Source organism: Brevibacillus sp. HB1.1, from assembly GCF_013332445.1.
Taxonomy (GTDB): domain Bacteria; phylum Bacillota; class Bacilli; order Brevibacillales; family Brevibacillaceae; genus Brevibacillus; species Brevibacillus porteri.
The window spans coordinates 1-115343 of sequence record NZ_JABMIV010000001.1 but is presented as its reverse complement, the minus strand read 5'-3'; the positions used below and the strand labels follow the sequence as shown (position 1 = coordinate 115343).

General features: G+C 45.6%; 116 protein-coding genes, 1 tRNA gene, 4 pseudogenes and 3 riboswitches (1 of these 124 running past the window's edge). Of the genes and pseudogenes, 92 read left to right on the top strand and 29 right to left on the bottom strand.

Annotated elements, in window-relative coordinates; translation table 11 throughout:
- The 5 genes from sbnA to HPY27_RS00570 all read left to right on the top strand — a co-directional run.
- On the top strand, nucleotides 1–680 hold the 3' portion of the coding sequence (gene sbnA / locus HPY27_RS00590) for a 2,3-diaminopropionate biosynthesis protein SbnA (RefSeq protein ID WP_173623569.1). It extends 289 nt beyond the left edge of the window; only the last 680 of its 969 coding nucleotides appear in the window; its start codon lies beyond the left edge, outside the window; it ends in the stop codon at nucleotides 678–680.
- 46 nt (nucleotides 681–726) lie between these two features.
- Nucleotides 727–1695 carry a 2,3-diaminopropionate biosynthesis protein SbnB gene (gene sbnB, locus HPY27_RS00585; protein ID WP_017249061.1) on the top strand — a complete coding sequence of 323 codons (969 nt, stop codon included), beginning with the start codon at nucleotides 727–729 and terminating at the stop codon, nucleotides 1693–1695.
- A 24-nt stretch (nucleotides 1696–1719) separates the two neighbouring features.
- Nucleotides 1720–2481 carry a ParB N-terminal domain-containing protein gene (locus HPY27_RS00580; RefSeq protein ID WP_244521691.1) on the top strand — a complete coding sequence of 254 codons (762 nt, stop codon included), beginning with the start codon at nucleotides 1720–1722 and terminating at the stop codon, nucleotides 2479–2481.
- A gap of 154 nt (nucleotides 2482–2635) precedes the next feature.
- On the top strand, nucleotides 2636–5695 hold the full coding sequence (gene edeA / locus HPY27_RS00575; protein ID WP_174224456.1) for a cyclic peptide edeine export ABC transporter EdeA: 3060 nt from the start codon (nucleotides 2636–2638) through the stop codon (nucleotides 5693–5695).
- 151 nt (nucleotides 5696–5846) lie between these two features.
- Nucleotides 5847–5920: transfer RNA gene (locus HPY27_RS00570), tRNA-Gly, on the top strand.
- Nucleotides 5921–6027: 107 nt separating this feature from the next.
- Here the strand turns inward: HPY27_RS00570 and HPY27_RS00565 are convergent.
- Nucleotides 6028–6786, bottom strand: a complete 759-nt coding sequence (locus HPY27_RS00565; protein WP_017249058.1) for an alpha/beta fold hydrolase — start codon at nucleotides 6784–6786, stop codon at nucleotides 6028–6030.
- A gap of 283 nt (nucleotides 6787–7069) precedes the next feature.
- Here HPY27_RS00565 and HPY27_RS00560 point away from each other — a divergent pair, with 283 nt between their 5' ends.
- Together HPY27_RS00560 and HPY27_RS00555 are read left to right on the top strand one after the other, a co-directional pair.
- Complete coding sequence (locus HPY27_RS00560; protein ID WP_017249057.1) at nucleotides 7070–7357, top strand: hypothetical protein; 288 nt, start codon at nucleotides 7070–7072, stop codon at nucleotides 7355–7357.
- Nucleotides 7358–7467: 110 nt separating this feature from the next.
- A complete protein-coding gene (locus HPY27_RS00555; protein ID WP_174224143.1) occupies nucleotides 7468–8385 on the top strand; it encodes an aldo/keto reductase in 918 nt (305 codons plus the stop codon).
- Between the two features lie 10 nt (nucleotides 8386–8395).
- Here HPY27_RS00555 and HPY27_RS00550 read toward each other — a convergent pair whose 3' ends face one another.
- The 4 genes from HPY27_RS00550 to HPY27_RS00535 all read right to left on the bottom strand — a co-directional run bounded on the left by HPY27_RS00550 (nucleotide 8396) and on the right by HPY27_RS00535 (nucleotide 11103).
- Complete coding sequence (locus tag HPY27_RS00550; RefSeq protein WP_174224142.1) at nucleotides 8396–9037, bottom strand: DUF3885 domain-containing protein; 642 nt, start codon at nucleotides 9035–9037, stop codon at nucleotides 8396–8398.
- A gap of 88 nt (nucleotides 9038–9125) precedes the next feature.
- Nucleotides 9126–9518 carry a YkvA family protein gene (locus HPY27_RS00545; RefSeq protein WP_174224141.1) on the bottom strand — a complete coding sequence of 131 codons (393 nt, stop codon included), beginning with the start codon at nucleotides 9516–9518 and terminating at the stop codon, nucleotides 9126–9128.
- Between the two features lie 113 nt (nucleotides 9519–9631).
- The gene (locus HPY27_RS00540) at nucleotides 9632–10615 is read right to left on the bottom strand and encodes a zinc-dependent alcohol dehydrogenase family protein (protein ID WP_174224140.1); all 984 of its coding nucleotides are present in this window, start codon (nucleotides 10613–10615) and stop codon (nucleotides 9632–9634) included.
- A 278-nt stretch (nucleotides 10616–10893) separates the two neighbouring features.
- A complete protein-coding gene (locus HPY27_RS00535; RefSeq protein ID WP_069844813.1) occupies nucleotides 10894–11103 on the bottom strand; it encodes a CDGSH iron-sulfur domain-containing protein in 210 nt (69 codons plus the stop codon).
- A 190-nt stretch (nucleotides 11104–11293) separates the two neighbouring features.
- Here HPY27_RS00535 and HPY27_RS00530 point away from each other — a divergent pair.
- Nucleotides 11294–11463: pseudogene (locus tag HPY27_RS00530) on the top strand (tryptophan RNA-binding attenuation protein).
- 89 nt (nucleotides 11464–11552) lie between these two features.
- Here the strand turns inward: HPY27_RS00530 and HPY27_RS00525 are convergent.
- Complete coding sequence (locus tag HPY27_RS00525; protein ID WP_017249052.1) at nucleotides 11553–11927, bottom strand: DoxX family protein; 375 nt, start codon at nucleotides 11925–11927, stop codon at nucleotides 11553–11555.
- A 130-nt stretch (nucleotides 11928–12057) separates the two neighbouring features.
- Here HPY27_RS00525 and HPY27_RS00520 point away from each other — a divergent pair, with 130 nt between their 5' ends.
- The 4 genes from HPY27_RS00520 to HPY27_RS30495 all read left to right on the top strand — a co-directional run bounded on the left by HPY27_RS00520 (nucleotide 12058) and on the right by HPY27_RS30495 (nucleotide 17148).
- On the top strand, nucleotides 12058–12213 hold the full coding sequence (locus HPY27_RS00520; RefSeq protein WP_017249051.1) for a hypothetical protein: 156 nt from the start codon (nucleotides 12058–12060) through the stop codon (nucleotides 12211–12213).
- 883 nt (nucleotides 12214–13096) lie between these two features.
- Complete coding sequence (locus HPY27_RS00515) at nucleotides 13097–14911, top strand: PucR family transcriptional regulator (RefSeq protein WP_174224139.1); 1815 nt, start codon at nucleotides 13097–13099, stop codon at nucleotides 14909–14911.
- A 103-nt stretch (nucleotides 14912–15014) separates the two neighbouring features.
- Complete coding sequence (locus HPY27_RS00510) at nucleotides 15015–16754, top strand: amidohydrolase (RefSeq protein WP_174224138.1); 1740 nt, start codon at nucleotides 15015–15017, stop codon at nucleotides 16752–16754.
- A 166-nt stretch (nucleotides 16755–16920) separates the two neighbouring features.
- Nucleotides 16921–17148 (top strand): helix-turn-helix domain-containing protein, encoded by a 228-nt coding sequence (locus HPY27_RS30495; protein ID WP_174224137.1) that lies wholly within the window; start codon nucleotides 16921–16923, stop codon nucleotides 17146–17148.
- Between the two features lie 472 nt (nucleotides 17149–17620).
- Here the strand turns inward: HPY27_RS30495 and HPY27_RS29995 are convergent, their stop codons facing one another.
- On the bottom strand, nucleotides 17621–17776 hold the full coding sequence (locus HPY27_RS29995) for a PEP-utilizing enzyme (RefSeq protein WP_238144747.1): 156 nt from the start codon (nucleotides 17774–17776) through the stop codon (nucleotides 17621–17623).
- On the opposite strand from HPY27_RS29995, the pseudogene HPY27_RS00500 reads away from it, so the two are divergent.
- The 3 genes and pseudogenes from HPY27_RS00500 to HPY27_RS00490 form a co-directional block, all read left to right on the top strand.
- A pseudogene (locus tag HPY27_RS00500) lies at nucleotides 17730–17993 on the top strand (putative PEP-binding protein); the annotation flags it as partial. The gene HPY27_RS29995 and the pseudogene HPY27_RS00500 sit on opposite strands and share 47 nt — an antisense overlap.
- Nucleotides 17994–18102: 109 nt before the next feature.
- Nucleotides 18103–19815: a methyl-accepting chemotaxis protein gene (locus HPY27_RS00495; RefSeq protein WP_174224135.1), complete on the top strand. Its 1713-nt coding sequence runs from the start codon at nucleotides 18103–18105 to the stop codon at nucleotides 19813–19815.
- Between the two features lie 66 nt (nucleotides 19816–19881).
- On the top strand, nucleotides 19882–20208 hold the full coding sequence (locus HPY27_RS00490) for a transposase (RefSeq protein ID WP_017249046.1): 327 nt from the start codon (nucleotides 19882–19884) through the stop codon (nucleotides 20206–20208).
- A 583-nt stretch (nucleotides 20209–20791) separates the two neighbouring features.
- Here HPY27_RS00490 and HPY27_RS00485 read toward each other — a convergent pair.
- Nucleotides 20792–21319, bottom strand: coding sequence for an isochorismatase family protein (locus tag HPY27_RS00485; protein WP_174224133.1), 528 nt, complete (start codon nucleotides 21317–21319; stop codon nucleotides 20792–20794).
- A 117-nt stretch (nucleotides 21320–21436) separates the two neighbouring features.
- On the opposite strand from HPY27_RS00485, the gene HPY27_RS00480 reads away from it, so the two are divergent.
- From HPY27_RS00480 to HPY27_RS00415, 14 genes are all read left to right on the top strand, one after another.
- On the top strand, nucleotides 21437–22081 hold the full coding sequence (locus HPY27_RS00480) for a hypothetical protein (RefSeq protein WP_174224131.1): 645 nt from the start codon (nucleotides 21437–21439) through the stop codon (nucleotides 22079–22081).
- Between the two features lie 104 nt (nucleotides 22082–22185).
- Nucleotides 22186–22545, top strand: a complete 360-nt coding sequence (locus HPY27_RS00475; protein ID WP_017249043.1) for a YmaF family protein — start codon at nucleotides 22186–22188, stop codon at nucleotides 22543–22545.
- A gap of 130 nt (nucleotides 22546–22675) precedes the next feature.
- Nucleotides 22676–23377 (top strand): YjjG family noncanonical pyrimidine nucleotidase, encoded by a 702-nt coding sequence (locus tag HPY27_RS00470; RefSeq protein ID WP_174224130.1) that lies wholly within the window; start codon nucleotides 22676–22678, stop codon nucleotides 23375–23377.
- Between the two features lie 73 nt (nucleotides 23378–23450).
- The gene (locus HPY27_RS00465; protein ID WP_174224129.1) at nucleotides 23451–25280 is read left to right on the top strand and encodes a UbiD family decarboxylase; all 1830 of its coding nucleotides are present in this window, start codon (nucleotides 23451–23453) and stop codon (nucleotides 25278–25280) included.
- 190 nt (nucleotides 25281–25470) lie between these two features.
- Nucleotides 25471–27441: a BglG family transcription antiterminator gene (locus HPY27_RS00460; RefSeq protein WP_174224128.1), complete on the top strand. Its 1971-nt coding sequence runs from the start codon at nucleotides 25471–25473 to the stop codon at nucleotides 27439–27441.
- On the top strand, nucleotides 27401–28546 hold the full coding sequence (locus HPY27_RS00455) for an amidohydrolase/deacetylase family metallohydrolase (protein ID WP_174224127.1): 1146 nt from the start codon (nucleotides 27401–27403) through the stop codon (nucleotides 28544–28546). Before HPY27_RS00460 ends, HPY27_RS00455 begins: the two co-directional genes overlap by 41 nt.
- Nucleotides 28537–28908 (top strand): hypothetical protein, encoded by a 372-nt coding sequence (locus tag HPY27_RS00450; protein ID WP_174224126.1) that lies wholly within the window; start codon nucleotides 28537–28539, stop codon nucleotides 28906–28908. The genes HPY27_RS00455 and HPY27_RS00450 overlap by 10 nt, the downstream gene beginning before the upstream one ends.
- A gap of 32 nt (nucleotides 28909–28940) precedes the next feature.
- Entirely contained in the window at nucleotides 28941–29303 is a 363-nt protein-coding gene (locus HPY27_RS00445) for an SFCGS family glycine-rich protein (protein WP_069844824.1), read from the top strand.
- 3 nt (nucleotides 29304–29306) lie between these two features.
- Nucleotides 29307–29645 carry a DUF4312 family protein gene (locus HPY27_RS00440; protein ID WP_007727313.1) on the top strand — a complete coding sequence of 113 codons (339 nt, stop codon included), beginning with the start codon at nucleotides 29307–29309 and terminating at the stop codon, nucleotides 29643–29645.
- A 21-nt stretch (nucleotides 29646–29666) separates the two neighbouring features.
- Nucleotides 29667–30455: a DUF4311 domain-containing protein gene (locus HPY27_RS00435; RefSeq protein ID WP_017249035.1), complete on the top strand. Its 789-nt coding sequence runs from the start codon at nucleotides 29667–29669 to the stop codon at nucleotides 30453–30455.
- A complete protein-coding gene (locus HPY27_RS00430) occupies nucleotides 30455–31105 on the top strand; it encodes a DUF4310 family protein (protein ID WP_017249034.1) in 651 nt (216 codons plus the stop codon). Before HPY27_RS00435 ends, HPY27_RS00430 begins: the two co-directional genes overlap by 1 nt.
- A gap of 40 nt (nucleotides 31106–31145) precedes the next feature.
- Nucleotides 31146–32261 (top strand): DgaE family pyridoxal phosphate-dependent ammonia lyase, encoded by a 1116-nt coding sequence (locus HPY27_RS00425; protein ID WP_017249033.1) that lies wholly within the window; start codon nucleotides 31146–31148, stop codon nucleotides 32259–32261.
- 5 nt (nucleotides 32262–32266) lie between these two features.
- Nucleotides 32267–32989, top strand: coding sequence for a KDGP aldolase (locus HPY27_RS00420; RefSeq protein WP_173623556.1), 723 nt, complete (start codon nucleotides 32267–32269; stop codon nucleotides 32987–32989).
- Between the two features lie 33 nt (nucleotides 32990–33022).
- On the top strand, nucleotides 33023–33280 hold the full coding sequence (locus HPY27_RS00415; protein ID WP_017249031.1) for an HPr family phosphocarrier protein: 258 nt from the start codon (nucleotides 33023–33025) through the stop codon (nucleotides 33278–33280).
- A gap of 65 nt (nucleotides 33281–33345) precedes the next feature.
- On the opposite strand, the gene HPY27_RS00410 is transcribed toward HPY27_RS00415, so the two are convergent.
- The 5 genes from HPY27_RS00410 to HPY27_RS00390 form a co-directional block, all read right to left on the bottom strand.
- Nucleotides 33346–34032 (bottom strand): DUF4386 domain-containing protein, encoded by a 687-nt coding sequence (locus HPY27_RS00410; RefSeq protein WP_174224125.1) that lies wholly within the window; start codon nucleotides 34030–34032, stop codon nucleotides 33346–33348.
- A gap of 118 nt (nucleotides 34033–34150) precedes the next feature.
- On the bottom strand, nucleotides 34151–34495 hold the full coding sequence (locus HPY27_RS00405; RefSeq protein WP_069844830.1) for a YkgJ family cysteine cluster protein: 345 nt from the start codon (nucleotides 34493–34495) through the stop codon (nucleotides 34151–34153).
- Between the two features lie 259 nt (nucleotides 34496–34754).
- Entirely contained in the window at nucleotides 34755–35303 is a 549-nt protein-coding gene (locus HPY27_RS00400; RefSeq protein WP_174224124.1) for a GNAT family N-acetyltransferase, read from the bottom strand.
- Between the two features lie 76 nt (nucleotides 35304–35379).
- Nucleotides 35380–35871, bottom strand: a complete 492-nt coding sequence (locus HPY27_RS00395) for a GNAT family N-acetyltransferase (protein WP_017249026.1) — start codon at nucleotides 35869–35871, stop codon at nucleotides 35380–35382.
- 173 nt (nucleotides 35872–36044) lie between these two features.
- A complete protein-coding gene (locus HPY27_RS00390) occupies nucleotides 36045–36719 on the bottom strand; it encodes an O-methyltransferase (protein ID WP_174224122.1) in 675 nt (224 codons plus the stop codon).
- A gap of 613 nt (nucleotides 36720–37332) precedes the next feature.
- Between HPY27_RS00390 and HPY27_RS00385 the strand changes: the two genes are divergently transcribed.
- Entirely contained in the window at nucleotides 37333–37779 is a 447-nt protein-coding gene (locus tag HPY27_RS00385; protein ID WP_017249023.1) for a YhcN/YlaJ family sporulation lipoprotein, read from the top strand.
- Between the two features lie 136 nt (nucleotides 37780–37915).
- Here the strand turns inward: HPY27_RS00385 and HPY27_RS00380 are convergent, their stop codons facing one another.
- Entirely contained in the window at nucleotides 37916–38152 is a 237-nt protein-coding gene (locus HPY27_RS00380) for a hypothetical protein (RefSeq protein ID WP_017249022.1), read from the bottom strand.
- A 178-nt stretch (nucleotides 38153–38330) separates the two neighbouring features.
- Here HPY27_RS00380 and HPY27_RS00375 point away from each other — a divergent pair, with 178 nt between their 5' ends.
- Both HPY27_RS00375 and HPY27_RS00370 read left to right on the top strand, forming a co-directional pair.
- Entirely contained in the window at nucleotides 38331–39305 is a 975-nt protein-coding gene (locus tag HPY27_RS00375) for a bile acid:sodium symporter family protein (protein WP_174224120.1), read from the top strand.
- Between the two features lie 230 nt (nucleotides 39306–39535).
- The gene (locus HPY27_RS00370) at nucleotides 39536–39787 is read left to right on the top strand and encodes a YolD-like family protein (protein WP_017249020.1); all 252 of its coding nucleotides are present in this window, start codon (nucleotides 39536–39538) and stop codon (nucleotides 39785–39787) included.
- 215 nt (nucleotides 39788–40002) lie between these two features.
- On the opposite strand, the gene HPY27_RS00365 is transcribed toward HPY27_RS00370, so the two are convergent.
- Nucleotides 40003–40236, bottom strand: a complete 234-nt coding sequence (locus HPY27_RS00365) for a hypothetical protein (RefSeq protein WP_017249019.1) — start codon at nucleotides 40234–40236, stop codon at nucleotides 40003–40005.
- A gap of 176 nt (nucleotides 40237–40412) precedes the next feature.
- On the opposite strand from HPY27_RS00365, the gene HPY27_RS00360 reads away from it, so the two are divergent.
- Together HPY27_RS00360 and HPY27_RS00355 are read left to right on the top strand one after the other, a co-directional pair.
- The gene (locus HPY27_RS00360) at nucleotides 40413–40973 is read left to right on the top strand and encodes a GNAT family N-acetyltransferase (protein WP_174224454.1); all 561 of its coding nucleotides are present in this window, start codon (nucleotides 40413–40415) and stop codon (nucleotides 40971–40973) included.
- Nucleotides 40970–42022: a P1 family peptidase gene (locus tag HPY27_RS00355; protein ID WP_174224118.1), complete on the top strand. Its 1053-nt coding sequence runs from the start codon at nucleotides 40970–40972 to the stop codon at nucleotides 42020–42022. Before HPY27_RS00360 ends, HPY27_RS00355 begins: the two co-directional genes overlap by 4 nt.
- A gap of 62 nt (nucleotides 42023–42084) precedes the next feature.
- Here HPY27_RS00355 and HPY27_RS00350 read toward each other — a convergent pair whose 3' ends face one another.
- Nucleotides 42085–42273 (bottom strand): hypothetical protein, encoded by a 189-nt coding sequence (locus HPY27_RS00350; protein WP_017249016.1) that lies wholly within the window; start codon nucleotides 42271–42273, stop codon nucleotides 42085–42087.
- A 72-nt stretch (nucleotides 42274–42345) separates the two neighbouring features.
- On the bottom strand, nucleotides 42346–43353 hold the full coding sequence (locus HPY27_RS00345; RefSeq protein WP_174224116.1) for a glycerophosphodiester phosphodiesterase family protein: 1008 nt from the start codon (nucleotides 43351–43353) through the stop codon (nucleotides 42346–42348).
- Between the two features lie 165 nt (nucleotides 43354–43518).
- Here HPY27_RS00345 and HPY27_RS00340 point away from each other — a divergent pair, with 165 nt between their 5' ends.
- Nucleotides 43519–43764: a hypothetical protein gene (locus HPY27_RS00340; protein ID WP_174224114.1), complete on the top strand. Its 246-nt coding sequence runs from the start codon at nucleotides 43519–43521 to the stop codon at nucleotides 43762–43764.
- 19 nt (nucleotides 43765–43783) lie between these two features.
- Nucleotides 43784–44134 carry a DUF952 domain-containing protein gene (locus tag HPY27_RS00335; protein WP_174224112.1) on the top strand — a complete coding sequence of 117 codons (351 nt, stop codon included), beginning with the start codon at nucleotides 43784–43786 and terminating at the stop codon, nucleotides 44132–44134.
- Nucleotides 44135–44137: 3 nt separating this feature from the next.
- Here the strand turns inward: HPY27_RS00335 and HPY27_RS00330 are convergent, their stop codons facing one another.
- Nucleotides 44138–44353: a hypothetical protein gene (locus tag HPY27_RS00330; RefSeq protein WP_017249012.1), complete on the bottom strand. Its 216-nt coding sequence runs from the start codon at nucleotides 44351–44353 to the stop codon at nucleotides 44138–44140.
- Between the two features lie 124 nt (nucleotides 44354–44477).
- Between HPY27_RS00330 and tlp the strand changes: the two genes are divergently transcribed.
- From tlp to HPY27_RS00310, 4 genes are all read left to right on the top strand, one after another.
- Nucleotides 44478–44696 (top strand): small acid-soluble spore protein Tlp, encoded by a 219-nt coding sequence (gene tlp, locus HPY27_RS00325; protein WP_017249011.1) that lies wholly within the window; start codon nucleotides 44478–44480, stop codon nucleotides 44694–44696.
- 139 nt (nucleotides 44697–44835) lie between these two features.
- Nucleotides 44836–45948: a tRNA 2-thiouridine(34) synthase MnmA gene (mnmA, locus tag HPY27_RS00320; RefSeq protein ID WP_017249010.1), complete on the top strand. Its 1113-nt coding sequence runs from the start codon at nucleotides 44836–44838 to the stop codon at nucleotides 45946–45948.
- A 21-nt stretch (nucleotides 45949–45969) separates the two neighbouring features.
- A complete protein-coding gene (locus HPY27_RS00315; RefSeq protein WP_017249009.1) occupies nucleotides 45970–46299 on the top strand; it encodes a hypothetical protein in 330 nt (109 codons plus the stop codon).
- Between the two features lie 39 nt (nucleotides 46300–46338).
- On the top strand, nucleotides 46339–46851 hold the full coding sequence (locus HPY27_RS00310; RefSeq protein WP_017249008.1) for an ACT domain-containing protein: 513 nt from the start codon (nucleotides 46339–46341) through the stop codon (nucleotides 46849–46851).
- 35 nt (nucleotides 46852–46886) lie between these two features.
- Here the strand turns inward: HPY27_RS00310 and HPY27_RS00305 are convergent, their stop codons facing one another.
- Nucleotides 46887–47708, bottom strand: coding sequence for an alpha/beta hydrolase (locus HPY27_RS00305; RefSeq protein ID WP_174224110.1), 822 nt, complete (start codon nucleotides 47706–47708; stop codon nucleotides 46887–46889).
- A 170-nt stretch (nucleotides 47709–47878) separates the two neighbouring features.
- Nucleotides 47879–48078, top strand: a riboswitch (cobalamin riboswitch).
- A 163-nt stretch (nucleotides 48079–48241) separates the two neighbouring features.
- On the opposite strand from HPY27_RS00305, the gene nrdI reads away from it, so the two are divergent.
- The 5 genes from nrdI (at nucleotide 48242) to HPY27_RS00280 (ending at nucleotide 54901) form a co-directional block, all read left to right on the top strand.
- Entirely contained in the window at nucleotides 48242–48601 is a 360-nt protein-coding gene (nrdI, locus tag HPY27_RS00300) for a class Ib ribonucleoside-diphosphate reductase assembly flavoprotein NrdI (protein ID WP_015891428.1), read from the top strand.
- Nucleotides 48588–50672, top strand: coding sequence for a class 1b ribonucleoside-diphosphate reductase subunit alpha (gene nrdE, locus HPY27_RS00295; RefSeq protein WP_017249006.1), 2085 nt, complete (start codon nucleotides 48588–48590; stop codon nucleotides 50670–50672). Before nrdI ends, nrdE begins: the two co-directional genes overlap by 14 nt.
- A 55-nt stretch (nucleotides 50673–50727) precedes the next feature.
- Nucleotides 50728–51678, top strand: coding sequence for a class 1b ribonucleoside-diphosphate reductase subunit beta (nrdF, locus tag HPY27_RS00290; RefSeq protein ID WP_017249005.1), 951 nt, complete (start codon nucleotides 50728–50730; stop codon nucleotides 51676–51678).
- 87 nt (nucleotides 51679–51765) lie between these two features.
- Nucleotides 51766–51964, top strand: a riboswitch (cobalamin riboswitch).
- 145 nt (nucleotides 51965–52109) lie between these two features.
- Nucleotides 52110–54392, top strand: a complete 2283-nt coding sequence (gene metE, locus HPY27_RS00285; RefSeq protein WP_173623547.1) for a 5-methyltetrahydropteroyltriglutamate--homocysteine S-methyltransferase — start codon at nucleotides 52110–52112, stop codon at nucleotides 54390–54392.
- 14 nt (nucleotides 54393–54406) lie between these two features.
- Nucleotides 54407–54901 (top strand): acyl-CoA thioesterase, encoded by a 495-nt coding sequence (locus HPY27_RS00280; RefSeq protein ID WP_017249004.1) that lies wholly within the window; start codon nucleotides 54407–54409, stop codon nucleotides 54899–54901.
- A 144-nt stretch (nucleotides 54902–55045) separates the two neighbouring features.
- Here HPY27_RS00280 and HPY27_RS00275 read toward each other — a convergent pair whose 3' ends face one another.
- A complete protein-coding gene (locus HPY27_RS00275; protein ID WP_174224108.1) occupies nucleotides 55046–55498 on the bottom strand; it encodes an SgcJ/EcaC family oxidoreductase in 453 nt (150 codons plus the stop codon).
- Between the two features lie 165 nt (nucleotides 55499–55663).
- On the opposite strand from HPY27_RS00275, the gene HPY27_RS00270 reads away from it, so the two are divergent.
- From HPY27_RS00270 to HPY27_RS00200, 15 genes and pseudogenes are all read left to right on the top strand, one after another.
- Entirely contained in the window at nucleotides 55664–56641 is a 978-nt protein-coding gene (locus tag HPY27_RS00270) for a hypothetical protein (RefSeq protein WP_174224106.1), read from the top strand.
- A 13-nt stretch (nucleotides 56642–56654) separates the two neighbouring features.
- Nucleotides 56655–57221 carry a 4Fe-4S single cluster domain-containing protein gene (locus HPY27_RS00265; RefSeq protein ID WP_158527469.1) on the top strand — a complete coding sequence of 189 codons (567 nt, stop codon included), beginning with the start codon at nucleotides 56655–56657 and terminating at the stop codon, nucleotides 57219–57221.
- Nucleotides 57222–57238: 17 nt separating this feature from the next.
- Entirely contained in the window at nucleotides 57239–58849 is a 1611-nt protein-coding gene (locus HPY27_RS00260; RefSeq protein ID WP_174224104.1) for an AAA family ATPase, read from the top strand.
- 12 nt (nucleotides 58850–58861) lie between these two features.
- A complete protein-coding gene (locus tag HPY27_RS30490) occupies nucleotides 58862–59485 on the top strand; it encodes a DUF2997 domain-containing protein (RefSeq protein WP_174224102.1) in 624 nt (207 codons plus the stop codon).
- A gap of 252 nt (nucleotides 59486–59737) precedes the next feature.
- Nucleotides 59738–59908, top strand: a pseudogene (locus tag HPY27_RS30485) (hypothetical protein); the annotation flags it as partial.
- A gap of 97 nt (nucleotides 59909–60005) precedes the next feature.
- Nucleotides 60006–60380 carry a hypothetical protein gene (locus HPY27_RS00245; protein WP_017248998.1) on the top strand — a complete coding sequence of 125 codons (375 nt, stop codon included), beginning with the start codon at nucleotides 60006–60008 and terminating at the stop codon, nucleotides 60378–60380.
- A 679-nt stretch (nucleotides 60381–61059) separates the two neighbouring features.
- The gene (locus tag HPY27_RS00240; RefSeq protein WP_174224100.1) at nucleotides 61060–62916 is read left to right on the top strand and encodes a J domain-containing protein; all 1857 of its coding nucleotides are present in this window, start codon (nucleotides 61060–61062) and stop codon (nucleotides 62914–62916) included.
- Between the two features lie 13 nt (nucleotides 62917–62929).
- A complete protein-coding gene (locus tag HPY27_RS00235) occupies nucleotides 62930–63595 on the top strand; it encodes a DUF1266 domain-containing protein (RefSeq protein ID WP_017248994.1) in 666 nt (221 codons plus the stop codon).
- Between the two features lie 266 nt (nucleotides 63596–63861).
- On the top strand, nucleotides 63862–65556 hold the full coding sequence (locus HPY27_RS00230; protein WP_174224098.1) for a YcdB/YcdC domain-containing protein: 1695 nt from the start codon (nucleotides 63862–63864) through the stop codon (nucleotides 65554–65556).
- A 553-nt stretch (nucleotides 65557–66109) separates the two neighbouring features.
- Nucleotides 66110–66997 (top strand): MurR/RpiR family transcriptional regulator, encoded by an 888-nt coding sequence (locus HPY27_RS00225; protein WP_026043120.1) that lies wholly within the window; start codon nucleotides 66110–66112, stop codon nucleotides 66995–66997.
- A 40-nt stretch (nucleotides 66998–67037) separates the two neighbouring features.
- Nucleotides 67038–68339 (top strand): CapA family protein, encoded by a 1302-nt coding sequence (locus tag HPY27_RS00220; RefSeq protein WP_174224096.1) that lies wholly within the window; start codon nucleotides 67038–67040, stop codon nucleotides 68337–68339.
- A gap of 46 nt (nucleotides 68340–68385) precedes the next feature.
- Nucleotides 68386–69645, top strand: coding sequence for an MFS transporter (locus HPY27_RS00215; RefSeq protein WP_174224095.1), 1260 nt, complete (start codon nucleotides 68386–68388; stop codon nucleotides 69643–69645).
- A gap of 63 nt (nucleotides 69646–69708) precedes the next feature.
- Nucleotides 69709–71217, top strand: coding sequence for a fatty acid--CoA ligase family protein (locus HPY27_RS00210; protein WP_174224452.1), 1509 nt, complete (start codon nucleotides 69709–69711; stop codon nucleotides 71215–71217).
- A 122-nt stretch (nucleotides 71218–71339) separates the two neighbouring features.
- Entirely contained in the window at nucleotides 71340–71816 is a 477-nt protein-coding gene (locus HPY27_RS00205; protein ID WP_371814296.1) for a GNAT family N-acetyltransferase, read from the top strand.
- A 179-nt stretch (nucleotides 71817–71995) separates the two neighbouring features.
- A complete protein-coding gene (locus HPY27_RS00200; protein WP_017248987.1) occupies nucleotides 71996–72559 on the top strand; it encodes an NAD(P)H-dependent oxidoreductase in 564 nt (187 codons plus the stop codon).
- Between the two features lie 67 nt (nucleotides 72560–72626).
- On the opposite strand, the gene HPY27_RS00195 is transcribed toward HPY27_RS00200, so the two are convergent.
- From HPY27_RS00195 to HPY27_RS00185, 3 genes are all read right to left on the bottom strand, one after another.
- On the bottom strand, nucleotides 72627–72992 hold the full coding sequence (locus HPY27_RS00195) for a winged helix-turn-helix transcriptional regulator (protein ID WP_017248986.1): 366 nt from the start codon (nucleotides 72990–72992) through the stop codon (nucleotides 72627–72629).
- Nucleotides 72993–73098: 106 nt separating this feature from the next.
- Complete coding sequence (locus HPY27_RS00190; protein WP_017248985.1) at nucleotides 73099–74610, bottom strand: MFS transporter; 1512 nt, start codon at nucleotides 74608–74610, stop codon at nucleotides 73099–73101.
- A 204-nt stretch (nucleotides 74611–74814) separates the two neighbouring features.
- Nucleotides 74815–75435 (bottom strand): class I SAM-dependent methyltransferase, encoded by a 621-nt coding sequence (locus tag HPY27_RS00185; RefSeq protein ID WP_174224091.1) that lies wholly within the window; start codon nucleotides 75433–75435, stop codon nucleotides 74815–74817.
- A 30-nt stretch (nucleotides 75436–75465) separates the two neighbouring features.
- Between HPY27_RS00185 and HPY27_RS29985 the strand changes: the two are divergent.
- Nucleotides 75466–75645 (top strand): annotated as a pseudogene (locus HPY27_RS29985) (serine hydrolase domain-containing protein); the annotation flags it as partial.
- Nucleotides 75646–75726: 81 nt separating this feature from the next.
- On the opposite strand, the gene HPY27_RS00180 reads toward HPY27_RS29985, so the two are convergent.
- Entirely contained in the window at nucleotides 75727–76464 is a 738-nt protein-coding gene (locus tag HPY27_RS00180) for a MerR family transcriptional regulator (RefSeq protein ID WP_017248982.1), read from the bottom strand.
- A 132-nt stretch (nucleotides 76465–76596) separates the two neighbouring features.
- Between HPY27_RS00180 and HPY27_RS00175 the strand changes: the two genes are divergently transcribed.
- Nucleotides 76597–77601, top strand: coding sequence for a phosphotransferase enzyme family protein (locus HPY27_RS00175; protein WP_174224089.1), 1005 nt, complete (start codon nucleotides 76597–76599; stop codon nucleotides 77599–77601).
- Nucleotides 77602–77656: 55 nt separating this feature from the next.
- On the opposite strand, the gene HPY27_RS00170 is transcribed toward HPY27_RS00175, so the two are convergent.
- Nucleotides 77657–78814: a GNAT family N-acetyltransferase gene (locus HPY27_RS00170; RefSeq protein ID WP_174224087.1), complete on the bottom strand. Its 1158-nt coding sequence runs from the start codon at nucleotides 78812–78814 to the stop codon at nucleotides 77657–77659.
- 36 nt (nucleotides 78815–78850) lie between these two features.
- Between HPY27_RS00170 and HPY27_RS00165 the strand changes: the two genes are divergently transcribed.
- A complete protein-coding gene (locus HPY27_RS00165) occupies nucleotides 78851–79051 on the top strand; it encodes a hypothetical protein (RefSeq protein WP_174224085.1) in 201 nt (66 codons plus the stop codon).
- Nucleotides 79052–79096: 45 nt separating this feature from the next.
- On the opposite strand, the gene HPY27_RS00160 is transcribed toward HPY27_RS00165, so the two are convergent.
- Entirely contained in the window at nucleotides 79097–81220 is a 2124-nt protein-coding gene (locus HPY27_RS00160; RefSeq protein ID WP_174224083.1) for a helix-turn-helix domain-containing protein, read from the bottom strand.
- Between the two features lie 102 nt (nucleotides 81221–81322).
- Between HPY27_RS00160 and HPY27_RS00155 the strand changes: the two genes are divergently transcribed.
- The 16 genes from HPY27_RS00155 to HPY27_RS00085 all read left to right on the top strand — a co-directional run bounded on the left by HPY27_RS00155 (nucleotide 81323) and on the right by HPY27_RS00085 (nucleotide 96707).
- Entirely contained in the window at nucleotides 81323–82795 is a 1473-nt protein-coding gene (locus HPY27_RS00155) for an aldehyde dehydrogenase family protein (RefSeq protein ID WP_017248978.1), read from the top strand.
- Between the two features lie 32 nt (nucleotides 82796–82827).
- The gene (locus HPY27_RS00150; protein WP_017248977.1) at nucleotides 82828–83718 is read left to right on the top strand and encodes an NAD(P)-dependent oxidoreductase; all 891 of its coding nucleotides are present in this window, start codon (nucleotides 82828–82830) and stop codon (nucleotides 83716–83718) included.
- Nucleotides 83719–84119: 401 nt separating this feature from the next.
- Entirely contained in the window at nucleotides 84120–84230 is a 111-nt protein-coding gene (locus tag HPY27_RS30480; protein WP_371736766.1) for a class III lanthipeptide, read from the top strand.
- Between the two features lie 141 nt (nucleotides 84231–84371).
- Nucleotides 84372–86990 carry a class III lanthionine synthetase LanKC gene (lanKC, locus tag HPY27_RS00145; RefSeq protein WP_174224082.1) on the top strand — a complete coding sequence of 873 codons (2619 nt, stop codon included), beginning with the start codon at nucleotides 84372–84374 and terminating at the stop codon, nucleotides 86988–86990.
- Between the two features lie 161 nt (nucleotides 86991–87151).
- The gene (locus HPY27_RS00140; RefSeq protein WP_017248974.1) at nucleotides 87152–87460 is read left to right on the top strand and encodes a thioredoxin family protein; all 309 of its coding nucleotides are present in this window, start codon (nucleotides 87152–87154) and stop codon (nucleotides 87458–87460) included.
- A gap of 64 nt (nucleotides 87461–87524) precedes the next feature.
- Nucleotides 87525–88808, top strand: coding sequence for a glycoside hydrolase family 18 protein (locus HPY27_RS00135; RefSeq protein ID WP_174224080.1), 1284 nt, complete (start codon nucleotides 87525–87527; stop codon nucleotides 88806–88808).
- A 96-nt stretch (nucleotides 88809–88904) separates the two neighbouring features.
- Nucleotides 88905–89132, top strand: a complete 228-nt coding sequence (locus HPY27_RS00130; RefSeq protein WP_026043118.1) for a hypothetical protein — start codon at nucleotides 88905–88907, stop codon at nucleotides 89130–89132.
- Between the two features lie 82 nt (nucleotides 89133–89214).
- Nucleotides 89215–90426 carry an alanyl-tRNA editing protein gene (locus tag HPY27_RS00125; RefSeq protein WP_174224078.1) on the top strand — a complete coding sequence of 404 codons (1212 nt, stop codon included), beginning with the start codon at nucleotides 89215–89217 and terminating at the stop codon, nucleotides 90424–90426.
- Nucleotides 90427–90459: 33 nt separating this feature from the next.
- Nucleotides 90460–90843: a kinase-associated lipoprotein KapB gene (gene kapB, locus HPY27_RS00120; RefSeq protein WP_017248970.1), complete on the top strand. Its 384-nt coding sequence runs from the start codon at nucleotides 90460–90462 to the stop codon at nucleotides 90841–90843.
- 41 nt (nucleotides 90844–90884) lie between these two features.
- Nucleotides 90885–90995: riboswitch (TPP riboswitch) on the top strand.
- Between the two features lie 200 nt (nucleotides 90996–91195).
- Nucleotides 91196–91399: a sulfur carrier protein ThiS gene (gene thiS / locus HPY27_RS00115; RefSeq protein WP_007729348.1), complete on the top strand. Its 204-nt coding sequence runs from the start codon at nucleotides 91196–91198 to the stop codon at nucleotides 91397–91399.
- 5 nt (nucleotides 91400–91404) lie between these two features.
- Entirely contained in the window at nucleotides 91405–92178 is a 774-nt protein-coding gene (locus HPY27_RS00110; protein WP_017248967.1) for a thiazole synthase, read from the top strand.
- Nucleotides 92171–93466 (top strand): acetylornithine deacetylase, encoded by a 1296-nt coding sequence (locus HPY27_RS00105; protein WP_174224077.1) that lies wholly within the window; start codon nucleotides 92171–92173, stop codon nucleotides 93464–93466. The genes HPY27_RS00110 and HPY27_RS00105 overlap by 8 nt, the downstream gene beginning before the upstream one ends.
- A 7-nt stretch (nucleotides 93467–93473) precedes the next feature.
- Complete coding sequence (tenA, locus tag HPY27_RS00100) at nucleotides 93474–94154, top strand: thiaminase II (RefSeq protein ID WP_017248965.1); 681 nt, start codon at nucleotides 93474–93476, stop codon at nucleotides 94152–94154.
- Entirely contained in the window at nucleotides 94139–94921 is a 783-nt protein-coding gene (locus HPY27_RS00095; protein WP_174224075.1) for an ABC transporter ATP-binding protein, read from the top strand. Before tenA ends, HPY27_RS00095 begins: the two co-directional genes overlap by 16 nt.
- Nucleotides 94921–95679: an ABC transporter permease gene (locus tag HPY27_RS00090; RefSeq protein ID WP_106833178.1), complete on the top strand. Its 759-nt coding sequence runs from the start codon at nucleotides 94921–94923 to the stop codon at nucleotides 95677–95679. The genes HPY27_RS00095 and HPY27_RS00090 overlap by 1 nt, the downstream gene beginning before the upstream one ends.
- Nucleotides 95676–96707 (top strand): ABC transporter substrate-binding protein, encoded by a 1032-nt coding sequence (locus tag HPY27_RS00085; protein WP_174224074.1) that lies wholly within the window; start codon nucleotides 95676–95678, stop codon nucleotides 96705–96707. Before HPY27_RS00090 ends, HPY27_RS00085 begins: the two co-directional genes overlap by 4 nt.
- Before the next feature lie 77 nt (nucleotides 96708–96784).
- Here the strand turns inward: HPY27_RS00085 and HPY27_RS00080 are convergent, their stop codons facing one another.
- Together HPY27_RS00080 and HPY27_RS00075 are read right to left on the bottom strand one after the other, a co-directional pair.
- The gene (locus HPY27_RS00080) at nucleotides 96785–98167 is read right to left on the bottom strand and encodes a sensor histidine kinase (RefSeq protein WP_174224073.1); all 1383 of its coding nucleotides are present in this window, start codon (nucleotides 98165–98167) and stop codon (nucleotides 96785–96787) included.
- A complete protein-coding gene (locus HPY27_RS00075) occupies nucleotides 98168–98881 on the bottom strand; it encodes a response regulator transcription factor (protein WP_017248960.1) in 714 nt (237 codons plus the stop codon).
- A 152-nt stretch (nucleotides 98882–99033) separates the two neighbouring features.
- Between HPY27_RS00075 and HPY27_RS00070 the strand changes: the two genes are divergently transcribed.
- Genes HPY27_RS00070 through HPY27_RS00060 form a run of 3 tightly spaced genes read left to right on the top strand, consistent with a single transcriptional unit; the run spans nucleotide 99034 to nucleotide 101438 of the window.
- Nucleotides 99034–99945 (top strand): ABC transporter ATP-binding protein, encoded by a 912-nt coding sequence (locus HPY27_RS00070; RefSeq protein WP_069844883.1) that lies wholly within the window; start codon nucleotides 99034–99036, stop codon nucleotides 99943–99945.
- Entirely contained in the window at nucleotides 99945–100694 is a 750-nt protein-coding gene (locus HPY27_RS00065) for an ABC transporter permease (protein WP_017248958.1), read from the top strand. Before HPY27_RS00070 ends, HPY27_RS00065 begins: the two co-directional genes overlap by 1 nt.
- Before the next feature lie 12 nt (nucleotides 100695–100706).
- Nucleotides 100707–101438 (top strand): ABC transporter permease, encoded by a 732-nt coding sequence (locus HPY27_RS00060; protein ID WP_174224072.1) that lies wholly within the window; start codon nucleotides 100707–100709, stop codon nucleotides 101436–101438.
- Between the two features lie 263 nt (nucleotides 101439–101701).
- Here HPY27_RS00060 and HPY27_RS00055 read toward each other — a convergent pair whose 3' ends face one another.
- Nucleotides 101702–102244: a hypothetical protein gene (locus HPY27_RS00055; protein ID WP_017248955.1), complete on the bottom strand. Its 543-nt coding sequence runs from the start codon at nucleotides 102242–102244 to the stop codon at nucleotides 101702–101704.
- 179 nt (nucleotides 102245–102423) lie between these two features.
- On the opposite strand from HPY27_RS00055, the gene dacB reads away from it, so the two are divergent.
- The 10 genes from dacB (at nucleotide 102424) to HPY27_RS00005 (ending at nucleotide 115326) form a co-directional block, all read left to right on the top strand.
- The gene (gene dacB, locus HPY27_RS00050; protein WP_174224071.1) at nucleotides 102424–105318 is read left to right on the top strand and encodes a D-alanyl-D-alanine carboxypeptidase/D-alanyl-D-alanine endopeptidase; all 2895 of its coding nucleotides are present in this window, start codon (nucleotides 102424–102426) and stop codon (nucleotides 105316–105318) included.
- Between the two features lie 166 nt (nucleotides 105319–105484).
- A complete protein-coding gene (locus HPY27_RS00045) occupies nucleotides 105485–106549 on the top strand; it encodes an Ldh family oxidoreductase (protein WP_174224070.1) in 1065 nt (354 codons plus the stop codon).
- 84 nt (nucleotides 106550–106633) lie between these two features.
- The gene (gene panD, locus HPY27_RS00040; protein WP_017248952.1) at nucleotides 106634–107041 is read left to right on the top strand and encodes an aspartate 1-decarboxylase; all 408 of its coding nucleotides are present in this window, start codon (nucleotides 106634–106636) and stop codon (nucleotides 107039–107041) included.
- Nucleotides 107042–107064: 23 nt separating this feature from the next.
- Entirely contained in the window at nucleotides 107065–107757 is a 693-nt protein-coding gene (locus HPY27_RS00035) for a YheC/YheD family protein (protein WP_174224069.1), read from the top strand.
- 188 nt (nucleotides 107758–107945) lie between these two features.
- Nucleotides 107946–109289: a branched-chain amino acid transport system II carrier protein gene (gene brnQ / locus HPY27_RS00030; protein WP_017248950.1), complete on the top strand. Its 1344-nt coding sequence runs from the start codon at nucleotides 107946–107948 to the stop codon at nucleotides 109287–109289.
- A 131-nt stretch (nucleotides 109290–109420) separates the two neighbouring features.
- The gene (locus HPY27_RS00025) at nucleotides 109421–110605 is read left to right on the top strand and encodes a DUF418 domain-containing protein (protein ID WP_174224068.1); all 1185 of its coding nucleotides are present in this window, start codon (nucleotides 109421–109423) and stop codon (nucleotides 110603–110605) included.
- A gap of 241 nt (nucleotides 110606–110846) precedes the next feature.
- Entirely contained in the window at nucleotides 110847–112259 is a 1413-nt protein-coding gene (locus tag HPY27_RS00020) for an FMN-binding glutamate synthase family protein (RefSeq protein WP_106833166.1), read from the top strand.
- A gap of 5 nt (nucleotides 112260–112264) precedes the next feature.
- Nucleotides 112265–113059, top strand: a complete 795-nt coding sequence (locus HPY27_RS00015) for a YqjF family protein (RefSeq protein WP_017248947.1) — start codon at nucleotides 112265–112267, stop codon at nucleotides 113057–113059.
- Between the two features lie 127 nt (nucleotides 113060–113186).
- Nucleotides 113187–114362, top strand: coding sequence for an acyltransferase (locus tag HPY27_RS00010; protein WP_026043117.1), 1176 nt, complete (start codon nucleotides 113187–113189; stop codon nucleotides 114360–114362).
- 61 nt (nucleotides 114363–114423) lie between these two features.
- On the top strand, nucleotides 114424–115326 hold the full coding sequence (locus tag HPY27_RS00005) for a DMT family transporter (RefSeq protein ID WP_174224067.1): 903 nt from the start codon (nucleotides 114424–114426) through the stop codon (nucleotides 115324–115326).
- Nucleotides 115327–115343 lie beyond the last annotated feature (17 nt).

The window sequence follows — 115343 nt, the reverse complement described above, 5'->3', positions numbered from 1 at the left end:
CCGTCTACGAGAACTTGCTCAGGGCATTTTCCCATGAGGTCGTAAAAGTAACGGACCGTGACGAGACAGGAGGATTTCTCCTAACGCGCATCCAAACGGTCAATCGCCTGCTGAATGAGACGAATAACTCGTTTTGGACCAATCAGTACGGAAATCCGGATAGCGCTCGAGCCCATTACTACGGACTGGGAGCCGAGATCGCAGACAGCTTTGAGACATTGGACTATGCTTTTATCGGCGTTAGCTCTGGGGGCACGATTACTGGAATTTCGCAGCGATTGAAGGAACGTTTTCCAGACATCAAAATCATTGCTGTCGATACAGAAGGATCCGTTATCTTTGGACAAGAGCCGCAAAAACGATACATCCCGGGAATTGGATCGAGCATGCGGCCTGACATACTTAAGGGCGCGATTATTGATGAGGTCGTCCATGTTTCGGAGGAGGACACAGTCAAGGCTTGCTATCAGCTGTACGCTGAGCATGGCATTTTTGCTGGAGGATCTTCTGGGACTTCCTACTGGGCGATTGAAAAGTATTTCAAAGATCAAAAGCACGTAGCCAAGCCAAATGTTGTCTTTTTATGCCCAGACGGCGGTATGCCCTATGTCAATACCGTATACAACCAGGAATGGGTTCAGTGGTTACACCAGCAAAAGCATTCTTTCGTTGGCAATTAAGCAGTGTCTAATCAAATCTACTACGATAAGCAGGGTGGGATGCACGGTGTTATATCTAAACACGAGTGATATCGAAAAGATCGGCAAGAATTGGAAGGAAACCATTGATGTAATTGAACATGCTGTGCATGCCTTACAAAAGGAAGATTATGCGCAGCCGATTAAACCTTATTTGCGATATCATGACATGTCAAACCGCATTATTGCCATGCCAGCATTTGTAGGCGGAGATACCTACATGGCGGGAATCAAGTGGATTGCCAGTTTCCCGAAAAACCTCCAAGAGGGTATCCAACGCGCGCATTCGATTACCATCCTGAACGAAGCCAGAACGGGTAAGCCTGTGGCAACGATTAATACGGCTCTGGTCAGCGGCATTCGAACTGCTTCTGTTTCCGGTCTTCTCCTCAAGCATTACGAACAAGTACGCCCCCTGCAAAATGTAACGGTCGGAATTATCGGATTTGGTCCGATTGGCAGACTTCATCTGCAAATGGTAACGGCCTTATTAGGAGAGAAGATCGCCAAGGTGGTTCTCTATGACATTGCGGGTATCCAACAGGAGTATATTCCGGCTGAGATCAAAGAGAAAACGGTTATCGCGCAAACGTGGGAAGAAGCATACTGCGAAGCAGATGTGTTCATTACGTGCACAGTATCACCGCATGGTTTTATTGACAAGCAACCAAAACGTCATTCCTTGTTGTTAAATGTGTCGTTACGCGACTTTACACCAAAAATTCTCGACTATACCCGCTCCATTATCGTAGACGACTGGATCGAAGTTTGCCGTGAGAACACGGACATCGAGATCATGCATCTAGAGAGAGGGTTGCAAAAAGAAGATACCAAATCCATCACAGATATCGTCTGCCTTGACCAGATGAAAGACTTTCCACAAGATGAGCCCATCATGTTTAATCCGATGGGGATGGCGATTTTTGATATCGCCATTGCTGGCTACTATTACAAACAAGCACTCTCGCAGGGGATCGGAACTCACTTGCAAGACTAACTGGAGGTTACCATTTTGTACGATGTGCTGGCAAATCTAAAACTGGTAGAGTCATCTCGAATTTGTTTGCACGAGTCACATGAATACAAGCGACTACACAAGACCAGACAGATCATTGAGGAGGAAGGGATTTTGCGCCATCCTCCGCTGGCGATTCTCATGCAAAACGGCCAGTATTTGATCATTGATGGTGCACATCGGACCTTTGCTCTTCAAGCGCTTGGGTGCAAACATATCCCCGTACAGGTAGTGGAGCATGAGGATTTTCACTTGGATATGTGGGATCATATTGTGCCAGTCGCTACATGGTTGCAATCAGTGGAGCAAGATTCTGTGTTTCGATGGGAAACAGAGCGTTTACGAGAAACGCCTGTGGCAGAAATGAAGATAGGGAACAAGAAACGCTTCTATCTGTATCCAAATGAGAATCGGCACGATGATGAGTGGCGAATGACGCTATGGCGTCAATTAGTGGACAGTTACAACTATAGCCACCAGGTGCATCGTCTGCCCACAGGGATGCTCGAATGGCCGGAAACAGGAGCCGCCTTGATACGGTTCCCGCCAATCAGTCTGGCAGAATTGGAGCGTATTGTATCGGAAGGGCATGTTTTGCCTGCGGGTGTTACCCGTTTTGAAATAGATGGGCGTCTATTAAACTTGTGTATCCCGATTAGCCTATTGAAACAGGAGCAAATCGAGCTAGAACAGTGGGAGCGATTGGTTAAAAAATGGAGAGAAACCTTGCGCCTCTACTCGAAACCCGTGTATATGTGCGATGCGTAATAGGAAACCGTGGCGAGTTTGATTCGCCACGGTTTCTATCCAATCCCAATTACATCACGTACTGGTTGCGGTCTTTCCCACAGACGCAGTGCCTAAAAAGGAGTGGATCATTCTGCAAAAGATCATAGATGAGTCGAGACGAAAACTAGGGTTCTTGCTGATGTGTCTGGTTCTCGTACTTTCCGGCAGTATGCCCGTGTACGCCGAAACGAGCGTTCGACAGGATACGGAAATCATAACGGCAATCGAACAGCTAGTCAATAAAACCATGGAGTCGGAAAAAATCCCGGGTGCAGCTGTTGTGGTCGTCAAAGAGGGGAAAACCATTTATAAGCAATCGTTTGGTTTCTCTGACACCCAGAAGCAAGAGCGGGTTACTGCTGACACATTGTTTGAAATCGGATCGAACTCCAAAGCCTTTACGTCGCTAGCTGTTCACCAGCTTGTCGAGCAAAAGCGACTTTCGCTGGACGATCCGGTTCAGAGCTATATCCCGTGGTTTCGCGTTACCTATAAAGGACAACAGCAACCGATCCTGATTAAGCATTTGCTGTATCATACCAGCGGGATTCCTTTTGAAAGCATTGGCTCCATCCCTATTTCTTCCAGTGAGAATGCAATCGAAGAAACCGTGCGAGCGATCAATGATACTGAACTGGTTCGCAAGCCGGGGACCGAGTATGAATACGCCACCATTAACTACGATATCCTGGGCTATGTGGTCGAGAAAGTTACCGGACAGTCCTATGAACAGTATGTGCAGCAACAAGTCATTGCTAAATTGGGGCTAACCCATACCTTTTTGAAGGCACAGGCACCCGTGGCAGAGATGGCAAGAGGGCACAAAATCGAACTATTTTCCCCACGCGTGTATGATGCACCGGAATATCGTGGAAATACGCCAGCCGGTTATGTCGTTTCCAATTTAAACGATATGGAACGATGGTTGCAGATTCAGTTGGGGTTGGAGGCATCTGCATTTCGTCCTGAGCTGGTGCGTGCTTCCCATCTTCCTGATCGTTCGGTAGCTCCTGCTGGAGATGGTTTTTCGTATGCATCAGGCTGGATGATTTATCAGGATGGTGGAGGGCAAATTTCGCATGGCGGCAATAACCCTGCATTTTCTTCGTACATGGTATTTCGTCCAGAGGAAAAGCTGGGCGCCGTCGTTTTGACCAATATCAACTCGTTGAACGCATCTGTTATCGCAGAGGGGGCCGTCAATCTCGTACTAGGCAAAGAAGCTCCCTTAATCGTGTCTGACACCAATCTTCAAGCGGATCGTATGGCAAGCATTTCTCTCGTGATCCTTGGTATCCTTTTGTTGGTACTTGGTGGGGCGATCGTGCAGATTTTCGTGCAAGTTTATCGAGGCGAACGAAAACTCACCGCGAATGCGGGGCGAATCTGTCTGGCATCCTTCGTTGCATTTGTTGTCATGGGAAGTGTTTTGACAGCCGCCTTATACTACTTGCCAGATGTTTTTTTTATGGGCTTACCATGGTCGTTCATCGAGGTTTGGCTTCCCATCACCATTTTTTACGCTATGTACGCATTGGTGGCAGGACTCGTTCTGTTTAATGTCTACATCACACTCACCCGCTTGTTCCCGAAATCGCAAGAAACATCCATGACCTCTATTGTCATACAGGGGCTGATCAGCGGATTTGGGAATGCGCTGATTATTTTTATGATCAATCTGGCGCTCACTTCTACAAACAAGTTTCATGCATCCATTTTCCTGTATTTTCTCCTGGGTATCTTGTTGTATATCGTCGGGGAGAAAATGATGCGTAGCCGATTGATTGTGATCACAAATGAAATCGTATACGAAAAAAGAATGGAACTGATCCGCAAAATTTTTCGGACCCCTTATCAAAAGTACGAGACACTTGATAACGGTGAAATATATGCGGGGTTAAATAATGATACGGAAACGATTAGTACGTTCGCCAATAGTGTCGTTGTGGCACTAACTAGTGCGGTTACACTCGTGTTTTGCTTCATTTATCTAGGCTCGCTGGATCTATACGGATTTTTGTTTTGTCTGGCTGTCATTTTTGTGGCTGTAGGCTTGTATACGCTGGCAGGTCGCTTTGCAAACAAAGTATGGGAGGAAACCAGAGACATCCAAAATGTGTTTTTCTCCTATATTACCGATATGATCGGGGGCTTCAAGGAGCTGTATCTAACGCAGGCCCAACGAAAAGAATTCGAAGAAGACATGGAAAGAAGCTGCTCTGACTATCGACATAAGAAATCAGCGGGCCAATTTAAATTTGTGAACGTGTATTTGATTGGGGAATTGCTATTCGTCGTGGTAATCGGTACGGTTGCCTTTTTATTCCCGGTTCTCTTCCCTTCCCTGCAAAAAGAAATGCTGATTAGTTATGTGTTTGTCTTCCTGTATATGACAGGGCCCGTTCACGGTATTTTGAATGCGGTACCGGAGCTGATTCGGATCAAGATCAGCTGGCAGAGATTGAATGCGCTGCTTGATTCGTTATCAGTGGAGACGAGAAGAGAAGAGGAAACCTTGGCTGAGCGGAACACGCAAGACTTTGAGACATTTTCAACTGAACAGGTGCGTTTCCGATACAAAAACAAAGAGGGCGAAGAGTTTTCCGTAGGGCCGCTGGACTTCTCCTGCCAAAAAGGGGAAATCGTCTTCATTGTTGGTGGGAACGGTAGCGGGAAGTCAACGTTTGCCAAGCTGATTACCGGATTGTATGAGCAAGATGAGGGCGAGTTTTTTATGAACGGCCAAAAAGTGAATGCTGATCAACGCTGCGAATTCTTCTCCGCGATTTTCAGTGATTTCTACCTGTTTGAGAAGATGTATGGAATCGATTACCAAGCAAAACAAGAAGAAGTGAGCAAACATTTAGAGGTGCTTCGCATCGCTGACAAAGTAGAAGTGGATGAAACGGGAACGTTTAGCACGACGAAGCTGTCTACGGGGCAGCGTAAGCGTCTTGCCTTAATGCTCAGTCTAGTCAGAGATCGGCCCATTTTCCTCTTTGACGAGTGGGCTGCTGACCAAGATCCAGAATATCGTCAATTCTTTTACGAATCCTTGCTGCCAGAAATGAAAAGACAGGGCAAATGTGTAATTGCGATCACACACGACGATCGCTACTTCCATCTTGCTGATCAGGTAGTGAAAATGGAGAGTGGGCGAATTATTTCGGAGCAAACACTTGCGCATGCCTGATGGCAAAGCATGCAGAGAAGACCGTACGGGGACGATACCCGGCGGTCTTTTCTTACATGAGTGGCACGGCTCCATTCGATTAGATGTACTAGACAAACAATTCAGACAGTTATATAATTGGAAGCAGTTGGAATGAATGCGATAACATCATGCGGGTGTAGTTCAATGGTAGAACTCCGGCTTCCCAAGCCTGCGGCGTGGGTTCGATTCCCATCACCCGCTCCATACGAAATGGTAGAAAAGCCTTTGCTTACAAAGGCTTTTCTTTTCTTGTTTGTTCAAATAAGTTTTAGACTGATCCGATCAAAGAAAACACTGATGAACGAATGACCTCAATTACTTTGAGCTTTACATAAAAGTAGCATGTCTTTAACGATATCGACTACAACATTTGGCTGATCAATATGAATTGCATGACCGGCATTTTCAACAATTATATGCTTACTACGGGTTGATAATTTAGTAAGCTCTTTATGTAATGCGATCCAAGCAGACATAGATTCAGGATTATGATGAGGTTGTAATGTACCTGATACGACAATGAGCGGCTTGTTACCAAGTGATTTAGATTTTCGAGCTTGATCAAAGCTTTCTTCAATTTCTTGAATAGAGCCTTCAAGAACAAACTGACTATAGTACTCTGCCTGAACTTCTTCCGAAAATAAAGGAACCATGATTCTATTTTGATCTTCATGAGAGGGATCTAATAAAATCACCCCGGCAACTTCTTCTGGATATGTACTTGCATATAGTCGAACATTCAATCCCCCAAAAGAGTGCCCGACCAAAACATAAGGGGGGGACACGTTTGCTTTCTGAAGCAAGCTTCTAAGATTCTCAATGATTTGCTGACTATGTCGAGGTCTCTCATCACTTTCACTTTCACCTATACCTGCTCTATCATAAATGAACATCCTTGTTTGGTTTGAAATTTCAGTACTAATGGAACTCCAGTAGTTTAATGTGCACCCATAACCAGAATCAAAAACCACCGTTGGAAAATCACTTATTTCACCATAATATTTAAAACATAGTTTAACTCCGCCTATGTCGAGTTTTTGACTCGTTTCATTTATTACCATGTCACTCATTTTATCTCCTCCAGATATTATTCATTAGGTGAATTTCCACAAACAATTTAATAATCCCTTTTTTTGTAAGTTTACTTGCATGAACAATGGAGATGCCTTGCCCATTAGTTGAATAATTTACCATCAGTCTAGTACTTTATTTTCTAGTCTAAAACTTTATTTTCATGGAACAAGCGAAACTTTTAAGTGGTTCATGAGTATTTTCATGTAGATAAACCCGAAGGAGGGTGTGCGATGAAGGAGATGAATTACGGTCATTAACTTCCCAAAAAGGAGGTTAGTGATGAGTAAAAGTTATAAGAAGTTCCCGGTTGTAAAGGACAAGACTGGACCAAGTAAAAAGTTTGCAAAACGGTTAGCAAGTAAGGCTGTAAGAAGATACAGCTCTGGCATTCATGCGGGACGCATGTATCGAAAAATTTTTTGCTCATGGATTATTAATGATTTCTGGTTTTACAAGTCATTTCGAGAGGCTATTCGAGATTGGGAGACAAGCGATGTCCCTAAGGTGAAGGCGAAGACGAGAAAACAAATCATCAACGAATGGGCGAAATATTACTACCGAAAATAGAAGAATCACAGGTGTACAGGGAAGTTACACCAAACAAGAGTCCTTCCAGGTAATTGGGGAAGGCTCTTTGCTCTATCGCACGACCCACTTATAAGAATCGGGGGTTTGACATGAGAACCATACCACTCGGCACGAGCAAGTTAGAAGTACCAGTCATCGCAATTGGGTGCATGAGGATAGGGTCACTAGACAAGCCGCAAGCGGAGCGCTTCGTACAAACGGCGCTTGAAGAAGGTGCGAATTTCTTCGACCATGCAGATATTTACGGAAAGGGCAGATGTGAGGAAGTATTTGCAGAAGCGATTCAGATGAGCCCTAGCGTTCGTGAGCGTATCCTTTTGCAATCGAAATGTGGCATTCGGCCCGGCATGTTCGACTTTTCCAAAGAATATATTTTGAATGCTGTGGATGGCATTCTACAACGTCTAAAAACGGAATATTTAGATGTATTGCTGTTGCATCGCCCAGACACTCTTGTCGAGCCGGAAGAAGTAGCGGAAGCGTTCGATCTTCTGGAAAGCACGGGTAAAGTACGCCACTTTGGCGTCTCCAATCAAAATCCGATGCAGATCCAGCTGTTAAACAAGTATGTGAAGCAACCAATCGTCGCTAACCAGTTGCAGCTCAGCATGATGAACGCAACGATGATTTCGCAAGGCTTCAACGTCAATATGGAGAACAACTCGGCTGTGAACCGCGATGGCAGTGTACTCGACTTTTGCAGGCTGCATGATATTACGATTCAGCCTTGGTCGCCGTTCCAGTATGGATTTTTCGAAGGATCTTTCCTTGGGAACGAGAAATTTCCTGAGTTGAACAAAAAAATCGATGAAATGGCAGCTAAATATGAAGTATCCAACACAACAATCGCCATCGCTTGGTTACTACGGCACCCGGCGAACATGCAACCTGTCATTGGCACGACGAATATCGACCGAATGAAAGAGTGCGTGAAAGCGACCCATATTCGTTTGACGCGAGAAGAGTGGTATGACATCTATCGCTCTGCCGGAAATGTGTTGCCGTAACTGATTCCATTTACAAAAATACCTGATCGATCTTGGCTCTGTCATAATCTAATATCCAATGAGGATAGCTGGCATATATCCCTCTGATTGTTTCAGGAGAAGTGGCTAATAAATCACAGCCTCGATCGTCATAGATGTGAAAGATGGTATGTTTGCTCGTATTGATAAAGTAGACGCGATGAAAAATACGTGGTTTTAATCCCATATCCTGACGGCAGATTGCTTTTATCATGGGAACATAGGCAAAGTCCGACGTCTTACACTTCATGAAGAACCGATGCGTTCGATAGACTTCATTCTCATCGTCTTCTGGAAAAACATAAGGAATGGTATTTTGCCTAAGCTTATACAAAAGTGATTTATTCTTCACATACTTGGAAAAGGCGTTCAATTTACGATTAAAAGCCCGACCGTCTCCAAAATCGTTTACATCCACTACGATATAGATGTCATCTTTAGGTGCATGTAAAGTCTTAAATAAAGTAATTGCTCGACTATTAACCCCCTGTAAATAGGGGCAATTTTCATAAACGTCATGGTAATCGTAGTTCACACCCAGCTCAAAGCGGATTCCAATATCCCAGTTGTAGAACAAAGGTGGTCTAAGCATTAACGTTGGAAATGTATGATGTAAATACTCGGGTAACGTCATCAAAGCACCTCGCTCTACTAGAATCATTCGGATAAAAAAATAGGAGAGAACAGAGACTCTCCTACTATCCATTGAATGGATTGTGCCTCTATTCCTGTAAAAAATCTTTTCCTTTCCACTCTTTGTACAGAGTAAGGTCGCTGCTCACTTGTCGAAACACCAATCCAATGATTGTCGCGTCATCTAGTAAACCAGCAACAGGAATAAAATCTGTGATGGCGTCTATGGGTGAAACAAAGTACAAAATCCCGCCAATAATCATCAATATGGATTTAACAGGGATTGTTCGATATTTTCCACTCGTCCAATCACCGAAAATATGAAAGAGGAGCTGTAAATTCTCCCAAGCATCTCCGATCGCTTTTTTATCTGCTTTTTTCATTGCTTTTTTTAGGAGATTTGATGCTTTTTCTTTATCGTTCAGATATTCAGAGGCTTTTGATTCATAATTTTTAAGAAACATCTTTTCATGTTTAGCCATAGGACCTCCTATGTTTCGTCGAAGCCAAAAAGGGCGAGAATACGCTCATGTTTGGCTTCATGTTATGTAAACCACTTGTACATCCCTACAGAACGAGAGCCGTATAGGACCAATTACACCAAGATGATTTTCCCCGTACGCTGACGGTTCTCCGCAAATTGCACTGCTTCTTTAACATCATGCAAAGCAAATTTCTCTCCAGGCTCTGCGAAAAGGAGCTTCCCATTCTGAACGAGCTCGATGACTTTCTCAAACGTTTCGTGCCAGGTAGACACGGAAACTCGTTGATTCCAGTGGCGCAATAAAAATAGTTGAGGGAGAACGCCAAGCTCTTTCGAAATGATCGACCAATCCACTTGAACTCCCGATAAAAGACCTAACGACAAGAAGATTCTGCCAGCACGTGTAGACTTCGCCAGCTCTAAACCATCTGGACCGCCAATGGAATCAATAGACGCATGAGCACCTTGTCCGTTCGTTACACTCATGATGGCATCATAAATAGACACACGTGAACTGTCGATGACATGCCACGCCCCAAGTTGCATCAACTCCTCGGTAAATTTTGCGTTTCGGACGATGGCGATCACTCTAAAACCAAAAAAAGCGGATAGCTGAATAAATAAGCGGCCAATGGCTGAGTTGGCTGCATTGACTAACAAAAACTGATGGGGAGACAGTTGAAGCGTCTCATTGCAGATGACCCACGCAGTGATGGGGTTGATGTACAATCGACAGGCGATATCATCTGGGATCGAATCGGGAACCGCAATGGCTAGCTCGGCTGTCGTTTTTACGTATTCTTGCCATGTACCCTCACCGCGCAAAGGCAGAACACGTTTCCCGATAAGAGAGCGGGGAGCAAAAGGACCTGTATCCATAACGGTACCAACCCCCTCATACCCAGGAATGGCGGGAAGGTTGATGCGATGCTTGTAGGCACCACGAATCGGAATGACGTCAGAAGGATTAATAGGACGTGCGCTCATTTTTACCAAAATTTCATCTTGCTTCAGAGGTTCAATCAGCCGCTGTTCAACCTTCAATACTTCATGGGGTTCGCCAAATTGATCGTAACGTACTGTTTGTGCATACATGGTTGTGAACTCCTAACTTTGTCAGGCATAACTGAACGAAGGATCGTTCTTCGTCAATGCGTATGGGATCGGAATGTCATTATTGTAGGTATAAAAAATAAACGCCGTCAATCAAAACGAGAACTTGGCTTGCGGAATGTTAGAGAATCTGGACAATCATGAAAAATAAGACCGCTCCTAAAAATGCCGTGGTTCTTCAAAATTATACCAATGAGGAAACAAATTTACATCATAAGTGATCGATAATTGAAAAAAGAGCGCATCTGCGCTCTTTCAAATCATGCTTTTGCCCGTGGTGCACTTTCAAAACCTACTTTTTTATGCGTGCCATCACAGAACGGTTTCTTCTCGGATTGACCGCATCTACAGAGTGAAAAAGATGAACCGACTTCATACTTGTCGCCTGCTCCATCCAGCAATTCAACTGCACCAGTCACACGAATTGATCCATTGTCGTTAATCTTGATGGTTACTTTTTCTTGATCCACATGTCATCCCTCCTTTTTTACTATCTTTACCTACTATGATTTCGAGCAGAAGGGTATGTGAAAAATAATTGTTTGACTACATAGGAAGAGCCAGCCATCGCGATAGTGAACTTGCTGGCAGAACATGACGAATTCGTGTTAAAATCAGGACAAGGTACGGTTATTTTTAGCAGGGAAAGGGTTTTGCCTCATGACGATTTCAATGGATGACTTAGAGCAATCCTGCTGGGAATGCGAAGGCAAGGGGACTCTAGTGAATGAAACAAGCAAGAGGAATCATGCCCCAAATGCCAAGGTAAGGGAGCGATTCTTACCGCACAAGGTCAGACCCTCTTACACTTTATAAAAAAGCATTTGTAAACGAACGAGCTTGAAGAAAAAGCGGGAGGCCGTCAGATCCTCACCTAGCTACGGGTGGGAACTGACGGCCTTTTTTGTGAGCAGTCGGATTAAATCGGAGTAGCGTTATTCGGCTGTTTTTTGCTACCACTCTGGCGACCGATAAGCAAGAAAACAAGGAGTAAGACAAACGGAATCACTACAGTAGTCGTGTCACCGTGTAGCAGAAGCGTGATTGTAGCACCAAGCATGATGACTGCGAGCGTATAGGCGGCGTAACGCGCATACTTTTTTATCAGTAAGCCCAGTCCGCCAAGCACTTCGCCTAAACCGATCACAACTTGGAACCAATGGGGGAACCCGAATGCTTGAAAAGCGAGTGATGCTTCTGGATCGCCAATCAGCTTACTCATACCAGCTGAAAGGAACATCAAGCACAACCCTATTAACATTACCCATTTTGCGATACTACGCAGACCTATCATACTGAAATCCTCCAATCGTTTCGTTGATGGATTCAGTATAAACCGCCCATTATGACATCTTTTGTCATATAGCAATGACTGAACGTTCTGCAAAGGATCGACCAATCTGCGGTATGGATGTCCGGTCTTTTTGGAAAACAAAACACCAGAAAACTTTGTTAGCCTTTTAGAAGATAAAGCGTCTACAATTCAGCGCAAAATTCAAAACCTGCAGCAAATCCAACAAATGATTGAAACGAAGCTTAGCTTGACCAAGGAAGCCATCAAAACCGATTTTTCATTATAGAAGAACTTTCGGAGGAAAAATTATTTTCCAGTGATGCCATTCTAGATTGTACGGACCGAGACTTTGTACGGGCTGTTTCTGATTTTATTGATGCGCCCCATACGTATCGGCTCGATATGGGGTATCTAATTGGAGCGATGGTTTCATGTAATCAACTATTGTCAGCAGATTACGAAAACTATTCGAATTTATATATGAAACAAACAGAAAATCATGAAGCGATAACTTGCAAGCCCACGAACTTCAAATCGGGGAATATTCGTATGAAGAATACGTCCTAGATGCGGTAACCAAAAATACTAGCGAAGAGTATGTGACAAAAATAACGATAGAGGTTCAGAAATAGAAGGTGTTAGGCAAAGCAGAAATACTTTAAAAAGAAAGGCAGAATGGAACTCGACAATCGAGTCCTACTCTGCCTTTCTTTTTAAAACTCGGAAAATAGAGATTAATAGGAGCATTCCTGTAAGGAAAGATTTTGGCGTTAGATAAAAAAGTACCTCCTGTTAACATACGAGGTGTCAGCTGCGCAGCAGACCTTTCCATTTGTCTCTTCAACATGAAGCATATCCCAGATAATAACTTTCTTCGCGTATTGGGAAATGGTTTTGTCGCGATTGTTACGAATCAACTCATGCGTCTGTTGAAATAGGAACATAGAAGTATCAGATATCGTTGAAATGCGTGTCCGATTAGAGTCTGGCGCTTTTTTAAAACTTAATAGATCAAATTAATAATAGGGATTACATATTATATTTTATAGTGATGTACCAAGATTGTTGAATTAAGTGGCAGCGTTTTGAACGAATATCAATTATGATGTTTGTTGCAACGCTTCTGGTTGGGTTTCTTTCAAATTTAACATATAGAAATGAGGGATATAATGGACAAATGGGAGTGGATTTGGGGGCAGAATAGTATTGAAGATATCGATATACACTTACGTAATACTGCGAGAAACTTGCACAAACTAGAAACCGTTGATGAAGCATTGCGGTTTCTATTAGAGTCATTTTGGGATGAGTTTGTCTGTGACTACGTTGCAATTATTCAAAAATCAGAGGATGTCTTGAGTATTCGAACAAGAAGAGGAGACTCACAGAGCTTTGAAAAGAAGTTTCCATTATCGTGTTCGTCTTGTTTGGAATGCTGTTTATCTAAACCACATTGTTCTATGGATGGTATCGAAGTATGGAAGAGTTGTGATCTGCTTAGCGAATTTGAGAACGAAGGTTTTGTTACCTGGTTTACCTTCCCAATTAAAGAAAGCGAATCCACCAGTTTTGATGTCTGTTTTGTTGGGTATCGGGAGGCGGCTCCCTTGAATATCCAAGCGGACAAGTCCTTTGGGGAATATGGGAAAGATTTCGCAATCGTAATTGAAATGATAAAAAACAAAGAGAAAGAAAAGCAGAAATTGAAGGCAGAACTGGAAGACAAAAATCGCTTGGAAAAACGAATGATTCACTATAAAGAATTAGTGACACAGGCTCTGGTAGGTGATGGTTACTTTGAGATTACCAAAACCTTCTCAGATTTGATTGGAAAAACAGTTATTCTATTTGATCGTTTCCTGCATCCGATCTCCAGTTTTTTCATGGGAGAACGTAATGAGGAGCTAGAGGAAATCGTAAGACAACTAAATGTAAAAGCATGGGAAATTATGAATATACCTGATCGAGAGCAGTGGCTCCAATATGGGGAAGATAATAATCTTGGCATATGGAAGGTAGTTTGTGGCAGTGAGCTATTCGGGTATGTAGGTGTGAAAGCAAGTAAACAGGAATTCGATCTGGAAATGCGAATGACACTGAATTACGCCTTGGATGTATATGCGATTCAGATCAAAAAGCAAAAACTTGTGGCAGATGCAAAAGAACAGGTTAAGGACGGTTTTATCCATCAACTTTTCCTGGAAAAGATTGAAGATAAAGAAAAAATGATCGGATATGCCAATCTGTTTAATCTCAATCTGTTTGAACCTAATAGAATTGGTGTATTATCTATCGAATGTAATCATAGAGAAGCGGATTTACAATCAATTAAGCTCAAGATGACTTGGATATGGGAAAGAATCAGAACAGCATTACACCTTTTTGATCGAAATATTATCGTAACGCAAAAAGAGGAACGCTATGTTCTGATTGTTCCTGACCAAAAAGAAAAAGACAGCAACCTCTATTGGAAACTGATTCATAAACAAATTAGGGATGTTGTTTCACCAACCATACAAGGAATTGAAATTTTTTTAGGAATAAGTTCTAGGACACAAACCATAGAAGACTTCCACGTTTGTTATCGCCAAGCTCATCAAGCTTTGAAAATCGTAAGTAACCGCTTTTCAAACAAACGTATACAAAACTTTGACAATCTTGGTTCTCTTTCCATTTTATTTGATCTTAAAGAGAGTTTTGCGGCAAAATTGTTCAGCAAGAAATATCTGGACCCGTTATTAAACTACGGAAATAAAAAGGGAAAAGACCTGTTTGATACATTGCGAGTATATTTAGCCATGAACGGGAATTTAAAAGAAACTGCAGAATATCTTTTTATCCATCGAAGTTCACTGAAGTATAGATTAGAAAAGATAACAGACTTATTACAGCTGGAGCTGGATGATCCGGAAGAGCGGTTTAATCTCATGTTAGCCTTTAAGCTGTACGATTTATTCGAACAAAGAAACCTCCACGATGGATGAAAAAGTATTAATTTTTCGTTTGCTATGAACATATTTCTCTACCTATATTTTATATATAATTTTTCCTGAAGTGAATTGTAGACACGCCAGGAAAGGTGATTGTATGAAGCTAAAGAAGACGTTGAATGTTGCTCTTGCATCTCTCTTAATGAGTACACTTTTCTCAGGATTTGCACAGGCCAAAATAAATGCAACGAACCCCATCAGTAAAAAGGCAGATGTCATATTGCAAAACGGTACCGTTTACACCGTTAATGCAAAGCGTGATTTTGCTGAAGCCATAGCGATCAGCGATGGGAAAATTGTATATGTTGGCACCAATCAAGGAGTAAAACCTTTTCAAAACTCAAAGACCAAAGTGGTTGATCTTGGCGGAAAGATGGTTCTTCCTGGTTTTATTGATAGCCACTCTCATGTGACTGCAGCCGTTGAAACAATCTTTTCAGTGGATCTGGTTGGAAAAGAATCGCGGGAGGATTATCTCAATACAATTAAGGAATTTGTACAAAAGAACCCTGATCTTAAAGGCTTGAAGGGATTTGGATGGGTAAACCCCGTGTTCCCCGGAAAGGGCCCGAAAAAAGAGGATCTTGATCAAATCGTAAAAGATATACCTGTTGTTCTAACTTCAGAAGACCATCACTCGGTGTGGGTGAACTCGAAAGCTCTTGAACTAGCCGGTATTACCAAGGATACAAAGAATCCAGAAGGGGGCGTAATTGAGCGAGACGATGTTACGGGGGAACCTACCGGTACTCTTCGTGAGACCGCTCAAAATTTGGTGATGGAGATTATTCCGGATTATTCTGAAGAAGAGTATAAGGAAGGGATTTTAGCCTATGAGAATATGGCAGCAGAAAAAGGAATTACTTCTGTCCATCTCGCACTAGCTATTCCAGGTAGTAATGCCTTAAAAGCATTAAAGGATCTTGAAGCAGAAAAAAAGCTTCATCTGAAATATCGTGTGTCCTTGGCCACTGATCCTGCCAAGGGTCCGTCTCAAGTAAAATCGTTGGTAGAAGAACGGGCAAAACTAAACGGACCTGATGTCAAGGTAAACTCGGTGAAGGTATTCATGGATGGTGTAATTGAGGGAGGGACAGCTGCGCTAATTGAACCATATATGGATAAGCACAATGCCAAACCGCAATGGGATCCTCAAGTCTTTAACGAGACGGCTGCTGCATTGGATAAAGCAGGTTTTGCGATGCACGTTCATTCTGTCGGAGATGCTGCCACAAAAGAAGCCTTGGATGGTTTTGAGTACGCTGTAGAGAAGAATGGAAAAAGAGATTCCCGCCATCAGATGACTCATCTCCAAATCGTTCAGCCAAGTGATATTCAGCGCATGGAAAAATTGAATGTTGTGGCTGTTGCCAATCCATATTGGTTTATTAAATCACCAGGCTATTATGAAAACATTGAACTGCCTTATCTCGGAGAGGAACGGGCAAGTCGTGAGTATCCGATGAAGAGTCTGATCAATAACGGAGTGAAAGTGGCCTCTGCTAGTGACTATCCGATAACGTGGGAATTTGATCCATTATACGGAATACAAGTAGGTGTCACCAGAGAGGCTTTCGGAAATACCGATCCTAAGTTAGTGCTGGGACCTGAAGAAAAAGCATCGGTTGCTGATTTGATTGCTAGTTTCACGATTAACGGTGCCTATGCCAGCTTTTCAGATAAAATCACTGGTTCCGTTGAACAAGGGAAGGAAGCAGACCTTGTTGTGATCGATAAGAATCTCTTTAAGATTCCTTCAACAGAAATTGGTAGTGCAAAAGTATTGTTGACGATGGAAGCAGGAGAAGAAACCTTCAGGGATGCCACGTTAAAATAATGAACTACCTGAGGCTGTCCCAAAAGGGTAACTCCGAATGACAAAATCCCAAAAAACATCCCGTTTCACTTTCTAGGGTGGAACGGGATATTTAATTCCCTACCAAGTGCCGAATGAGTGCAAAAACTATTGGTGAGCGAGTCAAATTGGTAAGAAAAAACATGATATGACTCTAGTTAATTTTGCCAAAAGTCTTGGTATATCACATGCAAGTTTAAGCGAAATTGAATCAGATAAATCAACTCCTTCTATAGAAGTATTATTATCTTTGGTAATTCAATACAAGGTCGATATGCATTGGCATTTTTTAAGTAAAGAAATGGTCTATATGAAGGAAATGGAGAAAGATGAAGTAATTGATTATATTAACCTAAAATTACTGCGATATAAATGAGTTGGATTTCCATTCTCCATCGCATGATGGTCGAGAGCACATGTAATAAAAATGGCATTAGCCCGGTGTCTTTCAGTGATTAATCGAAAAACAAACTTTTTAGGGTATCTCATACGTCTTTCATATGACTTGGTGTATGTGTATACAACTCCACAGTCCAATCCGTTTGATTCCAAGTCAGAAGACGGTAAGCTGTTTGATCAACAATACGGTGATTTGAATATAAATGAATCTTTCGCACTTCTAAAATAAGACTGTTATTATTTGTTGTACTCTGAAAAGACATGAATTATATTGTTCATTCTCGTCAGGGAAAGAGTCTCGGTCCATAAAGAGGACCTCAGAACGGAAACAAACCAATTCTCTCTACATTGGACGCTACGAGCGCATCCGTCTCCTCCAAACAGACATGTTGGCCATCAAGTGCACACTATGGACATCGAGCGTTTGGGCAGGCATGTCCTTCAAGACTTCATACGCCTGACGCGGTCTGTGCCACATTTTCTCGATAACGGGCCAAAATCGCCGTGTGGGACGTGGAACCGCCTTTTGCCGTAGCGATACCGCGCACAAATGCAACGTTTCCGAAGATTTCCCACCTGGAGCAATTGCACGAGGCCAAGCGCATCATGGAGCTGGCCAAAACGGAATTGAGGGCGGACGGTGCCGTATTTGACGAGAATATCACTGTCAGCATATTGATGGAAATCCCAGGCGCATGCCTTCAGGCAGATGCCTTAGCCAAGGAAGTTCAGTTCTTTAGTATCGGAACCAACGACCTCGTCCAGTATACGTTAGCTGTCGACAGGATGTATGAAAAGATAGCAGATTTGTATAGTTATTACACCAAGACTATTCAAATATTTTGAACAAATTCAATGAAAATGGACAAAGATGGAAATGTTCTTCTAGAAATATGCTTGGGAAATTTGTACATAAAGGAGCAAAAATGGAATGCAGTGGATAAGGGATATAAAAGTAAGAAAAAAAATACTGCTGCTCATGATAATGGCAGTTGTATTTTTAACCATGGTAGGGTTCGTGGGGGTTACATACATCAAAAGTATGGCGGAAAATTCAACTGAAATGTATGAAGATCGGATGAATTCAGTAAGATGGCTTACTGAAATCCGACTGAATAATCGTATCGTTGAGGTAAATACATTAGGTTTATTACTAACGAAAGACCCGAAAGAGAATGAAGAAATGAAGAAAACAATGAACGACAGAAAGGAAGCCACCGCACAGTTGATAAAAAGCTATGAAAGAACAAAAATGGATGAGCAGGAGAAAGAGATATTTGGTCAATATAAAGAGTTGCGCAGTACATACTGGGAAAATGTAGAGAAAGTAATTGCTCTGGCGATGGTCAATAAAAATGATCAAGCTTACCAATATTATGTAGAAAATGTTAGAGAGACTCGTACGCAGTTGAGTGGTAAGCTGGAGAAACTGGCGGATTACAATCAGGAAAGAGCGGAAGAACTCTATAAGACAAATACCGCTTATGCAAAGGGCGCGATTACTTGGACAGTTATCATTACAGTGGTTGCGATTGTATTATGTGCGCTTTTCACTTTAGTCATTGGTCGCATCATTACGCGTCCGCTTCACATGATGAAAGAATTAATGGCAAAAGCGGCGCAAGGCGATTTAACCGTACAAGGAGATTATCAAGCGAGAGATGAGATAGGGATGTTAACCCAATTATTTAACAACATGATGCGCAGTGTACGTAGTGTCGTGCAACAGGTAAACACAAATGCAATAGAATTATCTGCAAGTTGTGAGGAGCTATTGGCAACGGGTGAACAGGTAAAATACGCAGCAAGTCAGATTTCAACAACAATTCAAGAAGTGGCAGGAAGTGCAGAGTATCAACTGTCCGGTGCAGATCAAGTAAATCAAGCCGCTGTAGAAATTTCCAAAGGAATGGAGCAAGCCGCATCTTCTATGCAGGCTGTAGCCGATCTGACAGTAACGGCAAATCATAAGGCGACGACAGGGAACCGGGTTGTTACAGAAACAGTAGCCCAGATTGAGCTTATCCAGCAAAAAGTGAATACGACAGCGTCAGTTGTTGATACGCTTGGTGAGAAGTCGAAAGAAATTGGGCGGATTGTTACGCTGATTACCGAAATCTCCAATCAAACGAACTTGCTTGCCTTAAATGCAGCGATCGAAGCAGCAAGAGCAGGCGAGCATGGAAAAGGGTTTGCGGTTGTAGCAGATGAAGTGCGAAAGCTGGCGGAGCAGTCAGGACAGGCATCTGAGGAAATCGGGCAGTTGATTTCTGAAATTCAGGCAGAAGCAGGGCATGCAGTGCGTTCGATGGGAGAAGGAACGTCTGCTGTTCATAAAGGGATTGAGATGGTTCAGCAGGCAGGTGAAGCGTTTCATGATATTACGAATATGGTGGAACATGTTTCGGTACAATCACAGGAAGTGTCTGCGATTGTAGAAGAAGTAACGGCGAGTTCGCAGCATGTGGTGAAAATGATAAGAGGGCTTGCAGATACTTCACAGCAATCTATGACCCATACACAAAATGTGTCTGCAGCAGCGCAGGAACAGTATTCATCGATGGAAGAAATCGCTTCTGCTATTGAAGTGGTAAGCAGAATGGCGGAAGAATTGCAACAATCCATAACTAAGTTCAAAGCATGAAAGTACAGGAAACAGTCAAAAACCTCTTGGGTAATGTAGTGCACCCTACTTGGAGGGGATTTTCTCATGGGTAAAAATGGTCAAACATCCAAGCGATATTCCGAGGAGTTTAAGCTGTGTACAGTAGAAATGTACGAAAAAGGAGGGATGGTTTATAGAGCAATAGCTAAAGAATTGGGGATACCTAGTAAAACGCAAGTTCTGCAATGGGTTCGAAAGAAAAATAGTGGCCAAGGTTTTGTCGATCAGAGAGGGAAGAATTGTTCTAGTGACACTCCATTTGTTGGTCGTCCAAGAACCAAGTTTGCTACTGTGGAAGAAGAAAGAGACGTGCAGAAAAGCAACCCTACATTCAGATCAGGGCTTCCAATACACGTCTCGGCAGTACAATAAGCGAATAAAAGAACTTGGCATAAGTGGCAGCCACTCTCCAATGGAAACTGCCTTGATAACGCCTGGGTCGAATCCTTTTTCACGCATCTCAAAACTGAGACATTGTACTTTATACATTTGGTTTTATAGAGATGAACGGTTTCAGAAAAAATTAAACCAGTTGTGCCCCGGTAGAATACCGAAACACACTGACTACTTACCAATCCCGGCATGCAATTAGACCGGAACTGTTGATCTGGCGTAATCTTGAAGGAGAATTATTCGTTGCTCGTTAGAAATAAGTATTAGACTGACCTACCAATCAAAACAGCGGTAGCCATGGCCCAGAAAATAAAGTCCTAGACTCCCGCTGTATTATTCGAACCAGTTAGCGCAATAATCTACGGAGAATTTTTATCTACTTGAGTTCGTTAGCTTCGCTTATTGGGATCCCCGTTTTTATTGTTACCGGGGGAAGCCAGCTATAATGCCTCCACCAGCGGTGGCCAAATTCCATACAGTAGTATTAATCGGCATTGATAGGCCCCGGCAGAGTTGGGAAATCGATGGCGAGTCTGCGGATAACAGGTACGACCTGCTCAGATCAGTTATATTTTTCAGCGTACTCGGTGTAGTTTACTACTTCAATGACACTTGACCAACGGAGAACGGTTCCTACAAACTGTTTAATGTCTAATCCTTGCATGCTGTATGATTCGGCGGTATTGGTTGTTCCAGTTGCGTCCTTAATGAACGTCACTTTATAGCCGCGATCATAGGCAGCGATCGCCGTAAACATACAACAAAATTCCGTTTCAAAACCAATGATAAAAAGATGATCGACTCCTAGCTTTTCTAAAGTCTGTGTGAGTTCAGTTTGGAAGAAAGAACTAGGGGTTTGCTTCTCAATGATGAAGTCGGAATAGTCTTTTAATGAAGGGTGAATTTCAGAACCGATAGAGCCTCTTTTCAGGGGACTTTCTTCTGCATCATCCATATGCCTAATAAAAATGACAGGACGATTGCTCTCTTTAAAATCTTTGATCACCTGTTCCATCAAAAAGAGTTCCTCTTTGTAATCCCCACAACTCACAATTCCGTTTTGCACATCAATCACTAAGAGTGCGTTCATTGTTTCACCTTCCTTCTACCATGTAGAGAGAGAATTCGGAAGGAAAGGGTGGACTTCCTGCAAGGGAAATACCATGAGATAATGAGGGGAAGGAAATAATAGGAAAGGTTGAGTGAGATGAGAATTTCATTTTCTTATGCATTCATTTTTTTCGCATTCATTTTCGTTACAGGATGTGGTTCAACGAATTCAAGTACTTCATCCGTGTTTTCCAATTTAGCCAAACAAGGCTCTTCTTCCACGAGTGAAGGTACAGAGGCAGTTGCGGAATCAGAAAATAATAATGTCGATATGTACTTTTCGATGGCTGTACTCGCCTTACATGAAGGGAATGGCTTTGAAGCTGGAGAAGAATTTCCACCGGAATCCAAAGCGTTTTTGGCAAAGCATGCTCATCTGTTTCCGGCAACTGGGGACAAAGTGAAGGAAGCTCAGCAATTAGTCGATCAAAATGTGCAACCGAAACATATCAATAAAAACATTTCCAAGTATCATGCTTCGATGATTCAAGATAAAGGAACGGTGTTGAGCATCGAAGAAGAAGAAATACCGGAAATCGGGATGATTTCCGTCTTGCATGTCGTCAATGACGAGGAGGATAGCTACCAAGTTGTTTACCTAGGTGCATTAGATGTCTATGAAGATGATACGGTTGAATTTGTTGGGGCCCCAACCTTGCTCTCAGGTTTCGAAAATGTAAGTGGTGGATACACGAATTCGATCATCATGGCAGGGAGCTATGTAGGAAAAAGCGCGAATTAAGTTAGGGTAGTATGGATTTTCGTAGGAAACAAGCTATTGACCAGTTCGCCTCCTTGTCACACTGAATACAGTGATAGCAAGCCTGGGATGGAAGGATGAAAACAATGGCTAATAAAAAAAGATTAAAATGGAAGTTAAAAAGTAAACGTACAACAAGAATTCAGAGACATGTTCATGAGTTTTTAGGTAGCACGCAGCTTGCAGAAGAAGGAGCAGATCGACACAATCACCGTTTTGCTGGCGTCACTGGTCAAGCAATCCCCAGAGGAAAAAGCCACGTTCATGTCATTCGGTCCAATACAGACTTCTTCACTCATCTCCATCGCGTGCGAATTGTAACTGGACCCGCAATTCCGGTTGGAAATGGAAAACATGTTCATTTCGTAAGTGGGAGGACCACGTTTAACGACGGACATGTCCATCGGTTCAAATTCGCCACGTTGATCCAGAAGCCGCTCCTCTAATAAATCTCGCACAGCCTCGAATGATACAGTTCGAGGCTTTTTGTATGCAGGTTGGCCTTCTGTTTTTGATATGATAGAAAGGTGTTAGTTTGTACGAATACTTGATCAGTAAAGATTTATGGAGGTTATCATGCGCTATCAAGTCATATTATTCGATGTAGATGATACACTTCTCGACTTCAAAACGACAGAAGAAAATGCTTTGCAAAAGACGTTTTCTCAGTTTGGACTCGCTACGGGATCGTCTGATTATGGAGTGACTTACAAAGAGATCAGTAAAGGATTGTGGGAGGATTTAGAAAAGGGGCGAATCACTCTAGCAGAGCTGGGTGTAGAGAGATTTCGAAGACTTTTCAAAGCTGTTCAGCTAGACGTCGATGCAGAGGAGTTCGGCAGCGCCTATCTCGAATTCTTGGGCAAAGAAGTGCATTTGGTACCAGGAGCGGTTGAATTGTGCAACAGTTTGGAGGATTGCCGCTTGGCGATCATAACGAATGGGTTCGCCTCTGTGCAAACGGCAAGAATTGCCGCTTCACCGCTTAGCAACTCTTTTGAGCACCTGATTATTTCCGAAGAGGTCGGTTACAAAAAGCCGGATCGGGAAATTTTTGAATACGCGTTCTCCAAACTGCAATGGACGGAGAAGGTGAACGTATTGATGGTGGGAGATTCGTTGACCTCTGATATACAAGGGGGAGCCCTTTACGGGATCGATACATGCTGGTTCAACCCTCTGGGCAAGGAAAATCAGACGAGCATTCAGCCAACCTACGAAATCAGAGAACTGAGCGAGCTTCAAGAAATTGTGCGGAAGGGTAACGTGAATTTGTAGGATCTTTCCTGTATGATGAGAAGGTATTGATCTACTGGTAAATCTAGAATCTAGTGATTGGAGCCCTATAGATATGTATCAGAATTTAGAAGAGTGCATCCTTGACTTGGAAAGGCATGGACATTTGGTCCGTATTCGCGAAGAAGTAGATCCCTATCTAGAAATGGCCGCGATTCACTTGAAGGTGTACGAAGCTGGCGGACCAGCCTTACTGTTTGAAAACATAAAAGGCTCAAAGTTTCGTGCGGTATCCAATCTTTTTGGCACAATTGAGCGCAGCAAGTTTATTTTCAGAAGCACCTGGCAAGCCGCTGAAAATATAATCGCTATGCGCAATGATCCGATGAAAGCGCTAAAGCAGCCATTTAAAAATATCGAAAACGGCTTTGCTGCTCTAAAGGCTTTGCCTGCAAAAAAATCGACTAGCATGCCGGTAACCGCACAGGAAATCAGCATAACAGACCTGCCACTTATCCAAAGCTGGCCGATGGATGGTGGAGCTTTTGTCACGTTGCCCCAAATCTATTCGGAAGATCCGGACAAGCCTGGAATCATGAATTCCAATTTGGGGATGTACCGTGTGCAGTTGACTGGTAATGAATATGAGGTAAACAAAGAAATTGGCTTGCACTATCAAATCCATCGTGGAATTGGTGTCCACCAAGCCAAAGCGACCAAAATGGGGATGCCGCTGAAAGTAAGTTGTTTCGTTGGCGGTCCGCCTGCCCATACTTTATCGGCTGTCATGCCGTTGCCAGAAGGCTTGAGCGAAATTACTTTTGCCGGTTTGCTTTCTGGGCGTCGTTTTCACTACAGCTATATCGATGGTTACTGCATAAGCAATGATGCGGATTTTGTAATCACGGGAGATATTTATCCTGGAGATACGAAACCAGAAGGACCATTCGGCGACCATTTGGGCTATTACAGTCTGATCCATCCATTCCCTGTGATGAAGGTAAAGAAAGTGTACGCCAAGCCGAATGCGATCTGGCCATTCACAGTTGTGGGCCGTCCGCCACAAGAAGATACGTCATTTGGTCAACTGATTCACGAGTTAACGGGCGATGCGATCAAGCAAGAAATCCCAGGTGTAAAAGAAGTTCATGCTGTAGATGCTGCCGGTGTGCATCCGCTGCTGTTTGCCATCGGAAGCGAGCGATATACGCCTTATCAGCAAGTCAAACAGCCGACGGAGATGCTCACCATTGCCAACCGCATTTTAGGAACTGGCCAATTGAGCTTGGCCAAGTATTTATTCATTACCGCAGAAGAAAATCGACCATTGACGACGCATGATGAAGTCGATTTTATGACCTATATTTTGGAGAGAATCGATCTGCATCGCGATGTTCATTTTTATACAAACACGACCATTGATACGTTGGATTATTCGGGAACAGGCTTAAACAGCGGCAGTAAGGTTGTCCTCGCTGCTTACGGCGATCAAAAACGAGAGCTGTGCAAAGAGGTGCCGGATGAGCTGAAGGATTTGCGAGAGTTTGAGAATGCCCGCTTGATTATGCCAGGTGTGGTGTCGATCCAAGGTCCTGCTTTTACCGATTACGCGAGCGCCCAGCAGCAATTACAGAATCTGTGTGACGCGATTCAAGCGAGAGGTCCGATCCCGTCTTGCCCGATGATCATCCTTTGTGACGACAGTACATTCATGAGCACGTCTCTTCAAAACTTCCTGTGGGCAACCTTTACACGCAGTAATCCATCCCACGACATTTACGGCGTGAACAGCTACTACGAGAACAAGCATTGGGGTTGTGATAATCTGATTATCGATGCACGTACCAAGCCCCATCAAGCACCGCCATTGGTACCCGATCCAACTGTCGAGAAAAATATCGAACGACTGTTTGTCAAAGGTGCGAGCTTGGGTGGAATCCTGTAAGTGAGCTCTTTTTAAAAGTAGAGGTCCGTAACCTTTCGTTGCGGGCTTTTTCTATGCGCTGTCGAATCGAACTGATAATTGCAAAAATTGCACGATTGATGGGGAAAGGAATCGTTCTTTACCACTGAGAAAGCGTTTTCTATAATGAATCTCAAGCAAGGACACAGCTTTTTATGGAAAGGAGAAAGGAATGGTCTTCTTAACCACACGTTCCCATGCATTACTGAAGGTGATACTCGACAGCTACTATCCGCTGAAAATTAAGGACGTCGCGCGCGATTTCCAGGTAAGCGAACGCACCGTCAAGTACGACCTGGATAACGTCAGGCAATGGCTAAAGGAACGAAATGTCATCCTCCATTCTCAACCGAATAAAGGGCTGTGGATAACGGAAGAGCAAGAGCATCGAAATGCTTTGAAGGAAAATTTGCAAAGGGATGACAGCAAGACACTCATTCTGCCGCAAAAGGATCGGGTCAAGCATTTTTTGTTCATTCTTCTGCTGTCAGAAGGGTATCAGCGGATGAACGATTTGGCCGACCATATGGGAGTCAGTCGCAATACTGTCGTGGCCGATGTCAAGGACGCGGAAAAGCTGCTCGATGGCTGGCGTCTCGAGCTCGTCACGAAGCAAAGGTACGGTGTACGTGTGGACGGGAGTGAGCGGCACAAGCGGTATGCTCTCGAAAACTTGATTCACGATCTGTTGGATGGAATCGACATGTATCGGATGGTACAGGGAATGCTTTTAGAGTATGGACAAGAAGCGCGAACAGGTCCGTTATTGGAGAAATGGCTGATCAGTCGGACAGAGTTAGGGGAGATCATTCACAGCATCAAAGCATGGATGAATGCTGCTGCGGAGACGCTGGCAGACCGAGTGTTGATTAGTTTACTGATTCGCTTATGCATTGTCGTCCATCGTGTACAAAGGGGCCAATTGGTCACTGCGGATGATGCCGAGATGGGAGAAGCGAGGCATTGGAGCGGGTACGAGCTGTTTTCACACGAGGTTCGAGCATTCTGTCAGCGATTGAACGTCGATATTCCCGAACACGAGATTGCGTATGCGTGCCTTCCGCTACTAGGGACTGAACAGGTGCCAAGAGAAGCGCGTGCAGGTAGGATCGTTTTGGACGTTTTCCAGGCAACCAAGGAGCTGACAGAAGCGGTTAGCAGTCGGATGTTGGCACCGTTGTACGAGGATCAGGAGCTGGTCAGACTGCTTTTCGCTCATCTGGATGATAGTTTGAACCGTTATCGTCAGGGAGTTCTTTTTGCGAATCCACTGACGGAGGAGATTCGCCGTTCCTACGCACGCATGTTTGATGCAGTCAAACGCTCTTGCGAAGAAGTGTTTTGGCATCGGGGGGTCTATTGGCTTGATGCAGACATTGCTTACTTTGTCCTGCATTTCCAAGCAGGTTATGATCGCTGGCTGGAGCAGAAAAAGGCAGATGCGCTTGTCGTTTGCGGAACAGGCAGAGGGACTTCGCGGTTTTTGAAAACGTATCTGGAAAGCGAATTGCGTTCACTTCGGGTCGTAGGTCTGTGTTCCAGCACAGAGGTAGAGAAGTATTTGGCGAGTCGTCGCGTGGATGTCATCATCAGTGTCCTGCCGATCAAAGCCGAGGTGCCTGTTGTGATTGTCAGTCCTCTTCCAACACGCCAAGATATCAACCAGATTCAGAACTGTCTGGAAGCTTTGCAAGTGGCGGAAGGAAATCGACAACAGGCTGTGAATGCTCGCAAGGAAGCTTGGTTCCCAACACTGACTACTGATCTCAATCCGTCAGATTTGCCGGTGGTGGAGAGATTGTCTCAGGATGTTATCTGCAAAGGGTATGAGATCAGTCAAAAAATCGTGACTGCTTTTCGGGAGTACGTAACGGAACAAATGGCAAGCGGACTGACGCTGCACCTGCTGTTGATGGTGAATCGACTGGCTTTTGGCTCACCCTATCAGGAGGAGTGGGAATCGGCGACTGAGGCAGAATCGAAAGAATGGAAGGCATGGCGTGAAAAGCTGAACCAATTGATGGCTGAGGTAAACCTCCAAGTTCCGCCTAGTGAAGTGACGGCCATTATGCGCTATTTTTTAGGAAAGGGGACGGTAGAGAGTGAAAGTGGATCTACTCATACGCAACGGACAGGTCATTGATCCTTCGCAGAATGTGAACGGGCACTATGATCTTGCTATTCGGGAAGGGCGGATCGTTGGGTTGTATGAGAAAGGGAAGACAACCGATGACCAAGGGATGAATCTGGAAAGCAAGGAAACGATCGATGCAGAGGGATATGTGGTGACCCCCGGTCTGATCGATCTGCACGCTCACGTTTTCCCGACAAAGACGAGTTTGGGCGTAGTCGCGGATCGGGTCGGCGTCGAGCAAGGAGTGACAACCGTAGTAGATGCTGGCAGTGTCGGGCTATGGTCGTTTGATGCTTTTCTTGAAGAAGCAGTGTATCCTTCTGTTACTCGTGTTCTGGCATTTCTGAACATTTCAGGGGATGGTTTGTGTACAGGCGGCGGGGAGCTCGCAGACATGTCGCGGTTAACCCCGAGAGAAGCGGCTGCGCTCATACGAGAACAGCCGATACTACGAGGGATAAAAGCCCGCATGAGCGGTTCTGTCGTCAAGCAAAACGGGATCCATCCCTTGCTCGTAGCCAAGGAAGCGGCGAGGGAAGCGGGCGTACCCATGATGGTGCACATCGGAAACGCTCCGCCAAAACTCACGGAAGTATTGCCTCTGCTAGATCGAGGAGACGTGGTGACACATGCGTTTCACGGGAAAAAAGGAGGGATGTTCGACGAACGAGGCGATTTGATTCCAGAGGCGCAAGACGCGTTGGAGCGGGGAGTCTTACTCGACATCGGGCACGGCGAAGCGAGCTTCAGCTTCCAAACACTGCGTCATGCGCAGGCCCAAGGTATTATGCCACATGTCATTAGCACGGATGTTCATCAGCGCAACATCGATGGTCCTGTGCACAGCTTGACGCACACACTTACGAAGTTTCTCGCTATGGGCTACTCGCTCGACGATGTGATTGCGGCGAGTACGCTAGGTCCAGCACGAATTCTCGGGCTGGAAAACGAGATCGGAACGTTGAAAGTAGGGGCATGCGCGGACGTATCCATTTTGCAGATCAAAAAAGAGCCGACAATTTTGACGGACAGTGAACAAGAAACGTTGGAGACAAAGGAAAGAATAGTGGCTTATCAAGCGATTACTTCGGGAAAGGTACTGACATGCAAATGATTGATGACATTCTCAAGGAACTGGCTGAGACAAAATCGGATTATTTATCTGAAATTTCTGAATCAAAACAGATTCTCCAAAAAATAGAGGATGAGTTTCGCCTCATGGAGATTCATATACCGCGAGATCGCTGGCTAGCTATCGGAGCTCATGTACTGGCATTTGTACGACGGATGACAAACGGTGAAAAGCTGCCCGTGATTGAAGCGGAGTTGTTCGCCGAAATTCATCCCGATATGGTTACACTCTCACACAAAGTCCTCTCAGAAGAAAAAAGTGCGTGGCGAGCAGATGATACTGAAGCGTTTCTGTTGGCTGTTCATTTTGAAGCCATTCGTGCCATGCAGATGGGGCCATCGTAAAACATCGCTGTGAATAAAAGGAGGGTATGTATATGTCTAAGGTAAAAATCGTAATTGGTGATCGTCTCGGAAAAGGACAGAACATCGCAAAAGGAATCGAAGCTGCTGGTGGGACCGCGATCGTCATTCCAGGTGTTGGCGCTGATATGAAGGTAGGAGATGTCATGGTCAGTGAGAGTGCAGATCTCGGGCTTTCCTTTTGCGGAAGTGGTGGGGCTGGGGCACTGACTGCCAAGACCAAGTATGGTTTTCCAGTCGAGTACGGCTTGCGCTCAGTCGATGCTGGTATTACTGCCTTGCGTAGCGGCAAAAAAGTGATTGGTTTTGGCTTCATGGATATAGAAGAGCTGGGCAGACGCATGGTGGAAGAATACATCAAGCTGGGAGGGAAGTAATCCATGTACACGGAGACGACGCAGACCTTGCGATTATCCGGCAGTGGCGATACGAAAGAAGGAGCCTTCAACAAGATTTTTTCCCAAATCAAGCATGTAGTGGCGAGACAGACGAGTGATTTGGTCGTGCGAATCGAACCAGTAGGAGTTTCCATTGTGTCTGCGACAGAAACAGTGAAGCATGAGCGGTTTTTTGGATTGTTCTTTCCACGCAAACGAACGCGGTATGACATCACTGTAGATATTCAAGTGAGGCTGGGATTGGTCCAGGTAGAAAACATAACATTTCAGCAGCAGACCGAGCAGACTGCGGGTGTGGGGCAGTTGGTTCGTCAGCGATAGAAGCAGACAGGGGGTAGGTTCATGGTTACTTTGATGATTGTGTTGAAGTCGATCGTCATCGGGGCATTGGTCGGCTTCGGTGTTGGTGCGGGGGCGGCGAGGATGTTCCATGCACCCAATGTCCAAGGGATGGGAGCCTTCCGGACTTTTGGAGAGCTGAACGCATGTGCGGGCGATCCCATTTCCCACTTTTCATTTGGACTTGGCTTTTTGTTCAACTCATGGGCGTCTGTTGTCGGTGCCGGTGCTTTGACGCAAGATGTGGATCATCGCGTCATCCCGAACTGGGCAGCGGCTGTGCTGCTCTGGCGTAACAAGAATGTGGCAGAGACGTTGCACAATCCAAAGCAAATGGCGATTGCCGGGGCGGCGGTTGGTGTCGTTGTGGTCACACTTTTGAATTCTACAGCAACAGCGATTCCCGAATCGATGCAGCTCGTCGCGACGAAGGTACTGGTTCCTGCTGCGAACTGGTTGATCAACCCGATCATGCCGATTGTGTTCTGGATGGCGGCGATGGATGCAGGTAAACGGACAGGGATTTGGGGAACGGTCTTGGGCGGTTTATCGCATTTGGTCATGGGCAATGCGGTGCCTGGAATCGTCTTGGGTATATTGATCGGTAAAGGCTTGGATGACAGTGGTTGGAACAAAATTACGAAATCCATGTTTATTGCAGTCATTCTCTTGTTTGTATTCAGTGGCTTCTTCCGCGGTTTTGACGTCGCGCTCTTGAAGAGCATGTATGTAGAAATTCCACAGTGGTTGATAGAGCTTCACGAAACATTCGGATCGGTGGTGAAAAAGTAATGGGTGAATTGCAGGCAAAAGGGTTTTGGTATTCAGAATGGGCATTTCCCCTCTTTGTGGCGTGTTTGTCTTCAGGAATCTTTGCAGGTACTCATCTTTACTATGTGTATCATGTCGGGGCCTTTAACGATATCGCCATCGTTGCGATGCTGGAGGCAGGGATCAAGGGTGGCGGATACGGGGCGGCTGCTGCGTTTGGTGCGAGCTTTTTGTTCGCCCGCGTTTTGGAGGGACCGCTGGTTGGAATTCTCGATATTGGCGGCTCGTTGCAAACAGGTATCGGGATTGGCGTTCCAGCATTGATGTTGGGAGCAGGCTTTACAGCTCCGTTGACTTCTTTTCCTTTGGCGCTGGCGACAGGTGCACTCTTGGGCTTCATCATTGGTACCGTGATTATTTTGATTCGGAAGTACACGATCAACGCATCGAACTCCACTTTTGGTGCGGATGTCATGATGGGAGCCGGAAATGCAGCAGGTCGTTACTTAGGTCCATTGATTGTCATTTCGGCGATTATGGCTTCGATTCCAGTTGGACTCGGCGCAACAGCAGGTGCAGCGATTTTTTACTATTACAACAAACCGATTGCGGGTGGTGCGATTATCGGAGCCATGATCCTTGGAGCCATTTTCCCGATCCCGACACAATGACGGAAGAGCGAAGAGTTTTCACAGGAAGGATGGGCAAACCATGGGAATCTATCAGCAGCTAGGGTTGAAGCAAGTCATTAACGCAAGCGGTAAGATGACGGCACTGGGTGCAAGTGCCGTCCATCCTTCTATCGCACAGGCCATGGGAGAAGCGGCCATGGATTATGTAGAAATTAGCGAGCTGATGATTGTGGCAGGTCGTCATATCGCAGAGGCGACCGGAGCAGAAGACGGTTGTCCTACCTCGGGAGCAGCTGCAGGCATTGCCATTAGTGTAGCGGCAGTCATAGCCGGTTGCCATCTGAGTTTGATCGAACGGCTTCCTCTTTCCGACGGGTTGAATAACAAGATCATTATCCAAAAAGGACACGCGGTGCACTTCGGTGCTTCCATTCAACAGATGATTGCACTGGGCGGTGGGAAAGTCGTAGAGGTCGGGCATGCCAATCACGTAGAAGAAGACCATTTGCGAGAAGCCATTGATGATCAGACCGCTGCGCTGCTCTATGTCAAATCTCATCATGCGATTCAAAAAGGGATGCAGTCGCTAGACACGATGCTTCAACTCGGTCGGGAGTTTGGAATTCCGGTAATCGTAGACGCAGCGGCGGAGGAGGATCTGCGGCGCTATGTAGCGATGGGTGCCGATCTGGTCATCTACAGTGGCGGAAAAGCAATCGGCGGGCCAACGTCTGGGTTTATCACAGGTCGTGCCGATCTGGTGGCTGCATGTCGCGCGCAATATAAAGGCATCGGTCGTGCCATGAAGGTAGGAAAGGAAGCCATTGCGGGTTTACTTGCAGCGATTGGACAATATCACCCCGAAAAGCAAAATGTTCCCGAGCAGCGTAGGCGAGTAGAGTGGCTGGCAGGGGAACTGAACAGCTTGCCTGGTGTGAAAGCAGTGATCGCACAGGATGAGGCAGGTCGGGCGATCTATCGCGTGCAAGTTCAGCTTGACGAACGAGTGACGGGAATGACTGCTCGGGAGCTTACACGCCAACTGGAGCAAGGAAATCCAGCTATTTTTACCCGCAACCATTATGTGAATACGGGTATGATTGCCTTTGATCCACGACCGTTTCACCAGGGGCAAGAGCACATCATCGCAGCGCGAATGAAGGAACTGCTGCTAAAACAGAGAGAAGGAGAATAACAAAAGTGGGCACACCGAAAATTCGTTTAAACGTTTTGGCAAGGGATGTAGAAAACGCAAAACAAATATGTTCCGTGGCTGATGGCCGCGCTCTTATCGGAATCTTAGTCAAAGGATTTGCGTCCGTAGAAGCAGCAATAACCGCAGTTGAACAATATCAGCAAGCAGGTGTACCAGTGTCTGTAGGGCTGGGCGCAGGTGATCCTACTCAATGGAAAAAGGTCGCTGAAGTCGCGGTGCAGACACAGCCAGATCACGTCAATCAGGTATTTCCGGCAGCAGGCTATACGCTCGGGGGGCTACAGGCAGTCGGCAACTCGCATACCATCGTGAATGCATTGATTGCCCCCGGCGGACAACCAGGAAAGGTTCAAGTCACCACAGGACCAATGAGCAACAAAGTGTCTGAATGGCTCTCTTGCGATGCAGCCGCCGCGATGTTGGCGGAGATTGGCGTACACTCGGTCAAATTTTATCCAGTTGACGGGCTGGAGAGGCTCAATGAAATCAAAGCGATGGCAGAAGCAGCCGTACGTTACGGGATTCCCGTTTTTGAGCCGACTGGCGGGATCGATGCAGCTTCGATTCGTCCGATTGTGGAGGTATGCCTTGCCGCAGGTGCAAAGCAGGTCATTCCTCACATTTATACATCGATCGTCGACAAGGAAACGGGATTGACTCGTTTGGATCAGGTAGAAGAACTGCTGACTGCTATAGAAGGCCTGTAGCAATTTTACGAGAAAGGGGTAGGAGTGAATCAGATGAGAGAGAGACAGGTCATCGTCGGGTTGGCACAGGGATTACACGCGCGTCCGGCTACTTTGTTTGTGAAAGTGGCAGCTTCCTTTTCGAGTGAAATCGGATTGAACAAGGATGAGAAGAAGGTGAATGCCAAGAGTATTATCGGCGTCATGTCCCTTGCTGTTTCAAAAGGACAGTCGGTCGTCTTGACTGCGGATGGTGCAGACGCGGAACAGGCGCTGGATGCGTTGGAGCGCGTTTTGGTTAGTGTGGAGTAAAGGGATGCGTGAAAGCGTGTAAAAAAAGGGATGTCTCCAATGAAAAGTCAGGAGACATCCCTTTCTCAATCCTGTTCCGTTGAGTTGAATCCTTTCATGATTAGCCATACAGCCAAAACCAATTGTTGAAAGGCTATTGGAATGTTCAACGTCATGTAGGTTGCATCCAGACCGATGAAGCGAATCATAAAGAATAAGCTTGCCAATATGGACAATGTAGACCCAATAAGACCCCAGACTGACAACCACCGTGGAACTAATTTTGTTTGGTAAAATACGCAGGTAAACAAGAACATAGCCAAAACAAATGCCAGTGTCGTTGCCACATGGTTAACCAAATCACGTCCTTCCCGTAACAATCCACCCAGGGTCTGAAAATACGATACATGCAAAGTTCCAACTTTTGCAAATTCGTGGCTTACTGTCAATAGCAACAGAAGAGTGATTACACCAATAATAATGAACACACCCGCAATGATCCCAAAAGCAACAGAGCCAAGAGCTAAACCTTTATGATGCTTACTTAAAATCGGATACAACCAAATAGGTATACCAACATAGGCAACGACCATTAACAACTGGAAAAACGCACCTATTCGTACCTGATTTTCATTTGTAGAAGCTTCGACAAGGTAGTTTGCTCCATCTATAACAGGAACAACACTACATATACCTGTAACCAACCCGACTATTAATAACAACCCAATCATTACTGCTGACCTTCTACCTGCATTTGTACTCTTTCTCAGCATAATGAGCCTCCTTCTCATACACTACCCTCGGCGGATGAAATGAAGTGATGCTGCATTCCTATAACATTATTATTCAGTTGAGATCCATGATTTGCTTCATTCTGAAAGCTCCGTTTCTTTAAAAATGCTGCCAAGTAAAATCAATACTCAAATACCCAATCTGTTTCTCTTTGAAGGTCAGCGCTTCTTTCGTTGCCAATTCCGGTTTGCGAAAACAGACAAGCTCTTTGTAATACCCAAAAGCGCGACACACTTCCGGTCGAACGCTATGGATGCCACACTGATCTTTTTGCATGTCGTAGAAGATACAAGTTCCAAACATTCTCGGTTGATTTTTCAGATCGTCACGGAGCTTTTTTGGAAGCGCTTTCAATTTCTTGTGTATCATTTTATACTCCTTCTCTGTTATGGGAACTGGACCACAGCACAATCCTTTACAGCCTTGGCAAGGCAATGCATCCATATCATCTACAACCTTTCGTCATGTGATGTTTGCTAGAAAGAACAAAAAAGATGATCCTCGCTGTTTCAGGAGATCATCTTAAGAATTACCGCATTCAATTGTGTTGGTTATTCAAAAATTCGGTAAGACGAGAATACTGTACTTTTATTATAACACATGTAGGAAGATTTTGACGATTGCTTTCGAAAGAATGGCGGAACGTTTGGGTAGGGGAGTGAATGGGCTGCCATACAGCAGGCCCCTTTGTATGCTCTCTTGTTTATTTCGTCAAAACATATAACCATTCACCGTTGCAGTCCTCGTCGTCCCCAGTTAGGCCATCTAAGACGCGTTCAAAAGAGAAGCCGAGTTTCTCAATGATGTGTAGCGATGCTTTATTGTCTGGGTGTGCTTTTGCGTACAATCGTTCCAATCCGATTACATCAAATGCGTACGTAGTAAGAGCGGAGGCAGCTTCAAAAGCATAGCCGTTCCCCCAATAATCCCGTCCGATTAAATAATAGAGCTCTTTTTCCGGAGCCAGAAAATCGAGAACGCCAACACCACACCAGCCAATGAACCTGCCAGTAGCCTTTTCGCGTATGGCCACAGAATATTTAAAAGGCTTGTCAAAAGGGGTTTCATAACTGCTTCGTAGCCAGCGAAATAAGCGCTTGTAGTTTTCCAGAGGCATTACGTCCATGGGCAGGTAGGTAAACAACTCCGGGTTTTGCATGAGTTCAAAAGATTCCATCAAATCATCTTCTGCGTAAGGACGGATGATGAGGCGTTCTGTTTCTAAGTGCATGGCAGATATCGATGCTTGCATGTAGGATGTCCCTTTCCATTTAGAAAATGAGCGCTGCATAAAAAAAGGAGAAGCGCTCACGGAAGCGCTTCTGACCTCATGTGTGTTTGATCAAAATGAGTTCTTCCACTTCTTCACTTCGTGCCTCCGAAAATGCCCGATCGACACCAATAGGCTGAAAACCGTTTTTTTCTAACACACGTATGGATGCAATGTTGTCATGAGCGACACGCGCATATACAGGACGTGTTCGGAGTTCCTCTAAAAAGAGGGTAAGTGCATTTGTCGCGATTCCTTTACCCCAAAAGCTTTTGTCAATCCAGTATCCAATCGTAGGCAAGCCAAACAGTTCAAAGCACAAAACATGACCGACAATCTGCCCATTCAAGACAATGGCTTTTTTCACAATCGAATCATTGTTCAAAATCCTTGTCCAATGAGCGGTGAATCCGTCTCTATCTTCAGGGTCCTTGACAGTAAAGGCCGCCATCTCATGAGCAGATTTGTCCAATTGCTGCCTGTAAAATATAGGGAGATCTGCTTCTGTTACTTCACGTAAAGCAAGGGACTGATCACGCAATGGCTCCAAGGAAAAGCACCTCCAAAAAACATCAGCTATTCTCTCTTCACCAACACTTTGATAATCAACGAAAGTACCGTGAGAACCAAAATGACATTAGCGATGAGCATAAAGCTAGGTAAACCAAGCCTAAACAAGATGTACACACTCCTACTCGTTACAACCTTTGAAAGTGAAAAAGACTAGTTCTCTCCGGTGATAAGCATGATCGCAAAGCCATCATAGCCCTTGCTGCCAACTGTCTGTACAACGGTTCCACTGACACGTTGCTCTTCCGCTACCAAATCGGTGAATTGACGTACACCGACAATATTAGGATCCGTGCTTGTTTCGTCCAAGACTTGACCACTTCGTACAACATTATCCGTGATAATCACAGTACCTTTGCGAGAGAGCTTCAATGCCCATTGGAAATAGTCGGGGTTTCCTTTTTTATCTGCATCTATAAAAATCATATCAAAAGGACCCTGATTTTCTTTGTGAAGTTGGATGAGGGAATCAAGGGCAAGTCCGACTTTCACTTCTACGATTTGATCGAGTCCTGCGCGTGCAATATTCGATTGTGCAACTTCTGCATGCTTCGGATCATATTCGAGAGTAATGAGACGCCCGTCAGCAGGGAGTGCCCGGGCTAGCCAGATGGTACTGTATCCACCAAGAGTGCCAATTTCCAAGATCGAACGAGCGCCTTGGATCCGTGCTAACAGATGAAGGAATTTACCCTGATTGGGTGCTACATCAATAGCTGGAAGGCCTGCAGCTGCGTTCTCTTGAAGAACTGTGTCTAGAACGGGATCGGTTTCCAGTAATTTATCCGTAAAATAGTGATCAACCGCTGTCCATTGCTCTCTATTCATGATCTCAACTCCTCAAGATTTTACAGGGATATCATAACACGATTAGAAACTTCTGGCTGGCTTTTTTGTAGCAAATCACACATTTCAGCGAAGGGTTTCTATAGTAGATCAAGCTTTATAGGAAAGATTTTCACCTGTTACCATTATTTTCGCATAGCGTGAACGATGAGTTTTCAAGATAATAGAAAAGTAATCCAAGCTAGCTAGTATAATCCAACCTTGGGGATTCTATTCAACGCGTTCGACTAAATGATGCAGTCAAAGTCGGCGCAATTTTTTTGTTCCACCGATAGGTAAATGTACCTATTATTGTTCGTTGTCAATTGAAGCGAAGTCCTATATGCTTATATCATTCACGTATGACATATGCGTACTACCCCGTACGCCCCAACCACTTTTTGTTGGTTGGGATTTTTTTTGTTCCATGTTATATCCAGCTATCTCCTATCGCGTTTCGATGCGATTTTTTATATCCTTATACATAGGACTTGCAATGTTCTTGGGGTCCGCGGTGACTCAAATTATGCAGAGGAGTCACCGCTTTTTTTTTTACATACTTCCTCCGTTCCAGGTCAAGCTAGTAACAGGTGATTTTGGTCAGGAGGTGTTTTGTGTGCGGGCAACTTTCGTGGTGCTGACGCTGGCTTTTGCTTTGATTGTAACGGGGTGTACGAAGCAATCTGGTACAGAAACGAAGCAAAAAACGGAGTCGTTGTGCATGCCTGTTCCCGTTAGACATTATCAATGGGAAGAGCGCGCGAGATCGATTACAGCGAGCGTGAAGGGCATAGACAAAATAGTGGCTGTGCAAATCGACAAAGAGCTCGACGTAGCTATTCAAGTAACGAATTTTAATCGGTTCAAGCTGGAATCGATTCAAAAAGAAGTCGGAAAGAAATTAAAAGAGGCTTTTCCAGATGCCAATATTCATGTGACAGCTGACAAGCGATTGATAAAAGATTTGCAAAGGCTAAGTGACGAACCGTGGCCAACCGATGTAAAAGCAGCATGCCAGAAGAAGAAATCCTTAAAAGAAATAGAAAAGAAAATGAAGGGCTAGCCTATTTCAAAAACCTCACACACTATATGGGTAGAGTGAGGTTCTTGCAGTCTGTTTTGACAGAATGATCAAGGTGAAATGAATATTCTGTGATTATCTAACGAAGAAGAACTCCCTAACTGGGAGTCTATATCGGCTAGCGGTGATCATGATCGTAATGATGCGCGCGCTCTCGATCTCGATGGAAGTCGATGCCGCGTAATTCACCCTTGGCTTTTTCCACAAGTACTTGATAATCTCTTACCACTTCCGTCAAGGTCGTAACGGATTCCTTATAGTCGGGATCATTACAGATTCCATCTATCGCTCGATGGAGGTGATACATCTTATCTTCGGTTTTTCGGATAAATTCTACCCAATCCATTCCGTTCATAAAATACCTCCTTTCCGTCATAGGCTTTACTCCCAGGTGCGAAAGTATGCAAGGTGAAATTGCGAATATATGACTTGTATGTAATCTACTAATGAACTTTGGTCTTGTAACAATAATCTGTTCATGATAACATACCTCACATCAATAGCATCAAAGGACGAGACTTGAGGTGTATCAGATGAACGGGTTAGCCAAACTGAATCGATCGCTAGAGAAAATCATGCCCATACTCACGCCGAGTAGTGTTGTCATTGGCGTAATAGCAGGGACACATTTGCAACCGTTTGCTTTTTTGTCTCCTTGGGTATTTGCCTTCATGACATTTGCCGGCAGTCTGGGTTCAGGATTTAAAGAATTTGCAAAGGTACTGACCAGACCACTGCCTTTAATCGTCAACTTATTCATTCTTCATGCCCTTATGCCGCTAATTGCTTGGTCAATGGCAAGGTTGTTTTATCCAGATGATATCCATGTCATCACGGGCTTTTTATTGGCTGCTTTAATTCCAACGGGGATCACGAGCTTTTTGTGGTCATCGATTTATTTCGGGAACATCGCACTAACGCTATCCATTATTTTGTTGGATACGATGCTCTCCCCATTGATTGTTCCGTTGGGAATGTCCTTGTTTTTAGGGGCAACAGTTGAGATGGATTTGGCTGAATTGATGAAGGGTTTATTTTATATGATCGTGTTGCCATCGCTTGTCGGTATGCTGCTCAACCATTTATCAAAAGGGAACGTCAAAAAAACGCTGGCACCAAAATTAGCGCCATTTTCTAAGATGGGAATGGGTGTTGTCGTCGCGATCAACAGCTCGATGGTCTCGTCTTACTTTCATATGATGGACGCAAAACTGGTGGGGATGGCGGTCCTTGTGTTGTTTGTAGCTATTTTGGGTTATTTGATGGGGTGGGGGATCGCAAGGCTGTTCGGATGGGAGCGGGATGTGATCGTCACGTTAACCTTCAACAGTGGAATGCGAAACATTAGTGCTGGGGCAGTTATGGCGATCACGTACTTTCCTGCGCCTGTTGCACTTCCCGTTGTTCTCGGTATGCTTTTTCAGCAAATACTCGCTTCTACCTTCGGAAAATTTTTGGAGCTGGTCGAGAAAAGACCGCAGCATCAAACACAGGAATTATCAAGTTAAAAGTAAGAGCCGTTTTCCAATTAATTTTTGGAAAACGGCTTTTTTCTTATGGTCCTCAAGACTCGGCAGAACAAATGGGAAGACTTTTCGAGAGGAACCTCTCATAAGGCAAGTACCTACCGTTTTCTCTCCCCGTTCATGAGGAATTGAAAAAAAGGTTGCGAACTTGTGTTCGTAATCACTATAATGGAAATACAATTTCTCACACAGGATGAGGCGGGTGGAAACGCGTGGCTAACGGCGATCTTGAAGTAACGGACAAAGAAAGAGAGGCATTTATGTACATGCTACGAGATTCGGGAAGAGAAAATTATCCATTGAATGTGAGCTGGTGTGTGTCCTTTGAGGGGGAGCGGGGGAATACGTGCAGCATGTGGGGTGTGGTCAAATGGGTAGACCCGAAGGCAAGGCGTGTTCAATTAGCAAACCAAACGATTAGTCAATGGATCGAGATGGAGAAAATTATCAATGTCCATGCATAGCTGTGCGAGTGGAAACCTTACATGAAATTCAACTCATGCAGGGTTTCTTTCTTTTCTGCACAAAAATCCAAGTCTATATGTAATGAAACCTAACACAAAAACACAGAAAATTCGAAAGTTTGGTTGACATTCGTTCTTTTCATGTTAGAATATATTACATAGCATGCATTCTCTCCACTTCCTATTTGACCCAATCATGGGGTCCTTTTTTTTGCCTATGTTTCATTCTTCGGATATGGCTTCCCATCGGCTTGAAATAACTTGCTCACCATTCCATAAAGACGACCTGACATGTTAGGAAAAACGAAGGAGTATTCATTCGCTCCTTGATTTAGCAAGACGATCGGTGCTTCCACGATGTAGGGGACTTTCATTAGATCAAGCATCTTTTTATATTCCTCTACCTTGGAATGGTCGACCGTATAATAAAATGATTTGGAAAAATTCATGCGAGCACGCTCCTTTCCCTTATTGTAGCATATCCACAGTCAGGCGTATAAATGAACATAATAAATGTTATGTAAACAATGTAATTTCCTCTTTCTAGTATGAAGAGAGAAGATTCACAAAGATTGCTACCTATGATAGAATAAAAGACCGAAATTTTACCAATAGGAGATAAATGATGATAATCAGCCAACAACTACTTTCTGTGAACGGGTTATCCTACACGATTCGCTCTGCAATAGAAACAGATGCAAAACAGTTGTCGGAATTGCGACTGCAAATCGATAGAGAGACTGAAAATTTGGACAGAGAAAGAGGAGAGGCTTTCATCGATGTGCAAGGATTCGAACACATCATCAATACGGATGCAGAAAGTCCAAGAAACTTGTTTTTAGTTGCGGTTGTACAGGATCGGATTGTCGGGTTTTCCAGATGTGCAGGTGTTTACTTAAACAGATTTGCACACAAAGTAGAGTTTGGTGTATGCGTCTTACAAGAGTTCTGGGGTTATGGCATTGGGAAGAATCTCTTGCAAGAATCAGTTGCCTGGGCAGACGCCAACCACATTACCAAAATGACGTTGAATGTGATGGAAACGAATGAGAAAGCCATTGAGCTGTACAAACGATTTGGTTTTGAAATCGAAGGGGTACTCAGAGGCGACAAAGTTCTTTCCGATGGCAATTTCTACAACACCATTATTATGGGAAGATTCAAAAATGACAGGAGAGTAACATGACGAGAAAACGAGCGAGAGAATGTGGCGTATTGATTGGGACGGGTACCCCAGGTGTGTATAATGCAATTACAGATGTAAAAGGAGTGCGAGTCGGCCACAAAACGATTCACAAGGAAGACGTTTGTTCAGGTGTCACGGTGATAGTTCCCAACGACGGACAATTGGAGGGGCAGCATTTTCCTGCTGGTTTTTTCTCCTTTAATGGTACGGGAGAGTTTACGGGAAGTCACTGGATAGAAGAGACCGGTACGCTTGTGACACCGATCGTATTTACGGGAAGCCATCTGCTAGGGCTGGCACATCATCATCTTGCTCGTGCGACGAGAAAAATCGAGGGGCTTGAACCGTTTTCTAATGGAATCGTTGCGGAGACATGGGATGGTTGGTTAAGTGATCTCGAAAAGACGCAGATTCAGTATGAGGATTTGGAAGAAGCGATTGTAGAGGCGCATACAGGAAATGTCGAGGAAGGCAATGTAGGCGGAGGTACCGGGATGATCTGCTTCGAATTCAAGGGCGGAATCGGAACCTCCTCACGGATCGTCGAGACTGAATGTGGCACTTTTACTGTTGGGGCATTAGTGCAGACGAATTTTGGCAGAAGACAGGATTTGAAAGTGAATGGTATTCCTGTGGGCCAGATGATCTCCGAAAATGAAGTTCCTTTGCCGTGGGTAACACCAGAAAATGATGGTTCTTTCTTAGTCACGATTGCGACAGACGCGCCTCTCTTGCCGACACAATGCAAGCGCATTTCCAAGCGAGCGTCACTCGCGATGGCACAGCTCGGCGCGAATGGCGAGGAGGGTAGCGGTGATTTCTTTCTGACCTTTTCCACAGGAAATTGCTATTCATATGGCGACGAGCAAATGAGCACAATGAAAATGTTTCCGTCCGAACAACTGGATGCACTGTTTGAAGCAGCAATCGAAGCAGTCAAGGAAGCGATCCTGAACTCCATGTTGATGGCGGAAACGATACAAGGCCAGAAAAACAGAACCGTACATGCATTACCACTTGATCGTTTCGTAGAAATCATGTCTCGTTAAATGAAAAAACTCCGCTAGCGCTTAGCGGAGTTTTGTTGTCAGCTCATTTGTTAAACAATTGTTTAACTACTGAAGAAGCTACGGCTGGAACGCTTTCTTTTATAATGAGAGCTGCCGTGATGGGAATGTCCGTACCGATTACTACTAGAGCTGTATTTTCTGCGATGTTTGTAATCGCTGCTGCTGTATTTCCGGTACTTGTGCGAAGATGAGTGATTACCGAGTAAATTTTTCAAAAGCTTCTTGAGCATATCAATCACTCCTAGTTAGGTTGGAAGTCTATTCCGTATAAGTATATACGAATATGTTAGAGAATCGTTTCATTATTTTTCTACGTTTTCGTGAAAGGCTGGACCGATCAGATCAATCCGGTTCGTCCATATGCCCCCTGTAAAGCTTGCGGGCACTCGTTTTAAATCAGTCGGAACATCAAAGCCTTGCGACACATCTCCACTGCCTGCGACTAAGATCACGCGGGTGTCTTTTGCTTCCATTCTTGCCATGAAACGATTCGGCCAACCCCAGAGCCAAGGGGCGATCTGATCAGGAATATGTAGTTGAGTCTGTGAACAGGCATCGGGCACATAGCCGGACCACCCTACTGCCATGTATGGAATGAGGCAGCTTTTTAGTGATGCTTTGGACATGACACGCAGCTCTGGCATTTGTTGTTTCAGTATCTCGATTGGCTTGTCACCGCCATAAACAGAAAGCTGTGCCAATCGTTCAGCGGGCAATGCTGCCAAAACATCCGCCAACGCTTTCCCCTCAAGTGGGTCATTGCTTTTGATATGAATAAGCAGGGAGCGATCAGGGAAAGTTTGTAGCACATCATCGAGAGAGGGCATCATACCAATCCCTTTTCCACGGAAGGGAAAGGTTTTCCCTTCATCCGCTGTGTAATTGTAGCCAATGTCGAACTGTTGTAATTCGGTCAAGGTATAATCTCTCGTCACACCGGTTCCATTTGTCCGACAGTCGAGCGTCCAGTCATGAAACACGGCGAATCGATTGTCTTTGGTCCATTGCACGTCGAGCTCGACGATGTCCGCGCCTGCATCAAAAGCGGCTTTCATGGAAGGAATCGTATTTTCCAGGTACGGGTGTTCCGGTGGATAAATCCGTTCTGCCGTACAAGTTTCATTGGTGATGTTCTCCATATGAAAGGTTTGTGCCATCCCGCGGTGAGCAAGTAAAAAAGGCTCCCCTTCTGGCTCTTTTGCAAGATAAGAGCTGTTACCCAGAAACAGGAATGCGATGATAAGCAGGGGAATCCAGATGCGTTTTCGCTGGAACCATCTCTTTTGTAGTTGATCTCGTTGTTTTGACATGATGGGATACTGCCCCTTCCTTGTAATACTGTGTTCATTGTAGCAAAACGTAAGGGAGGAAGGTACAACCTTTGGGAGTAGTGCTAGGGGCTTGGCATCATTCGAAAAGACTGGCACAATAGACGGAAGATAAGATGTATCCATGCGAAAGCAAGGGGAGGTTCCATGAAAATCGCATTACACCAAATCGCTTATCAGATCGGCATGCACCCAACCGAGATGGCGAAGCTTGTCTACGAGGGTGAAATAACAGGAGACGTACCTGGCCGCAATCCGCAAGCGAAGGATGCTTGGGTGGATTTGCACTCTCTGCGTAACTTCATTCAATGGCGATATGATCAAGGGCAGATGGACCAGATGTTCTATGATAAAGCTATGCGTCACCTGAACAAAGCAATGCCAAAAAAATAATCAAATTTGGAGGAGAAACATGCAAGACTCTATCATTTACTGCATGGTACCAAAAACATATTGGGAAAAGTGGATGGACAAGGATCACTACTTACCGCGCGATTACGAGCAGGAAGGCTTTATTCACGCGACAAAAGGGGACGAGCTGCTTGAAAAGGTAGCAAACCGCGTCTACGCACAGTTTGACGAGGAGTTGTATGTACTCGTTGTCGATGAAACCAAAACGACTTCGGAAGTCAAATACGAGGCAGCGAAGGATGGATTGCTGTATCCGCACATCTATGGACCGCTGAATCAAGATGCAATTGTGGATATGAAGCAATTGAATCGGATAGACGGCCAGTGGCGTCTGGGAACGTCCATCCGCTAATCTCTACCAGTTAAACCATTTGAGTAGCGCAAGCACTTCTTGGCGCTTGGTCTCAGGTAGCTTGTCGAGTCTGCGCAAGAGTAGATCGATTCGCATGCGCTGTTCCACTTCGGATATAGGTACCTTTTGCCCCTTCACCCATTGTCGTTTCAGGCGGACGGGATCTGTATCAGAGATGATCCGAAGCAGCTTTCTTTCCAGCAAATCTAAGGAAGCCATAGGGGAAACCCTCTTTTTCGTTTAATCCGTTTCTTCTATTATATCACGGGTACATAAAGAAACCATGATTGGCGCACAATGGTAAAGGTGTTGCATATAACCCTTTGTAGGAGGCGTATCGATCATGGCGAAGCCGGATGACCGTTCTGACAACGCAGAAAAGCTGCAAAACATGATTTCTAATACGGAAGAGAACATTCGTGAGTCCGAAGCTTACCTAGCGGCTAATGCTGGCGAGATTTCCGAGGAGGAAAGAACAAACCTCGAAGCGAAAAATCAGCGTCGTGAAGAAAGCATCGAGGGATATCGCGCGGAAATCAAGGATGAATCTTCGCAGGCTTAACCTTACTACCAAACGTCTGGCGCCAACTATGCGTCAGGCGTTTTTTCATTCTATTGGGCAAAAGTGTAACAAAACATGATTTGTTTTGCGAAACATGGTAATCTGTAATGGTACAAATTGAATAAGAGGAGAAAGACTTATGAAGCGACCAGAAGATACACGCGTCGTTGTCGGCATGTCCGGCGGAGTCGACTCCTCCGTGACGGCTTACCTGCTTAAGCAACAGGGATATGACGTCATCGGCATCTTCATGAAAAACTGGGATGATACCGATGAATTCGGCCACTGCACGGCGGAAGAAGACTTCCAGGATGTCCGGCGCGTCTGTGAACAGATCGGCATTCCATATTACACGGTAAACTTTGAAAAAGAATACATGGATAAGGTATTCCAGTATTTTTTGGATGAATATAAACGAGGCCGTACACCGAATCCGGATGTCATGTGCAACCGTGAAATCAAGTTCGGCGAGCTTCTTGCCAAGGTCATGGATCTTGGGGCGGATTATATTGCCACCGGCCATTACGCGCAGGTCAAGCACATTGATGGCGAATACAAACTCATTCGTGGCGCTGACAACAACAAGGATCAGACTTACTTCTTGAATGTATTGGGCCAAGAACAGCTTTCCAAAACGATGTTCCCGATTGGTCATCTCCCGAAACCTCAAGTAAGGGAGATCGCAGAGAAAGCAGGACTCTATACAGCGAAAAAGAAGGATAGTACAGGGATCTGTTTTATTGGAGAGCGCAACTTCCGTGAGTTCCTGCAAAACTATTTGCCTGCCAAACCAGGAAATATCGAGACCGTAGAAGGAGCAATCATCGGCACGCACGACGGACTGATGTACTATACATTGGGTCAACGACAAGGCTTAGGAATAGGTGGAGGTCATGGCACGAGCGGACAGCCTTGGTTTGTTGTAGACAAAGATCTGGAGCGTAATGTCCTGATCGTAGGTGAAGGCTCTGATCATATCCGTCTGTACTCGAAGAGCCTCTTGGCAACCAACGTTAGCTGGACGAGTGATAAAAAGCCTTCCGAAACATTTACTTGTACAGCGAAATTCCGTTATCGCCAGCCAGATCAGGGAGTAACTATTCACCTGCTGGAGGACGGAAACGTGGAGGTCATTTTTGACCAGCCGCAAAAAGCAGTAACACCTGGTCAGGCTGTCGTCTTCTACGATGGGGAAGTGTGCTTGGGTGGCGGTACGATTGACAAGGTACGCTTAGTTGATAAAGAGAACTAAGATAGACGGGGGAAGCACTCGGTGGATGCTACGAAAAAATCAAAAGTGATTATCGTTTCGTTTTTGGCGGGAGCGGTTCTCTTGGCGATCATCTCTTATTTTGGGATGGCCTCCATGGGTAAAGAGCATATGGCGACGATCCAAAACGTCATCAAGGAGAACGGCGGGGCTGTAGTTGCGGGTGGAGTGACAGCGGTTCCGAAGGAGGAAAGTCCTTTTACCAATAGCGGAAAAGGCAATACCATCTACCGAATCTACTATACGAAAGATGGACAAACGTTGACGGCTTGGTATCGTGCTGATAACGAATCCTCTATCAAGAAAGAGCCGGAAGCTTGGATTCTGCCGTGAAAACAAGGATAAACCTGACTGGGAGAGTGAAGGCAACACATGACCCAATATGCTGGACTGCGTGAACTAGCTGAACTGATTCAAAGACTCGAGCCAGAGTTAGCGGGTGCACAATTAAGTATTCTTGCTCATGAAAATAAAGAGGAAATTGCAACGCAGTTAGTGGAAGGACTAGGGACGAAGGTTCCTGTCCAACATAGCTCCGGTGAATATGCGAATCATTTGGCGGTGTTGCGGGTAGGAGCGAACAAGTACACCTTGGCGCAAGATTGGAGAGAAGTGTACATCAGTGAAATCAATTACTGTGCGTGTCGCATACCTCCAGGTGCCCATGGATTGTTGGTTCGCCATATCGATTATCCAGGTGTGATTTATGATGTCTCACGAAAACTGGCCGAACATCAAATCAATGTTTCCAAGTTGAATGTATCGCGTGAGCAAAAAGGGAAGAATGCCCTGCTTATCTCTGTGACCGATGAAGAGATTACACCGACGATTGTATCTGCCATCGAAGAGCTGCCCCAAATCACCAAAGTGTTATCTCTGCAGTAAGCGAGCGAATCATGATAAACAAAAACTGCCCGTTATTAGCGGGCAGTTTTTTTCGTAGCGAATTTGAGTCCTTGGCAAATGAAGACGGGCAAGACGGACGAATGATTTTCGTCAGCAAATTCTTTAAAGGAAGCCTTGATTTGACCTTTGCCCATGGAGGACAATCGTTCGATCATCGCCAGAGATTTTTCTTTGACTAAGAATCGCCCATCGTTTTCCAACTCCCCGATGGTGAGGAGTGCATGGACGTCGAGGTCATCTGTCAGCAGGCTCGGTAATTGACTCTCCTTCGCAAGCAGTACGCTCTCATTCCAATGGATCGAAGGACTGCCAGCTATATAACGCTGAAAAGCGTGTGGTCTCGACAAAAGTACATGCAAGACAAACAAGCCACCTAACGAATGTCCAAAAATCGATTGTTGCGTCCGATCGATGGGGAAGTCGTTTTCGATACTCGGCTTGAGGTCCTCCTCTAAAAAGGTGAGGAACTGCTCTGCTCCCCCCATCTGAGGCCAGTCGGCTCCTTGTGGGTTGCCAGGAAGCTCTGTGACGGGAACTTCATACGTGTAATCAAAGAAACGGGCAGGATGGTACGGACCGTCCGTTGGATACCCAATCCCGACGACGATAGCAGGATACACGCCAGTTCGTTCAGGGCCACGTGATTGTATTCGTATCGCTTCGGTCATGGTTGCAAAAACAGAGTTGCCATCTAGCAAATATATGACGGGAAAGCCTGATTCCGGAGGGGGATCGGCAGGTATACTTACAAAAATGTGATAGTCACGCTCTTGATAAGTCATGATTTTACTGTAAGAACGAGGAATGACGACAGGTTGATAGTCGGTGCTTTTCATGAGGGCTACTCTCCAATCTTTCCAACGCTAACCAACGCACACAAAATCTATTATATGAACGAGAACCAGAGATTGGCAATAGCCGAAAAAGGAGAATAGTTAGTTTTCGAAAAGAGCGCATACTGAGCTTGACTCCTACGATATATTGAGGTAAAGTAAGTTTTACCAACTACATATTGATGCGGTGAGGTGTTTACCAGCCAGATTTGGTAGACTTAATAGGGAAGTCGGTGAGAATCCGACGCGGTCCCGCCACTGTAATGAGAGAGTTCCATTTGCGAAAGAATGCCACTGATCTTGAGGGATTGGGAAGGTGAAAATGGAGCGATGATCCTAAAGCCAGGAGACCTGCCTAACCGCTTGCACTGTTTAACCTACGGGAGATAGGGAAGTGTTCGAGCGCGCAATTCGTATTGGCGAATTGCTAGATGGAAGTCATCACGCGCATTCGGCATGTAAACGTCGGATGCGCTTTTACTTTGGCTAAATAACATACATACAGAGTAAAAATAGCAGGGGATAGGATGAGGGACATGCTAATCGCTTATGATTCAAAAACAGGAAACGTCCGAAGATTCGTCAACAAAATTAATTTGCCACATGTGGAAATTGATCAAGATATGGTGCTAGACGAGCCATTCATTTTGATAACATACACGACGGGATTCGGACAAGTGCCGGAGAAGGTGGCGACGTTCCTGAAGCGAAATCATGTCCATCTGCGGGGAGTATCCGCCAGCGGTAACCGCAACTGGGGAACCAGCTTTGCCAAAAGCGCGGATACGATCGCGAGCCAATATGGCGTTCCGGTGATTTCTAAATTTGAACTGTCCGGTACCGGCCGTGACGTGGAACAATTTACGAGTGGGGTGGCAGCAATTGCGGCATATTGAATTGAACAACGAACTGATGCAGCGTGGCAATGACGGATTTTATCAACTGGAAAAGGATCGGGAAGCGGTTGCGGTCTTCATGGAAGAAGTGCAGTCCAATACGATGACTTTTGGCAGTGTCAAAGAGCGCATGGACTATTTGATCGAGAATGACTTCTATGAAAACGTCTATGAAACATACACTGTTGAGCAGGTCGATGAAGTGTACCGTTTGGCCTATGACGCTGATTTTCAATTTGCTTCGTACATGGCTATCTCCAAATTTTATAAAGATTACGCGTTGAAAACGAACGATAAATCGATGTACTTAGAGCAGTATCCAGACCGGGTGGCCGTTGTGGCACTGTCCCTTGGACAAGGTGACTTTGAGCTCGCTAAGCGTTTGACAGTATCCATGATGGATCAACGCTTGCAACCAGCGACACCAACCTTCCTGAATGCAGGCAAAAGCCGCCGTGGAGAAATGGTCTCCTGCTTCTTGCTCGAAATGGATGATTCACTGAACTCTATCAACTTTATTTTGGGAACTTGTATGCAGCTATCCAAAATTGGCGGCGGTGTGGCCGTGAACTTGTCCAAGCTCCGCGGACGAGGAGAGCCGATCAAAGGCGTCGAGGGCGCAGCAAAAGGTGTCATGCCCGTTCTCAAGCTGTTGGAAGATGCGTTTTCCTACGCAGATCAAATGGGGCAACGCAAAGGCTCGGGTGCAGCGTACTACAACATCTTCGGTTGGGATATCAACGAGTTTCTCGATTGCAAAAAGATCAATGCGGATGAAAAAGCACGCATCAAAACGTTGTCCATCGGCCTGATCGTACCAAACGTGTTCTACAAGCTGGCTGAAGAAAATAAGCCATTGACTGTGTTTGCTCCGTACTCCGTGTACAAAGAATACGGTGTGCATCTGGATGATATGGACCTCGATGACATGTACGAGGAGCTCTTGGCAAACGATCGCATCAAGAAAAAGACCGTGATGAGCGCACGCGAGATGTTGACCAAAATCGCGATGATTCAAATGGAATCGGGCTATCCGTACATCATGAACAAAACGAATGCGAACAACAACCATGCACTGAAAGATCTCGGTTCGGTGAAAATGTCCAACCTGTGCACGGAAATCTTCCAGTTGCAGGAGACTTCGACGATCACCAATTACGGCGAGATGGATATCATCCGTCGCGATATTAGCTGCAATTTGGCATCGCTCAATATCGTCAACGTGATGGAACGCAAAATGATCCGTGAATCCGTCCACGAAGGAATCGAAGCCATTACAGCCGTGAGTGACATGACGCGTGTAGAAAACGCTCCAGGCGTTCAAAAGGCAAACAGTGAGCTGCACTCAGTAGGTCTCGGTGCGATGAACCTGAACGGTTATCTGGCAAAGAACCGAATCGCCTACGAGAGTGAAGAAGCGAAGGACTTCGCTCGTACGTTTTTCATGATGATGAACTTCTACTCTTTGGAAAAAAGCATGGAAATTGCCAAGGAAACAGGCAAGACCTTCTTGGGCTTTGAACAATCGGAATATGCAAAAGGCACTTATTTTAACAAGTATTTGACGAACGATTACAGCCCGCGGACGGAAAAAGCAAAGCTTCTCTTTGAAGGAATGCACATTCCGACGTCAGAGGATTGGGCGGAACTACAGCAAAAGGTGCAAAAGCATGGCGTCTACCATGCGTACCGTTTGGCAATTGCACCGACTCAGAGTATTTCCTACATTCAGAATGCGACTTCTAGTGTGATGCCAATCGTTGAGCATATCGAAACGAGAACATATGCTAACTCTACGACGTATTACCCGATGCCGTACTTGTCGCAGGAAAACTATTTTTACTACAAATCGGCGTATGTGATCGATCAATTCAAAGTGATTGATCTGATTGCCGAAATTCAAGAGCACATTGACCAAGGAATTTCGACTGTGCTGCACGTGAACAGCAATATTTCAACCAGAGAACTGGCTCGCTATTACATTTACGCAGCGAAAAAAGGTCTGAAGTCACTCTACTATACGCGTACGAAGCATTTGACTGTAGAAGAGTGCATTAGCTGCGCGATCTAGTGAACGAGCTTCATAAAAGGAAAAGCATCAAGCAAAAAGAGAAGAGGAACGCCATATGAAAGCAGTCAATTGGAACAGGCCGGACGACGATTTTACGATGACGTTTTGGAATCAGAACATCATGCAGTTCTGGACGGATGATGAGATCCCACTGTCAGATGACAAGATGTCCTGGATGGAGCTCAGTGCGACTGAACGGGACACGTATAAAAAAGTATTGGGCGGTCTCACCTTGCTGGATACGGTCCAAGGTGGAGTAGGGATGCCGAAGATCATGGAGCATGTCGATGGACTGCAAAGAAAAGCGGTTCTCGCCTTCATGGGCATGATGGAGCAAATCCATGCCAAATCGTACAGCAGTATTTTTACAACGCTGGCATCGACAGAAGAGATTGACGGTATTTTTTCGTGGGTGGAAAACAATCCGCATCTGCAAAAGAAAGCGGCCCTCATCTCGAAACGCTATCAAGAAATTGAGAAACCGAAAGACTTGTACATGGCGATGGTAGCCTCTGTCTTCCTGGAAAGCTATCTGTTTTACAGCGGCTTCTTCTATCCGCTCTATTTGGCGGGGCAAGGAAAGATGACTAGCAGCGGGGAAATTATCGACCTGATTGTTCGCGACGAGAGCATCCACGGACTCTATGTCGGCGTTCTTGCGCAAGAAGTATATCAAGGTCTGAGTGTGGTCGAGCAGACCGCAGCAAAAGAGGAGCTGTATGCCCTTTTGCATGAGCTGCAAGAAAATGAAGAGGCCTATACGACTTCGTTGTATACGGAAATCGGATTGGCTGACGAGGTTCATGTGTACGTGCGTTACAACGCGAACAAAGCATTGATGAATCTGGGGCTGGACCCGTTATTCCCAGAGGAAGAAGTGAACCCGATCGTACTGAACGGCATTCGCACGCAGACGAAGCAGCATGACTTCTTCTCGAAAAAAGGAAATGGCTATGTCCGTACGCTAAACGTAGAGCCGTTGACCGATGATGATTTTAAATTTTAGTATGACAAAAAATGGATTCTGTGTTACTGTATGAACAGTATGCTGCCCTGCTAATTTATGGGGGGCACTTCACAGAACCATGACAATTTCATAAGAGTGGAAACAGGTTCTTTGGTCATCAAGATGGACCAAGGATGAAAAGGGAAGTCGGTGAGAATCCGACACGGTCCCGCCACTGTATGAGGGGAGTCGGCACATTTTTCAGCCACTGATCCAAACGGATTGGGAAGGCATGTGCAGATGATGATCCCAAAGTCAGGAGACCTGCCTGTTTCGACGACACTGCTTAACCTACGGGAGATAGGGAGGTGTTAGGATGCTGTGATCTCAGTGCTTATTTGGCATTTCTAACGTTCTTTTTGATCGTTGGAGATGCTTTTTTTATTGGGCGGATTCAAGTCAAGATCGAATAAAGAATGGAGTGGAAGCTCATGAAAAGCAGCAATTTGGGATATCCACGGATCGGGAAGAACCGCGAGTGGAAAAAGGCATTGGAAGCATTTTGGGCAGGCACTATCGGTGAGGTGGGCTTGGAGCAGCAAATGGAACAAATCCGTCAACAACATCTACTGAGTCAGCAGGAAAAAGGGGTCGAGCTGATCCCTGTGGGTGACTTTACGTACTACGATCACATGCTGGATATGGCTGTGATGTTTGGAATGGTCCCCAAGCGTTATGAATACGAGGGTGGCCCGGTTTCGTTAGCCACATACTTCGCCATGGCTCGCGGTTCGAAGGAAGCTGTCGCCAGTGAAATGACGAAATGGTTTAACACGAACTACCATTATATCGTCCCGGAGTTCGGTGAACGTCAACCAGTCATTACGGAGAACAAGCCTCTCCAGGCATATTTGGAGGCCAAAGAAAAGTTTGGAATCATCGGAAAGCCTGTCATTGTAGGTCCGTATACGTTTGTCAAATTGTCCAAAGGATATGAGAAAAACGAATTTGAGCCCATCGTGGATCAACTCGTTCCGCTTTACATAGACGTTCTCCGGGAGTTGGAGCTACACGGCGTGGAATGGGTGCAAATCGATGAGCCTGCATTTGTACTGGATGTCTCGGTGCGTGATCGCGCCATCATCAAACGTATCTATACGCAAATCGGTCAAGCACTACCGCATATCCAGTGCATGCTGCAAACTTATTTTGAAGCGGTGGATTGGTATGAGGAGCTAGTTTTCTTACCGGTAAAAGGAATCGGTCTTGATTTTGTACACGGAGCGAAGCGTAATCTGACCAATCTCAAAACACACGGGTTTCCAGCAGACAAGATTCTCGCAGCGGGAATCATCGACGGTCGAAACATATGGCGTGCATCGATTGAGGAGAAGTGGGAACTAGTCAAAGAAATTTCCGAGATTGTTCCACTCGAAAAGCTGTGGTTGCAGCCGTCCAGTAGCTTATTGCACGTACCAGTATCGGTTGAAGCAGAGAAGGACTTGCCTGAGGAAGTCATGCCTGCATTGGCATTTGCGGATGAAAAGTTGGGGGAAGTTCAGCTTTTAGTCCGAGGATTCCGATATGGTAAGTATGTCATCTCAAAAGAGATTGCTCAAAATGAAACGGACTTGCTCAAGCTGGCACTATCCCCAGCGAGGAATCGTCAAGAAGTGAAGAATGAGCTACGCCAAATGGCAGCTGGAAAACCTGAAAGAAGCGTTCCATACCAAGAACGTCGTGAGATTCAACAAAATACGTGGAAGTTGCCACTGCTGCCAACGACCACAATTGGTAGCTTCCCGCAGACGTCAGAGGTTCGCCAAGCCCGACAACAGTTTAAAAAAGGTAACTGGGCAGCGGAGCAATATGATGCTTTCATTCAAGCGCAAATCAAGGAATGGATCGATATACAAGAAGAGCTCGGTCTGGATGTCCTCGTCCATGGGGAGTTCGAACGAACAGATATGGTCGAATATTTTGGAGAAAAGCTCGATGGCTTTTTGTTCACGAAAAATGGCTGGGTGCAGTCGTATGGCTCCCGTTGCGTAAAGCCACCTGTTATTTACGGAGATGTGGAGTTTGTTGCACCAATGACAGTCAAAGAAAGTGTGTATGCAAAATCATTGACGGACAAACCAATGAAGGGTATGTTAACTGGTCCAGCGACCATTTTGAATTGGTCGTTCGCGCGGGTCGATGTCTCCAGACAAGAAGTGTGCGAGCAAATCGCCTTGGCATTGCGAAAAGAAGTAGAAGCCTTGGAAGAGGCGGGTATTCTCATGATCCAAGTCGATGAGCCAGCACTTCGCGAAGGATTGCCGCTCAAAAAAGAAGAGCAAGCAGCTTATCTCGAATGGGCCGTCAGAGCGTTTCGTCTAGCGACCTCTACCGTTGCGCCAAGTACCCAAATTCATACCCATATGTGCTATTGCGAATTCCATGATTTTATGGATGTCATCAGCGAACTCGATGCCGATGTAATTTCGATTGAGACTTCCCGCAGCCACGGAGAGCTCGTGTCTGTGTTCGAAACAGGTACGTATGACAAAGGCATCGGGCTCGGCGTATATGATATCCATAGCCCCCGAATTCCAGCAGTCTCAGAAATGGAAGATATGGTAGCACGGGGTGTACAAGTACTTCCACCCGATCAATTTTGGATTAACCCGGATTGCGGGCTGAAGACAAGAGGGAGAGAAGAAACCGTTCAGTCATTACGAAACATGGTTGCGGCAACGAAGGCGATTCGGAATCGTTTGACATCCCAGTAGGGAAGGTGCACACGATGAGAGGAGCCACACAAATGATGACGGAAGCACGACCGATCCAACAATCGAGAACCTTTTTGACTGATCTCGTCTTGCCACCGGATACCAATCACCACCATACCATTTTCGGCGGGAAAGTCATGGCATATGTAGACAAGATCGCCTGCATCGCAGCCATGCGACATTGCCGTAAACCTGTTGTCACTGCGTCCAGTGATTCCTTCGATTTTCTCGCACCAATCAAAACAGGGGAAGCGATCAACCTGGAGGCCTATGTCACCTGGACCCATAAGACATCGATGGAGGTATTCGTGAGAGTGGAAGCGGAGAACTTGTTGACGGGGGAAAAGCGCATGACAGCACGCGCGTATCTGACGATGATTGCCCTCGACGATCAAGGAAAGCCGACGATCGTACCTGGTGTCATTCCTGATACAGAAGAAGAGCGCATACAGTATGAAAAAGCAAAGGAACGCCATGGATTGAGAAGAAAGCGTAAGGTAGAGATGTAAAGAAGACGATGCCTCCATTGACCTTGTATGCAACAGGTTACTGGAGGCATCTTTATTCGCATTCATACACCATTTTCAAATATTCAAAATGACTTCCATTTCGTAAAACGCATACTGCATGATGCATGATGCGTAAGTCCCTCCTTAGAGCAACCCTTGCCGCAGCTCTTCTGTAAACTGCTCGACTAGGTCGGGTCTACCGTGAAACTGAGCAGGGGTATTTTGAAAGAGTGTGACTTCCCATTTGTCTCCTTGCTTTGCCGCTACGAGCGTCTGATGCGTATTCAATGCGGGGTCCAACTCGCTTTTTCCTGGTGGAATCATGCCTGCTATTGCTCGGACGATACCAACTTCTTCGCTCAACAACCGTACCGACCGGATTTTATAGACAAAGGGAGGTGTTTGATGATGGGAGAAAATTTCGTCGAGATGACTGAAAATCTCGTCACGCCCAATGATCTGACTGCCATCAAAGCCAATCAATTCACCTTCTGTCGCAAAAGGAGTGGACATACCAGTAGCACTGCGATCATTCCAGCCTGTGATGAGTTGCTCATAAAGGGTGCGTATCGCATTTGCGCTTGTTGTTTTTTGCATGATTGTTTCCTCCTGCTTTTCCAATTGGAAGATAGCTTATCATAAATGATCTTTTGCATGCAAAAAAGCCGCTGTCTTACTCAGCGTGCCGATTAATAGCAAGAACATTTTGTGTTATATGGGAAAAAAGTAATATAATAGCATAATGATAGAGGGGGGACCTATATGGATACACAAGATGAGAGTGTCAAAGAAATTAACGCCAAAATCAAGACGTTATGGAAAAGTGTCATTATTTTTGGCCTTTTTACTATTGTAGGCATTTTTGCTGGAAATGTCATTCTTATTCTTATTGGTTTGTTATTTGTAATTGGTGGCATTTGGGGGATTGGGAAATTTAAGAAAATGCTACAAAATCAATTAACGGATTATCAACCTGGAAAAGGATTTTCGTTTTTCCGTAAGACTGGGGAGCAAAAGATTAAGCAGATTACATATAGCCAGTATGGGCTAGCGGGACTTATTCTTGTTTGCGTTCTACTAAAGTTATCGACTTTTTATGCGATTTCTTTCGGAGTCATTGGTATTTTAGTACTTCAGTACACTTTTAAAAGACGAATTTCGCTCCATACGAAAATTGATGATGCTTCCTTATTTGAATTAGAGGAAATTGGAATTATTACTTCAAAAGATATTGTCAACGCTTTGTATAAGGATTTTGAAAGTTGGACGAATGTACAGCCGGGAAACAAAGTCTTTCTCGTCAAGCAGGATGCACTTGTTTGTATCGTGATGAATGAGAACTTGAAAGCAGTACGAAGGGAATGGCAGCTTCGTGATATCAAAAAGCTGGGTCTATTAGGTAGTGGGAATGATGGGCAAGGATTGCTCCTATTTCTTGGAATCTCCCAAGATGAAGTCATACGCTTAAAAATGGAAGGGAGTAGCTTTCAAGATTCACCGGAACAATTCATGACCTACTTTTTACAAGCACTGGATAAAGCACACTTGTCGACGCAAGTGGACATTGTCAAGAATACTCGAGATGGCAGGTACTTACAAACATCGGAGAATCATAACATGTCCACCTCGCCTTCTCATACCACAAACAATCGAAAATTGGATATCGAGGTAACTGACGAAACTGCATCGACTAAAATGGAGAGATCGAGTGGGAATAGCGGGCGTATCTTGGATTTGTAGGAGGAAATCGAGCTTGTCATCGACATTGCGAATACATGAAATATGTACGCACAGCAGAGTAAATGGACCCGGCGTGAGAGCGGTCGTCTGGGTGCAGGGTTGCTCCATAGGTTGCAAAGGGTGCTTTAATCCAGAGACGCATCCTGATCGTCAAGGAGGCACATTGCGCGACCCGCAAAATCTGGGAACAGAACTTGGACACTTGAAGATTGATGGTATCACTGTTTCAGGTGGGGAACCACTTGATCAAGCGGAACAACTGGTGGATATGGTTGAAGCATTTCGAAAAATTCATACCGGCACAGCACTTCTTTACTCAGGCTATACGGTAGAGAGTATATTAAAAAGCAATGCCAAAAGAAAAGCACTCCTCCAATTTGATGCGGCATTAGTCGGACCTTATCTTCATCAATCAGATGAGATTTGGCATGGGAAGAAGCTGCTTTTGCTCACAGGTCGTATATCTTCTGACGAGTTAAAGCCACAGAGAAGAGTGGAACTCGTAACAAATACAGAATCCATTCATGTAACTGGATTTCCTACTGAACGTATGAAAAACAAGATACAAATTTTGCTGTAAGATGGAGGCCCAAGAATATGCTACAGGATTTCATCGAAGAAGTAGGTTATTTAATACGCGCACGATATAGTATTCTCTATATTTTTACACAAGAAGAGGAGCGGGCGCTGGAGGTTTTTCAAAGCATTGGCACGCAACTAAATAAACGTATTATCGTTTGGACCGCGACAAAGGGTTTGATTTTGGACGGTGACGAGCTAGATTCTAAGAGTACAGATTTTCGAGTAGCATTGGAGATGGCAGAAGATTTAGCGAAAGAACCGACGCTTTTTGTTTGGTGTGATCTGCATCCGTTTATTCGAGGCTCCAGTTCGCCTATTTACATCCGGAAGTTTCGGGAATTTGCACAAAAAATAAGAATGGGCTCCCCCTCCAATTCGGTTATTATTTCTCCGAGTATAGAAATACCCATTGAGCTACAAAAGGAGATTACGATCTTGGATTTACCACTTCCTGAATTGGAGGAGGTAAAACAGATTATCGTAAACTTCACGGATGCTTACAAGGGACGACCTGGGGTTATGATTGACCAATCTCCTGAAGTGATAGAAGCTTTAGCTCGTGCAGCTGTAGGTCTCACTCGTAGTGAAATAGAAAATTGTTTAGCAAAGGCATTAGTAAAAAATAAAGGCATCTCTGATTCCGATGTTTCTACGATTTTAGAGGAAAAGAAACAAATTATTCGAAAATCAGGTATTTTAGAATATATTTCCACAGAGTCTCTTAGCCTTGATCAAATTGGCGGATTAGATAACCTGAAGCGCTGGTTATTAAAACGTAAGGCTTCGTATTCAACAGAAGCGAGAGAATTCGGTATCCAGTGGCCAAAGGGCGTATTGCTGGTGGGAGTTCCTGGGTGTGGGAAAAGCTTGTGTGCAAAAAGTGTAGCTGCTGCTTGGCAAATGCCTCTTCTACGCCTGGATTTAGGACGAGTATTTGCGGGCATCGTAGGTTCATCGGAGGCAAACATTCGCTCTGCTCTTGCAATGTGCGAGGCCGTCTCTCCATCCATCGTCTGGATAGATGAGATTGAAAAGGCTCTTTCTGGTATAGGAAGTGGAATGTCAGATGGAGGAGTTGCTACGAGAATTTTTGGAACATTGCTGACATGGATGCAGGAGAAGAAAAGTCCAGTGTTTGTGTTTGCTACAGCGAACAAAATCGAGCAGCTCCCGGCAGAGCTTCTGCGTAAAGGCAGGTTTGATGAAATCTTTTTTGTGGATTTGCCTACTCCAGAGGAGCGTACAGAAATTATTAAAATTCATCTGGATCGTCTAAAGCGACACAATACAGTGTTTGATATACCCAAACTTGTAGAAGCATCAGGGGAAGGGTACTGGGGCGAAGGAATTCGCTTGACTGGTGCAGAGATAGAATATTCCATACACGAGGGACTGATGGATGCTTTCTCCAAACGAGTTTCAGAAGGGGACCATGAACGAGACATCGTGACTGATGATATCTTACAAGCCATGAGGCGGACAGTTCCTTTGGCTAAATCAAGGCGTTTGGAAGTGGAACAGCTTCGTACTTGGGCGAAGGAATATGCTGTTCGCGCAAGCCTGATAAACGAGGCATTACCAGGTTTTACTCGAGAGGAAGCAGTAGGTCGAAACATTGACTTTTAGGAGGTGCCCAAAGTGAGTCACTGCACTTCATTTACGATGACTTTTCAGGACAAACGTACTCTTTTTCGGGCAATGCGTAGCCGAGGATTCCAACCAGAAAATCGGGTTTGGGTCGACTATCAGTCCCAATTTAAAAAACGACTAAATATCGGAGGCACCATCATTGGCAAACTCCTGACGGGTATGAAGGATGGGATTCATGTCTTCTTCGTGGAAAGTGAAGAGGGGATGATACCACATTTTGAATCAGATATTCTCTCACCGGAGGAATTGGAGAAACAAGCCCAAGTGCTTCTTACGAGTATCCGAGAGGGTTACTTGCACTATTCTGTTGAAGCGGTAACAGAATGGATTACGAATGCAGGAGGTACTGTTAGTGTCAGTGAAGAAAAATCAGGTGCAATCACATCGTTTGTGTTAACAATTGGCCAGAGTGAAAAGAAAGTTAGCATCTCAATGGATAGCCAAGGAAAAATGGAAGAGAAGGTTGAGGGTGTCCTCGGTCGTTCATGTGTAGAATTGACTGAGCTTATGGAACAAAAACTTTGTGGCCAGAACCAAGTAGAACGGATATGGACACACGAATACGATACGACGGTTGAAGATCAGCAGATCCAAATCTTAAGACTATCATAAGTGGAATAAGAGCAAGTTGAGTCGGGGACTTCCTTTAGGGAGTCCTTTTTTCATTGAGTTTGGTTTAAAGCTCCTGGAACCTATAAGATCAGACACGACGGACATGAATGGTTTAAGGAGTATAAGAATATCGAATGATGTCCACCTTGGGAGATTGCGTTTGTTATTGTAGAGGAGGAGCTAGAACCTCAAGGATGTGAAGGATTTACTTTCGAAGTGGAAGTAGATGTCTGAACCCCAAGTAGTCCAGATTCGCACGGAGTATATGACGGAGTAGTTGAGATATTTAGCGGCACATCTTATGTCAGGAAGGATGAGAACTCAAACTTCTTTCCAAAGCACTGGTCAACAGATGATGTAATGACTGCTATTTCCCTCCATAAAGAAAAATGGAACGGAAATGATACAAAAATGGGAAGGTAGGCATTCATCTGGCATTAAAATTGAAATGTGGCTAGATAAAGATGGAAGGAGTACTACAGCTTACCCAATTTATGAACCGTAATCTAGGAGGATTCTTATGATACCTTACAAAATTTTTTTCGATGATAAAGCTGATCAACTACGAATAAGCTTACCTGATCACCTCTCCTTAGTGGAAGAGTATTTGGAAGGCCAGGTTAGATCGGAACTTTCAAAAAACTTAATCTTAGATAGGATACAACGAGTTGTTTCCGGGGAAACAGAAGTATCAGAAGGGACAGGAAATTTATACAGTTCCGAAATACGGAGGGATTATACTCGAATTTATAACTCATACGTTGAGGAACAGCTAGAAGCGGGTATAGATACTGGCGAGGAATTGGAGTCGTTCATTGAAACAAAGTATTTTGCGGAGCTCGTTACGATTTGGATGGATGCTCTAAATGAGCATCGACAACAACGTAAGAACTGATAGTATTTGAGAAGACCGAAGTAGATAGCCACATAAAGCCGCTTGTTTAGTTAAGCGGCTTTTTCATATATGCCTTTTATGTACGCATAATATGATTGCGATTGAACTTTACCCATGTTGAGAGCTCAAAACCCCCTGTAGGTAATGTTGTTTTCCTGCCTTTCCACCATCCACTAAAAAAAACATTTACGCCTTATCCCTAAATATGGTATAACCGTCTCCATGATCAATCTTCCAATAAGGAAGCCGGTTTCATTCGCCTTCCCAGGGATGACGTGCCACTCTCCTGAAGATTCCCGCCTCTCCCAAATGTTCACGCGCTCAAGGGCATCTCGCTGGAAGTTAGTCAAGGCGAAGTCGTCACGCTGATCGGGGCGAACGGCGCGGAAAAATCTTATCATGATCGCCAAACTGCGACACCTTGCCAATCCGCGTCAAGTGGCCTTAACGAATTGAGAGATATCAAAATCCATCCGTGTGACAGGGCCGAAAATAGACTGTTGCTTGCTCGGGGTGAACGGATGTATGAAGAATCCCTTGGGGACAAACGCACAGAAATTGCATATTTACTGGAAAAGTTCGAAGCTGTGTTAGCCACACAAGATCAGCAACTGATAAAAAAGGCAACTTTAGCGTTTAAAAAACAACTGGATCATGTAGAAGGGCGGTTCGACTACTAATGGGTGTGTGGGAAGTACTGGGGATTGAACCCACAGAAGATATTCAATCGATTAAAAAAGCCTACTCGAAAAAACTGAAGGTTCACCACCCAGAGGATGATCCGGAAGGCTATCAAAGGCTAAGAGAAGCATATGACCATGCAGTGAAGGCTGCGAAAAAGGGAGACATCAAAGAAACTAGCCTGTCGTTCAGCGATGAAAACAACATCCATATCTGGCCCAATCCTCCCAACACCGTCGAGCTAACAGTTGAAACTATAGACCAACTAGAAGAGATTGACCCAGTAGATGAATTCATGGAACAAGTTGAAGAGGTGTATTCTGATTTCTCTTCCCGTATCAGGCATGAACAATGGTCAAAGCTTTTAAATAACGATATTGTCTGGAATGTAAGACTCAAAGAAATAGTAGAAGTAACATTATTGGATTTCTTGCATGAACATCGGTTTCTCCCTAAAAGAGTATGGGAATTCATCGAATACTGTTTTCGTTGGCGTGAACTAGCAACAGAAGATCCGGATGATCGAATGGAGCATTTCACCGAAGAATTTTACCATTTTTATTGTAGACAATTGGATGAACCTGCTCTTCGTTATACCTTTATACAGCATGCAGCCGATTTAGACTACGATGTGTTTCTGAACAAGCGGGAGACGGCATATCAGGCACTTAAGGAAAACAATCTGGAACTGGCAGGTCAATCGCTTGATGAAGCATATGCGATGCATTCAGATGATCCTGACTTGCTTCGGCTACAGGGTGAATACTTCCTTCGAATGGGTGAAAAGGAGTCTGCTCTTGCTGCAATGGAACACGGAATCCGTATTTATCCAGATGACATCGATTGGTATCTGATTCGATCTCGGATATGGTATGAAACCCATCAATTCGTAGAAGCAAGAGACGAATGTCTGTACATCCTCTCACGTATGCCTGCCAATATGGGTACCCTGCGTCTGTTGGGGAAATGCCTCATTCAACTTGGTGAGTTAGAGAAGGCAGAGGAGAACTACTTGAAGATATTGGAGAGTTTTCCGAATGATATTGATGCCATAACCAGCCTTGCACATATCCGTTCTGAGATGGTGGAGCAGGCCAAGCGGAGGCCCTTTTTCACCAGAAGATCAGTCATAAAGAGATTGTATAAAAAGCTTGGGAAGCCCAATTTTTTTGGCAGTGTGAAACTGTTTTGGATGCAGTTGCCCAAAGCAGGTGTCGTATTCACTCTATCCTTCATTCTTTTTCTACATGTTTTGTTATCTAATTCTTTCATCAATGATACCGGATTAACACCTATCTCCTATCTAAAAAATATGATTCATCCTGTAGAACTATCTTCCACTGAGGTGCTGAATCAACTGGATTATTCTGATATCGCCCAATTAAAGCTTCCCAGTGTTCATTTTCTAGGAATAACAGAGTATCAAGCAAAAGCCCAAACCGGTGCTATCAGTACTCGATATAATTCTTCCTACAGTAAGCAACGTAATTGGGCTCGAAGTATTCTCCCCACAGGATGGTTTTATGTTGCTAAGATTGATAACTCATCAATCGTTTTATTGGTCTCAGATGCCAATCAAGCAGTGCAGATACAAAAAAGTAATTTCATTGATTCGCCAGGAACAATCGTGAAAATGCCGCAAGAGTTACCTGAGTATGTATGGGAAGTTTTACAGATTACAGACTTTGGATCCAAATACAAAGATTCCAAATTTGTTGTCGATAAACTAATTGTTGTACATAATGTCACTAATGAAGTTCCCGTTAAAGCAGTGATTTATTCCGTATTGTTACTAGTTCTCTATGCATTTTTGCTTCGACTGTTTGTCAGAACCTACAAAACGGTCCGATTCTAATAAGGAGGAACCGATGGCACCCAACGTTCTTACATATAATCAGAAGGGTCACAGATTATTTCTGCGAGCTCTTTCGTCTGTTTGCTTTAGCAAAAGTGGAGCCTACTATTATGCGTTATATCATGAAAATTTAAGTAGACGAACGTGCCTATTTCTTCTTAAGGAAAAACAGATTACAGATAAGACCGCACTAATTGATACAATAAAATGGCTCATATCGGAAGGGAAGAGGGAAGAATTCAATCGTCTCCGTCATTTCTTATTTACTTTTTCCGAATCAGAACGAACGGCATACATTCAAGCGTTACCCGAGGACCATCAATCGAAATCTCAGTTGATTCTTGTCGATTACTATTCGAGATGTCTACCTTCAGAGGGGATTGCTGCTCATGACTATGCTTGGTGTATCCTTTTATCCAGAGCTGGTTTGAAACTGGGTTACTTGCAAAAGGATCAGGCAATCGAATATATGTTGAGTGCTGCAAGACTGGCACAACAAGCGTATTCCGGATGGAGTGAATATATTGCCGGTTTTGTGGCAGGAATTGATTTTTTAATTCCGGATACGTCTTTCCAAACTGCTAAAGAAAATCGAGGTTTCTACACCAAGCTGCTCGCCTCTAGGCACAGTCCCATGCGTCAAGTTGATTGGAATGTAGCTCTCAACAGTAATGAATGATCTGACCTTCGTGAAATATCAGTCCTCAATCGTATCAAGAAGATGAAGGGCTGGCTTGATTTTGAGTAAGCAAACAAATGTTCACAACAGAGTGGTTACCAACACGTCCTCGTCGTTTAACACGAGGGCGTATTTTTTAATAGAAGTATGGAATTATCTTAAAATATTGGAATAATATGTGACACAAATAATTGCCCCTCCGTCTTACCAGTGGTAAGGTCAAACCGAACTTATCCGCAAATCTGAACACTATTTGGAGGTGCCTAATGAAACTTAATTCATCCATGATGACGGTTATAGCGGCGTGCTTACTTGCCTCTGCACCTGCATGGACTACCCATCAACCAACTGTACAAGCAGCAAGCGATGTGAAAAAGGCAGAGTCTCAAAAAAATGATTATTCCCAAGATGTTCAGAATTCTCTAGACAAGCTATTTGAGGCGATTCCAGAGTTGAAAGGGTATCGGCTAATTGATAAACATTATGAGGAAGACAGCTTTCGCGGTTATCCGGAACCAATCTGGAGCTTGCACTTCACCAACATGCCAAAAACAGATGAAAAAGAAGAGTATGACGCATACTCATCCGTTAGCCTTGAGTTGGATGCGCATACCGGCCGACTGCTTTTCATGGATATCCAAAATCCAGCATGGGCTTCAGCCGATTATCCGGAAGAAAAGCTTGCCAGAGACAAGGCTTCAACTTTTATCGAGGAATTATTCGGTACGGAAGCAAAACAGCTGAAAGCCGCACAAAAACTCGGCAGAGGAAAAGCAGGATCAAGTGACGGGAAAGGCAACAAGCTGGAATGGGCTCGCTCCACCGTGAAATACCACTCTCTCATCAATGACCTCCCTCTGTCCAACAACTCTATTTCCGTATCCGTTGATCATGCTGGACATATTATTCGCTATGAAGCGTATGATTTCATCGATCCTAGCAAAGTGAACTGGCCTGATCCGAAAAAAGCGATAACACTTGAGGAAGCAAGCAAAATCTATAAGGACAAGCTTAAGATGGACCTGGTATACGTATCGGAGCAGCCGATTTCCTATGCTCAAAATGGAAAACCGGCAGAAAAGAAACCGATGCTTATATATCAACTAAATACCATTGGTTGGATCGATGCTCTAACCGGCAAAGTCATAGGGGAAGAAGCCGAACTGGCAGGGGAGGGTGTTCGTGTAAAAGGAGAAGGGAAAAGCATCAAAATAGCTTCCCGCGAACAAGGAGAGAAATGGCTGAAAACACAGTTTGGTATTGATGTTTCAGGTGCGACCTTTAAATACGATGATCACAAGGACAATCTTTTAGAAGGACTTCAGACAATCGAATCCTATCGGTGGATGAACGATTCAAATAAAGGTACGACTGCATTTGAGCTGGTTAGCCTCACGACAGATGAACAGAGTGATCGGCTCATCGACTTCGATCTGAATTTGCCAGACCAACGAAAAACAGAGCAGAAAATCAGTGTAGAGGAAGCGAAGAAAAAAGCGATCGCAGCACTCGTACCTTATCTTGACCCGGCGTTAACGGAGCTATCGCTTATCGTAGAGACTCCTGAAGCAGATATTCCGGATTGGGTAGACAAGAACAAGCTGGATAAGGAAGAGGATAAAACGTATTCATTCACTTTCCACGTAAAACGCAACGGGATCGAAGTATCTGACGAGTCTTATATGGTGGGGGTAGACAAGGCAACGGGTACGATTACAGAGTTAAACCTCCACCCTTTCAACCCGGGCATTACCCTTCCAGATTCCAAGAAGATTGTAAGTGCAGCAGAAGCAAAAGAAACGATCCAACAAGAAATTGAGCTGGAACTGGTCTACGTGTGGGAGCAGTTTGCTGGTCAAAGAGCTCCCGAACCGCAGTTGGTCTATCAGCGCAAATGGAAGAATGGCTATAGCTTTATCGATGCTTCGACAGGGGAGCTCGTCAAGGTGTCCCGCCAATAAATGACGTAACAGCCGATTTGCTCTCGCAGCAATATCGGCTGTTTTTGGTGCGCCTAGCATGGGCGTCGTCTCAAGGATGGAAGTCCCGAACGGGGGCAGGCGAGTGGATACTTAATTACCAATGGTAGAAATTCATTTGAGAACATATGGTGTAAAAGGCCGAACAGAGATTTTGAAAAGCAAATACTTAGTGCAATAGACAACAAACCTATGATTGGTTTAATGGAGTTTAATAAGATTTTTAAAGAAACCAGGGCTATAACTTTGAATTAGTAAACGCAGTTATTGGTTTAAAATGAAAACTAAGCTATTGAATGGATGGAGCTGGTGCGAATTAGAGAGCACCGGGGAATGGGGCTGGATTCCAAATGAATGTCTCAATACAGAACGATAAAGACGAGAGAAGGGGCCTTCCAACTGTGGAGGTCCCTTTTCGTTATCCACCAAAATGAAGCAAAAACTACATTTTCTAAGAGGTATTGAAGTGATTTCTTGCAAGAGATATACTATTCTCAAAATTAAAACAAATACGAATGATAAAGGAGCTTCAGGTATGGCACAACTCGTAAAAGAACGGATTCGGAAGCAGTATGGAAAACTGACAGCAAGCCAAAAAATCATCTGTAAGATCGCGATTGAAAAGCCGAGCTTACTTGCGATCCATACCGCCAAAAAAATCGCGGAGTTTACGAATACCAGTGAAGCGACTGTCATTCGCTTTTGTTACGCATTGGGTTACTCCGGATACACAGAGCTTCAGGAAGAAATCAAAAAGTCTCTATTAATAGGAGACCAAAGGAAGGGGCCGATCCAGAAATATCGGGATACCGAGGTTACACTCGATCAGAGCAATTACGCACATCAAGTGATGGAAAGTGATATTGCGTATCTCCAGCAAGGCTTGCAGCAAATTGACTACACGTTGCTCCAAGAGGTGGTCAAAAGCATCGTGCAGGCAAACCGAATTGTAGTGGTAGGATTTCGCTGGTGCCATATTCCTGCAAAATGGTTGTTCTCAGCGTTGAATGCCATCAAAGGAAACACACATCTATATACGGGAGCAGTTGATAACGCAGATTATTTTCTAACCGAACGAGATCAGGAATGGTTGGTCATCGCGATATCATTTCCTCGTCATCCTAGCGAGACGGTCGCCATGGTCCATTCAGCAAAAGAGCTGGGAGCGAAGATTTTGGCGATTACGGAAGGAGAGTTCTCCCCCATCAGCCAAGTCGCAGATCATCTTCTGAAAATCACCACCCCCCAACCCGTTGCCACTAGCGGTATGCCCACATTATTCTCCATGCTAAATGTCTTGATCAAAGGCGTCATGCTCCACGACGCGGAAAATGTCCAGAAACGATTGCAGCACTATGATGAAATCAGCTCGAAGCTATACTCGTTTGTGGGAGAGGATGAGGAAGACTTCTCGATCTTTTGAAAGCAGAAAAAATGAGAAAAGGGAAAGGGGAATCCTGCCAATGACCAAGCCAATTTGGTTTACTGCGACTGGTGACAGCTTTATTACACGCAATCTGCCATACAGGGACCAAGCTTTTCAAGAGGTTTCCAGCTTGCTGCACCTTGCCGACGTACGCATTGCGAATCTGGAGACAACCGTACACGATAATGAGGGCTATCCCAGCGCGCAAAGCGGAGGCACGTGGGCGATGTCACCACCTTCCGTTTTGCAAGTCATGAAAGATTACGGCTTTAACATGATTGGCTGGGCGAATAACCATACGCTCGATTATTTGTATGGCGGACTAGAAGCAACCGAACGATATCTCAATGAGTATGGCTTCGTCCATGCTGGCGTAGGCAAAAATCTCGCAGAAGCGGGGGCTCCGCGTTATCTCGAATGCGAAGGGGCTAGGGTAGCCTTGATCGCTGCAACGTCGACTTTTCATCCATGGTGGGCGGCCGGAGATCAGCGTTCGGATAGTATCGGCAGACCAGGGATCAATCCGATGCGCTATGTCATGACACACCACATTACAGATGAAAAGCTCGCTGATTTGAGGGCCATTGCGGAATCAACAGACATTAACGCCTTCAACAAGCTTCTCATCGAGGAAGGCTTCATGAACGATCCGGGCAAGGAGATCTTTCTCTTTGGAAATGCACGTTTCATGGTAAGCGACGAAGAGGGGACGACTACCCAACCGCATCCGCGCGATCTGAACAGAATCGTCAAAACGATTGAGGAGGCAAATAGGCGGGCTGATTACGTCATCGTGAGTATTCACGCACATGAAATGAAGGGAGAAGCGAAAGAGATTGCAGCTGATTTCTTGCCTGTTTTTGCAAAAGCTTGCATCGATGCAGGCGCACATGCTGTTGTGGGACACGGCCCCCATCTATTGCGAGGCATTGAAATCTACAAAAATCGGCCGATCTTTTACAGCCTGGGAGATTTTGTTTTTCAGACAGAAGCAGTTACGAGTCAACCCGCTGATTTCTACGAGCACTATGGCCTGGATCACACCCATAATGTGGCAGATGCGTTGGAAGCGATGAGTGCCAACTACACACGCGGACTCTGTGTGCACAAAGAGGTGTGGGAGTCGGTTATTCCTTTATGGAAAATGCAAGATGGTGAGCTGCTCGAACTGGAGCTGCATCCGATTGAATTAGGCTTTGATCTGCCTGTACATCGTATGGGGTGGCCGAAATTAAGCGGGGATACCTCAATCCTGGAGGGGCTCAAGACTTTAAGTGAATCATATGGCACAGTGATTGAGATCATGGATGGAATTGGGCGCGTCAGGCTTTCAAAATAGCGGGGAATCATGGCAGTCTATTTCCTAGACAAATGGAGTGATTCACATGATGGCCAGAATCACAATGGTTATGTTGTTTGTGCTATACATGATCAATTATGCGGATAAAACGATTGCGGGATATTCTGCCGTGCCGATTATGACTGAATTTTCGCTGAACGAGAAAGATTGGGGACTTGTCGGAAGCAGTTTTTTCTGGTTTTTCTCCATTGCAGGGATTTTAGGCGCGGCATTGTCGGACCGTATCGGGACGAAAAAAATGCTGGCGATCATGGCACTGTCCTGGACAGTCATCCAATTCGGCGCTTATGCGATCGCGGGTTTGCCGATGCTTGTCGTTGCGCGGGTATTGCTTGGAATAGGCGAAGGGCCATTTTGGGCAACGGTTGTCAGCCATTTGAACAAATGGTTTCCCGAAGAAAAGCGTGGACTGGTTTATTCAACCGTGAACTTCGGTGCATTTGTCGGTGCGGTTGCCTCCGCACCGATGATCGTCGCGCTAATTGATAGCTATGGATGGCGGTTTTCCTGGGCGTTTATGGGTGCACTCAGTCTGATATGGCTCTTGGTCTGGCTGTGGATTGGAAAAGAAAAACCACTTGTCAGCGTCGCTCCTGCAAAAGTAGAAGCTCCCATCTTATCAAAAGCGAAATGGTCGGATATATCCGGTGTCTTGCTCTCATCCACGTTTCTATTCTGTTTTTTAATCTATTTCGCACAAATTTGGGGGACGACCTTCGCATCCGTTTGGGAGCCTGTTTATCTCGTCAAGGTTTTCCAGTTTACGAATCAAGAAATGGCCTATGCGATTGCTGGCACGGGACTTTTGGCTGGACTGATGACCATACTGATTTCATCGATTGGCGATCGTTTCTTTAAAAAGCATCGTAGCTATCGCAAATCATACGTTCTGGTTGGCGGTGTTTCGATTATTTTAGGGGGACTGTGTTTTTACGGTGTTACCCTTGTTCAATCTACGGTACTTGTTTTGATCCTTTTGTGCCTAGGAAAAGGATTTGCCTTTTCTGTGGGGACAGCTGCTTCTGTTATTGTTAGCAGCTTGTTGCCGGAACGCACGGGACTTTTGGTAGGCGTATTGTCCAGCCTGGTTACATTGGCAGGGATCATCTCACCGCTGGTAACGGGCTCTATCGTTCAGTCAGCCGGAGATATTGGCACTGGTTTTGGCAACGCCATGATCGTCAACGGGTTGCTCTTTGTCATTTGCGGCGTGCTTTTCCTACTCTTTGTGAAGCGCAATGAACAAGTCAGTCAAACAGCACCCCCAATCTCCCATGTTTCCTAAAAGTAATACTTTATAGGCTTGGTTCTAGATGTTAAAATTTTCTGAAAAGGGGGTAGATGTGTGGTGTATCATTTGAATGAAAGCCTCATGCAGAGCGCGAAACAGTTTGCGGATCGTCCAGCCTTTGTCTTTTTGGGAGAAACGACGACGTATGCACAATTCAATCAGCAGGTCGAACATCTCGCAGCAGGACTTGCCCAGCACGGGATTGGAAAAGGGGATGCTGTCGCCCTACTCATGGATAATCGGCCGCATTTTGTTAGCGCTTACTATGCGATACTCCGCGTAGGAGCTGTTGTTGTTCCCATGAACCCCATCTATACGGCGCGCGAAATTAGCTTCATTCTATCGAACAGTAAAGCAAAGGCAGCCATCGCCTTATCCGCGTTGCAACCGGTACTAACCCCGATGAAAGACCAAATAGAAGATTTGCAGCTTCTCATCTACACGGAATCCATTGAAAATGAAATCACGATCGATCAGCTTGTACAAGAAGGGCAAGAGTCAGAGGCAGGGTACGTGGAGCCGGAACGAAACGAAGATGACCTCGCTGTAATCCTGTACACATCAGGTACGACTGGTCAGCCAAAGGGTGCGATGCTCTCCCACCGCAATATGGATTCGAATGCGGAAGCGATGGGGATATTGTTCGAGCTGGTGGCCGAAGATCGCATGGTCGCGGTACTTCCGATGTTTCACGTCTTCTGCATGACGGTGTGCATGAATGGCCCGATTCGCACGGGAGCAGCCATTATTATCGTGCCGAAATTTCATCCCGTAGACGTCCTCCAAACGATTCGGGAGCAAAAAGCCACCTGTTTCGCAGGTGTTCCGACCATGTACAATTATCTCCTACAGCTCCCGAATGCGACAAAAGAAGATTTCTCCTCTATCCGGATATACTGCTCGGGAGGTGCATCCATGCCCGTCGAGCTCCTGCACAAGTTCGAAGCGAAATACGATGCCAAGGTACTGGAGGGCTACGGTTTGTCAGAAGCAGCTCCAGCTACAACCTTTAACCCATTGCACGGGACTAGAAAGCCAGGATCGGTTGGAGTCGATATCCCACTTGTGAAGAACAAGGTCGTCGATCCCGAAGGTAACGAAGTCGCACGTGGAGAAGTAGGCGAGCTTGTGGTACATGGGCCAAACGTTATGATCGGGTACCTCGGTTTGCCAGATGATACAGCCGCGGCACTCCGAGATGGTTGGCTGTATACGGGAGACATGGCTCGTATGGATGAAGAAGGATATGTGTACATTGTTGATCGCAAAAAAGACATGATTCTCGTTGACGGCTATAACGTGTACCCGCGTGAGGTAGAAGAAGTGCTTTACCAGCATCCTGCGATTATCGAGGCGGCTGTGATCGGGATTCCTGATGAGGTGCATGGCGAAGCAGTCAAGGCATTTGTGGCATTGAAGGAAATAGCGGTTTCTCAAGAGGATATCATGGCATTTTGTCGTGACAAGCTGGCGAAATACAAAGTTCCTCGTCAGGTCGAATTCGTAGCAGAGCTTCCTAAAAACAGTACAGGGAAAATCTTGCGTCGCTCGTTGCGCACCTCTTAAACGATCGCACGAAGAAATGAAAAATGCCAGCTCACACCATGATCCTTTTGTTGTAAGCTGGTTTTTTCGTGTCACCGACCTGCACGAGTTTCAGTTTGTAGAATGTAGAACGGGATGTGGAGGTGCTTGGATTGCTGTGTTTGATTCATGCAACGGAGGAATATGGATACGATCAAGCACGTGAACTTTTCTTGGAGTATGTAGATTCATTAGGAGTGGATTTGAGCTTTCAAAACATTGCATCCGAATTGCAAAATATACCGGGCGAATACGTACCCCCTGCCGGTTGTATTTTGCTGGCGTTAGATAACGAGCAGCCAGCAGGATGTGTTGCTTTACGAAAAATAGATGATCAAGTTTGCGAAATGAAGAGATTGTACGTGAAGCCTGAATGGAAGGGAAGAGGCTTAGGGAAAAAATTAGCCTTGGCGATCATGGACGAAGCAAAATTACGAGGCTATTCGTTCATCCGATTAGATACGCTTCCTACGATGGAACAAGCGATTCAGCTGTACCGCTCATTGGAATTTTATCCAATTGAACCCTATCGTTTTAATCCGATTGAAGGCACGCTGTATATGGAGAAAAAGCTAAAATAAAACATTTGCAAAGGAGCCTCCCAACGCTACAAACCTAGAATCATTAGGTCGAGGGGAGGCTTTTTTCTGTTCTTTACACTCACCTTTATGTAAGTAACTGAACAAAATGTGCATACTTACAAATTTGCAGCAAGCATTTTATACTCATAAAACAACAAACCTTCAAGGAGGAACCTACTTTGAAAACTCTTGTCATCGTCACTCATCCAAGCATCGAAACATCCGTCATCAATAAGCGATGGGTAGAAGAACTCAAAAAATATCCAGAAAAGTATACCGTCCATGAATTGCATCAGGCATACCCAGATGGAAACATTGATGTGGAAAAAGAACAGCAATGGATTGAATCGCATGAGAATCTTGTTTTACAGTTCCCGGTTTACTGGTTTAATTGTCCGCCGCTCCTGAAAAAATGGCTTGACGATGTTTTCGCATATGGGTGGGCATACGGTTCAAAGGGAGGCGATAAATTAAAGAATCGCAAAGCTGCATTAGCCGTATCTGCTGGAATTAGGAAAGAGGATTATCAGGAAGAGGGAAGATATCGGTATACACTTGAGCAAATATTGACCCCTTTTGAAACAACCTTCCGTTACTGCCATGCGGATTATCGTTCATTCTTTGCGTATTATGGTACGGAGACTGAGTCAGGCGAAAATGTACCTGGTGAAGAACTTGAGGCGACCGGCAGCGTATTGGATAAGAGCGCGCAAGATTATGTGAAATTCATTGATAGCCTGTAAGAAGACCCATGAAAAAAGAAGTATTTCCTCGTTTGGGAGATACTTCTTTTCCTGTTAGAAACAATTGTTATGCCTGTTGCTTTACATCCTCCTGAGAGGGCAAGCTGTTTTTCTCTCCCCAGTCGCACATCATATTTAACAAGGGGATGAGAGATAGCCCACGCTCTGATAAGGAATATTCCACTTTGGGAGGGACTTGGGGAAATTCCTTGCGGATGATCAAGTCGTCTGCCTCCAGCTCTTTTAACATCAAGCTCAGCGTTTTAAAGGAAATGGTACCGATACTTCGCTTCAGCTCATTATGCCGCATCACCTTATTTTCAGCGAGCCAATACAAAATGATCATTTTATATTTCCCGCCTATTAAAGACAACGTATATCCAAAGCCAGTGTCTTTCAGCTCCACGCCAGTCGGAACACAGGTTTCACGCACAAAGCACACTCTCCTTTGGGAAGTATGATTAGTAAATACATATACTTTACCATATATCATACTGCCATTTTTGGAAAGTGATGCCGAGCAAGAAACCCGTGGACCTTTATGATTCGACACTCTTTTGATGGCGCTCTAGCTTGCCAGGGCCTGCGTATAGTACAGAAAAGAAACCTATAACGGCGAAAATCAATCCCACGATATAACCATGATTGATGGCACTTCCTAGAGAGTCACTCAGAAAAGAGTGAACACTCGGTTCGATTTTTAACGGCTCACGCATGAGAACTTCAGGATTAAGCAGATAAGCTACTTTCTCCGAGGAAATGCCATGTAATGATGCCCCTGTGGATACGATACTTGCATAATTTTGGTTCACAACAGCAGCCGTGATCGATGCACCGAGTACACCCCCCAGGTTTCGACAAAACCCAACGATCGAGGAAGAAATACCGATATAGGGTTTATCGACCGAATGCACGATCGCGTTTTGTGCAACGCTCATCAACGGCCCGATTGCAGCAAACCCGAACAGAATCATCAAGAGTGTTAAGTAAAAGAAGGAAATGCCCGTTGAAACGTACATAAGTAAAATAGAACTTACTACACAAGCGAGCATAGAGAACGCCATGAGAGCTCGGAAGGAAAATTTTGTTTGCAACATTCCGAATACCACGGCACCTCCCGTCAAAGAGAGCATCAACGGGGTCAAAACACTATTGGAGTTCGGATACCCGAGCACGACCACGGCGAAAATAGGCAAATAAGTGATGGCAGCAAACATGATGGCACCTTGAGAAAGACAAGCGATACAAGTCGCGACCACCATACGGTTTTGGAAAATCTGGAAAGGAAGGATCGGTTCCTGTGCATGACGTTCTACCAGAATAAAAGCGATCCCCACTATTCCGGCCAGGGCAAACAGTGAAATGATTTGCCACGAAGACCACTCATATGCTTTTCCTCCCCATTCAAGCGCCAGCATGACAGCTATACAGGCGACGATTAATGTAGCGGTACCCCAATAGTCAATCTTTGGCTTTGTATGAGAACGGGATTCTTTCAGGGAAAACAGAAGAGTGAAAAGAGACAACAAACCGATCGGAACATTGACATAAAAGCACCAGCGCCACCCCAAGTAATCCGAGAGCAAGGTCCCGACTTGAGGTCCGGCTATAGAAGAGAGCCCAAAGATTCCGGCAAACACGCCAGAGATTCGTGCCGTATATTTCGGATCAGAGGATAGCGTAAATAAGATTGTAAAAGTAATCGGAAAGAGAGCTCCTGAACCAATTCCTTGAAGGGCACGGAAAGCAATTAGCTGTTCGATGCTTTGGGCAACGCCACAAAGTGCCGAGCCAATGAGAAAAATCGTAATGCCAAGTAAGTAAAACAACTTGCGTCCAAAAAGATCAGACATTTTCCCGAAGATGAGCATCGTACTGGTTGCGGCTAATACGTACGAAGTGAAAACCCAGCTCATGCTTTCAAAGCCACCGATATCTTTAATCATGTGACTAATGGCCGCCGAGGTGATGGTATTGTCGAGGGAAGACATCAATAGGCCAAGTGCCATTGCAAGGATAATGAAGCGGTTACGTTTTTCGGATCGTGACATAAAAAGCGAACTCCTATCTCTTTTCTATTCATTTAGCAAACTTCGCTACAAGACTATTATTTGTGCATTCGTTGCCAAAAAATAGGGAAAGAACAGTTGCAAATCAAACTTTACATCGTTACATTCCACGCGTATTCGAAAAGCTGGCCATAAAAAAGTTAAAGGAGCCGTCGCTGCGCGACAAGCTCCAAGAAAACCATTTGATTACATTTTAAATATAACCGAAGACAATGCTTTTGCCAGCAAGTAAAATCGGTGCTGTGTCACCTCAAAGTAACCTTGCTGTTCAATATGCAGATGAATGCTGTATAGCTCTTCTCTGTATTTATCGACTTCGAAATCCGGAATCTGCCACGGAATGGCCTTCAAATAATAGATCAATGCGCCGACATCATAGAAGCGTTGACGAAGAAACTGCTCAGACTGTTTCACGACTTCAAAGTGATTCTCCCGCACTCCATGTATGGCGGCATCGAGCTTCCATTCCGCAAATGCTGAATGTAACGGTACACCGAATCGTTCGTTGATCTCGAAGCAATCGGCGCCTCCCGACTGTTGGGTGAGGAAGCACCCGCCATCGGTGAGCACCCGACGAACCTCCCGCGGCGAATACGATTCATGCTTATTCAGCACCAAATCGAACTGATCGGTCACAAAAGGAAGACGATCATCATCCTCCACAGAAAGGACAGTCACACCCAACGGCTCCAATCGTTCTTTGGCGACGGACAAGTTCGGCAGATAGCTTTCGGTGGCGCAAACGAATTTCGGCCACGGCCTCAACATTGACAACAGCTCTCCGCCGCCGGTCCCCATATCCAGCATCGACTCGGCATCCTGTCTATACGGGTATCTATGTGGTGGTTGCGTGAAGAGGACGGTGTTTTTGCATACGCAGCAATAGGCGATGGCGGTCATGTTATCTGTTGCATCCCAGAAAAAAACCTCGTTGTAGCCATTGCATCGGAATTCATGCCGAATCCTCGGGATCGATGGACGCTAATCAAGGAGCATATTATCGGGGCGGTAATCTAAGGCATCAGATAGGGATGAAACAAAAAACCGGGGAGTTGCAGCTCACCCGGTTTAACAGTTAAACGATCGTTTAACTATACGTTACTTGGAAGCAAAATTTTCGGCAGCAATGCAAATGTAGTAGCTTAATCCCGTTTGCTGTTCTTCCAACATAGTGCGGTGGAACTCATCTGATAGGAAAAACCTTGACTGCTCGGCGAAAGCTCTCGCATCAATCGGATGGTCTTTTTGCAAAAAAGCAAGATGATTTTCGATTGCAGAAACAACCGTTTTATCATCAATACTTTTGTTGTTTTTCAACGCCTCTGCCATAAATGTCATGAAAGCAGTCGCTTCGGCAGCTTTTTCATTCATGGAAGTTACGTCCAGATTCTCTGTATCCAATTGAAAATCGTAGGCTTCCTGCAAATGCTCATTTTGTTGAGTGAATGCCTGTTTCCATTCTTCTTCGTTTAATCCATCAAACATTTTCTCAGTGGACATATTTCCTCTCTTCCTTTCGTGTCGAATCGTTTCTTCTAAAGTAAGCAAGATGCGCTCCATTCGAAGCTGGCGTGCCTTTAACATCGCTTGCTGCTCAGATAAACAACGAAGTCTGTCTGGTTCGTGATCAAGTGCAGCTTTGATGCTGTCCAACGAAAAATCCAGCTCACGATAAAACAAGATTTGTTGTAACCGCTTGAGTTCATTCTCACCATAATATCTGTATCCATTTTCTGTAACAATTTCGGGCATCAGCAAGCCAATCTTTTGATAATGGTACAGTGTCTTGATTGTGGTACCAGACAGTTTGGCTACCTCGTTAACGGTATACAACATGGCGATTCACCTCCTGAAATTGAGTTTGCAGTCTGACCTTAGGTTGGAGTCAAGCGAAAAAAAGAAAAGAGGAGTATGGCGAAAATCAAACGAATGTAAGCATATGAACCATATATTGGATGGGGGATTCGCATGACGAGGTTATTTCAGTTGGATTCTGAAGATGACATCGAGAACGTAGTGGCCCAGTTCAAGCAAATCGCACAAAAGGCAATGCACGAATACGACTTGGATGGGGAACAGATTCGTTTCAACCAACTGTCCGACACTTGCACGTTTGTGATAGAAACAGAGAAGGATGGTACCTATTTACTCCGTATTCACGGAAACAAGAACAGAAATGAAATTGATTCCGAGCTTGCCTGGCTCCGCTATTTGCATGAAAAAATAGAGGTAGCGATTCCAACGGGAATAGCGTGCCGCAATGGTTCCAAGACAGTGAGCATTGATCTTGCGAATGGTGACTGTGTCTTCGTATCCGTCATGCATTGGGTCGAAGGGGAGCATGTTGATGATGAACTTACGGAAGACCAAGTTTACAAAGAGGGCGTCTTGCTAGCAAAGCTTCATACAGTATCCCAGGATTTCCAATTGACCCCTGAATTTGCTCGTCCGATCTGGGGAGAGGATCGCTTCAAGGAGTCCATGACTCGTTTGAAGGAGCATTACCAACGATTTCTGACAGACGAAGAGTTCGAGCTATATGAATTGGCGGCGGATAAAATACTCACTTGTCTTGCCAAAATGGACAAGAATAGCAGCAACTACGGAATCATTCACGGCGATCTGCACCAAGGTAACATTGTTTTTTACAACGGAGATCCTCGTCCGATTGATTTTGGAAGATGTGGGTTTGGTTACTATCTTTATGATATCGCCCATACCCTTTTGGGTATATATCCTGCACAAAGAGAGCTTGTCATAAAAGGCTACGAGAGTTTGCGGAAACTAGAAGGGGACTGGCTCCCCACACTTGAGAGCTTCACGGTGATGGTCATGATTGAAAATTATAGTCATCATGCTTCTGACCCCAGGGAAACCGAGGGGCTAAAAGAAGAACAGCCCTATGCAATACCTATGATCAAAAACTACTTGAACGGCAAGCCATTTCTTTTTTATTCAAAGGTAGAGAAGTAGAGGAAAAATGGTTGAGCTCAGCAAAAAGCCGCCGATAAAACGGCGGCCATTTCCATTAGATTACTAATTCAGCAAGAATTCGACCGATCTGATCGCTGTCCTGCTCTCTGTACACATGATCATGATAATGCGGGTGGTGAATGCTTACCCAGCCAAGTTCGAGAGCCTTTTTGTAGTAATGCTTTGCCCGGTCCTCTTCACCACTCAGATAGAACAAGCAAGCAGCATTCCAATACAAGGCCGGATCACCATCCCAATCCCAGCCTTTATCGAGTGCTTGGGCATAACTCCATGCGGCGCGGGCGTAGTCTTTTTCCACGCCATATTTCAGATCGCCACGCATATAGTGGTTGCCGTTGACAAGGAAATTGTTTAAAGGAAGGTTCCAACCGAACAGAACCGGAAAATCCGCGAGCAGCTCGAAACCGACAGACAAGGCTGTTCGCTGCGAACCTATATTATTTGACCAGCACTGCCATCCCACTCTTTTGATTCCGCGTTGTTTGGCGAGTGAGAGAGCACCCAATACTGTCTTTCGAGCCCATCCGTTACCCCGATAGTCTTCATCGGTTTCTATACCCAATTCACATTCGTCTTCTACTACCCAATCCGTCATGCACCAACTAAGAATGGTAGGCCCCTCATCGGTATCTTGAATCACGGCACAACCGAAGCCTTTGTTTTCATAGGCTTCTATAGATGGCCAGTTCTCCGCTATTTCATCGATAACATCCTCAAGACCTATCAATTCTTTACGCTTCAACAAGGTGCTGTCTATCGGGACAATATAATCGTCAGCAGGAGGGGATAGATCCTGTAGATGGTGAGTAAAGATCATTCGCCCGCTTCTCATGGGTAATATATCTTTCATCACGATATCGAGAATGTCATCCCACTTCTCATCAGTAGGATAAAACAGGACGTAGTCAAGCTGTTCATCAGCAGCAAGCTGCGGTAATAGCTCCTCTTTGAGCAATGCATTCACTTCTTCAAAGAAGAGGGGATTATCAACACTGCCTCCTAGAAAAATACCTTGGGGGCTTGTCAACAAGGCTGATCTCGCGTCATTTGACAGGAATACTCTACCAGGAATAACACCTGTAATGACCCCTTTGATGGATATATGATGCTTCAATGCTTCGAACAGATTGGTCGCGCTATGGAAGCAATCGGTTGTGAGTTCCGTTCCTTGAACCATCTTTTGAGCAAACATTTCGTTCATTTCCTCCCATAGCATATGAGAGAAGGGATGAAATTATCGTTTGGAACCTCTCATATGCTTTTCCATTTGTTTTTGCGAATCCAAAACATCATCACTCCTTTACCTGTAGTAGGGCGCGAATCTCTGGGGTGTCTGGTGCCTGATGCCCCCATGTTCATTATGGATGATTATCCAAATATTACAAGAGAAAATAAGCGTCTGCTGTTCACGATTTACATGGAGAAATAATTAACATAACAAAATTATGGTAAACCAATTCCTGCCTTTTTCGATTTATCCTTCCTGGCGCAAATGACAAGCGAGCTGTAATTTCAGCAAGTCTTCCGGATTGCGCAAATCGATGTGAAGAAGCTCCTCGACTTTACGCAATCGCTGATACAACGTATTGACGTGAATGTGCAGCTCTTTGGCGGTCAATTGAGGAGATTGACTACATTTCATATAGGCCATGATCGTCTGTTCCCATTCCTGATATTTTTCCGGGTCTTGCCAGAAAGGGGCAAACACATCTTGAATGAATGCATCAATATCGACCTGACTCTGGTTCAGCATGAGGCGATTGACACCCAGGTCTTTATAGTGCACCACACCAAAACGGCTGCGGTTGGTCAAGTAGTGAGCGGCTTTCTTGGCTTCTTCGTAGCTTTTGCTGATTTGTTCAATCCCGCTTGCCATACTTCCCACGCCAATCGATAACGATGCTTCCTTGCCCAGTTCCCACTCATAAGACGCCTGCTGCAGCCGCTCCCGGATGTCCTTGCCATCTCGGGAGCCGAGAGACCGGATGAGGAGGGTGACATGGTTATGGAAGCCGTAGACAAACATCTGAGTTTTACTGAACTCCCATTTCCAACGAGTAATGAGCCGATGAATGTTTGCTTCTAGCAAGGCCAGATCGTGGCACTGCGTCAGATGGGCATAAACCACATAGTATTTTGCTTGCGGCTGTAACCCCATCGAACGAGCGCGGTCAATCAATTCATTGCCTTTGCTTGCGATCAGCTCTTGAAAAAGATCATGTGCTCGCTTGTATAGCACGGAGCTGATCGATTGCTTTTTCACTAAATCGAGTATGAGCACTGCACTCCCTTGCTCGACCGTCATTCGTGCGAGATCAGATAGCCCGCGTTCGTTTAAGGGAATCATGAGACCTCCGAGAAAGATGCTTCCATTGATCAACGGATACAAACAGAACCATTGATTGTCACCAGTATCGGGAGAGTACAGCTTGACAGAAACAGGCTGTCTTCTTTTGTTCAGCAATGTATACAGTTCATCCCAGCTAAAAAATAAAGCACTCTTTTCAGGATACAATTTTTGCTCAAGCCAATCGGCAAAATAGATGGAATGGCCTGTCATTTTGCCGAGGGTTTTTACGATTGTTTCTGCCCCTTTATTTTGCAAGGACAACTGCTTGATGGATTCATGGATATGGTTGCGCTGTATCAAATCATCGTGCTTGGCTTGCAGTTGGGCGCTAATGGCAGTCATATGCTCATACGCTTGCTTGACTTCTGCATAGAGCTCGGCATTTTGCAGGGCGATGGAAGTTTGGTCTGCGAAGCCTTGGAGGAGGTCGAGGTCGTACTCCGTAAACACATTTTCTTGATGAAACTGATGGAGGACTAGCACGCCGATACGCTTTTCTTCACGTGATATCGGAACGCATAGCAACCCATTCAAGTCTCGCAATGTTTTGGCGTGGTTCAGCGAGTGAAAGTTGTCAGCAGAGATGTCCTTCATCGCGTGGGTTGTTTCTTGGCTGGTTTTGTACATGCGTGGGATTCCGTCCTCAAACACTTTGCCCGCGATAGATTCGCCAACCCGCATTTTGAGATCTTTGAACACCGTATCATGAAAACCGACGGTCGCTTTCGGAATCAAAAGGTCGATAGAGGGATCATACAAGTGCAAGAGACCTGCGTCAGCAGCCGGGATAACAGCCAGTGCGTTACCTATGATGCCACGGATGATTTGGTGAACGTCAAGGGTAGCAGATATCGAGCGAATCCCTTCAAAGAGTTTCTTGCTTTCCTCCGCTTTTGCTGTCATTTTTTCTTCTGCCAACAACAGGCGAATCCCGAACCACAAAAGTTCCCACTGGTCAGAGGTAAGGATGGGCGGTTGGCTTGCTTTATGCGAAAGGCAAATAACAGCTTGTCCTTCCTTTTCGTAGAAAAAACGGTACATCTGTTGGGCATATGCATAACGCATGTGGCTAGCATCGTTGTCACAGAGAGGTACTGTCATAGGGGGAATCTTCGTGGTAGCGTTTTCATGAAAAGAAGAGAAAATATGCCGAAAATGTCGATCACGCGAAAATTGGAACCAGATCGAAAAAGGCCGATCACCAAACCATTCATGCAGCTTTTCAAGCAGGAGCGAAAATGAATTCATCCACGTGTCCTCCATGTAGAGAAATACACATTAATAGTTGGAAATAAGTGTCTGTATATACATTGTATTCATAATTTTTACTATATACAATAACCCTATAAGATGCGGAAGGTGGGAGACGATTTGACAGCAACCTACAATAACTACATCGATGGAGCTTGGGTGACGAGCCATACTGGACAGGTTTTCCCAAGCACGAACCCTGCCAATACGAATGAGGTTCTCGGTTTTTTTCAAAAATCGGACGGGCTGGATGCGCGTTCTGCCATTGAAGCTGCTGCCAATGCTTTTGGTGAATGGTCACAAAAATCGGCTCCCACACGTGGAGAATTCTTGTTCTCCCTCATTCACTTATTGGAAAAACACAAAGAAGAGCTCGCAGAAACGATCACCAGTGAAGTCGGAAAAACATTGCGGGAAGCGAGAGGCGAGGTCGCCAAGACTATCACCTCCATGAAGCAGTTGACTGGGGAAGCTACTCGCTTGACAGGTCAAACGGTGCCTTCCTTTGATGAACAGGTAATTGGTTACACGGTGCGAGAGCCAATCGGGGTTTTCGCGATTATTGCGCCATGGAATTTTCCGCTGGGGATTGGCTTGTGGAAGATCGTCCCGGCTATCCTCGCAGGCAATACAGTTGTGTTCAAGCCAGCGAGCAACACCTCCTTGATTAGCGTAAAGCTGATGGAGCTCCTGATTAAAAGCGGCGTTCCGAGTGGTGTCGTGAATTTGGTAACAGGACCGGGTGCGGTCATCGGTGATGAATTAGCGAATCATCCACTGGTCAAAGGGATTTCATTTACGGGTTCTTCGGAAGTGGGACTTGCTTTGGGGAGAGCAGTTGGAGCCAGAGGAGGCAAGATTCAGGCAGAGATGGGCGGGAAAAATCCGGCGATCATTCTCGCGGACGCTGATGTTGACCTCGCTATCGATTCTATCGTACTGAGTGGATTCTTCGATAATGGCCAACGTTGTACAGGGACCAGTCGCGTATTGGTTGTTCCCGAAGTAGCCGAACAAGTAAAAGCAAAACTGATTGAGCGAGCGAAGGGCTTGAAAATCGGGAATGGTTTCGATCCAGACAATCATAACGGGCCAGTAGTGGACGAGCATCAGCTCAATTTGTATCTTCATTATGTACAAAAGGGGATCGAAGAAGGTGGCGTACTGGAATGCGGCGGTAAGCGCCTTGTAGAAGGTGATCTCGCCCAGGGCTACTTCGTCGCGCCGACGGTATTTACCGGTATTACGCAGGAGATGACGATTGCCAACGAAGAAATTTTTGGCCCTGTGATCGCCGTGATCGATGTGGATTCTTTCGAACATGCCATGCAAGTGGCTAACCAGGTTGAATTTGGCTTGTCCTCCACGATTTTTACGAACGATTTACAAAAAGCTTTCCAATTTGTCAAAGGCATTCAGTCAGGTGTCACGCATGTTAATATGCCGTCGACTCATTTTGAATCACAGTTTCCGTTTGGTGGCAAAAAGATATCTGGATTGGGTCCGAGAGAGCAAGGGGAGTCAGCGCTCGATTTTTACGTCGAGACCAAAACGGTTTATATTCGGCCATAAGAATAAGTATAGGAAAAGCAGGAGGAGCGAAGATGGAAGCGATTGGTGTAATCGGCATCGGTGCAATGGGTAAAGGGATGGTCTGCAATCTGTTGCAAAAAGGCTACCACGTGTATGCCTATGATCCAAGTCCAGCAGCAAAAGCCTGGGCAAAGGAAAAAGGAGCGATAGTCGTCGAGTCTCCACAGGCAGTGGGTAGCGTAGCACGTGTCGTTTTCACTTCGCTTCCAGGTCCTGCGATTGTTGAGGAAGTTATGCTGGGTGCGGACGGACTTTTCTTATCATTAGGGGAGGGCAGTTTCGTATTTGATACAAGTACGATTGATCCTACTACAGCAAAACGTCTGAATCAGCACGGCGTAGAAAAAGGGATCTACTACTACGATTGTCCGGTGAGTGGAGGACCTGCGGGTTCTGTGGCCGGAACGTTGACCATTATGGTCGGCGGAGATGAGACAAAGCTTCCAGAAATCATGGACTATCTCAGGGCAATTGGAAAGGAAATTTTTTATCTGGGGGAATCTGGCTCTGCACAAGTGGCGAAGCTTTGCCACAACTCTGTCGTTGCCGTCATCACAGCAGCATTGGGCGAGGCGTTCAGTGTCGGTGTAAAAGCAGGTGTCGATCCACACAAGCTGGCAGCCGTCATGGACAAAGGTTCTGCCCACAATCGTGTGCTCTCCGTTTTTGGGCCTAACATCTTGTACGGTACGTATGAAAATACGGTCTTTTCATTGGATCATATGCACAAAGATTTGCAGCTCTATGCGCAAACCGCACGTGAACAACAAGTGCCTGTTCTCGTTGGTGGTACGGTTGCGCAAATGTATGAGGCAGCAAAAGCACAAGGCAAGGGTAGCTGGGATTCGAGTGCCGTCTGTACCGTGACGGAGGAGTTGGCTCATACAACGATTGCGCGTTAAGCGTTGAATCTGAAAGAGAAAGTAGACTACAACAACTATTGCTTGTAGTCTACTTTTTTTCTTCGTAAGCTTCTCTTCCCCAAATAAAAGATAAAAAATTCAGTAGAGGTGACTCTCCAAGAATCTTCAGTAACCGAGTGACAGCTATTGTGGGGCAAGTGGCGCTGGAAAGCCCTTATATAGGTACCATCAGCTATTCGAGAAATTTTCTGAATCTATTGCATATTTAGAATTCATTTGACAATAATATCACTTATTGTTAAAATATGTAATATAGATTCGATTTAAAGGTGGTTAGAATTTTAGTTCGCGATGAAGACCGGAGTATTAATATAGTACAAGCTTTATAGATTTGAAAAATAATAGGCACGACATTTCATCTAAATTTTGGAAGGAGGTGAATGATAATGAATCAAGTACTGAATTTACAAAAACTTCCTCAAAACGAGGCAAGTGAAGCAGCTGCTAGGTGGTCGTTGTATAGTAACATTTGCCCTTGGCCATGGGGGTAATGGTTGTTAAGTGCTTCTTCAGAGAAGACCTAGTTGAAGGGTAACTTCAACTAGGTCCTTTTGATTGAGACGAATACATAAGATGTAGCTTACAAATTATTGGGAGAGGTTCATAAATCATTTATGAGAGGAGAGTATATCATGAAGGCAGACATGGTTTATTATGATTATTTAAATGAAAACTCGAAATATTTCACTCCTAACAAATCAATCGTTACTGAGAGAGAATTTAATGTGACAAATTTATCAGATGATTGTGTAGTTAGCAGGGAAGAAAATTCTGTATGGAAAATGTACAAGTTTAAAGAACGATCCTTGCAAGCTCAAGGTTGGAAAATCCATATTAGTGCAACACTTGATAATGCAGAACAGATTTTACAGAAGGTCAGTCATATATTGGTTGAACGTAAAGTCTATTTCAAACATCTTGCAAGCGAATGGGATTATTTCACTTCAAACTCAAAGATCGCAAATAGAGCAAGTTCGGGAAAGTTTATTACGATCTATCCTCCTAGTGATGATGATTTTTTACATTTATTAGATCTACTATATACCACCCTTCATTCTTTTGAGAGTGGTCCCTACATTCTGAGTGACAAGTGTTGGAAAAACAGCAATGTTTACTATAGGTATGGTGGATTTGCAATGATATTCAACGAACAAGGCGAACTGTGCATAAAAGATGAGAATGGTGAATTGCTTGTAGACGAAAGAGTTCCTTACTATCAAGTACCTTCTTTTGTTAAAGAATTTGATCAGTATTTAGATACTTTAAATACCACATCTATTGAGGCTGAAGTAGAAAATAATAAATTTGAAGAATACGAATTTCAAACTGCACTTCGCTTTACGAATGGTGGAGGAATCTATGTAACAGAAAGGAAGAAAGATAAAAAGAAAGTCATTATTAAAGAAGCAAGGCCAAAATCAGGATTGGATGGTCAAAAAGTTGATGCATTAGAAAGACAAAAAATCGAACTTGATGCTTTATCAAAGCTATCGAAAGTAGATGGAATTGTAAATATACTAGATTACTTTACATATTGGAAACATAGTTTTCTTGTGGAAGAGTATGTGGATGGAATGGACTTAGATTCCTGGATTGTAGCGAACTACCCTTTTATTAATAATGGTGATGTCAAAGTCTATAAGGACAAAATACATAATATTCTTACTAAATTGGTGTCTATTGTCGAAGAAATGCATAAAAATGGTGTAGGAATGGGAGATTTACAACCAGTAAATATTATCATATCTGAAGATTTAAACGTGACTCTGATTGACTTTGAAACAGCACTACCTAAGGATTTGGAAGGAAAGCCTACACTGCAAACATACGGATTCTCTCATCCACGTAATAAAAATAACGGAGAGAGGGATTGGTATGCAATAAAGAAAATCCTACGACATTGCTTATTGCCAATTGGACCAATCGAGGATATTGATTCTGATATGTTTTATTATCAGGATCAATGGATTGAAAAGGTTTATGGAGAGGATTTTCTACTATTTGTAAAAATGATAAGGGAAAAATGTAATCAGCATTTATCATTTATAGGAGAAGAGAGTAGGTCGCATGCCATAAATAAAAATGTGATGAAAAAGGATATTTCCTCCATTATTGAAGGTCTCAGAAATGGTATTGAGAAAAATTTTGTTCCTAGCGAAAAATTAATTCATGGGGATATCAGGCAATATGAAAGCAAAGCTGGGAAATACAATGTACAAAATGGAGGCACTGGAGCTGCGCTAGCATTTTTTAGATCTGGTACTGTGAGTGAGAATATAAACCATTGGATTGAAAATGAATTAATGAAAAACATCGATTCTATTGAACAAGGTGGATTATTAACAGGTAAAGCAGGCATAGGGACAACATTGTATGAAATCGGTTATAAAAAAGAAGCAATGAACATCTTTGCAAACATAAATCTTAATTCGTCTGATCTATCTTTAAGGTCAGGATTGTCAGGTATAGGTCTTGGGTTCGTTAGTCTTTATTTAGAAGAAAAAGATGAACGTGTTCTCGACAAAGCAATATTTGTAGCGAGTATCATTGATACTTTTATGAGCGAGAAGAAAGAGTTAAAAGTTCAGGATTGGGCCGGGATTCCAATCGGTATAATGGATGGTTGGTCTGGAGTCTCGTTGTTTTACTCGGCTTTGTATGCAGTCACCAAAAAGGAAAATTATTACTTGAAATCTATCGAATGCATTGATAAAGATTTAGAAAAAACCAAAGAAGACAAAAGCACATTGCAAACGATTGATGACTCCAATCGCTTATTACCTTACCTTTCAGGGGGATCGTTAGGCATAGGAATAGCAATCGTATACCTAAATCATGTTAGTGATAAAAAACGTTACGAAAGAGAATTGAGCTTAATTACGAATTTATATCGTGTTAGATGTAGCATAAGCGGGGGGCTTTACGATGGCGCTGGAAGCTTTTTGATAATACCGCCGCTCCTAGGAAAAAGTGATTCTGCGTATACAAACAAAAAAGATTGTGTAATTGAATTGTTACGTCTATTTTTAATTCCTAAGGAAAATCATATTTTATTTCCAGGGCAGTTTTGTTATCGTTTATCTGATGACTTTCAAACAGGGAGTTCTGGTATTATACTAGCTTTAGAGGGGATATTGAAAGATAACCCATTATATTGGCTTCCATTAATAAATATCGATGATTTTTATAAAAATACAAAATATAGCCAAGATGTAGCATGTGTAAATGCCGCCCCAACTACAATCAAGTAATGAGGCGTAGAGTAGTGGTTGGCTTTGTTCCATAATTGTATAAGAGTACCAAATGGACAGTGCTACCTTATGGTTGGTTACTGTCGTTTTTGGTTTGCGAAAGAGAAAAAGGTTGTTTAGATCCTGTATCATGTCCAATGTGCAGAAAGGAGAGATACGACTTGCAAGAACTAACCTCAACAGAACTGATCCAATACCTGCAAGAAAAGGAGTCGGTCGCTCTTTTTGTCTATACACCGATGTGTGGGACCTGCAAGCTCGCAGCACGTATGCTCGGCATCATGCAAGAAACATTACCTACCGTTCCTCTGTATCAGATCAACATTAATACGGCGCCTGCATTGGCAGAACAATGGCAAGTGACCAGCGTTCCCGCCTTGCTTATTTTTCACAGAAATGAATTGTTGGAACGCCATTATGCCATCCAGTCCGTTGGATTTTTATACGATGTACTGAAACCTCTGGCCTAGACATACACCTATTTCCTTCGCCATGAATATGACAGAGAGAGAAGAAATGCGAAGGAGGAGGCGTATGCAAATCCACGTGGTGGAAGAAGGACAAACCTTAGCGAGCATCGCCGAGACGTACGGCACGACGGCAGAAGCGATCACCAAGGCGAATGAATTGCCAGATCCCAATAAGCTGGCAACCGGACAGGCGATGGTGATCCCGATTGTAGGAAGCTACTATTGGGTCAAACAAGGAGATACGTTGTATACCATCGGTCAGCGTTACCAGATCAGCGCAGCAGAGCTTGCTCGCGTCAATGGGATTTCTCCCTATAAACCGCTACAAGTCGGGCAAAAACTTTATATCCCGCCTCGCCCTAGACGAGCGGCTGATTTCAATGCATATGTGGAACCGCGCCGCACTGTCCCACCAGCGATGGAAGCGGATGTTCGGACGGCTGCTCCTCATCTGACGTATTTGGCACCGTTCAGCTTTCGTATCAAACGGGATGGCACCCTCGATCGACCAACGCTGAACAATTTTCCGGCGATCGCAAAAGAAAACCAAGTACTACTTATGATGGTCGTGACGAATTTGGAAAAAGGTCAGTTCAGTACGGAACTGGGCGCACTCATCCTGAACGATCAAGAGCTCCAGAACAAATTGTTGGATAATATTCTCGCGACCGCCCGTGAGCTGGGAATGGGGGATATCCATTTTGATCTGGAAGCATTGCCCACAACAGGTGCAGATGCGTACGCGAACTTCTTGCGAAAAGCAAGGGACCGTATACATGCAGCAGGATTGATGATGTCTGTTGCGCTCGCTCCGAAGACGAGTGCCGAGCAAGCTGGCAAATGGTATTCCGCCCATGATTACAAAGCGATAGGAGCGCTTGCCGATTTTGTCGTGATCATGACGTATGAATGGGGCTATAGTGGTGGTCCTCCCATGGCGGTTTCTCCGATCGGACCGGTGCGGCGTGTTTTACAGTACGCTATTACCGAAATACCAGCCGAGAAAATTTTGATGGGCCAAAATCTGTACGGATACGACTGGACCTTACCGTACGAGCGAGGAACGACAGCGAAAGCTCTGAGTCCACAAGCCGCAATTGCTTTGGCTGCGCAGCATAATGCAGTGATCCGGTATGACTATCGCGCACAGGCTCCGTTTTTTACGTACACCGATGATCAAGGCAAGCAACATCAGGTGTGGTTTGAGGATGCGCGGTCGATCCAAGCTAAGTTCAATCTAGTTAAACAACTTGGTTTGAGAGGCGTCAGCTACTGGAAACTCGGTTTGCCATTTCCGCAAAATTGGCTGTTGATCGAGGAGAACTTTCGCGTCCGTAAGCGTGCATAGTCATCTGGCGTACATTCCATCGCGGGTTGTACGCCTTTTTTTCGAATGAAAAATCATGGTATGATGAAGATGACAGTAAGGAAAAGGGGAGAAATCATGGGAGAATGCAAATTGGATCACAGCCATGAGGACGTACACAAAAAACTGGCAGAACAAACTCCATATCTGTCGGAGTTGCGTGTGAGTCAATTCAAGAATCAGTTGAATGGCGAACTCAGCCAAGAGCGTCTAAATGAACTGTTTCATTTATTGAAAAAGTATGACCTGGCAAGCCCAGAGGAGCGCCAAGAGCGCGAAAAACAAATGGATCACTTGTTTGGCTAAGTTTTATACATACGTTTTTTTGTTTTGCCCCCAAGTGGGAGAATCAGGCTGGAACCATGGTTCCATGCAGCGAGGAGTAACGATGGACGACAGACTCTATTATCAGGATGCCTATACAAGAACGTTTTCGGCCCAGGTGACGAGGGCTGGTGTCGAGCAAGATGGGACACCTTACGTAGTACTAAATCAAACGGCTTTTTACCCTACTGGAGGTGGACAGCCTTCCGATCTGGGCGTATTGGAAGAGATTCGTGTGGTAGATGTGGAAGAGGTAGAAGGCGAAATTCGCCATAGACTGGAAGCTCCCTTATCTGAAAGCATAGCGGAAGTAACGGGTCACATCGATTGGGACCGTCGCTTCGATCATATGCAACAGCATGCTGGACAACACATTTTATCTGCTTCCTTCCTGGAAGTCGTGCAAGCGGAGACTGTTGCCTTTCACTTGGGCAAAGAACGTGTCACCATTGATGTACGACTAGATGAGTTGACAACAGATGTATGGGAGAAGGTAGAGAAGCGAGCGAATCAGATTGTTCTGGAAAACCACCCCATCATAGCGCGGTTCGTTGATGACGAGGAGTTGGCAACGCTGCCCTTGAAAAAACAGCCGACCGTTACTGAAAATATTCGTGTCGTGATGATTCCTGAGTTTGATTACAACCCATGCGGAGGAACACATCCTGCACGTACGGGCGAAGTCGGGATGATCAAGATCTTGGGCTGGGAGCGACATCGCGGAAACATTCGTCTGGAATTCATCTGTGGCTGGCGAGCTTTGCGGGACTACAACCAAAAGCAAGCTGTCGTTCGTGATACGGCGAAGCTGCTCGCTACCAATGAAGGTGAACTGATCGCACAGACGGAACGCCTCCTTGCAGAACGTGACACCTTGAAGGCAAAATTGGCAGAAGTGGATAAGCAGCTGTTAGAAGTGGAAGTCAATCAACAACTATCTGCTGCTAGCCAACTCGGTCATTCTCGCCTCATTATGCATACCTTCAAGGACAAAACCATTCAACAGCTTCAGCAGTTCGCACATCTGGCTACTGCTCTGGCGCCAGATGCGATTTGCCTTTTAGCTGCTACTACCGAAGACAAAATGCAAATCGTGTTTGCTCGTGGGCAAGAAGTCAACGTAGCCATCAATCAAGTGTTGAAAGAAACCTTGCCGGTCATTGAAGGAAAAGGCGGAGGAAATCCTGCCATGGCACAGGGTGGTGGTCAGTCAGTAGTAGATGCGGAAGAAGTATTGCTGCATGCTCGCAAACTGCTGGAAGCCTCACTAATGTAAATACATTTGATTGAATAAAAGGAGGAAACCGCGATGAACTGGAATCCGGGAGATATCGTTCGCGTGGCGCAGCGAACTGGAGAATATATTGCAGAAGTATTGGAAATCCACGATTCGAAGCTGCTGGTAAAAGTGTTGGCCGTTACTAAATACCCGACGCAAGGCGATTTGCATTCTTCCTACGAAGTAGATGTGCCGCTGTTTCACCAGCGTCCAGCACTCTCTTACATGGAAAAATTCATGACGCCTGTCCAAGGGGTCATTCGCTATAATGGCGCGATTCCGGACTACAAGGAATCTGTGCGTCAGGCGATGGAGAGAGAAATGGAAAAGCTTTCGAAAATGGCAGCTTGGGCAGAGCGTTGTCTCATTGAGCTGGAAAAGATGCACAAGGAAGCCTTTACAAACACGAAATAGAGTGGTACTGTAGTACTCGAATGTACGACAATTGCATAGCTTTACTACCAAACGGGGGCCAAGCAACGTTGGCTGAGATTGTAACGAGTGTGTTACTGACCGTTGAACCTGACCTGGGTCATGCCAGCGGAGGAAGAGGTATTTGGAATCAGTATCACGGTGTCGCATCCGAGCAGAACTATGCTTGTTTGCGTGCATGCATGATCAGATCTCACTCAACCATCCGAGGCGGATGGTTTTTTTATGCCATTCGTCTGGGGAGATGGGATGGGTATACGGCTTCTTCTGTTTGTCTGAATCGACTCAGGCAGGCGGGAGAAGCCGTTTTTTTTCCAGTAGAAGGAGGTAATCAATGATTGTTCAGCTGAATGGGAAAAAAGTAGAGTTGGCGGAAGAGATCACGACAGTGCGAGCCTTGCTTGCTTCTTATTCCCTGCAAGAAAAGATTGTCGTCGTAGAACGAAATGGAGAAATTATTGATCGCTCCGCGTACGAACAAACACCGATTGCAGACGGAGATCGCATAGAAATCGTTCATTTTGTCGGAGGAGGATGATCATTATGATGGATACATTGAAAATTGGACCTTACGAGTTTCGCTCCCGTTTGCTTCTCGGGACAGGTAAATTCGCTGATTTGGATACACAAGGGAAAGCGGTAGAGGTGTCGGAAGCAGAGATTTTGACATTTGCGATTCGTCGCTTGAATTTGGAAAATCCGCAAGAACCAAACTTTTTGGAACAGCTCGATTTGAAAAAATTCACCTTGCTACCTAATACAGCAGGTGCCTATACAGCTGAAGAAGCAGTGCGCATTGCTCGTTTGGCTAAAGCATCAGGATTGTGTGACATGATCAAGGTAGAAGTCATTGGAGACCCGAAAACCCTTCTCCCTGACCCGATTGGTACGTTCGAGGCTTCGAAAATCTTGGTGGAAGAAGGCTTTATCGTACTGACCTACACCAATGACGATCCGATTCTTGCTAGACGTTTACAAGAAGTCGGCGTACATGCGGTTATGCCAGGTGCGTCACCAATTGGTTCCGGACAAGGGATTGTCAATGAAAACAACCTCCGCTTTATCATCGAGGATGCTAAGGTACCGATTATCGTCGATGCAGGAATTGGCTCGCCAGCAGACTGCGCGAAAGCGATGGAACTAGGTGCTGACGGTGTCTTGTTGAATACAGCAGTCGCACTCGCTGACAATCCTGTCTTGATGGCAGAAGCGATGAAGCTCGGGGTGGAAGCAGGTCGCAAAGGCTTCCTGGCAGGTCGTATCGCGAAAAAGCGTTACGCGTCCGCAAGCAGCCCGACTGAAGGGATGATTGAGTAGCGTGGATCGACTGACAGAAGCGGTAGAATCGATTGCCAGTCGTAAAGAAGAGCTGTTCGCGTTATTGGCAGAGCTCGTTTCTCATCCGACTGTGAGTCCTCCCGCGCGAAACAGCGATGCCGCACAAGGAGTAATCGCCAACAGATTGCAAGCGATGGGATTCGAGGTCGATCGCTGGACGGTATATCCAGGAGACGACAATATCGTCGGCCGGTTATCAGGGAGTGCCTCTAGTCAGGCAAACAGTTTGATTGTCAACGGGCATATCGATGTGGCTGAAGTCGGAGATGACACGGGGTGGACCTATCCACCTTTTGCTCTGACACATGGCAAGGATGGGCGCTTGTACGGCCGTGGTGTTGCGGATATGAAAGGTGGACTGGCAGCGAGCTTGTTTGCGATCCAAATGCTGCGCGAACACGGAATGGAGCTCCAAGGAGATCTGCTCTTTCAATCCGTCATCGGAGAAGAAGCGGGTGAAGCGGGGACATTGGTCGCCATCGAGCGAGGCTATCAAGCTGACTACGCCGTTGTAGTGGACACGAGCAATCTCCAAATGCAAGGACAGGGCGGGGTCATCACAGGCTGGATCACGATTGAGAGTCCGACGACGCTGCATGACGGAATGCGCGCACAGACCATTCATGCAGGCGGACGCGTACGGGGAGCTTCTGCCATTGAAAAAATGACGAAGGTGATCAACGCACTACAGGAGCTGGAGCGGGATTGGGCTGTCATGAAGTCCTACCCCGGCTTTCCACCAGGCAGCAATACGATCAATCCCGCAGTCATCGAGGGTGGTCGTCACGCAGCGTTCATCGCAGACCGTTGCGCACTATGGATTACCGTTCATTTTTATCCGAATGAATCCTACGAAGAGATCATCCGAGAGATCGAGGATCATGTCGGGCGTGCAGCAGCAGCTGATCTTTGGTTGAGAGACAATCCTCCAACATTCCGGTGGGGCGGACGTTCGATGATTGAGGAGCGCGGTGAAATTTTCCCTTCACTGGAGTTGGATACGGAACATCCGGGGTTGGCAATGCTGCAATCCGCCTATGAAAGTCACATGCATCAAGCGCCTGTCGTTAATATGTCGCCTACGGTGACAGATGCAGGCTGGTTTGCGCATGCAGGCATTCCGGCTGTACTATTCGGGCCCGGTGAGCTCACGTATGCACATGCCGTAGATGAATCCATTGATCCTGACCAGCTTGTTCATTTTGCCCAGATTATGGCCCGATTTATTGCCACCTGGTGCAATACCCCAAAGGAAGCGAAGGAGTGAGTATCGCATGACAACCTTTACTGATCGTTTGAGAAAAAGTGTAGCCCCGATCTGGGAGCGTGTTCATCAACATCCTTTCGTCACCGGACTTGGAGATGGCAGCCTGCCCGTTGGTGCATTCAAATATTACATGAAACAAGACTACATCTATCTGATTGATTATGCGAAAATGTTCGCGATTGCGAGTGTGAAGGCGTACGATCTGGAAACAAGCTCCAGATTCGCTGCTTTGCAAGAATCGACGCTGAACACAGAGATGGAGCTGCATCGTCAGTATGCTGAGCGATTTGGCATCTCTCGCGCGGAGCTGGAAGCGACAGAGCCTTCGTTTGTCATGCTGGGATACACCAGCTACATGCTGCGTGTCGCTCATCAAGGGTCGTTGGCAGAATTGGTGAGTGCACTACTCCCATGCACATGGAGCTATTGGGAAATCGGCAAGCGCTTGGCACAAGTAGAAGGGGCGTTGGAACACGAACTGTACGGGGAATGGGTACGCATGTACAGCTCCGATGAGTTTGGGCAGCTGGCGATCTGGCTGATGGATATCATGAACCAATTGGCGGAAGGAAAGAGCGAGCAAGAGCTGGCCAAACTGGAAGAGTATTTTGTCAATACCTCCAAAATGGAGTACATGTTCTGGGACATGTCCTACAGAGAGGAAATGTGGCCGTGGGAGAACAACTAGCTTTCGCCGACGTCAGCTTTTCGTATGGCGACAAGCAGATTCTCGATCATTTTGATCTGCGTGTGGAAAAAGGAGAGTTCGTCAGCTTGATCGGTCCGAGCGGGATCGGGAAAAGCACCTTATTTCAGCTCATCGCAGGTCTTCTTGAGCCGGGGCAAGGTGAAATCAGACTAGGCAGTGTAGCAGTTGCAAATCGTTTGGGGCAGGTCGGCTATATGCCCCAACGCGATCAGCTCATGCCATGGCGTACGATTGTTGAAAATGCAGCTTTGCCGCTAGAAATCAAAGGTATGAAGAAAAAAGAAGCGTATGAGCGTGTCAGACAGCAATTGCCAAGGTACGGGCTCCAGGATTGGGCTGACAGCTATCCAGCCCAGCTTTCCGGTGGGATGCGTCAGCGGGTTTCCTTTTTGCGGGCGTTGTTTTCTGGTGCAGAGATGATGCTGTTGGATGAGCCGTTTAGTGCATTGGATGGAATTACGAGAATGGACATGCAAGAGTGGCTAATGGAAAAGTGGCAGGAAACAGGCAGTACGATGCTGATGATTACACATGACATCGATGAAGCCATTTTACTTGCAGATCGTATTATCGTGCTTTCGGGTAGTCCGATCACCAAGCCGATCGAATTAACCGTTCCGGTAAACAGACCTCGGACGGCAAGCAGTCGTAATCAAGCCGGATTTTTGGCATTGCGTGAACAAATTTGGGAACTGCTGCGACAGGAGCGCCAAGCAGCAACGAAGCCGTTGAGGAGAGAAGCATGATGGGGAGAGGCATCTGGTTTGGCATCTCCATCGCCATTTTTCTCCTGGTATGGGAAGCGGTATGTCGCTTCTTCGGAGTGCCGCCATTCATTTTACCGCCGCCTAGCGCTGTCGTTGTGTCTTTGTGGGATTTACGTGCCTCTCTAGTAGGTGTCCATCTTTGGGCGACGTTACAGGAAGTGTTACTAGGACTATCGATCTCGATTGTGTTTGGAATCTCTCTTGCCTTCGCGATGATTCGCAGTCGGATTGTCGAGCGCTTGGTCTATCCGTATATCGTCATCTCCCAAACGATCCCCATTATTGCATTATCACCCGTATTTATTTTGTGGTTCGGGTATGATTTATCTGGAAAAATCGCTGTTACGATTCTGTTTACTTTCTTTCCGATCGTCGTCAACACGTATGATGGACTTCGCTCGACGGACAAGGAAATGCTCCAGCTGTTAAAAACGATGGGGGCAACAAACGGACAAATTTTCACCAAGCTGCAACTCCCGTCGAGTTTACCCCATTTCTTCAGTGGTCTCAAAGTGGCAGCTACCTACAGTGTGGCTGGGGCGACGATCGGAGAATGGCTTGGGGCGAGCGAGGGTCTCGGGTATTTTGGCAGACGGGCATCCGGCAATTTTCAGGCTCCCGCGTTGTTTGCCTCGGTCCTGTTGCTCTCGATTCTCGGCATGCTGCTGTTTTGGCTGGTTGGACGAATCGAACGTCATTTTTCCCCGCATATGAAAACTAAAGGAGAACAACAATGAAACCTTTCAACAAATGGACGAAAGCATTCATGGCACTCACATTGGCAACAGGTCTTGCCGCTTGCGGCAATCAGGCGAGCTCGGATGCTGGTCAGACGCAAGCCCCTGCTAATAAAGGAGCGGAGCCGACAGAGCTGACGATTGCGCTCGATTGGTATCCGAATGCTGTACATTCCTTCTTATACGTCGCAGAGGAGCAAGGCTATTTCAAAGACGAGAACCTCAAGGTGACCATGCAAATGCCTTCAGACAGCAATGATCCGTTGAAGATGGCGGCGGCGGGTAAAGTGGATTTGGCAATCAGCTATCAACCACAGCTCATCCAAGCTCGTGCAGAAGGAGTACCTGTCGTATCTATAGGTGCACTCGTTCGTCATCCGTTAAACGTCATCATGACGCGCCAGGACAGTGGAATCGATACGCCGCAAAAGCTGGCTGGAAAAAATATCGGTTATCCATCACTTCCACTCGATGAATCGATCGTACGTCAAGTCGTGAAGCATAATGGTGGCGATGATTCCGGACTGACCTTCACGGATATCGGATTTGACATCGTTCCAGCGTTGACAGCCAAAAAGGTCGATGCTGTAGTAGGTGGCTATATCAACCATGAGCAACCGATTTTGGAGAAACACGGCGTTCCAGTCAATGTGTTCAAGCCTTTTGAGTTTGGTGTACCGGACTACTATGAGCTCGTATTAGCGACAAGTGATGATACTTTGGGCAAAAAGCAGAAAGCTGTGGAAGGATTCCTGCGTGCGATTGGCAAGGGCCAGGACTATGTGAAACATAATAAGGAAAAGGCACTCGATCTGTTGTTTACCAAACAGGCTGCCGATTTCCCGCTGGAACAAGACATTGAGACCAAAAGCTTGGATATCCTGATTCCGTTAATGGATGCGGGAGAAAAGCCTTTTGGATACCAGACGGTGGAATCATGGCAAACACTGATTGATTGGATGAAAAAAGAGAAGTTGATTACGGCTGACGTGAAAGCAGAAGAGATCATGCGCGATCTCACAAAGTAATCAGTCAAAAAGCACCCCCTTTGCACGCTTTTGAGAGTCTACTCTTCATTGGCGAGACAGAGGAGGTGCTTTTTCGATCAAGAGGAGAGGGGGAAACAAAGTTCTGCTGTCATCCCTTTTCCTGTATCGCTTGATAACAGCAGGCGTCCATGATGAGCGGCAGCAATACGCGCAACCATGGGCAAACCGAGACCATGACCATTGTGTGAGGGAGATTTTCTTTTTGATGAATAAGGCAATTCCACCAAGTCAGGCAGCATGCATGGCTCGATGCCTTTTCCGTTGTCAGTGATAATCAGGAGAGCATTGCGCTGATTGGCTGACAGGGTTGTTTGCACGTGGATGTGACAGCCTGATGGGTTATGCACGATGCTGTTTTGAACCAGATTCGTGATGGCGCGTCCAAGAAGTTTTTCATCGCCCATCACGAAGCATTGCTCAGTCGTGACATCCAGCTCGATGATAAAGCTCTCTGCCAAATCATTGTTCAAAAAGTCAGTGACAATTTGTCGCGCAAGTGTCGATAGCCGAATCGGTTTGGTATGTATGGGCTGCATTTCGTATTCCAGCATGGAAACGAGATTCAAGTCGCTGACCAAAGACCGGAGTTTTTCCCCTTGCTTTCGAATAATGCTTGCTTTTTGCTGCTGTTCGTAAGGCACTGCGTTGCTCTCTTCCAATTCACTGGCATACCCGAGCACCATCGATAATGGCGTGCGTATATCGTGGGAGATTCCAGCGATCCAGTTCGAGCGTGCTTCGTCTCTTGCTTTTAGCAAAGCGTTCTTCTCTTGCAGAAGCGACGATGCATGATTGATGCTTTTGGCAATCCCGCTGAACATTCCTTTTGCCTCGACATGTGAATGCTGATCTTCTGACAGAGCGTGAATCCCGCTAATCAGTGGGCGGATTGCCCGAATGAGTCGAGAGCCGATGAAAAGCGAGAGAAGAGCGGCAAGTAGTATATTTCCGAAAAGCAAAGCCAGTAATCGATACGGCAAATCACTTATCCAACTGATCGGGAAATGAAACTGGTACTTGGCGAGACTATCCTTCGGGTAGCCCACGACGACCAGCCCCATCTCATTCTCCCATACAAAAACAGGATAGTCCTGTAAGTAATTCCGCGAAAACTGCGCCACTTCTGCCAGAGAATAGGCGCGGGGCAATTGGTCCGGTATGGCTTGCTCCCAGACGACTTTCCCATCGTTCGTAATCAGCATGGCCCAAGCCTGGCTCTTTTGTAACCAATCTTGTGCATTTGGTTCCAACGTATAGCTGGTACCGTTCTTGTGAAGACCTTCTGCGACAGTTTGTGTGACGTGAACGGGAGAAGAGCCTTCGTTCATGCCTTTGAAAACAAATGTACCAAGAATAATGTAATTGACGATGAGCAAAAAGACGGCGATCAGGATAGAAGCACCTGTATAACGACGTAAAATTCGTGCGGCTCCATCCATCTACAACTCTTCCTTTACGAGTAATTTGTATCCGAGTCCTCTTACCGTCAGCAAATATTCAGGGGTGGACGGACATGGCTCGATCTTTTCGCGAATGCGCCGCATATGAACCATCAGCGTGTTTTCATACCCGTAGTAATCGTCACCCCATACAGATTGGCACAGGGCATCACTCGTGACGATTCGTCCCCGATTTTCATAGAGTTTTCGCAAGAGTGCGTGTTCCTTGGCGGTCAAAGCGTATTCGCGGTGATCTCTCGTCACGATTGCCGCCTCCAAATCGATCGTACTGTCACCAAGCTGGAAAACGGGCAGACGATCGATTTGGGGAGGCGCATAAACGCGTCGTAAAATGACCAGGAGACGAAGAACGAGCTCGCGCGGTAAAAATGGCTTCACAATATAGTCGTCAGCCCCCAGGCCAAGTCCGAGCAATCGATCTTCATCTTCCCCTCTCGCTGAAAGAAAAATGACAGGGATTTGCGAGAAGCGACGGATCAACGTCAAAAGTCCAAATCCATCTCCATCAGGCAGCATGACATCCAGGATCGCGACATCAGGCTTGTCCGAAGCGCAAATCACTAACGCCTCTTTACAACTACCCGCATGAAAAATACGAGAGAATCCTTCCTTACGCAAAAATCCATCGATCATATTTCTGATTTCAAGCTCATCCTCCACGATGAGCACTTTTTTCTGTTTCCATTCTTCCATATTGAATCACCCGTATTCATTATACTCGCTCGAATTGTGTGTTCTACCCACTCAGAGTCAATTTAAGGTTGTTGTAAGGTTCCTGTCAGCTTATCGACGGGTTGGGACTCTATGATTTCGTAGGAGAGACCAACAGATAGGAGCGAGAAAAGATGAATACGGTGATTCGAACGGAAAACCTTTCAAAACGCTATGGAGGGGTCTATTCCGTCCAGCGGGTGAATCTTGCGGTAGGAGAAGGGGAGGTCTATGGCTTCCTCGGTCCAAATGGTGCAGGAAAATCGACGACTCTTAAAATGCTGCTAGGATTAGTCAAGCCAAGTGAAGGGAGTGTATCTGTATTCGGGAAGGATTTTAGCAGGAACCGACTTGAGATTTTGAGTCAGACGGGTTCCTTGATCGAGGCTCCTTCCTATTACGGTCATCTTACCGGCCTGGAAAATATGCGCGTCATGCAGCGACTGCGAGATGTACCGGACAAACATGTAGAAAAAGCCTTGCAAATCGTCCGTTTGGAAAAACAAAAGAACAAAAAGGTAGATCAGTATTCTCTCGGGATGAAGCAGCGACTGGGAATTGCCATGGCTTTGCTGCATTTTCCAAAGCTCGTCATCCTCGATGAACCGACAAACGGTCTAGACCCTGCGGGAATCGGTGAAATTCGGGAATTGATTCAATCGTTGCCACACGAGTATGGAATGACCGTCTTGCTCTCCAGCCATCTGCTCTCGGAAATCGAGCAAGTGGCCACGTCCATCGGCATTATTCACGGGGGGAAACTGCTGTTTCAAGGGAGTATGGAGCAGTTGCAACGGAATAGTCAGCCTCATGTGTGGATGAAAACGCAGGACAATGAAAAAGCGAGAAGAGTTCTTCAAGAGATGGAGCTTTCTCCAAGTCTCCAAGATGGCTTCCTGGTCATGGAAGGCATGGGGGATAGAGAGGTAGCGCAGACAAACCGGGCGCTGATTATGGCGGGTATAGATGTTTATCGCATTGAAGAGCACAAAAAAAGCTTGGAGAGCATTTTCCTCTCCCTTACAGGCAAGGAGGGGAGCTTGTAATGAGAACGCTTTGGCTGGAGTTTTATAAAATTCGACATAAGCGTTTGTTTCTCATGCTCACCATTCTTTTGAGTATCGAACTGGCATGGGGGTTTATGGCTGTCAGTACCTCCATGACAAAAAATCCGGATGCCGCGACGTGGAGCGCCATTCTTGTCACGATTACAGCCATGAACGGATTGTTTTTGCCGATCGGTTCGGCTGTCATTGTTTCACGGATTTGTGATATGGAACACAAAGGGCGTACGTGGAAGCTGCTGTTGGCTGCCTCTGTCAGTCGAAAAGCGGTTTATGCGGCAAAGTTCGTCTCAGCGGCTGTTTTGATCGGGGGAGCCGTCATTTTACAGGTAGTGGCGATCGTGGCATTTGGCATTGGCTATGGTTTAGCAGAGCCAGTCCCGATTGGCCTATTACTCCGCTTTGTAGCAGGGACAACGCTTACGAATCTCGTGGTGATTGCTCTGCAACAATGGATCTCTCTCGCCATCAAAAATCAGGCATTTAGCCTATGTCTCGGGATGATCGGGGGGTTCATTGGGATGACAGCGAGCTTGTTTCCGCCACAAGTCGGACGCCTTTTCATCTGGTCGTACTATGTAGACTTTTCGCCCGTTACGTATCAGTACGTGAACGAAACCATGCTGTTTACTACGCGTGAAATCGGCGTTCATTTGCCGATCATCGTCGTACTCATGGGCATCTCATTCTACCTTGCTGGGAGCATTCACGTATCCCGTCAAGACGTATAGGGAGGATTTTTTATGCTACTCAGATGTTTGGGAGCTGAATGGGTAAAACTGCGTCGTTCTCGTATTTGGCTCGTTTTGCTTGTGCTTCCTGTTTTCAGTACGCTGATCGGCTTCGCCAACTACTGGATGAACCAAGCGATCCTGCAAAATGGCTGGTATAGCCTGTGGACGCAGGTGAGCTTGTTCTACGGAGAATTTTTCTTGCCCATTCTCATCGCGATCTGCTGTTCGTTCGTGTGCAGACTGGAGCATGTAAATCGGAACTGGAACATGATACTGGCAGCGCCTGTATCGACTCCAACGATTTTTTTCGCGAAGCTGGTAGTGGTTGGCGTTCTCCTTTTTGCTGTGCAGCTTTTTTTCCTCGTGCTGTATATTTGCGCGGGTTTCATCGCTGGACTACACGCACATTTTTCGTTTCCTCCGGAAGTGTTCGGATGGATCATACGAGGCTGGCTGGCTTCGCTCACCATCATCGCCTTCCAACTATGGCTTTCCACGCGGATACAGAGCTTTGCTGTACCTGTCGGCATGAGTGTGTGTGCTGTTTTTGTAGGGCTAGGCTTGTATGTGTCTGGGCTCGGGATGTTTTTTCCTCTATCGATTTTAACGATTGGCATGGGCGTGCTCAGTCAAGAAAGTTTATCGCTAGGAGAGCTGGGGACGTTTGTAGTCATGTGTGTACTGTTTGTGACGACCGGCTGTGCCCTGGGGATTCGCCATCTGACGAGAGCAGGTCTTTAACAGTTTTCACCACATTAACGGTTTCCCTTTCCTGTCAAACAACCTTATAATAGAAGGTGAATGCTTGTAATGAGGAGAAGTTTCCATGGACGACAAACACATAAACAAGACGAATAGCAAATGGGTGATCTGGGGTTTTATTCTCAGCGTACTCGCTTGTGCTGTGTCTATGGCGATTTTCATCTACGTGATGCGCAACTGACAGCACAGGGTGGAAATGTCAAAAAACCGCTCGTTTATGAGAGCGGTTTTTTGCTGTGGCGTTAGCGGGATATCGCTGTTATTTTTCGGACCGCTTCTTCTTGTGACAATTGGTTCAACTCCGTAAAGCCAAGATTGGACAGGGCGATCGTTTTCCCTTGATAGATCGGGTAAACGCCCTGCCAGAGACCTGCTGTACTGTACAGCTGTGATCCTCTCACTTTTCGCAAAAACAATAAATAATTCCCTTCCGACAGCGGTCCAGGATATTGCAGGTTGAGCGGACTGGAGGCATCGGGAAGCGGCTCTACACCAGTGCTAATCACAGTTAATGGTCTGGATGACCTGCCTTTTATCGTTCTTTTTACTTGGAGGTTTTGTGTGTAATTCACGATCTTGCCTTGGGGAACGCTGCGTCCCGTTGGATAAGGCTGATGAGCACCGTTTACCCATGCGATGACGATCAAGTCTGACCTTTTTACTAGATCGGCAAGAGAAGGATACGGTGCGGGATCTACTTGTACACGACCGATGTCAGTTTGGGCAAGTGCGGAGAATGAAAAGGCGCAGAGAAGTGACAAACAGAGCAGCAATCGATAGAACATGAAGCCATTTCCTCCAAACAAAAGAAGTTTTGAAGGTAGTATGAACGGAAAGGGTATCGTTCATGCCTGTAGACTTTTAGTATAATGGTAATATTCCGAATAAATAGAATACGTGCTATCATGATGGCGTACTGTGATTTGTTGGTTGAAATCGCCCAGACTATGACAAGGAGGTTATCATGAATCATTTGTTTGCTTTTCGACGTGTTGGTACGTGGTTTTTCGTGTTGGCTCTCTTGTTGCAGGTAGCAGCTTTGCCTGCACTAGCCAGGGAAGAGGTCACTTCCACTAGTCCTCTGGCACTCAGCATAGAAAAATTCATCGCCGATTTGAAAAATGACGAGAATAGCAAGGGCATGTACGCTGGAATCGCGGTTTACGATCTAACCGACAAAAAGTACGTATATAAGCACAATGCCGAACGTAATTTTATCCCGGCTTCCAACATGAAGCTGTTTACGACCATTGCGGGTCTGGATAAGCTGGGGCCGAATTATCAGTGGAAGACTGAGGTGTTTGTTTCCGGAAAGATAAATAATGGTGGCGTGTTGCAAGGGGATTTGATTTTAAAAGGCTATGGGGACCCTAGCCTGAAGCCAGACGATTTGCAGCAAATGGCAAAAGCCATCAAGGATTTAGGGCTCAAACGAATCAATGGAAACCTGCTTCTCGATGACAGCTATTTCGATGAGACCAGATTGGGTACGAGCTGGATGTGGGATGATGAACCGTATGGGTACAGCGCTCAGATAAGTGGATTAGCCGTAAATAAAAACTTTACGACGCTAACCGCAACCCCCGGTAAAACGGTGAACGATGCCCCTGTCCTGACCATGAATCCGGCTACCACATACATAACAGTCACAAACCAGTTAAAAACGACAGAGGGCAAGGAGAGCAACGTGCTAGTCGAGCGTCCGCGCGGAAAAAATGAAGTTATCGTATCCGGTACGATCGGGATGCAAGCAGCTCCTTATGAAGAAGAGGTCACGATGGAAGACCCAGCTTTTTATGTGGGCGATCTATGGAAGGATCAGTTGCTGAAACAAGGGATTGCCTTACATTCGAAGATCGAAGTGAAAAAAACAGTGCTGCAAAGCGGAGTGCCGCTCTATACCCACTTATCCAAACCGTTGAGTGAGATCACGGTGGAGCTCAACAAGGATAGTGACAACTTCTATGCGGAGATGCTTGTAAAGACGCTGGGGGTTACCCAGAAAAGTGAGGGGAGCTTTGATGCAGGCAGTGAAGCGGTAGCGGACGTGATGGAGCGCGCTGGCATTGAGTCGGGCTTCCGCCAAGTAGATGGCTCGGGGTTATCGAGATTTAATATGATCACTCCAGAACAGATGATCGAAGCCCTCATCTTTTTGCAAGAGCAAGAATATCGAACGGAGCTGGAAAAATCACTCCCAATCGCAGGGGTGGACGGCACCTTGAAAAACCGCATGAAAGGAACCAGTGCGGAAAAGAATCTAGCTGCTAAGACAGGTTCATTAAGCGGAGTTAACACAATGTCTGGTTATGTAACGGCAAAAAATGGTCATAAGCTGGCCTTTTCGATTCTGATCAACGGCATCTATAAATCGAAGTATGCGAGGGAGCTACAGGATCAAATCGGGATTTTGTTAACAACCTACCCGGATATTGCAGCACCGGAAGGGTTCAGCCCTCCAGAGAAAAAGACGTACCCACTCTCTTCTTTGATCGATCCCATCCTCGATACGCCGGAAGCAGCAGGTGTTACGGCAGGCATCATGATCAAATCATTGGATTCAACAGGTGATTCCGTCTTATACGAGCGGGATGCGGACACACTGCTTACCCCTGCTTCGAATCTGAAGTTGTTGACAACTGCCACAGCGCTGAATCAGCTTGGTTCGGATTACGTATTCAAAACGGAGCTGTATGGAGACGCACCAATCACCTCACCAGGCGTACAAAAAGGCAATCTATATGTGAAAGGATACGGTGACCCTGCTTTGCACACAGAGAATGCGCTTCAGGTACAGGAAGGTGTGTCGATTGAAAAAATAGCAGGGTGGATCAAGCAACAAGGAATCACACGTATCAATGGGAATCTCGTGATGGATGAAAGCTACTTTGACCAACAACGGCTTGGCCTCGGCTGGGCATGGGATGACGAGAGCTATTATTACAACCCGACCATTGGGGCTCTAGCATTGAACCGTGGGACGGTTATGATCGAATTCAAGCCCGCTAACGATGCTGGCGAACCAGTAGAAATCAACGTGCTTCCCAAAACAGCATACGTGCAAGTGATCAATGAAGCCAAGACCGTACAAAAAGGAGAAGAAAATACGTTTGCTATCCTGCGGGACCGTGGCACAAATACCATCAGACTGTCAGGGAACCTCCCACTTGATCACGAAGGCGATTACGAGCGTGTGCCTGTGGAAGAGCCAGCCAAGTACGTGGGGACCGTACTGAAGGAAACGTTGGAGCAGCAAGGAATTACGTTTGCTCCGAAAAGCGAAGTGCTGATCCAGCCAGTTCCTCCAGCAGCAGTGAAATGGACACAATTTGAGTCACTGACGCTGAAGGAAATCGTTCAGTACCTCAACAAGCGAAGTGACAATTACTACGCCGAAATGCTCCTCAAGACAATCGGAGCTGCAAAGAAAGGGGAAGGGAGCGCAGCGGCTGGGGCAGAGATCGTTATGGAATTCGTATCTTCGCTCGGCGGGAATACCAGCTTCGACATGATGGATGGATCAGGATTGACGCGCTACAATCTTATTTCTGCTCGGCACATCGCATCCGTACTAGAGGGAATGACGAAGGAATCGACATTTGCTCCTTATGATGAATCTTTACCCATAGCGGCCATTGATGGTACGCTGAAAAACCGCTTGAAGGACACACCTGCCGCTAATAATCTTCATGCGAAAACAGGTTCGATGACGGGTGTGAATACACTGTCGGGCTATATCACGACCAAAGGCGGGGAGAAGCTCGTCGTTTCGATTATGTTTAATGGCTATGTCAAAGATGAAGAGCTGTTTACCAAGATGCAGGACCAGATCATCACGATACTGGCCAGCTATGAATAGGAGTCAAGTAAAAAGGAGCCCCACTATCGGGAGCTCCTTTTTTGCGTTGACCGTCGATTGAACTGGGTCAATGCCTGTAGCGGTCAATCAGTGGGTGACATATCTATATTCAGATTAGGAAGCAGGCGAAGTACAGAACAGCGGTGAAGGAGGGGAAAAAGAGAAGATGCACCCTGCACTCTTTCATTGGAAGCGTTTGGAGCAAGTCGTAACAGAAGTGTTTGTACAGGCAGGTGCCAGACGCGAGCATGCAAGGCTTGTAGCAGAATCTCTCGTCCATGCTGATTTGCGCGGCATCGAGTCCCATGGTCTGGCGAGGCTGCCGATTTATATCCAACGAATCGAAACAGGCTTGATTGAATTGAACGATGAACCAGTGGTATGGAAACAGGAGGGGGCAACAGCACTGGTAGACGGCAAAAACCAGTTGGGTGCGGTAGTCGGGGTGGCGGCTTTGGAGGAATCGATCAAGTTGTCACAGCAGATGGGAATCGGGGTTGTTGGTGTTCGTCATTCCAACCACTTTGGCTCCTGTTCGTACTATGCAGAACGCTCGATCGCAGAAGGAAGGATTCTTCTTGTCCTTTCCAATGCCCCCGAAGCAATGGCACCTACAGGAGGGATACGCCCTTTTTTTGGAACAAACCCAATTGCGGTGGGAATACCGGCAGGGGAAGAGCCATCCTTTTTGTTAGATATGGCTACGAGTGTCGCTGCCAGGGGAAAAATCGCCTTAGCCGTAAAAAAAGGGGAAACGATTCCTGCCGATTGGGCCATCGATCCCGATGGGAAGGAAACGACTGATCCCACACAAGCCTTGATTGGCTCACTTTTGCCGATCGGGGGAGCAAAGGGCTATGGATTGGCGATGTTCATTGATATCTTGTGTGGGCTGCTAACGGGTGCAGCAACGGGACCACATGTAAAAAGCCTATATGACAATTGGAACGATCCACAAAACGTTGGACATCTATTCTTGACGGTAGATATTGAACGATTTATGCCACTGCCCGATTTTTGCGCCAGTATGGATGCATACATTCGTGAGGTGAAAAGCGTACCTACGAAGAAAGGGGTATCCGAAATTTTCATTCCTGGGGAGATCGAGAGCCGAAAAAAGCAAGAACGTATGGAAAACGGTATTCCTTTCGATCCGAATCTGACGAAAGAACTAAGCCAATTATGCCGCACCTATGGCGTCGATTTGCAGGCTGCGTATCATGTCCCTTAACCAGATTTCCTATCGTGGTAGGTTTCATGGACAATACATTGCACATAGACTAATGTCATCGGTTTGGAAAGGAGTGAACCGCCAATGCAACGACACATGTGCAAAGGCAAAATTCACAGGGCGACAGTTACGCAGGCCGAACTGGATTACGTGGGGAGTATCACAATTGACGTTGCTCTTATGGATGCGGCAGATATCAAGCCATATGAAATCGTGCAAATAACCAGTTTGCGTAATGCCACGCGCTGGAAAACATACGCGTTACCCGGGGCATCGGGTAGCGGAGTCATCTGTTTGAACGGACCACCTGCCCACCTATTTTCGCCAGGAGATCTAGTCATCATTTTGAGTATGGGCATGTACGATGAATCCGAGATCGAACAGCTTGTCCCCAAGGTCGTGTTTGTGGACGAACAGAATCGTATCACGAAAATAGAGGAGCATCATCTAATAAAGAATGGAGAGACACTGCCATTAAACCGCCAAACGTAGGAAAATGGGGCAAGCATAAGCACATGGTCCAAGACGAACTTTTGCAGGAGTATTTGCCCAAAACCCGCGTGTACTCTCCTGAAGAGCTATGGGAGTATGCAGAAGCGTTTACACACGTGATGCTGAAGCCTTCAGGAGGCGGCGGTGGGGCAGGAATTATTCAAGTAACGGCGCGAGGAGAAGAGCAGTATTTGGTTCATAGTGAAAGTCGCCGTCGTCTAGTGGATGGGAAAGAAGCCACGAGACGATACGTGGAATCGTTGTTTCGGCCAAAAACATACCTGCTCCAGCCACTTATCCCGCTTGGTAGAATCAACGGCAAACCTTTTGATGTGCGTGTCATGATCCAGCGTAGGAGCTACAAGGAGCCTTGGGTCATAACAGGGTGGTGTGCAAAGCTTGCAGGTCCGGGCTATGTTGTGACAAATGTAGCTCGCAGTCGTGGAAAAGTTTTACCCATCGGCACGGCAATCAAGCTGTCGAATATAGAAGCAGGTCCGCATCTCTTGAGTGACATCCGCACGGTAGCTACGGCGGTAGCTAATCGATTGGGAAGAGCCTATCCGACACTCCGGGAGATCGGTTTAGACTTAGGGATTGATGTGGATGGCAAACCGTGGATTATTGAAGCCAACTTCCGACCCGCTCTTTCTCTCTTTCAAAAGCTAGAGGATCAGTCCTTTTACAAACGAATTGTCTCCATGAGAAAACGATAAGAGGAAAACCACTTGTCGATGTTCAAACGGTAAGAAATGGCAGGTGGTTTCCTTTGTTTTTCTACTTTCAATTATTGTAGGAAAAATGATAATGATCTTGCAATTACAACTATGGCTTTGCTACTAGCGAAGGAACGCAAAAGTTGATAGAATGCCTCTCAATACGATGGGAGGTAATATACACGTCGATGATAACCTTGTCTAAGAAAGAAATGTTGCTGGTCAGTTTTATGCTGTTTTCGATGTTCTTTGGTGCAGGGAACCTTATTTTTCCACCCTATCTGGGTCAAGAGGCTGGTTCCTATGTTTGGCTGTCGATTGCAGGCTTTGTATTATCGGCTGTCGGTCTTCCTATCCTTGGAGTGATTGCCATCGCAAAAGCAGGGAGCTTTTACCAATTAGCGAGTCGTGTTCATCCAAGCTTTGCTCTTATTTTTCCTATTTTGATTTATGTGTCGATTGGACCCGCACTTGCTATCCCACGTGCAGGCAGTCTCGCGTACGAGATGGGAATGGCGCCGTTTTTGCCGGCACAAGCCGCTGATTCCACCTGGAGTCTTTTCTTCTATACGATCGTATTTTTTGGAATTGTCTTTTGGTTTAGTCTGACTCCTTCCAAATTGATTGATCGCTTTGGGAAAATACTGACTCCTGCACTGTTGACCATGATTGCCTTGATCTACATCAAGAGCTTATTCACACCACTGGGCCAAACGGGGGTACCAGCAGGAAAATATGCCTCCAATCCAGTTGTGCAAGGTTTTCTGGACGGGTATTTAACAATGGACGCTTTGGCTGCACTCGTATTTGGTATCGTGATTGCCAATACGCTGCGAAGCAAGGGAATCGAAGACAAAAAGCAACTGTCTGCGAATATGATCAAAGCAGGTCTCGGAGCAGGTATGTTGCTGACATTCATCTATGTCATTTTGGGATTGCTCGGTTCATCTGGAGCCTCTTTAGGTAGGCCGGAGAATGGCGGGCTGCTCCTGACAGCTATCATGAGGCAGCTATTTGGGACAAGCGGTACGCTGATTCTTGGTGTCATTTTTACCGTCGCTTGCCTTTGTGTATCGATTGGACTCGTAACTTCTTGCAGCCAATACTTTCATGGACGATTCAAAGGTTTGTCCTACAGAGGATGGGCAGTGATTCTCTGTGTACTGAGCATGGGAGTCGCAAACTTGGGATTATCGGAGATTTTAAGCGTATCTGTCCCGATTTTGGGCGCAATTTACCCAATTGCGATCGTGCTCATTTTGTTGGCGTTGCTAGAGCGCTGGATACCTGCTCATTCGTCTGTGTATATGACGACTGTCGCAGTTGTGACGGTTTTTGGTGTCGTGGATTTGATGAATCTTACGTTTTTTAATCAGAGCTGGAACGATATCTTGGGTGTTCTTCCTTTTTATAAGGAAGGGGCCGGTTGGATCATGCCCGCAATATTTGCTGGTTTTGTCGGTATTCTGCTCGATTTTCAGAATAGAACAAACCGCACAGGAACAGGAACAAAGACTTCCCCATCAAAATAAGGCAGCACGTAAGAGAGGGCTTCGTTTTCGCGAAGCTCTCTTGTTGTGGTAGAAGCATTTGTTACTTTTTTCGAGGTTCATTCGTATTAAATGTGTTAAAGCCTAAGGGGCAGTTGGGGAGGTTCATTTACGTGAAAGTAGCACCTGTTGCGGAAGGTGAGCGAATTCGGCAGCTAGACGGGATTAGAGGCTTTGCCCTCTTGGGGATCTTGCTGGTGAATATGCCGTCATTTTTGTATCCCATCATGTTCTTACCAGATGCAGGGATGGTCAATACCCATTCAGAAATGGATGGTTGGATAAGGCTCTTGTTTAACATGTTTGTACAGACGAAGTTTTACACTATCTTCTCGTTTTTGTTTGGGGTAGGCTTTTTTCTGTTTATGCATCGTGCCGAGAGCAAACAGCTGCCTTATCAGGGCCTGTTTGCTCGCAGATTATTGGTGCTCTTGATTGTGGGGATGGCACATCTTGTTTTCCTCTGGTATGGAGACATTCTTCATACGTATGCCCTAGCTGGTTTTCTTCTGTTGCTGTTTTACCACAGGCAAGAAAAGACGATCAAAAGATGGGCGTGGACGCTTTTGATCGGTGTGCAGGCCATGTACGCTCTTATGCTGACCGTTCCTGAAGACCTCGTTCCTATGCCAGATCAATCACTGCTCATACAAAAAGCAATCGATGCTTATACCAATGGCTCGATCATCGAGTGGTTGCAATTCCGGGTTGCTTACGAAATTCCGGTCGTTTTCTCCCTTGAGTTTATTGTTATCCTATCTGTTCTGCCGCTCTTTTTATTCGGATTTCTGGCAGCCAAGCGGGGAGTATTTGAGAGGACGGAAGAGTTTATTCCGGCCATTCGTCGCGTATGGTGGATTGCGCTGGGCTTGAGTGCTGTGCTTGTACCGATGATTCCGCTTATTCAATTCGGCATTGTTACATTTCCAGCCTCGATCTCGATTGCCGTTCAGACATTTGTTACCTGGAGCGGTCTTTCCCTGAGCGCTTTTTACATTACTTCACTTCTGCTTCTGTATCGGAAAGAGAGAGTCAAGCGCATGCTGAAGTATTTGGAACCGGTAGGCAGAATGGCGTTAAGCAACTACTTGAGCCAAAGCATCATCGCTGTATTGGTTGTGCGTGTTGGACATTTGTACGGAACACCTGGGTTGGCTCTCGGATTGGTGTTTAGCTTGGTGATCTTCACTGCGCAAATCTTCGTTAGTCGCTGGTGGCTCGCCAACTATCAGTTTGGTCCTGCAGAATGGCTGTGGCGCTGTTTGACATACGGCAAATTTGTACCAATGAAACGATAAGGAGGATCTCATGCGATTTGACACTATCATGACAATGGCTGTCGTGCTTGTGCTGACGTCCTGTTATTTTTATTTATGGAAAAGGCTTCGCTCGAAAACGTCCAGTTAATCTGGGCGTTTTTTCTAGCTTTAATGGCCAGGGGAGAGCGTAGGATAAAAGTGGCATGATTGGGGCAAAATTTTCCTATCTCACATACCTAGTAACAGCAGCAGCGCTCTGACAGTAGGAAGGAGAAAGAGGATGGCTGGCAATTGGATTTCATTTTTGATCGGCTCCTTTGTAGGATCGATAGCTGCACTCCTCGTGGTGGGACTGCTTTTGATCTGTCTTTTTCGACCTCTTACCCAGTGGCTGCTCGCCAAGTTCATGAAGCGCCTTATGTCAGACCGCTATCCGGAAAATATTTTTGAGATGGTCTCCGCCATGACCAAAGTCAGTCCACGCTACGTCCTGGAGAACAGCTTGCGAGCAGCTACTGGACAAGCCATCGAACGTCCTTTCGGAAGTCCGCGCAAGTTCTTGAACTTCGATAGCTTGATATTTTCTCCTGCACAGCTGGCCAAGCTGCCTTCGAGTGAGGATACAGAAGTGGACATGCAAATCACGATTGGCCCCATGGCAAAAAAGCCGTTAACCTTGGACATTCCGCTCATGGTAGGGGCAATGGGGTACGGTATCGGTGTAAGTGCCGATGTGAAAATCGCGATTGCAAAAGGAACGGCCGCAGTGGGGACTTTGACGAATACGGGTGAAGGCCCGTTATTGCCGGAAGAAAGGAAATTCGCCAAACACCTGATTCTCCAATACAACTCGGGAAAGTGGGCAAAGGAGCCGGAAATTTTGCGACAGGCTGACGCCATCGAAATCCATTTTGGGCAGGGGGCGACTGCAGCTGCCGCGAGCTTTATCCCCGCTGAATATATCCAGGGAAGAGCTGCTGAAATCATGGGGGTTCAGGATGAAGAGATGATTATCATTCCTTCGCGGCATCCGGAAGTATCGAAGCCGGAGGATCTCAAGAAGCTCGTAGACAAGTTGCGCACAATAACAGACGGCGTTCCGATTGGTGTCAAAATCTGTGCCAGTGCGATTCTTGAAAAAGACCTGGAGATTGTAATCCAAGCCGGTGTAGATTTTATCAGTATTGATGGCGGACAAGCGGGGACAAAAGGAGGACCTCCCATCCTGGAGGATGATTTCGGTTTGCCAACGATTTATGCGCTGACCCGGGCCGTGCGCTATTTGAAGAAGAAAGGTGTGAAAGAACGAATTACCTTATTGTCTGGGGGCGGATATAATACCCCGGGTGAGTGCCTGAAAGCAATTGCTTTGGGAGCAGACGGCATATTTATGGGGACGGCTGTTTTGTGGGCGATGACTCATGATCAGGTGACAAAAGCAATACCGTGGGAACCACCGACAGAGCTGACCACCTATCCTGGGAGCTTGAAAAACAAATTTGACCCCGATTCAGCCACGAAATACTTGGCTAACTTTTTTCTTTCGTTTGTGGATGAAATGGAAATTGCCATCCTCGCGCTGGGGAAAACGTCTCTTCGTGAAGTTACGGCTGCGGATCTCGTCTCACTCGATGAGATGACGAGCAAAGTGACGAAAGTACCCCTTGCCTATCATTCATCCTCTTCCAGTTAAAATGCTTGATCGACGTACGAATGGGAGGGATTCGTATCGAACAGAGGATCATCCAAATCAAGTCGGCCGCACAGTACAACGGATGGACCATGACACAGACGTGGGAGCATCTTCTTTTTTTACATTGGGCGATTTCACCAGCGTCTATCAAAGCGCTCATTCCAGCAGGACTTGAGCTCGATACATATGATGGCAAGGCATGGATCAGTATTATCCCGTTTTTGCTGAGTGGCGTGCGTTTGCATCGGATGCCATCCGTACCATTCACGACGACTTTCCCTGAAATCAACGTGCGGACGTATGTGAAGGCGAAAGGGAAGACAGGCGTGTATTTTCTTTCGCTGGATACGTCGAATCCCCTCGTAATCCAGATTGCGAAATTTTGGTACCGACTGCCTTATTATCGGGCCCAAATGACTTTTCATCGCCAAGGGAATCGGATCGATTTTACCTCTCGACGGCTATCTGGTCTACCTCAGTCACCCTGGTTCGAAGGTAGCTACCAGCCTCTCGCTGACAGATTTTTCGTCAAAGAGGGAACGCTGATGCATTGGTTGACGGAGCGATACACGCTCTTTTGCAGGTGTAACAGAACGAAGCAAATGATGTATGCGGATGTGGTGCACGAGCCGTGGCAACTACAGGAGACAGCCTTTCATATTCGTGAAAACTCGATGACCGAAAACCTGTCAATCCCACTCACGGATTCTCCGCATCTAGCCCTGTATTCACGTGGAGTACAAAGTCTTATTTGGCCGATTCGAAGTCTAGCGGATCTGTCTTCGGATCAAGGTGGATAGTAGTGACTGATACCAGTACAAAAGGGTATCAGTCTTTTGGATTTGAGGCTTGCCAGACTGACTTTTGGTCGGTAAGATGAGAGATAGCACTTTTTTTCGAAAAACAGGAAGGATCTGGTATTTGGTTATGGCTCGAAAAGAACGAATTGGTGAGTTGGATCTAATCCGGGCCTTTGCATTCTTGGCTGTGGTTTATCAGCATGTCATAGGCGTGTATATCCGTGAGCCGGGACTGACAGAGCAGGTGTCGATCGTCTACGGAATGTTGTTTCATTTGCTAAAATTCGCGGTACCTGCATTCATTTTCATCACGGGTCTTGTTTTGTTTTACAACTACTCCGAAAAAGTGAACTATATTTCCTTTACACGTAAACGGGTAACGGAGATTTTGGTTCCGTATGGAATATGGTCGGTGGTTTATCTTTACTTGATGGAGAAGCCCTTGGGGGAGGGAGCAGGTTTTTTTTGGAATGTATGCAAAAATTTCCTGACAGGGACATCCTCGTATCATCTGTGGTTCGTCGTGATGATTTTTCAGTTCTATCTTTTGTATCCGTTTTGGCAAAGAGTATTTGAACTTTTCCGCAGATTCGTGACAAGCCGCTTTCGTCTCGTTGTCGCTCTTGGTGTCTCCGGATTGGTTTATGGGGGCCTCATGTGGTTTTCAGCGCGGTACATCCCCGCGCACGGTTTCCGATTCGATATGAATTGGCTTGATACATATTTCATCAAATACCGCGATCGAAATGCGTTCTATTATTTCTATTACTTTTTGTTCGGTGGCTTGGTCGCTGTCACGCTGCCTGCATTTCGTGCACTCCTGAAAAGATACTGGCAATGGATCATTGTTTCAGTTGGTGTCCTGTACGCAGTCATTGGCTATGAACTTTTCCGTGATTCAGGGCAAGGCCAGATCAATTTAAACGTAGCGACATCCTTGAAACCGTCCATGTTCCTCTATACGATGGCTTGTTTATTGGCTGTGTACGCTCTCTGCCTATGGATGAGCAAAAAGCAGTCCAAATGGACACATTGGCTAGGGCTCCTTGGGAAATATTCGTACGGAGCTTATTTGATTCATGCGCTGATCTTGACGTACTTGATGAAGATTTTGCGCGAGCTTCAGCTTTTTCACACGGGCGTGTGGGGTAGTATGGTAGCATTCGCCTTGTGCTCCATTCTTTCTTTTGCCATATCATATGGGCTGGGAAAACTGCCGTTTGGTTCCTGGCTGGTGGGGGCAGCAGAGAAAAAGACAAAAAAGATCCCGTCATCTCAAAAAGAATGGCAAAACGCGGGTTAATCGCAAGCAGTTTGGCCATATGTAGAGAATTGTAGGAGGTTGAAGGGAGAAGCGAGTCGTCATGCTGTTAGCTTACATTCAGTTAGCCTTGGCTATGGCCTTGGTCGGAAGCAACATCTCCATCGGTAAAGAAATTGTTTCCCATGTTCCTGTGTTTTTGTTTTCGGAGCTGCGCTTTTTGCTCGCGATCATCATCCTATTGCCGCTGCTGGCTATGCGTGGGGAATGGAAAACGTCTTGGAGCCGTGAGGAAGGCAAGGTGTTATTCTGGCAGTCGTTTTTCGGCGTGTTTCTCTTTAGTGTATGCATGCTGTACGGCGTTCAGTGGACGACGGCTACTGCGGCCGGTATCATTACGAGTACGATACCTGCCTGCATCGCCTTGTTTTCGTTCTGGATTCTCAAGGAAAAATTACACGTCAACAGCTTAGTGGCGATCGGTCTCTCAGTGGGCGGCATCGGCTTCATTACGTTCACAGGAAGCGGAGTGGACCAAAACTGGGTAAGCATGCTTGGCAATTTGTTCGTATTTTTTGCAGTCGTCAGCGAAGCGCTTTTTACGATTTTCGCCAAAAGACTTTCTGGGAAAATTACGCCTTTCCAAATGACGGCTGCAATTAATGTCATCAGCTTTGTCTTGTTTCTTCCGTTTGCGATTTGGGAAAGCTTGCGGTTTGATTGGAGTGCTGTACCTGCAAATGTATGGTGGCTTCTTGTGTACTATGCGATTACGGCTAGCGTCTTATCCTTCTTTCTCTGGTACAAAGGAGTGGAGAAGGTGGAGGCCTCCAAAGCTGGCTTGTTCACTGGAATGATGCCGATAAGTGCTGCTCTCGTGGCTGTCTTTTTCTTGAACGAAGCATTTACTTGGATGCATGGAGTGGGGATGATCCTCGTACTCGCTTCCATTTTTATCGGTACACAGCAGCCACGTCGTATATGTTCCGTAAAAATAAAGTTGTAGACTGGCGCTGTCGTTAA

Excerpts from the sequence above, each read along its gene's own strand:
- dacB (WP_174224071.1), top strand. The coding sequence starts at position 102,424 with ATGAATCATTTGTTTGCTTTTCGACGTGTTGGTACGTGGTTTTTCGTG.
- HPY27_RS00170 (WP_174224087.1), bottom strand. The coding sequence starts at position 78,814 with ATGTTTGCTCAAAAGATGGTTCAAGGAACGGAACTCACAACCGATTGC.
- HPY27_RS00230 (WP_174224098.1), top strand. The coding sequence starts at position 63,862 with ATGAAACTTAATTCATCCATGATGACGGTTATAGCGGCGTGCTTACTT.
- HPY27_RS00360 (WP_174224454.1), top strand. The coding sequence starts at position 40,413 with ATGATAATCAGCCAACAACTACTTTCTGTGAACGGGTTATCCTACACG.
- HPY27_RS00060 (WP_174224072.1), top strand. The coding sequence starts at position 100,707 with ATGCTACTCAGATGTTTGGGAGCTGAATGGGTAAAACTGCGTCGTTCT.
- HPY27_RS00565 (WP_017249058.1), bottom strand. The coding sequence starts at position 6,786 with ATGAGTGACATGGTAATAAATGAAACGAGTCAAAAACTCGACATAGGC.
- HPY27_RS00220 (WP_174224096.1), top strand. The coding sequence starts at position 67,038 with ATGACCAAGCCAATTTGGTTTACTGCGACTGGTGACAGCTTTATTACA.
- HPY27_RS00540 (WP_174224140.1), bottom strand. The coding sequence starts at position 10,615 with ATGTATGCACAAACAGTACGTTACGATCAATTTGGCGAACCCCATGAA.
- brnQ (WP_017248950.1), top strand. The coding sequence starts at position 107,946 with ATGATAACCTTGTCTAAGAAAGAAATGTTGCTGGTCAGTTTTATGCTG.
- nrdF (WP_017249005.1), top strand. The coding sequence starts at position 50,728 with ATGAAAGCAGTCAATTGGAACAGGCCGGACGACGATTTTACGATGACG.
- HPY27_RS00470 (WP_174224130.1), top strand. The coding sequence starts at position 22,676 with ATGCGCTATCAAGTCATATTATTCGATGTAGATGATACACTTCTCGAC.
- HPY27_RS00240 (WP_174224100.1), top strand. The coding sequence starts at position 61,060 with ATGGGTGTGTGGGAAGTACTGGGGATTGAACCCACAGAAGATATTCAA.
- HPY27_RS00085 (WP_174224074.1), top strand. The coding sequence starts at position 95,676 with ATGAAACCTTTCAACAAATGGACGAAAGCATTCATGGCACTCACATTG.
- lanKC (WP_174224082.1), top strand. The coding sequence starts at position 84,372 with ATGAAGGCAGACATGGTTTATTATGATTATTTAAATGAAAACTCGAAA.
- HPY27_RS00515 (WP_174224139.1), top strand. The coding sequence starts at position 13,097 with ATGGACAAATGGGAGTGGATTTGGGGGCAGAATAGTATTGAAGATATC.
- tenA (WP_017248965.1), top strand. The coding sequence starts at position 93,474 with ATGACAACCTTTACTGATCGTTTGAGAAAAAGTGTAGCCCCGATCTGG.
- HPY27_RS00485 (WP_174224133.1), bottom strand. The coding sequence starts at position 21,319 with ATGAACGCACTCTTAGTGATTGATGTGCAAAACGGAATTGTGAGTTGT.
- HPY27_RS00160 (WP_174224083.1), bottom strand. The coding sequence starts at position 81,220 with ATGAATTCATTTTCGCTCCTGCTTGAAAAGCTGCATGAATGGTTTGGT.
- nrdI (WP_015891428.1), top strand. The coding sequence starts at position 48,242 with ATGCTAATCGCTTATGATTCAAAAACAGGAAACGTCCGAAGATTCGTC.
- HPY27_RS00270 (WP_174224106.1), top strand. The coding sequence starts at position 55,664 with ATGGATACACAAGATGAGAGTGTCAAAGAAATTAACGCCAAAATCAAG.
- HPY27_RS00020 (WP_106833166.1), top strand. The coding sequence starts at position 110,847 with ATGGCTGGCAATTGGATTTCATTTTTGATCGGCTCCTTTGTAGGATCG.
- HPY27_RS00215 (WP_174224095.1), top strand. The coding sequence starts at position 68,386 with ATGATGGCCAGAATCACAATGGTTATGTTGTTTGTGCTATACATGATC.
- HPY27_RS00545 (WP_174224141.1), bottom strand. The coding sequence starts at position 9,518 with ATGGCTAAACATGAAAAGATGTTTCTTAAAAATTATGAATCAAAAGCC.
- HPY27_RS00155 (WP_017248978.1), top strand. The coding sequence starts at position 81,323 with ATGCGGAAGGTGGGAGACGATTTGACAGCAACCTACAATAACTACATC.
- kapB (WP_017248970.1), top strand. The coding sequence starts at position 90,460 with ATGAACTGGAATCCGGGAGATATCGTTCGCGTGGCGCAGCGAACTGGA.
- HPY27_RS30480 (WP_371736766.1), top strand. The coding sequence starts at position 84,120 with ATGATAATGAATCAAGTACTGAATTTACAAAAACTTCCTCAAAACGAG.
- HPY27_RS00330 (WP_017249012.1), bottom strand. The coding sequence starts at position 44,353 with ATGGCTTCCTTAGATTTGCTGGAAAGAAAGCTGCTTCGGATCATCTCT.
- HPY27_RS00410 (WP_174224125.1), bottom strand. The coding sequence starts at position 34,032 with ATGCTGAGAAAGAGTACAAATGCAGGTAGAAGGTCAGCAGTAATGATT.
- HPY27_RS00475 (WP_017249043.1), top strand. The coding sequence starts at position 22,186 with ATGGCTAATAAAAAAAGATTAAAATGGAAGTTAAAAAGTAAACGTACA.
- HPY27_RS00190 (WP_017248985.1), bottom strand. The coding sequence starts at position 74,610 with ATGTCACGATCCGAAAAACGTAACCGCTTCATTATCCTTGCAATGGCA.
- HPY27_RS30495 (WP_174224137.1), top strand. The coding sequence starts at position 16,921 with ATGACTCTAGTTAATTTTGCCAAAAGTCTTGGTATATCACATGCAAGT.
- HPY27_RS00415 (WP_017249031.1), top strand. The coding sequence starts at position 33,023 with ATGAGAGAGAGACAGGTCATCGTCGGGTTGGCACAGGGATTACACGCG.
- HPY27_RS00130 (WP_026043118.1), top strand. The coding sequence starts at position 88,905 with ATGGGAGAATGCAAATTGGATCACAGCCATGAGGACGTACACAAAAAA.
- HPY27_RS00070 (WP_069844883.1), top strand. The coding sequence starts at position 99,034 with ATGAATACGGTGATTCGAACGGAAAACCTTTCAAAACGCTATGGAGGG.
- HPY27_RS29995 (WP_238144747.1), bottom strand. The coding sequence starts at position 17,776 with ATGCGCTTGGCCTCGTGCAATTGCTCCAGGTGGGAAATCTTCGGAAAC.
- HPY27_RS00075 (WP_017248960.1), bottom strand. The coding sequence starts at position 98,881 with ATGGAAGAATGGAAACAGAAAAAAGTGCTCATCGTGGAGGATGAGCTT.
- HPY27_RS00110 (WP_017248967.1), top strand. The coding sequence starts at position 91,405 with ATGATGGATACATTGAAAATTGGACCTTACGAGTTTCGCTCCCGTTTG.
- HPY27_RS00310 (WP_017249008.1), top strand. The coding sequence starts at position 46,339 with ATGACCCAATATGCTGGACTGCGTGAACTAGCTGAACTGATTCAAAGA.
- HPY27_RS00165 (WP_174224085.1), top strand. The coding sequence starts at position 78,851 with ATGAAATTATCGTTTGGAACCTCTCATATGCTTTTCCATTTGTTTTTG.
- HPY27_RS00280 (WP_017249004.1), top strand. The coding sequence starts at position 54,407 with ATGAGAGGAGCCACACAAATGATGACGGAAGCACGACCGATCCAACAA.
- HPY27_RS00260 (WP_174224104.1), top strand. The coding sequence starts at position 57,239 with ATGCTACAGGATTTCATCGAAGAAGTAGGTTATTTAATACGCGCACGA.
- HPY27_RS00135 (WP_174224080.1), top strand. The coding sequence starts at position 87,525 with ATGCAAATCCACGTGGTGGAAGAAGGACAAACCTTAGCGAGCATCGCC.
- HPY27_RS00180 (WP_017248982.1), bottom strand. The coding sequence starts at position 76,464 with ATGTTGTATACCGTTAACGAGGTAGCCAAACTGTCTGGTACCACAATC.
- HPY27_RS00560 (WP_017249057.1), top strand. The coding sequence starts at position 7,070 with ATGAGTAAAAGTTATAAGAAGTTCCCGGTTGTAAAGGACAAGACTGGA.
- HPY27_RS00435 (WP_017249035.1), top strand. The coding sequence starts at position 29,667 with ATGGTTACTTTGATGATTGTGTTGAAGTCGATCGTCATCGGGGCATTG.
- HPY27_RS00090 (WP_106833178.1), top strand. The coding sequence starts at position 94,921 with ATGGGGAGAGGCATCTGGTTTGGCATCTCCATCGCCATTTTTCTCCTG.
- HPY27_RS00550 (WP_174224142.1), bottom strand. The coding sequence starts at position 9,037 with ATGACGTTACCCGAGTATTTACATCATACATTTCCAACGTTAATGCTT.
- HPY27_RS00440 (WP_007727313.1), top strand. The coding sequence starts at position 29,307 with ATGTACACGGAGACGACGCAGACCTTGCGATTATCCGGCAGTGGCGAT.
- HPY27_RS00400 (WP_174224124.1), bottom strand. The coding sequence starts at position 35,303 with ATGCAAGCATCGATATCTGCCATGCACTTAGAAACAGAACGCCTCATC.
- HPY27_RS00350 (WP_017249016.1), bottom strand. The coding sequence starts at position 42,273 with ATGCTCAAGAAGCTTTTGAAAAATTTACTCGGTAATCACTCATCTTCG.
- HPY27_RS00055 (WP_017248955.1), bottom strand. The coding sequence starts at position 102,244 with ATGTTCTATCGATTGCTGCTCTGTTTGTCACTTCTCTGCGCCTTTTCA.
- HPY27_RS00045 (WP_174224070.1), top strand. The coding sequence starts at position 105,485 with ATGCACCCTGCACTCTTTCATTGGAAGCGTTTGGAGCAAGTCGTAACA.
- HPY27_RS00510 (WP_174224138.1), top strand. The coding sequence starts at position 15,015 with ATGAAGCTAAAGAAGACGTTGAATGTTGCTCTTGCATCTCTCTTAATG.
- HPY27_RS00035 (WP_174224069.1), top strand. The coding sequence starts at position 107,065 with ATGGTCCAAGACGAACTTTTGCAGGAGTATTTGCCCAAAACCCGCGTG.
- HPY27_RS00345 (WP_174224116.1), bottom strand. The coding sequence starts at position 43,353 with ATGTCAAAACAACGAGATCAACTACAAAAGAGATGGTTCCAGCGAAAA.
- HPY27_RS00430 (WP_017249034.1), top strand. The coding sequence starts at position 30,455 with ATGGGTGAATTGCAGGCAAAAGGGTTTTGGTATTCAGAATGGGCATTT.
- HPY27_RS00450 (WP_174224126.1), top strand. The coding sequence starts at position 28,537 with ATGCAAATGATTGATGACATTCTCAAGGAACTGGCTGAGACAAAATCG.
- metE (WP_173623547.1), top strand. The coding sequence starts at position 52,110 with ATGAAAAGCAGCAATTTGGGATATCCACGGATCGGGAAGAACCGCGAG.
- HPY27_RS00460 (WP_174224128.1), top strand. The coding sequence starts at position 25,471 with ATGGTCTTCTTAACCACACGTTCCCATGCATTACTGAAGGTGATACTC.
- HPY27_RS00305 (WP_174224110.1), bottom strand. The coding sequence starts at position 47,708 with ATGAAAAGCACCGACTATCAACCTGTCGTCATTCCTCGTTCTTACAGT.
- HPY27_RS00380 (WP_017249022.1), bottom strand. The coding sequence starts at position 38,152 with ATGAACGGAATGGATTGGGTAGAATTTATCCGAAAAACCGAAGATAAG.
- HPY27_RS00375 (WP_174224120.1), top strand. The coding sequence starts at position 38,331 with ATGAACGGGTTAGCCAAACTGAATCGATCGCTAGAGAAAATCATGCCC.
- HPY27_RS00065 (WP_017248958.1), top strand. The coding sequence starts at position 99,945 with ATGAGAACGCTTTGGCTGGAGTTTTATAAAATTCGACATAAGCGTTTG.
- HPY27_RS00555 (WP_174224143.1), top strand. The coding sequence starts at position 7,468 with ATGAGAACCATACCACTCGGCACGAGCAAGTTAGAAGTACCAGTCATC.
- HPY27_RS00340 (WP_174224114.1), top strand. The coding sequence starts at position 43,519 with ATGAAAATCGCATTACACCAAATCGCTTATCAGATCGGCATGCACCCA.
- HPY27_RS00335 (WP_174224112.1), top strand. The coding sequence starts at position 43,784 with ATGCAAGACTCTATCATTTACTGCATGGTACCAAAAACATATTGGGAA.
- HPY27_RS00495 (WP_174224135.1), top strand. The coding sequence starts at position 18,103 with ATGCAGTGGATAAGGGATATAAAAGTAAGAAAAAAAATACTGCTGCTC.
- HPY27_RS00390 (WP_174224122.1), bottom strand. The coding sequence starts at position 36,719 with ATGAATAGAGAGCAATGGACAGCGGTTGATCACTATTTTACGGATAAA.
- HPY27_RS00010 (WP_026043117.1), top strand. The coding sequence starts at position 113,187 with ATGGCTCGAAAAGAACGAATTGGTGAGTTGGATCTAATCCGGGCCTTT.
- HPY27_RS00175 (WP_174224089.1), top strand. The coding sequence starts at position 76,597 with ATGACGAGGTTATTTCAGTTGGATTCTGAAGATGACATCGAGAACGTA.
- HPY27_RS00425 (WP_017249033.1), top strand. The coding sequence starts at position 31,146 with ATGGGAATCTATCAGCAGCTAGGGTTGAAGCAAGTCATTAACGCAAGC.
- HPY27_RS00225 (WP_026043120.1), top strand. The coding sequence starts at position 66,110 with ATGGCACAACTCGTAAAAGAACGGATTCGGAAGCAGTATGGAAAACTG.
- tlp (WP_017249011.1), top strand. The coding sequence starts at position 44,478 with ATGGCGAAGCCGGATGACCGTTCTGACAACGCAGAAAAGCTGCAAAAC.
- HPY27_RS00245 (WP_017248998.1), top strand. The coding sequence starts at position 60,006 with ATGATACCTTACAAAATTTTTTTCGATGATAAAGCTGATCAACTACGA.
- HPY27_RS00080 (WP_174224073.1), bottom strand. The coding sequence starts at position 98,167 with ATGGATGGAGCCGCACGAATTTTACGTCGTTATACAGGTGCTTCTATC.
- HPY27_RS00445 (WP_069844824.1), top strand. The coding sequence starts at position 28,941 with ATGTCTAAGGTAAAAATCGTAATTGGTGATCGTCTCGGAAAAGGACAG.
- HPY27_RS00005 (WP_174224067.1), top strand. The coding sequence starts at position 114,424 with ATGCTGTTAGCTTACATTCAGTTAGCCTTGGCTATGGCCTTGGTCGGA.
- HPY27_RS00365 (WP_017249019.1), bottom strand. The coding sequence starts at position 40,236 with ATGAATTTTTCCAAATCATTTTATTATACGGTCGACCATTCCAAGGTA.
- HPY27_RS00355 (WP_174224118.1), top strand. The coding sequence starts at position 40,970 with ATGACGAGAAAACGAGCGAGAGAATGTGGCGTATTGATTGGGACGGGT.
- HPY27_RS00490 (WP_017249046.1), top strand. The coding sequence starts at position 19,882 with ATGGGTAAAAATGGTCAAACATCCAAGCGATATTCCGAGGAGTTTAAG.
- HPY27_RS00185 (WP_174224091.1), bottom strand. The coding sequence starts at position 75,435 with ATGCTGGATATGGGGACCGGCGGCGGAGAGCTGTTGTCAATGTTGAGG.
- HPY27_RS00480 (WP_174224131.1), top strand. The coding sequence starts at position 21,437 with ATGAGAATTTCATTTTCTTATGCATTCATTTTTTTCGCATTCATTTTC.
- HPY27_RS00275 (WP_174224108.1), bottom strand. The coding sequence starts at position 55,498 with ATGCAAAAAACAACAAGCGCAAATGCGATACGCACCCTTTATGAGCAA.
- panD (WP_017248952.1), top strand. The coding sequence starts at position 106,634 with ATGCAACGACACATGTGCAAAGGCAAAATTCACAGGGCGACAGTTACG.
- HPY27_RS00405 (WP_069844830.1), bottom strand. The coding sequence starts at position 34,495 with ATGGATGCATTGCCTTGCCAAGGCTGTAAAGGATTGTGCTGTGGTCCA.
- HPY27_RS00150 (WP_017248977.1), top strand. The coding sequence starts at position 82,828 with ATGGAAGCGATTGGTGTAATCGGCATCGGTGCAATGGGTAAAGGGATG.
- HPY27_RS00125 (WP_174224078.1), top strand. The coding sequence starts at position 89,215 with ATGGACGACAGACTCTATTATCAGGATGCCTATACAAGAACGTTTTCG.
- HPY27_RS00465 (WP_174224129.1), top strand. The coding sequence starts at position 23,451 with ATGTATCAGAATTTAGAAGAGTGCATCCTTGACTTGGAAAGGCATGGA.
- HPY27_RS00525 (WP_017249052.1), bottom strand. The coding sequence starts at position 11,927 with ATGATAGGTCTGCGTAGTATCGCAAAATGGGTAATGTTAATAGGGTTG.
- thiS (WP_007729348.1), top strand. The coding sequence starts at position 91,196 with ATGATTGTTCAGCTGAATGGGAAAAAAGTAGAGTTGGCGGAAGAGATC.
- mnmA (WP_017249010.1), top strand. The coding sequence starts at position 44,836 with ATGAAGCGACCAGAAGATACACGCGTCGTTGTCGGCATGTCCGGCGGA.
- HPY27_RS00235 (WP_017248994.1), top strand. The coding sequence starts at position 62,930 with ATGGCACCCAACGTTCTTACATATAATCAGAAGGGTCACAGATTATTT.